The 115,343-nt window shown below is 39.4% G+C and carries 98 protein-coding genes (2 of these 98 running past the window's edge); 38 read left to right on the top strand and 60 right to left on the bottom strand.

What is annotated here, in order from left to right:
• The 17 genes from IEE83_RS02270 to IEE83_RS02190 all read right to left on the bottom strand — a co-directional run.
• Positions 1-981: the 5' portion of an MFS transporter gene (locus tag IEE83_RS02270; protein ID WP_194119008.1), read on the bottom strand. 261 nt of this gene lie to the left of the window's left edge; the window shows 981 of its 1,242 coding nt (coding positions 1-981); the start codon lies at positions 979-981; the stop codon falls past the left edge of the window.
• 131 nt (positions 982-1,112) lie between these two features.
• Positions 1,113-2,768 (bottom strand): FAD-dependent oxidoreductase, encoded by a 1,656-nt coding sequence (locus IEE83_RS02265; RefSeq protein WP_194119007.1) that lies wholly within the window; start codon positions 2,766-2,768, stop codon positions 1,113-1,115.
• Positions 2,769-2,791: 23 nt separating this feature from the next.
• On the bottom strand, positions 2,792-4,801 hold the full coding sequence (locus IEE83_RS02260) for an FAD-dependent oxidoreductase (RefSeq protein ID WP_194119006.1): 2,010 nt from the start codon (positions 4,799-4,801) through the stop codon (positions 2,792-2,794).
• A gap of 37 nt (positions 4,802-4,838) precedes the next feature.
• Positions 4,839-6,275, bottom strand: coding sequence for a RagB/SusD family nutrient uptake outer membrane protein (locus IEE83_RS02255; protein ID WP_194119005.1), 1,437 nt, complete (start codon positions 6,273-6,275; stop codon positions 4,839-4,841).
• A 24-nt stretch (positions 6,276-6,299) separates the two neighbouring features.
• Positions 6,300-9,626, bottom strand: a complete 3,327-nt coding sequence (locus IEE83_RS02250) for a TonB-dependent receptor (protein ID WP_228101643.1) — start codon at positions 9,624-9,626, stop codon at positions 6,300-6,302.
• A 222-nt stretch (positions 9,627-9,848) separates the two neighbouring features.
• Positions 9,849-10,973 carry a FecR family protein gene (locus IEE83_RS02245; protein WP_194119004.1) on the bottom strand — a complete coding sequence of 375 codons (1,125 nt, stop codon included), beginning with the start codon at positions 10,971-10,973 and terminating at the stop codon, positions 9,849-9,851.
• 117 nt (positions 10,974-11,090) lie between these two features.
• Complete coding sequence (locus IEE83_RS02240) at positions 11,091-11,690, bottom strand: RNA polymerase sigma factor (protein ID WP_194119003.1); 600 nt, start codon at positions 11,688-11,690, stop codon at positions 11,091-11,093.
• A gap of 88 nt (positions 11,691-11,778) precedes the next feature.
• Complete coding sequence (locus tag IEE83_RS02235) at positions 11,779-12,543, bottom strand: T9SS C-terminal target domain-containing protein (RefSeq protein WP_194119002.1); 765 nt, start codon at positions 12,541-12,543, stop codon at positions 11,779-11,781.
• Between the two features lie 140 nt (positions 12,544-12,683).
• Positions 12,684-13,784 (bottom strand): Ig-like domain-containing protein, encoded by a 1,101-nt coding sequence (locus IEE83_RS02230; RefSeq protein WP_194119001.1) that lies wholly within the window; start codon positions 13,782-13,784, stop codon positions 12,684-12,686.
• 67 nt (positions 13,785-13,851) lie between these two features.
• Positions 13,852-14,541, bottom strand: a complete 690-nt coding sequence (locus IEE83_RS02225) for a hypothetical protein (protein WP_194119000.1) — start codon at positions 14,539-14,541, stop codon at positions 13,852-13,854.
• Positions 14,542-15,341: 800 nt separating this feature from the next.
• On the bottom strand, positions 15,342-16,799 hold the full coding sequence (locus IEE83_RS02220) for a hypothetical protein (protein ID WP_194118999.1): 1,458 nt from the start codon (positions 16,797-16,799) through the stop codon (positions 15,342-15,344).
• Between the two features lie 264 nt (positions 16,800-17,063).
• Positions 17,064-17,789, bottom strand: a complete 726-nt coding sequence (locus tag IEE83_RS02215) for a LytR/AlgR family response regulator transcription factor (protein ID WP_194118998.1) — start codon at positions 17,787-17,789, stop codon at positions 17,064-17,066.
• Complete coding sequence (locus tag IEE83_RS02210) at positions 17,786-18,847, bottom strand: sensor histidine kinase (RefSeq protein ID WP_194118997.1); 1,062 nt, start codon at positions 18,845-18,847, stop codon at positions 17,786-17,788. Before IEE83_RS02210 ends, IEE83_RS02215 begins: the two co-directional genes overlap by 4 nt.
• A 123-nt stretch (positions 18,848-18,970) precedes the next feature.
• Positions 18,971-20,551, bottom strand: coding sequence for a sulfatase family protein (locus tag IEE83_RS02205; protein ID WP_194118996.1), 1,581 nt, complete (start codon positions 20,549-20,551; stop codon positions 18,971-18,973).
• A 128-nt stretch (positions 20,552-20,679) separates the two neighbouring features.
• Entirely contained in the window at positions 20,680-21,843 is a 1,164-nt protein-coding gene (locus IEE83_RS02200) for a cellulase family glycosylhydrolase (protein ID WP_194118995.1), read from the bottom strand.
• 148 nt (positions 21,844-21,991) lie between these two features.
• Positions 21,992-23,047, bottom strand: a complete 1,056-nt coding sequence (locus IEE83_RS02195) for a family 43 glycosylhydrolase (RefSeq protein WP_194118994.1) — start codon at positions 23,045-23,047, stop codon at positions 21,992-21,994.
• Positions 23,048-23,058: 11 nt separating this feature from the next.
• Complete coding sequence (locus tag IEE83_RS02190) at positions 23,059-25,134, bottom strand: CehA/McbA family metallohydrolase domain-containing protein (RefSeq protein WP_194118993.1); 2,076 nt, start codon at positions 25,132-25,134, stop codon at positions 23,059-23,061.
• A 538-nt stretch (positions 25,135-25,672) separates the two neighbouring features.
• Between IEE83_RS02190 and IEE83_RS02185 the strand changes: the two genes are divergently transcribed.
• Positions 25,673-25,897, top strand: coding sequence for a hypothetical protein (locus tag IEE83_RS02185; RefSeq protein WP_194118992.1), 225 nt, complete (start codon positions 25,673-25,675; stop codon positions 25,895-25,897).
• Positions 25,887-26,300: a putative toxin-antitoxin system toxin component, PIN family gene (locus tag IEE83_RS02180; protein WP_194118991.1), complete on the top strand. Its 414-nt coding sequence runs from the start codon at positions 25,887-25,889 to the stop codon at positions 26,298-26,300. Before IEE83_RS02185 ends, IEE83_RS02180 begins: the two co-directional genes overlap by 11 nt.
• A gap of 144 nt (positions 26,301-26,444) precedes the next feature.
• On the opposite strand, the gene IEE83_RS02175 is transcribed toward IEE83_RS02180, so the two are convergent.
• The 3 genes from IEE83_RS02175 to IEE83_RS02165 all read right to left on the bottom strand — a co-directional run bounded on the left by IEE83_RS02175 (position 26,445) and on the right by IEE83_RS02165 (position 30,849).
• Positions 26,445-27,518, bottom strand: coding sequence for an aminotransferase class V-fold PLP-dependent enzyme (locus IEE83_RS02175; RefSeq protein ID WP_194118990.1), 1,074 nt, complete (start codon positions 27,516-27,518; stop codon positions 26,445-26,447).
• A gap of 159 nt (positions 27,519-27,677) precedes the next feature.
• Positions 27,678-29,582, bottom strand: a complete 1,905-nt coding sequence (serA, locus tag IEE83_RS02170) for a phosphoglycerate dehydrogenase (protein WP_194118989.1) — start codon at positions 29,580-29,582, stop codon at positions 27,678-27,680.
• Between the two features lie 271 nt (positions 29,583-29,853).
• A complete protein-coding gene (locus tag IEE83_RS02165; RefSeq protein ID WP_194118988.1) occupies positions 29,854-30,849 on the bottom strand; it encodes a YheT family hydrolase in 996 nt (331 codons plus the stop codon).
• 245 nt (positions 30,850-31,094) lie between these two features.
• On the opposite strand from IEE83_RS02165, the gene IEE83_RS02160 reads away from it, so the two are divergent.
• Complete coding sequence (locus IEE83_RS02160; protein ID WP_090339609.1) at positions 31,095-31,286, top strand: cold-shock protein; 192 nt, start codon at positions 31,095-31,097, stop codon at positions 31,284-31,286.
• A 60-nt stretch (positions 31,287-31,346) separates the two neighbouring features.
• Here the strand turns inward: IEE83_RS02160 and IEE83_RS02155 are convergent, their stop codons facing one another.
• The 14 genes from IEE83_RS02155 to IEE83_RS02090 all read right to left on the bottom strand — a co-directional run bounded on the left by IEE83_RS02155 (position 31,347) and on the right by IEE83_RS02090 (position 47,016).
• A complete protein-coding gene (locus IEE83_RS02155) occupies positions 31,347-32,276 on the bottom strand; it encodes a polysaccharide deacetylase family protein (RefSeq protein WP_194118987.1) in 930 nt (309 codons plus the stop codon).
• Between the two features lie 128 nt (positions 32,277-32,404).
• Positions 32,405-33,826: a DUF4153 domain-containing protein gene (locus IEE83_RS02150; RefSeq protein ID WP_194118986.1), complete on the bottom strand. Its 1,422-nt coding sequence runs from the start codon at positions 33,824-33,826 to the stop codon at positions 32,405-32,407.
• Positions 33,827-33,971: 145 nt separating this feature from the next.
• A complete protein-coding gene (locus IEE83_RS02145; RefSeq protein WP_194118985.1) occupies positions 33,972-35,294 on the bottom strand; it encodes a DEAD/DEAH box helicase in 1,323 nt (440 codons plus the stop codon).
• 45 nt (positions 35,295-35,339) lie between these two features.
• Positions 35,340-35,813, bottom strand: a complete 474-nt coding sequence (locus tag IEE83_RS02140) for a hypothetical protein (RefSeq protein WP_194118984.1) — start codon at positions 35,811-35,813, stop codon at positions 35,340-35,342.
• A gap of 75 nt (positions 35,814-35,888) precedes the next feature.
• Complete coding sequence (locus IEE83_RS02135; protein WP_194118983.1) at positions 35,889-36,911, bottom strand: aldo/keto reductase; 1,023 nt, start codon at positions 36,909-36,911, stop codon at positions 35,889-35,891.
• Between the two features lie 304 nt (positions 36,912-37,215).
• Positions 37,216-37,596 carry a co-chaperone GroES gene (locus IEE83_RS02130; RefSeq protein WP_194118982.1) on the bottom strand — a complete coding sequence of 127 codons (381 nt, stop codon included), beginning with the start codon at positions 37,594-37,596 and terminating at the stop codon, positions 37,216-37,218.
• Between the two features lie 167 nt (positions 37,597-37,763).
• Positions 37,764-39,224, bottom strand: coding sequence for an MBOAT family O-acyltransferase (locus IEE83_RS02125; protein ID WP_194118981.1), 1,461 nt, complete (start codon positions 39,222-39,224; stop codon positions 37,764-37,766).
• Positions 39,225-39,227: 3 nt separating this feature from the next.
• The gene (locus tag IEE83_RS02120; RefSeq protein ID WP_194118980.1) at positions 39,228-40,172 is read right to left on the bottom strand and encodes a glycosyltransferase family 2 protein; all 945 of its coding nucleotides are present in this window, start codon (positions 40,170-40,172) and stop codon (positions 39,228-39,230) included.
• A 74-nt stretch (positions 40,173-40,246) separates the two neighbouring features.
• Positions 40,247-41,947, bottom strand: coding sequence for a hypothetical protein (locus tag IEE83_RS02115; protein WP_310588462.1), 1,701 nt, complete (start codon positions 41,945-41,947; stop codon positions 40,247-40,249).
• Positions 41,944-43,308, bottom strand: a complete 1,365-nt coding sequence (locus IEE83_RS02110) for a DUF6056 family protein (protein WP_228101642.1) — start codon at positions 43,306-43,308, stop codon at positions 41,944-41,946. The genes IEE83_RS02115 and IEE83_RS02110 overlap by 4 nt, the downstream gene beginning before the upstream one ends.
• A 40-nt stretch (positions 43,309-43,348) precedes the next feature.
• Positions 43,349-44,299 carry a glycosyltransferase family 2 protein gene (locus tag IEE83_RS02105; protein ID WP_194118978.1) on the bottom strand — a complete coding sequence of 317 codons (951 nt, stop codon included), beginning with the start codon at positions 44,297-44,299 and terminating at the stop codon, positions 43,349-43,351.
• A 45-nt stretch (positions 44,300-44,344) separates the two neighbouring features.
• On the bottom strand, positions 44,345-45,253 hold the full coding sequence (locus IEE83_RS02100; RefSeq protein ID WP_194118977.1) for a DMT family transporter: 909 nt from the start codon (positions 45,251-45,253) through the stop codon (positions 44,345-44,347).
• 4 nt (positions 45,254-45,257) lie between these two features.
• Positions 45,258-46,334 (bottom strand): LptF/LptG family permease, encoded by a 1,077-nt coding sequence (locus IEE83_RS02095; RefSeq protein WP_194123261.1) that lies wholly within the window; start codon positions 46,332-46,334, stop codon positions 45,258-45,260.
• Positions 46,335-46,353: 19 nt separating this feature from the next.
• Positions 46,354-47,016 (bottom strand): metal-dependent transcriptional regulator, encoded by a 663-nt coding sequence (locus tag IEE83_RS02090; RefSeq protein WP_194118976.1) that lies wholly within the window; start codon positions 47,014-47,016, stop codon positions 46,354-46,356.
• Positions 47,017-47,165: 149 nt separating this feature from the next.
• On the opposite strand from IEE83_RS02090, the gene IEE83_RS02085 reads away from it, so the two are divergent.
• The 3 genes from IEE83_RS02085 to IEE83_RS02075 all read left to right on the top strand — a co-directional run bounded on the left by IEE83_RS02085 (position 47,166) and on the right by IEE83_RS02075 (position 52,857).
• The gene (locus IEE83_RS02085) at positions 47,166-48,515 is read left to right on the top strand and encodes an Nramp family divalent metal transporter (protein WP_194118975.1); all 1,350 of its coding nucleotides are present in this window, start codon (positions 47,166-47,168) and stop codon (positions 48,513-48,515) included.
• Positions 48,516-48,608: 93 nt separating this feature from the next.
• Positions 48,609-50,552 carry a KUP/HAK/KT family potassium transporter gene (locus IEE83_RS02080; RefSeq protein ID WP_194118974.1) on the top strand — a complete coding sequence of 648 codons (1,944 nt, stop codon included), beginning with the start codon at positions 48,609-48,611 and terminating at the stop codon, positions 50,550-50,552.
• Positions 50,553-50,655: 103 nt separating this feature from the next.
• On the top strand, positions 50,656-52,857 hold the full coding sequence (locus tag IEE83_RS02075; RefSeq protein ID WP_310588461.1) for an alpha-galactosidase: 2,202 nt from the start codon (positions 50,656-50,658) through the stop codon (positions 52,855-52,857).
• 126 nt (positions 52,858-52,983) lie between these two features.
• Here IEE83_RS02075 and IEE83_RS02070 read toward each other — a convergent pair whose 3' ends face one another.
• From IEE83_RS02070 to IEE83_RS02055, 4 genes are all read right to left on the bottom strand, one after another.
• Positions 52,984-53,310 carry a type II toxin-antitoxin system RelE/ParE family toxin gene (locus IEE83_RS02070; protein WP_194118973.1) on the bottom strand — a complete coding sequence of 109 codons (327 nt, stop codon included), beginning with the start codon at positions 53,308-53,310 and terminating at the stop codon, positions 52,984-52,986.
• Entirely contained in the window at positions 53,300-53,533 is a 234-nt protein-coding gene (locus IEE83_RS02065; protein WP_194118972.1) for a hypothetical protein, read from the bottom strand. Before IEE83_RS02065 ends, IEE83_RS02070 begins: the two co-directional genes overlap by 11 nt.
• 72 nt (positions 53,534-53,605) lie before the next feature.
• The gene (locus IEE83_RS02060) at positions 53,606-54,127 is read right to left on the bottom strand and encodes a phosphoribosyltransferase family protein (protein ID WP_194118971.1); all 522 of its coding nucleotides are present in this window, start codon (positions 54,125-54,127) and stop codon (positions 53,606-53,608) included.
• 108 nt (positions 54,128-54,235) lie between these two features.
• Positions 54,236-54,952 carry a glutamine amidotransferase-related protein gene (locus tag IEE83_RS02055; protein WP_194118970.1) on the bottom strand — a complete coding sequence of 239 codons (717 nt, stop codon included), beginning with the start codon at positions 54,950-54,952 and terminating at the stop codon, positions 54,236-54,238.
• Between the two features lie 246 nt (positions 54,953-55,198).
• On the opposite strand from IEE83_RS02055, the gene clpB reads away from it, so the two are divergent.
• The 10 genes from clpB to IEE83_RS02005 all read left to right on the top strand — a co-directional run bounded on the left by clpB (position 55,199) and on the right by IEE83_RS02005 (position 62,959).
• Positions 55,199-57,805: an ATP-dependent chaperone ClpB gene (gene clpB, locus IEE83_RS02050; RefSeq protein ID WP_194118969.1), complete on the top strand. Its 2,607-nt coding sequence runs from the start codon at positions 55,199-55,201 to the stop codon at positions 57,803-57,805.
• Positions 57,806-58,035: 230 nt separating this feature from the next.
• A complete protein-coding gene (locus IEE83_RS02045; protein ID WP_194118968.1) occupies positions 58,036-58,587 on the top strand; it encodes a type 1 glutamine amidotransferase domain-containing protein in 552 nt (183 codons plus the stop codon).
• A 183-nt stretch (positions 58,588-58,770) separates the two neighbouring features.
• A complete protein-coding gene (locus IEE83_RS02040) occupies positions 58,771-60,273 on the top strand; it encodes an ATP-binding cassette domain-containing protein (protein ID WP_194118967.1) in 1,503 nt (500 codons plus the stop codon).
• Between the two features lie 72 nt (positions 60,274-60,345).
• Positions 60,346-60,648, top strand: a complete 303-nt coding sequence (locus IEE83_RS02035; protein ID WP_194118966.1) for a nucleotidyltransferase family protein — start codon at positions 60,346-60,348, stop codon at positions 60,646-60,648.
• 146 nt (positions 60,649-60,794) lie between these two features.
• Complete coding sequence (locus tag IEE83_RS32800) at positions 60,795-60,971, top strand: HepT-like ribonuclease domain-containing protein (RefSeq protein ID WP_228101641.1); 177 nt, start codon at positions 60,795-60,797, stop codon at positions 60,969-60,971.
• A 236-nt stretch (positions 60,972-61,207) separates the two neighbouring features.
• On the top strand, positions 61,208-61,636 hold the full coding sequence (locus tag IEE83_RS02025; protein WP_194118965.1) for a DUF3276 family protein: 429 nt from the start codon (positions 61,208-61,210) through the stop codon (positions 61,634-61,636).
• Between the two features lie 45 nt (positions 61,637-61,681).
• Positions 61,682-61,885, top strand: coding sequence for a hypothetical protein (locus tag IEE83_RS02020; protein ID WP_194118964.1), 204 nt, complete (start codon positions 61,682-61,684; stop codon positions 61,883-61,885).
• Positions 61,882-62,025, top strand: a complete 144-nt coding sequence (locus tag IEE83_RS33510) for a PIN domain-containing protein (protein ID WP_194118963.1) — start codon at positions 61,882-61,884, stop codon at positions 62,023-62,025. Before IEE83_RS02020 ends, IEE83_RS33510 begins: the two co-directional genes overlap by 4 nt.
• Before the next feature lie 107 nt (positions 62,026-62,132).
• The gene (locus IEE83_RS33505) at positions 62,133-62,330 is read left to right on the top strand and encodes a PIN domain-containing protein (RefSeq protein ID WP_194118962.1); all 198 of its coding nucleotides are present in this window, start codon (positions 62,133-62,135) and stop codon (positions 62,328-62,330) included.
• A gap of 8 nt (positions 62,331-62,338) precedes the next feature.
• Positions 62,339-62,959: a HEAT repeat domain-containing protein gene (locus IEE83_RS02005; protein WP_228101640.1), complete on the top strand. Its 621-nt coding sequence runs from the start codon at positions 62,339-62,341 to the stop codon at positions 62,957-62,959.
• Here the strand turns inward: IEE83_RS02005 and porQ are convergent, their stop codons facing one another.
• The gene (porQ, locus tag IEE83_RS02000; protein WP_228101639.1) at positions 62,960-64,003 is read right to left on the bottom strand and encodes a type IX secretion system protein PorQ; all 1,044 of its coding nucleotides are present in this window, start codon (positions 64,001-64,003) and stop codon (positions 62,960-62,962) included.
• Positions 64,004-64,092: 89 nt separating this feature from the next.
• Between porQ and IEE83_RS01995 the strand changes: the two genes are divergently transcribed.
• The 3 genes from IEE83_RS01995 to IEE83_RS01985 all read left to right on the top strand — a co-directional run bounded on the left by IEE83_RS01995 (position 64,093) and on the right by IEE83_RS01985 (position 67,890).
• A complete protein-coding gene (locus tag IEE83_RS01995; protein ID WP_194118961.1) occupies positions 64,093-65,652 on the top strand; it encodes an acyl-CoA carboxylase subunit beta in 1,560 nt (519 codons plus the stop codon).
• 281 nt (positions 65,653-65,933) lie between these two features.
• The gene (locus IEE83_RS01990) at positions 65,934-66,806 is read left to right on the top strand and encodes a cytochrome c (protein ID WP_194118960.1); all 873 of its coding nucleotides are present in this window, start codon (positions 65,934-65,936) and stop codon (positions 66,804-66,806) included.
• A 76-nt stretch (positions 66,807-66,882) separates the two neighbouring features.
• On the top strand, positions 66,883-67,890 hold the full coding sequence (locus tag IEE83_RS01985) for a ScyD/ScyE family protein (RefSeq protein ID WP_194118959.1): 1,008 nt from the start codon (positions 66,883-66,885) through the stop codon (positions 67,888-67,890).
• Between the two features lie 10 nt (positions 67,891-67,900).
• Here the strand turns inward: IEE83_RS01985 and IEE83_RS01980 are convergent, their stop codons facing one another.
• Positions 67,901-69,721 carry an alpha-amylase family glycosyl hydrolase gene (locus IEE83_RS01980; protein ID WP_194118958.1) on the bottom strand — a complete coding sequence of 607 codons (1,821 nt, stop codon included), beginning with the start codon at positions 69,719-69,721 and terminating at the stop codon, positions 67,901-67,903.
• A 168-nt stretch (positions 69,722-69,889) separates the two neighbouring features.
• Between IEE83_RS01980 and IEE83_RS01975 the strand changes: the two genes are divergently transcribed.
• The 5 genes from IEE83_RS01975 to rbp all read left to right on the top strand — a co-directional run bounded on the left by IEE83_RS01975 (position 69,890) and on the right by rbp (position 78,210).
• On the top strand, positions 69,890-71,530 hold the full coding sequence (locus tag IEE83_RS01975; protein WP_228101638.1) for an aminopeptidase P family protein: 1,641 nt from the start codon (positions 69,890-69,892) through the stop codon (positions 71,528-71,530).
• Positions 71,531-71,803: 273 nt separating this feature from the next.
• Positions 71,804-73,078, top strand: a complete 1,275-nt coding sequence (locus tag IEE83_RS01970) for a Gfo/Idh/MocA family oxidoreductase (protein WP_194118957.1) — start codon at positions 71,804-71,806, stop codon at positions 73,076-73,078.
• 123 nt (positions 73,079-73,201) lie between these two features.
• On the top strand, positions 73,202-76,651 hold the full coding sequence (locus IEE83_RS01965; RefSeq protein ID WP_194118956.1) for a DUF1080 domain-containing protein: 3,450 nt from the start codon (positions 73,202-73,204) through the stop codon (positions 76,649-76,651).
• Positions 76,652-76,797: 146 nt separating this feature from the next.
• Entirely contained in the window at positions 76,798-77,628 is an 831-nt protein-coding gene (locus IEE83_RS01960) for an SMP-30/gluconolactonase/LRE family protein (RefSeq protein ID WP_194118955.1), read from the top strand.
• Positions 77,629-77,673: 45 nt separating this feature from the next.
• On the top strand, positions 77,674-78,210 hold the full coding sequence (rbp, locus tag IEE83_RS01955) for an RNA-binding regulator (RefSeq protein ID WP_194118954.1): 537 nt from the start codon (positions 77,674-77,676) through the stop codon (positions 78,208-78,210).
• 462 nt (positions 78,211-78,672) lie between these two features.
• Here the strand turns inward: rbp and IEE83_RS01950 are convergent, their stop codons facing one another.
• The 7 genes from IEE83_RS01950 to IEE83_RS01920 all read right to left on the bottom strand — a co-directional run bounded on the left by IEE83_RS01950 (position 78,673) and on the right by IEE83_RS01920 (position 87,249).
• Complete coding sequence (locus tag IEE83_RS01950) at positions 78,673-79,863, bottom strand: nucleoside permease (RefSeq protein ID WP_194118953.1); 1,191 nt, start codon at positions 79,861-79,863, stop codon at positions 78,673-78,675.
• 51 nt (positions 79,864-79,914) lie between these two features.
• The gene (mutS, locus tag IEE83_RS01945; protein ID WP_194118952.1) at positions 79,915-82,536 is read right to left on the bottom strand and encodes a DNA mismatch repair protein MutS; all 2,622 of its coding nucleotides are present in this window, start codon (positions 82,534-82,536) and stop codon (positions 79,915-79,917) included.
• A gap of 95 nt (positions 82,537-82,631) precedes the next feature.
• Positions 82,632-83,228, bottom strand: coding sequence for a pseudouridine synthase (locus tag IEE83_RS01940; RefSeq protein WP_194118951.1), 597 nt, complete (start codon positions 83,226-83,228; stop codon positions 82,632-82,634).
• Between the two features lie 23 nt (positions 83,229-83,251).
• Positions 83,252-83,848, bottom strand: coding sequence for a Uma2 family endonuclease (locus IEE83_RS01935; protein WP_228101637.1), 597 nt, complete (start codon positions 83,846-83,848; stop codon positions 83,252-83,254).
• An 8-nt stretch (positions 83,849-83,856) separates the two neighbouring features.
• On the bottom strand, positions 83,857-84,621 hold the full coding sequence (locus IEE83_RS01930; protein ID WP_194118950.1) for an exodeoxyribonuclease III: 765 nt from the start codon (positions 84,619-84,621) through the stop codon (positions 83,857-83,859).
• Positions 84,622-84,673: 52 nt separating this feature from the next.
• The gene (locus tag IEE83_RS01925; protein ID WP_194118949.1) at positions 84,674-86,503 is read right to left on the bottom strand and encodes a hypothetical protein; all 1,830 of its coding nucleotides are present in this window, start codon (positions 86,501-86,503) and stop codon (positions 84,674-84,676) included.
• A 110-nt stretch (positions 86,504-86,613) separates the two neighbouring features.
• Positions 86,614-87,249, bottom strand: a complete 636-nt coding sequence (locus IEE83_RS01920; RefSeq protein WP_194118948.1) for a hypothetical protein — start codon at positions 87,247-87,249, stop codon at positions 86,614-86,616.
• Between the two features lie 200 nt (positions 87,250-87,449).
• Between IEE83_RS01920 and IEE83_RS01915 the strand changes: the two genes are divergently transcribed.
• Complete coding sequence (locus tag IEE83_RS01915) at positions 87,450-87,950, top strand: DUF4494 domain-containing protein (RefSeq protein ID WP_137340237.1); 501 nt, start codon at positions 87,450-87,452, stop codon at positions 87,948-87,950.
• Between the two features lie 13 nt (positions 87,951-87,963).
• Here IEE83_RS01915 and IEE83_RS01910 read toward each other — a convergent pair whose 3' ends face one another.
• Positions 87,964-88,698 carry a hypothetical protein gene (locus IEE83_RS01910; RefSeq protein ID WP_194118947.1) on the bottom strand — a complete coding sequence of 245 codons (735 nt, stop codon included), beginning with the start codon at positions 88,696-88,698 and terminating at the stop codon, positions 87,964-87,966.
• Between the two features lie 172 nt (positions 88,699-88,870).
• Here IEE83_RS01910 and IEE83_RS01905 point away from each other — a divergent pair, with 172 nt between their 5' ends.
• Positions 88,871-89,680 carry a UDP-2,3-diacylglucosamine diphosphatase gene (locus IEE83_RS01905; RefSeq protein WP_194118946.1) on the top strand — a complete coding sequence of 270 codons (810 nt, stop codon included), beginning with the start codon at positions 88,871-88,873 and terminating at the stop codon, positions 89,678-89,680.
• A gap of 21 nt (positions 89,681-89,701) precedes the next feature.
• Here the strand turns inward: IEE83_RS01905 and IEE83_RS01900 are convergent, their stop codons facing one another.
• From IEE83_RS01900 to IEE83_RS01880, 5 genes are all read right to left on the bottom strand, one after another.
• Positions 89,702-90,454, bottom strand: a complete 753-nt coding sequence (locus IEE83_RS01900) for a carboxypeptidase-like regulatory domain-containing protein (RefSeq protein ID WP_194118945.1) — start codon at positions 90,452-90,454, stop codon at positions 89,702-89,704.
• Between the two features lie 144 nt (positions 90,455-90,598).
• The gene (locus tag IEE83_RS01895) at positions 90,599-91,351 is read right to left on the bottom strand and encodes a carboxypeptidase-like regulatory domain-containing protein (protein ID WP_194118944.1); all 753 of its coding nucleotides are present in this window, start codon (positions 91,349-91,351) and stop codon (positions 90,599-90,601) included.
• 193 nt (positions 91,352-91,544) lie between these two features.
• Entirely contained in the window at positions 91,545-92,378 is an 834-nt protein-coding gene (locus IEE83_RS01890) for a phosphatidate cytidylyltransferase (protein ID WP_194118943.1), read from the bottom strand.
• Complete coding sequence (locus IEE83_RS01885) at positions 92,353-92,571, bottom strand: putative signal transducing protein (protein WP_194118942.1); 219 nt, start codon at positions 92,569-92,571, stop codon at positions 92,353-92,355. The genes IEE83_RS01890 and IEE83_RS01885 overlap by 26 nt, the downstream gene beginning before the upstream one ends.
• A 44-nt stretch (positions 92,572-92,615) precedes the next feature.
• Positions 92,616-93,578, bottom strand: a complete 963-nt coding sequence (locus tag IEE83_RS01880; RefSeq protein WP_194118941.1) for a CPBP family intramembrane glutamic endopeptidase — start codon at positions 93,576-93,578, stop codon at positions 92,616-92,618.
• 121 nt (positions 93,579-93,699) lie between these two features.
• On the opposite strand from IEE83_RS01880, the gene dusB reads away from it, so the two are divergent.
• The 4 genes from dusB (at position 93,700) to frr (ending at position 96,583) form a co-directional block, all read left to right on the top strand.
• Complete coding sequence (dusB, locus tag IEE83_RS01875) at positions 93,700-94,689, top strand: tRNA dihydrouridine synthase DusB (RefSeq protein WP_194118940.1); 990 nt, start codon at positions 93,700-93,702, stop codon at positions 94,687-94,689.
• Positions 94,683-95,213 carry an acyl-CoA carboxylase biotin carboxyl carrier protein subunit gene (locus IEE83_RS01870; RefSeq protein ID WP_194118939.1) on the top strand — a complete coding sequence of 177 codons (531 nt, stop codon included), beginning with the start codon at positions 94,683-94,685 and terminating at the stop codon, positions 95,211-95,213. The genes dusB and IEE83_RS01870 overlap by 7 nt, the downstream gene beginning before the upstream one ends.
• Before the next feature lie 62 nt (positions 95,214-95,275).
• On the top strand, positions 95,276-95,995 hold the full coding sequence (pyrH, locus tag IEE83_RS01865; RefSeq protein ID WP_194118938.1) for a UMP kinase: 720 nt from the start codon (positions 95,276-95,278) through the stop codon (positions 95,993-95,995).
• A 27-nt stretch (positions 95,996-96,022) separates the two neighbouring features.
• Entirely contained in the window at positions 96,023-96,583 is a 561-nt protein-coding gene (frr, locus tag IEE83_RS01860) for a ribosome recycling factor (protein WP_194118937.1), read from the top strand.
• 154 nt (positions 96,584-96,737) lie between these two features.
• On the opposite strand, the gene IEE83_RS01855 is transcribed toward frr, so the two are convergent.
• Together IEE83_RS01855 and IEE83_RS01850 are read right to left on the bottom strand one after the other, a co-directional pair.
• Entirely contained in the window at positions 96,738-97,730 is a 993-nt protein-coding gene (locus tag IEE83_RS01855; RefSeq protein WP_194118936.1) for a UDP-glucuronic acid decarboxylase family protein, read from the bottom strand.
• 32 nt (positions 97,731-97,762) lie between these two features.
• Entirely contained in the window at positions 97,763-99,073 is a 1,311-nt protein-coding gene (locus IEE83_RS01850; protein ID WP_194118935.1) for a UDP-glucose dehydrogenase family protein, read from the bottom strand.
• 261 nt (positions 99,074-99,334) lie between these two features.
• Here IEE83_RS01850 and IEE83_RS01845 point away from each other — a divergent pair, with 261 nt between their 5' ends.
• The 3 genes from IEE83_RS01845 to IEE83_RS01835 all read left to right on the top strand — a co-directional run bounded on the left by IEE83_RS01845 (position 99,335) and on the right by IEE83_RS01835 (position 101,932).
• Positions 99,335-100,447: an acyl-CoA dehydrogenase family protein gene (locus IEE83_RS01845; protein WP_379992918.1), complete on the top strand. Its 1,113-nt coding sequence runs from the start codon at positions 99,335-99,337 to the stop codon at positions 100,445-100,447.
• Positions 100,448-100,571: 124 nt separating this feature from the next.
• Positions 100,572-101,489, top strand: coding sequence for an SPFH domain-containing protein (locus tag IEE83_RS01840; RefSeq protein ID WP_228101636.1), 918 nt, complete (start codon positions 100,572-100,574; stop codon positions 101,487-101,489).
• A 2-nt stretch (positions 101,490-101,491) separates the two neighbouring features.
• Positions 101,492-101,932, top strand: a complete 441-nt coding sequence (locus IEE83_RS01835; protein ID WP_194118933.1) for an NfeD family protein — start codon at positions 101,492-101,494, stop codon at positions 101,930-101,932.
• Positions 101,933-102,209: 277 nt separating this feature from the next.
• On the opposite strand, the gene pafA (IEE83_RS01830) is transcribed toward IEE83_RS01835, so the two are convergent.
• Both pafA (IEE83_RS01830) and pafA (IEE83_RS01825) read right to left on the bottom strand, forming a co-directional pair.
• Entirely contained in the window at positions 102,210-103,844 is a 1,635-nt protein-coding gene (gene pafA, locus IEE83_RS01830; protein WP_194123254.1) for an alkaline phosphatase PafA, read from the bottom strand.
• A gap of 142 nt (positions 103,845-103,986) precedes the next feature.
• Positions 103,987-105,660, bottom strand: a complete 1,674-nt coding sequence (gene pafA / locus IEE83_RS01825; RefSeq protein ID WP_228101635.1) for an alkaline phosphatase PafA — start codon at positions 105,658-105,660, stop codon at positions 103,987-103,989.
• A gap of 364 nt (positions 105,661-106,024) precedes the next feature.
• On the opposite strand from pafA (IEE83_RS01825), the gene IEE83_RS01820 reads away from it, so the two are divergent.
• The gene (locus IEE83_RS01820) at positions 106,025-106,417 is read left to right on the top strand and encodes a hypothetical protein (RefSeq protein ID WP_194118932.1); all 393 of its coding nucleotides are present in this window, start codon (positions 106,025-106,027) and stop codon (positions 106,415-106,417) included.
• A gap of 21 nt (positions 106,418-106,438) precedes the next feature.
• Positions 106,439-106,966 (top strand): acyl-CoA thioesterase, encoded by a 528-nt coding sequence (locus tag IEE83_RS01815; protein WP_194118931.1) that lies wholly within the window; start codon positions 106,439-106,441, stop codon positions 106,964-106,966.
• On the opposite strand, the gene IEE83_RS01810 is transcribed toward IEE83_RS01815, so the two are convergent.
• The gene (locus tag IEE83_RS01810) at positions 106,956-111,560 is read right to left on the bottom strand and encodes a translocation/assembly module TamB domain-containing protein (protein ID WP_194118930.1); all 4,605 of its coding nucleotides are present in this window, start codon (positions 111,558-111,560) and stop codon (positions 106,956-106,958) included. The genes IEE83_RS01815 and IEE83_RS01810 overlap by 11 nt on opposite strands.
• 72 nt (positions 111,561-111,632) lie before the next feature.
• Between IEE83_RS01810 and tsaD the strand changes: the two genes are divergently transcribed.
• The 3 genes from tsaD to IEE83_RS01795 are packed head-to-tail and all read left to right on the top strand — an operon-like array spanning position 111,633 to position 114,324.
• Positions 111,633-112,631 (top strand): tRNA (adenosine(37)-N6)-threonylcarbamoyltransferase complex transferase subunit TsaD, encoded by a 999-nt coding sequence (gene tsaD / locus IEE83_RS01805; RefSeq protein ID WP_194118929.1) that lies wholly within the window; start codon positions 111,633-111,635, stop codon positions 112,629-112,631.
• Positions 112,632-112,652: 21 nt separating this feature from the next.
• The gene (locus tag IEE83_RS01800; protein ID WP_194118928.1) at positions 112,653-113,450 is read left to right on the top strand and encodes an MOSC domain-containing protein; all 798 of its coding nucleotides are present in this window, start codon (positions 112,653-112,655) and stop codon (positions 113,448-113,450) included.
• A gap of 10 nt (positions 113,451-113,460) precedes the next feature.
• On the top strand, positions 113,461-114,324 hold the full coding sequence (locus IEE83_RS01795; RefSeq protein WP_194118927.1) for a hypothetical protein: 864 nt from the start codon (positions 113,461-113,463) through the stop codon (positions 114,322-114,324).
• 64 nt (positions 114,325-114,388) lie between these two features.
• On the opposite strand, the gene lpxA is transcribed toward IEE83_RS01795, so the two are convergent.
• Positions 114,389-115,201 carry an acyl-ACP--UDP-N-acetylglucosamine O-acyltransferase gene (gene lpxA / locus IEE83_RS01790; protein ID WP_194118926.1) on the bottom strand — a complete coding sequence of 271 codons (813 nt, stop codon included), beginning with the start codon at positions 115,199-115,201 and terminating at the stop codon, positions 114,389-114,391.
• Positions 115,198-115,343: the 3' end of a bifunctional UDP-3-O-[3-hydroxymyristoyl] N-acetylglucosamine deacetylase/3-hydroxyacyl-ACP dehydratase gene (locus tag IEE83_RS01785; RefSeq protein ID WP_194118925.1), read on the bottom strand. Its footprint extends 1,246 nt past the window's final position; only the last 146 of its 1,392 coding nucleotides appear in the window; the start codon falls outside the window, past its right edge; its stop codon occupies positions 115,198-115,200. Before IEE83_RS01785 ends, lpxA begins: the two co-directional genes overlap by 4 nt.

The raw sequence follows: 115,343 nt of genomic DNA, 5'->3' as shown, positions 1-115,343 counted from the left end.
TCCGAAACCCAGTAAAGTTGCAACGGTATATAAAGTTGAAGCATTTTTTATTCCTGTATATAAAAAAATTCCGCTGCATAATAACGTAAAAGACATCATAAAAAATACAGCCTTCTTCCGGGATTCCAGCCAGTGGCTTAAAAAACCACTTAAAAAATCGCCAACCGAAAGTCCAACGTAACACCACATGATCGAAAGTCCTGGTTTTATTGGTTCAGTAATGCCCAGCGCTTTTCCGAATTCATTGCTGAACGTGGCCAGAATTCCAATGACAAACCATGTTGGGAGTCCGATTCCGATACATTTCAGATATCTGAAAAATCTGTCTTTATTAGTAAACAAAGCGAAAAAATTACCTTTTGCAATATGCTTCTGACTTTTCACACCTTCAAAAATTCCAGATTCAAAAACACCGATCCGAAGTAAAAGCAAGGAAATTCCTAATCCTCCGCCGATGAAATAGGCATTTCTCCATGCAAAAAACTCAACCGTAAAATATCCCACAATTGCTCCCAATAAACCAATTCCGGCCACCAGCGAAGTACCAATGGCACGTAAATGTTTTGGCAAAATTTCTGAAACCAGTGTAATTCCTGCACCAAGCTCACCAGCCAGACCAACGCCTGCGACAAATCGAAGTAATTTATAAGTGGTTGGATCCTGCACAAATCCACAGGCAATATTGGCAAGAGAATAGGTAATGATTGAGCCAAAAAGTACAGATAACCTACCCTTTTTATCTCCTAAAATCCCCCAAAGAATACCGCCGATTAACAAACCTGTCATCTGCCAGTTCAAAATACTTGCTCCGGTCAATGAAATTTCGGCTTCTGAAAGCCCTAATGATGCCAGACTCGGCAGACGAACAATCCCAAAAAGAAGTAAATCGTAGATATCAACAAAGTAACCAAGTGCCGCAACAATAACCGGCGCACTGAAAAGATGTGAGAGGTTTGAACGAGGTGTTACCAGAGTATTCATTCTGTTAGTAAAAATTTTTCAGGATTTTATGCAATATTATATAAAATAGCCGGACTATTATCCGGCTATATGGACTATAATTGATACAAAGTTAACTTAGAATCAGATTCTGATAAATAAGCACTATAAGCTTATAATTCCAGACGCTGTTTATCTTTCAATAGCTGTTCTTTCAATTTGGCATAATCAACTTCCTGAACGGAAACATTTCTGTCTATCGCCTGAATTGCGGCACTTGCTGCGCTTTGTCCGAGAATCATAAAAACAGGTTCCATACGAATTGAGCCATAGGCGATATGCGAACTTGACAAACAAACCGGAACCAGCAGATTCAGACAATCTTCTTTTTTCGGGATAATGGAAGCGTAGGAAATACTGTAAGGATTTTTGGGATGAACGCCAATATCACCTTCATTTTGGACAAAACCATCCGCTTTTACATACCGCTGTGCGTTGTGAGCGTCCAGTGAATACGATCCCATACCTACGGATCCGGAAACCGCTTTTTTGCCCAGTGTTTCATTTTCCGTCATCACTTCCTGGCCAATCATACGGCGCGCTTCACGCACATAAATCTGGTGAGGCCAGCCGCCGTTATCCTTAAATTCATCTTTTGGCAAACCCCAATTGCTCATTTCCTTACGCACATCCGCCGGAACTTTCGGATCGTTGGAAAGATAATACATCAGTCCTTTTTGGTAAAGCTCGTGCTCCTTGATGATCTCTTTTCTTCTTTCATACGTCGCATCAGGATAGTCATAATTCATCCCAATAAAATCAGTACTGAAAGGTCCGTGATTGTTGGTATCCGTTTTTTTGTTTGGAATCGGATCGTATTTGTTGAAAGTTTCGGTCCAGCCTGCTTTGTAAACTCTTGCAAGCAACTCATATTTTGAAGCATCATATCCGGCTGGTTTTGCAAAAGGAATACGGTTATCTGGATTTCCAGACAAACACATGCGGAAACAATACGCCTGGATTTTGTTATCGCCTGCTCCTTTTTCACCAATTTTTTCAGCAGAAACATAAGGCAACAATCCACTTTTCGGATCGCCTTCAACTTTATATGGACTTACATTCTTTTGAAAATAATGACCATGCTGAAAAACTTCCGGCTGGATGCCGTCCCATTCTTCATTGTAAACACTATTTGCTTCACGTCCTACGTGATATTTCACACCGGCAGCAGCCATAAGATCACCTTCATACGTGGCATCAATAAACATTTTACCAGTAAAAGTTTTTCCTGAAAGCGTTTTAATCGAAATGATTTTACCATCTTTTTTGGTCAAACCTTTCGCTCTGTCAAGCCATTCGTCTCTGTAAATTTTGATATTGTTTTCTCTTACAAAATCCTCAAAAACCTTTTCAGCAACATGCGGTTCGAAGATCCACATCGTCCTGTCAACTCCGTCCATGGCTGGCGTCCCCTGGCCTTTGTTGCCATAATCTTCTTTTTTCTGCCATTTCCAGCCTTCCGGTTTGTCGTATTCCAAAAAAACACGGTGATAAAATTCTCTTGACAAACCACCAATCACAGATTTATTTCCGGTATCAGTAAAACCCAGTCCGCCGGAAGAAAGCCCGCCTAAATGTTTGTCGGGCGAAACCACAATGACTGTTTTTCCTTGTTTTACTACCTGAACTGCGGCCGTTATTGCTCCGGAAGTTCCACCGTAGACGATCACGTCTGCGTTGTAGGAATCCTTCGTTTTCGGGTCCGCAGAATATGATGAAAAAGAAAATACGAATAGGGCCAGTATTGTCAGCCTCAAAATTTGTCTCATTACTTAATCGGGTTAGGTTTTAATTATTTAAAATTGGGAACGAACAAAACGGCATCAGCAACCAAAGCACCATCGGCGCCTTTTGCAGCTATTTTAACATTTGCAGCATTCCCTTTTGGAAGATTGAATTTGCCTACATGAAACCATTCTCCGGAAGTCTGACCTTCCACGATGATATCAGATTCTTTGACGATAATTTCTTTGTTTGTCTTACCATCTGAAACTGTCAAAGCCATTTCAGGAGCCAGTTTGGGTATTTTGGGGAAATAGGCGTAAATGTTATATTCTCCGTTTTTTGTGATCGCTGGTGTGAAAGTTACCGAACGTGCAGATTTGCCATTGTCGTCGGCCTGTATAAACGATGGACCATAACCACCTTTTTTCTGAACTGTCCAGTCACCTTCCATTTTTACATGACTGGCATCTTCATTGTCTACTAATATTTCAGAAGCTGCATTATTAGCCAGCGGATTGCTTTTCAATTGCTGCTGCAACTTTGTAATATCAATTTTCTGAACAGACGTTTTTCCATCAATGGCCATCACAGCAGCTGCGGCCGAAGACTGGGCGAGTACCATAAAAACTGGCTCCATCCGAATTGATCCATAAGCAATGTGCGTCGCAGAAAGACAGACCGGAACCAGCAAATTGCTGCATTCAGATTCTTTTGGAACCAGACAATTGTAAGAAATCGGATACGGACCAAAACCGCCTTGTTCCACATTTCCTTCATTCTTGACCATGCCGTTAACAACAATCCGCTGGCAATTATGCGAATCCATGGTATAAGCCGCCATTCCTACACCATCTTTTACAACTTCTTTTCCTTCACAATTTGCCTGGGTCATGACATAATTTCCAATCATGCGGCGTGCTTCACGGATGTACAACTGCGGCGACCAGTTTCCCGAATCTGTATATTCATCTTTGGGATAGCCCCACTTTAACATTTCTTCACGAATTGCTGGTGAAACTCTTTCATCATGACCGAAAAAATAGAGCAGGCTTTTTGTGTAAGCTTCGTGACTGTCGATTATCTTTTTTCTGGTTTTATAATCTGCATCCGGATACTCATAATCCATACCAATCATATCGGTTGAAAAACCGCCTCGGTTATTAATATCCGTTTTATTATTCGGCATTTTACTCCAGATAAAGTAATCACCCAGTTTCGTTTTTCCCGGTTGTTTTTGCATCAATCTTACCAATAGATCAAACTGAGAAGGATCATAATTTTCCGGTTTTGAGATTGGAATACTATTTTTCGGATCAGAAGAAAGACAGATACGGTAATTGTAAGCCTGGACTTTTTTATCCCCGGTACCATTAGGTTCAAGATTACCAGGAGAAATTCCCCAAAGTAATCCACTTTCAGGTTTACCAGGAATTTTATAAGGATCTACACCATCCGGCAACTGATGTCCATCTTGTAACTGGACTCCATTAATAGTTTCTTTAAAATCAGCATTTGCTTCTCTGCCAACTTTGTAAGAAACGCCAGCTTTTGCCATCATATCACCTTCATAACTGCAATCAATAAACATTTTAGCAGCAATAACCTGATTTGTTTTAGTATCTGGATTATCACTTTTTTCCAAAATTATAGATTGAATCGCTTTTCCGGATTTGTTGACTTTGGTAATTCTATGCTGATATACGACCTTAATTCCGGCTTCATCCAGATATTGTTGAAGGTACTTTTTGGCAACATGCGGCTCAAAAATCCATTGTTCAAATTTCCCGTAATGCGCTCCTATCCGGCGGTAGAAATCTCTGGATAAACCCGTAATGGCGTATTTATTTCCTATATCCGTATAACCCAGCCCTCCGGAAGTCATTCCACCCAAATGGCTCCCAGGTTCAATCAGAATTACAGATTTACCCAGTTTCCTGGCTGTATAAGCCGCAATTACCCCAGCCGAAGTTGCTCCGTAAATACAAATATCCGTTTGTTCCGGGGCCTCAGTCCTAAACTGAAACCCCGATAAAACAAAAGCTATGAAACACGCAATATGCGTCAGTTTTATCTTCATATTTTGATCGATAATGATAATAAAATAGCATTACAACTTAATATCCCGGATTTTGATCGGCCGCTGTTAGGGCTTTATTATACAAAAGTTCAGAATTAGGAATTGGCCATAACATATGTTTTTCAGCCACAACAATGTTCTTAACTTCCAGTATCCGCTGTTTTGCAATGCCCAGTCTTTTCAGATCCAGCCAGCGCTTGCCTTCATACATTGTTTCATAACCACGCTCCTGGACAACTTTATCAATAAAGGTTGTCAGCGTAAAATCCGCAAGTTTAAAATCTACCGGCGAGGCTGTTTCTGCCGGATATCCGTATGCCCTGCGATGTACTTTGTTCAAACTTTCTATTGCGGCAGCTGTCGGGGCTGCATTGGCACGGGCATCATTTTCAGCATGAAATAATAACAGATCTGCGTAGCGATACCAGGGATAATCATTACCGCCACCACCAGTCGCGCTTGGATCACGGAATTTTCTGTAAAGACAGGAATTTGGTCCCAAACCAATATCTACATTATAAAGAATATGCGTTTTTCTCAAATCCTTGATATCCCATTTTTTTATAACCGAATTTGAAACCGAATCTGTGTATTGCGCATACACGCCGCCCGGACCATAATAATTATACACGCTGGTTTTTCTGTGTGCATAACTTACCAAACCAAATCCCTGCTGACGATTGTATTTGAAATAAAATATTTCTTCCGGCGTATTCACAACCTCAGGTCCATAAATCTTCTGAAAATCCTCTGGCTGACTTACTGGCACTAATGAAAATTTACCTGAATCAATAACCTCTTTCGCTTTCGCGGCTGACGATTTCCAATCCTCTTTGTACATATAAATTTCAGAAAGCAAAGTTTTCGCAGCCCATTTCGAAGGTCTTCCAATAGCGGCTGGAACATCAGGCAGCCCTTTTTCAGCTTCCAATGCATCACTCAAAATCAAATCATAAACCTCAGCGACACTTGATCTTTTCAAATCAGCAACGGTCATATTCGCTTCTGTTCTGATCGGTACACCAGACCAGTTTCGTACCAGCGCGAAGTAAATCAGCGCACGTAAATATTTGGCTTCCGCAATGTATTTTGTTTTATCGGCGTCCGAAATACTGGTGCCCTTTGGCGTATTTGCGATAACAAGATTGGCGTTACGGATCGATTGATAAAAGTTATCCCAGATCACACCTACCCGGTTTATGTTGGTATTATCCAATCCCTGGTATAGACTTACCGGGGTCTGACTTCCGCGAGAATTTCCATAGTCGGGCAAGCCCTCCAGCTGAGCCGGATAATTGATCGACAAACCGTTGTCCGACCGCATCGGGCCGTAAATTGCGTTTACCGCCGCTTCTACTTCCGCAGCAGTATTGTAGAAATTCTCAGACGCCAGCGACTTCGGTTTTTCAACCAGCGAATCTGTGCAGGAGGCCAGAAGAAAAATAGAAAATGTATAAATCAATAGCTTATTCATATCAATATTTTTTGCTTGTAAAAATTAAAATCCAACTCTGATCCCTACGGTTGTTGTTTTTGCCACGGGATAAACATAATGATCGATACCCTGCAAAATAGAGTTTGAACCACCATAGGAATTAATTTCCGGATCATACCAGGAATATTTGGTGATCGTAAAAAGATTCTGAGCACTTACATAGATCTGGGCATGTGTCATCCATTTAATGTTGAGTTTGGAAACCGGCACATTATAGCTCAGCTGAATATTTTTGAATCTCAAAAAAGATCCATTTTCTATAAACCGATCAGAAACCTGTGGCTGGGAAGAGGTTTTGATGACAGGATATTTTGCATTGGTGTTGGTTGGCGTCCAGTGATCTTCAAAAACATCTTTTGGCATATTCAATGCTTGTCCATAATCATTGGTCTGGTTCACTGCACTCAGATTGAAAATATCATTTCCCTGGCTGCCCTGAACAAAAATGGATAAGTCGAAATTCTTGTAGCTCATATTTGAACTCAAACCATAGGTAAATTTAGGATTCGGATTTCCTATGATTTTTTTATCCCCAGCATCACGAACGCCATTGTTATTAAAATCTTCATAAACAACCATCCCCTTTTCATCATATCCTTTGGAAACATAGCCGTAAAAAGAGCCCAGAGATTCTCCTTCACGCAGGATATTGATGTTATCATTTACAACTGAAATATTGATCGCATCACCAAGGATATCGTTTCCACCATAAAGTTTGACAACTTTGTTTTTATTGAAGGAAATATTCCCCGACAAGTCCCATTTAAAATCTCCCTGCAAAACCTTTGCATTGGCAGAAAATTCAAAACCTTTGTTTTGTATTTTACCAATATTCTGAATTGTGTAAGTATAGCCAAGTGAAGATGGCAATTGTACGTTATTCAATAGGTCTCTGGTATTTTTGATGTAATAATCGGCAGTAAAACTGAAACGGTTATTCAAAATACTGAAATCAATTCCTGCATCTGTTTGTGCTGTTGTTTCCCATTTTAGAGGCCCAGCCAACCTCGAAGATGGTGAATAGGCAGTGGTTAAAGCATCACCAAAAACTACCAGGCTTGAAGATAGCTGGTTTAGCGTCTGATAAGGATTGATGGCTGTATTTCCAGTTTGACCATAACCTGCACGTATTTTCAGATCAGATATAAAAGGTATTTTTTTAATAAAATCCTCTTCCGCCAATCGCCATGCCAGTGCTGCCGAAGGAAAGTATCCCCATTTCTGGCCTTCACTATAACGCGAAGAACCGTCTGCACGGAAACTTACCGTTGCAAGAACTTTATTATTGAAAGTATAATTTACCCTTCCCAGATAAGACATCAAACTCCATTTTGAATAATTTGAAACCGGAATGCCCTGAGTAGCAGCTGCACCTATATCGTAACTTTCCTGCGTATTACTGATAAAACCGCTTCCCGAGGCATTTAATGCGGTAGAAGTATAGTCCTGGTATGTAAATCCGGCAACGGCAGAAATACTGTGCTTCCCAAATTCTTTGCGATAGCTGGCTGTATTTTCACTTAAAAGACTGCTGACGCGCTGTGTATTGATAAAAGCACTTCCTTTTGAATTTACAAATCTGTTGGTCGTATAACCATTGGTGCGGTCATCTGTACTTTCTATTCCTCCCAAAGTTTTGAGAATCAAACCGGGAATTGGTTCAAAAGTTACAGCTGCATTGGCTAAAACTTTATTAGATTGAATGTGCTCAGTTTGCTCATTAATAAAGTTCAACGGATTAACAATAGCGTTGGATCCCCATGAATACGTCTCTCCAAGATTTGACAAAGTTCCATCGGTTTTGTATGGCGCGACGGTTGGGTAACCGGATAACGCCGCAGAAAACAAAGATCCTCCACGGTTACCTTTTTCTGAATTCTTCCGATCTGAATCAATCCGGCTTAATACGGAATTAACATCCAGTTTAAATTTTTTCCCAAGGTCAGAGTTGATATTAAACCGAAGCGAATTTCGCTTGTAATTACTTCCAATGACAATTCCGTCCTGATTGAAATTGCTTCCTGAAACAGAAAATCTTGTTTTTTCACTACCACCGTTCACTGATATCGAATGATTTTGAACCGGTGCTGATTGAAAAACCTGATCCTGCCAATCAGTTCCTTTTCCAAAACCTGCAATTTGGTCCTGTGTAAAATGTGGGGCCAAACCGTCGTTCGCTGCTTGTTCGTTATAAAACTGAGCGTATTGCGTAGCATCCATCAAATCCAGTTTTTTTCTGATTTTCTGAACACCATAGTAGCCGTCATATTCAACATTGATACGGCCTGTTTTTCCCCTTTTTGTTGTAATCAAAACAACGCCATTGGCACCTCTCGAACCGTAAATAGCCGTTGCCGAAGCATCTTTCAAAACTTCAATGGATTCAATATCAGCATTATTAAGTAACGTTGGGTTTCCCGAATATGGAAATCCGTCAACTACATAAAGCGGCTCATTACTTCCCTGGATTGAGTTAGTGCCACGCACGCGAACACTGATGGAACTTCCCGGTGCACCTGTATTTTGTGATACATAAACTCCAGCCGCCCTTCCTGCCAAAGACTGCACCATGGTAGTGGCCGGATAAGCATTAATTTCCCCGGATTTAATCGATGCAACTGAACCAGTCAAATCACTTTTCTTTACCTGGCCGTACCCTATCACGACAATTTCCTGTAAAGATTTATCTTCCAAAGCCATATTTACCGTCAAAGCGGACTGGCTTCCCAACACGATTTCCTGTGTTTTGAACCCAACAAAACTAAAAACCAGAACGGCCTTTGAAGCGATATCATCTCCAACTTCCAGTTGAAATTTTCCATCCACGTCGGTTGTAGATCCTGCCTGTGTTCCTTTCAAAACAACACTTACACCCGGCAAACCCAAACCTGCTTCATCCAGCACCTTTCCTGTAACAATCTTTTTAGGCGCGTTACTTTTGACAGGCAGCTGCGGTTCGGGCAAATTATCCATCCTTTTCAGAATTATAATTTTCCCTGACAATTCATATTGCAGACCAAGTGGTGTTAAAATATTATCAAGTACTTCATATAAAGGCTTGTTCTGCGCCGTGACATTCACTTTCCTACCCGACTGTATCAGCTTTGAGCTAAAAACAAACCGGACATCCACCTGCTTCTCAACCTGATTGAGTACTTTTTTTACTTCACTTCCATTAGCATTAATGGAAATTTTCTGGCTTAACAGCGTTTGGCCATAGCTTTCGTGCGCATAGCCCGAGCTGAAAAATAGTAATGCCAGGATAAATTGTGTAGCCGTTATTCGCATAGTCCAAAGTAATACCTGATGGTATTGTACTGGTTTTTTCATAGATTTGATTGTTTTGTTAAGCTTGAAAATTTGGCAAAATGATCCCCGCCTCCTTTCCGGAGGTACGATGGTGCCTAACCTGGGGGATTTGATTCTGAGCCGGTAATGCGGGAACATTACCGGCTCTCTTTTGTTTAAAACAGTTATGTTATAATCTCAAATAATTTAAGTTTAGTGTTAGTAAATATTATTAACTAGTTTATTTTCAAATAATTAAAAAATTCAATTCTTACACCCTCCTCCATGAATTACAATTTGCCCATCCAGGATTTCGTAGTTTGCCTCAATAGCTTTGCATATAATGGTTAACTTTTCATGAAGTGTCTGGTTGTCGAGAATGGCAGTTAACGGACATCCTTTTAACATTTCTTCATCGTAAAGAATATCAATCCCATACGTTTTTGCGATAGAATCAAAAACCTGGGTAACCGGTGCATCCTCAAAAATAAATTGTGGTATTTGTGCTTTGGGGATGATAATTTCCGGCTTCTCAACCAGGGTTTTTACCATTCTAACCTGATCACGTGCGTAGATTATCTTTTGGTTAGGAGATAAAACAACTCCTTCCAGTTCATGATTGGTAATTTTCTCCTTTATATTCGGATCCGATTGCGCAAAAACAGATACTCTTCCCGTTTTCACTTCAACAGTAATTTCCCGGGACGTTTTGTATGCTTTAATTCTAAAACTTGTACCTAAAACTTTGGTAACCAACTCGTTGGAATAGACAAAAAACGGGCGGTGCGGATCCTTGGAAATATCAAAAAAAGCTTCCCCGTTTAAGTAAACCTCTCTTTTCTCATTTGCAAAATTTTCGGGATATCTGATAATGCTGGAAGGCGCCAGCGTAATTTTACTGCCGTCTTCCAACGCAACCAATATAGGAGATGAGGTTGCATTTATTTTTTCAGTATATCTAACAATATCCTCTGTTACAATTTCTTTCGGGGTAAGAGCTATTTGATTTTTAAGGCCAAGACTTGATTTTGCAAGCCAGCCAAAAAGAATAAACAGTGTAAGAGATGCTGCAATTTTGAACCAGAATCTTTTATAAAAAGGAATAATTTCAAACTCCGCATTTCGCTCCGTATCCCAAAGCGTCGGCTTAGCCCTGGCAATCGTTTCTTTAACAATTTCGGCAATTTCCAGATTTGATATTTCCGGCTCTTTTACGTTTAAGGACAGAACAGCCTGTCTTGCCTGACTAATTTTATCAGACATTTCCGGATTTTCAGACAACCATTCCTTCCATTTATTATCGGTCTCACGCGTGGGCACAAGCACCCATTGGCGAAAGAATGTATCCCAAACAAAATCTTCTGTTCCGTAATTTTTATAATGATTCATATCCTTTATGTACATCTATCATACGATAGACAAAAACATTCCGGGCATACCATTAAATTTTAAAGTATTTCTAAAAAAATTGATAAAAATATTTTTAGAAGTTTTTATAATCTCAATTTATATAAGGAAGTGAATAAAAATCAGAATTAAAAGCTCTGATTTCCAGTGCCTTTTCAACTGTTTTATTGCAATTTGGAGAAGATTGGAAACGGTCTGCGGAGAAATATTCATTACCTCGGAAATTTGGCTTCTGTCCATTTCCTGGAAAAATTTCAAATACACCACTTCCTTTTGCCTCAATGGAAGTTCATCGAGCAGCTTTTTTAGTTTTTGTGTTACAACAAGGCTGGATTCATTTTCAATATATTCTTCTTCTACTGAAAATTCTATGTCAAAATTACCATTGGTATTTTCAACAGAAGTATCTGCCAAAATCGGTTTTGATAAGGCACTTCTGTGCATAAGACGGCGAAGCGAGGCCATCATATACGGTTTAACGGCGATGTCACTGCTAAGATTCTGCCGCCGCTCCCACAACACAAGGAACAAATCCTGAATATTATCCTTCACAAATTCCTTATCCCTGGAAAACTTGCTTCCATAATGAAATAAGGTACGGAAATGAAGTTTCATCAGGTGATCAAATGCTTCTACTTCCCCGGCAAGAAACCGCTGCCAGATGATTTTATCATCCGGAACATCTTTCAAGTGAGTCATAGAATGCATAGGTTTTTTAGAGTTATACTTCAAAATAACACAAGCAGACTACAAATCGCAATAGATTTTATATAATTATTTCAACTACTCAGTTATCATTCCGTAAAAGCAAGATATTGGTAATATCTCTGATCCGTAAATTTGCAAAACGGATTCTCCCTACTCCGGTCCAAAAACGGATTTCAAAATTTGAGAGTTTTGTTGTGGTATAAGCTCCTGCCCCTGGATAAGCACTGGCTTCGTATGCAACCAATTCGTCATTTATCCAAAGATCATATTTTCCAGGCATCACTTTATATTGAGGATTGGCCGCAGTTTCGGGTTTCCTGTAAATCTGTCCGTCAGCAGAATTATTGAGCAGCCAGGTAACTGTTACCGGTGTGTGGAGTGGTAAGGGATTGCTTTTTTTATTCGTCTGAATGTCGTGTATTACGAATGAAGACGCTAGAAAATCAACAGAGAACCTGCTGAATAAAGTACTGTTGGCAGGAAATGTGCTATTGGTCGGTGAAAAATTTTCACCAGAATAAAAATAAAGCGCGTTCACATCTGCCACGCTGATTTCCTCTACGCTAAATGTTATCTGAATATACAATGTCTCCGGATTTGGAGAGAAAGGTGTGGCACGGAGTGCTCTCAGCAAACCGCCATTTGTAGCTTGTGTCCTGACCATATCCATATAACCAGGAGGACCATATTCAAATTTTGAAAGTGTCGCATTTGTTGTAATCAGGTTGGTAAACTGGCTCACATCTGGAAAATCAACCTGCATGTAATTTGTCTGGGCAAAAGAGTAACTGGCAACAAATGAGAGAATCAATATTTTCAAAGATATCTGGCAATATTTAATCATAATCAGCAAGTTATAATGAAAGTAAGTGCTGAAAATTAGACGCCTGTATAGTTATTCGTCACTTGTATATTTGGTAAAAAACAAAACTCCCTTTCTGAGACAAGCCCAAAAAAGGAGTTTAAAACTATTCCTAACCTTTTTTAATTTAGATGAACAATTTTAAAAACGCGCACCATGCCATCTTCCTGTTCCAGGTGAATAAGATAAGTTCCGGGAACATAAGATTTCATGTCAACTCTCATCGATGCAGAAGAAACCTGTCCGTCAAACATAACACGGCCGTAGGAATCAATCAAACGAATCTTTCGGACTTTTCTATTGCTAATGACGACTTGCAGGACATCGTTGACAGGATTAGGATACAGTTTTGCCCAGGAAAATTCGGGGAAATTCACCGATTTTATTCGACTGTAAGCAAAAGTACCATCCAGATCGACCATCTTTAAACGATAATAATTCAATCCTGATTCGGGTATGCTGTCCACAAAATTGTAATTGCTGTTTGCATTGCTATTACCCACCGCACGGACAACACCCAAATTGATCCAGTTCTTCGCATCTGTACTCCGTTCAATTTCAAAATAGTCGCTGTTCAGTTCTGTTGAGGTAATCCAGGTAAGCAACGAGGTTAAGCCTTCTCTAACCACATCAAATCCTATCAACGTAACAGGCAAAGGAACCGAGCGAACATCTACCGTTACAGTTGCGACGTTCGCAGATTGACCACTTTGGTCCTTAACGGTGTAAGTAAACTTATCCTCTCCCTCATAGTCCTTATCAGACCTGTACAAAAATCTGCCCTTACTTTTGTAAACCCGCCCATGCGCTGGTAAAGCTTTCACTACCATAGTAGTAGTGTCTAAAGCTGCGCAAAGTGACTGATCGTTTTGTAAGACATCAAGGATAATAACCTCGGTGTTTTTGCCAGACATTCTGTCGTCTACGGCAGATGGCACATTGTATGAAAGTGTGATAGCAATTGAAATATCAGAGGTGCAACCCTCGGCGTTCAAAGCCAAAACAGTATAACTTGCTTCATCCGAAACGACAAGTTCCTTACCAGTCTGCCCGGAAACAATTACTCCGTTTTTATGCCATTCATAACTGCTGGCATTAGATGACTCCGCTTTTAACTTCAACGTTGTTCCCTTACATATAGAAACCGGTTTTGCACCGCTCTGCGCAAAGGCAAGAGCGGGCAAAATCAGCAGAACCATTATAGTAAAGGTTACGATTCTCATGGATTGTTTTAAGAAATATTCTAATTGAATTTTCAATGCAGAATAAGTGAGTAAGAATAGTAGATTCTTAATTAAATGTAAGATCTGGTGTGATTGGCTTAGCAACAGTTTTGATAACTTTCGTTGCACTTGCCACTGCACCCGCACCAATTATCTTTGTTGCTGTTGGAATTAAAGCACCAGCAATTTGACTACCGGAAGGAAGTACGAAATAATCAGCACCAACTGTGTAAGTACCTGCCTGAGTAATAGCAAGAGTGTTTCCAGTAGAACCACCAGTCCATCCAAATGGTGTCAATGTAACATTGTATTTCGTTTTAAGCAGATTAAGATCTACATCTGCGCTTACCGTTAGAGTACCTGTTACCAAACCTTCGCAAAATGTTTCTGCCGGTGTAGAAATACTCAATGTAACTTTGGGAAGAACAACAACGGTATGTGTTAATACATCAGAAACGCAACCAAGTGCATCAGATAAAACGCCAAGTTTGATAATGTGCTCAACAGGTAAAAGTTTTTCCGCAGCTCCGGTTCCTAAATGGAATGTTTGAGTAAACTTACCAATGTTATCTGTAATTGGTGCTAAGGCAACCCCGTCAACGGTCCATAAAATTTGTGTAAAAACAGACGTTCCTATCTGTGGCAAAAGATTAAACTCCTGTCCATCCAAAACATAATAAGTGTTGGCTTTTGACTCAGAGAAAGCGGCAAAGATGAACATAAAGCTCAGGCAAAGAGAAGTAATGATCTTTTTCATAACATTAATTTAAATAGGGAAGATTTACGTAATTATTTTTGATGGATTCTTTGGACGTCTGTCATTTAACTACATCCTTTTTAACTTTTTAGTAGCATTCCTTTTTTCTCATAGAATAAAGGAGTTGTCAAACACATTTCTTAAAAGTTTTGACATAGAGGAGTCAGCATCTTTTCAATAAAGATTCATAGGTTGAGTGAGAAATATTACCAGTTTATTTCACCAAATCGGTTCGGTACAGTGGTGTGTTGTAGTAGGTTTTCACAAATGCCTTTGTCGCTGATACAGTAAATGACTTCGCGTCAGTTTTTGACTGAAACCAATTGGCATGCCGGAAAGAGGCTGTCCCCGCGGAGAGGGCATCTTTTTCATAAGTTTTAACATTTAACTGAGTAGGGAAAATTTACGTGTTTATACTTTTTAATAACGTTGCGTAAAAATTATTATATCGTAATTGATAATCACAAAAGATTATTACAAACTCAACGATTTAACGGTATTATGTATACGCATATGAAATTTGGGCATAAAATATCATCTCACTTTTCACTGTGTGAAAAATTTGCAAGATTATTTTAATCAATACCGGATCAGACAAGGCATAATTTGCCCATTAATGATTTAATAAATCAATTATAATCCGACTTGACTTAATAAAATTTTTGAGAATTATTTCGCTCCGACGAAAAACGAACCTTGAAGGTGGGAGCCTTAATGTTGAAGAGTAATTGTCTTTTCATAACGAGTAATAAATTAAAAGTGAGAAATATTTAGCTTAATATTTTAATAAATTGTTCATTCTAAGGCACTAGCGCCACTGGCGGCGTTACCGGCGGGTTGACTGTATTAACCGTCACCTTTGTTCTTCCCGATGGAACAGTGCAGCCGGATTTTGTGATATCCACGTAATAATCTTTTTTACCGACCGTCGTAAGCCCCGTAACTACGTAAGGAAGCTGACCAACCAATGTGCTCAAAAGAGTTCCCTGGCGAACAGCATTGTACCAGGTATATGTAAAGTTTCCAATGCCTGTTATTGTTGTTTGAGCAGTTGTTGCAGCTAAATTAATCGTACCGACGTTCGTACAAGCAGTGACATCAGAGGCGCTAGGTACGTCGGGAACACGGCGTACATCAAATACATTTAAACCATTACCATTCAAAGATATACCCAAAAGCCCCAGATCAAAATCTAATGTTACCCGGTCAAATATTACAGGTGCATTGTTGTCGTCCTTTGGTGCAAAATAGGAAGTAACTGCTGTACTGCTGGATGTCAAAAGCCCTAAAAGATCAACGTCAAGTAATGAATTTAATAGTTTGGATTTACCAACAGCAGTACCACCATTATATCCTTGAATGGTTACAGCCTTCCCAACATCAACATTGACTAAATTAGAACCTTTTGAAAAAATAACTCTGACAGCATCCCCTGAATTAGAATTTCCATTAAAATGAAATGTTTGAATGATATGTCCGGCAACGCTTGCTCCGGCAGTATTATAAGCAGATGCCGTGTTAACGTCTGTATCTATTGAATTCCCAGGATTAGCGATTGACACAGAGCCAATTGTAATTCCTGAAAAAGCTGTTGATGTCACGTTTGGTAATCCACAATCTGCTATATTAGATGGAAATGGATTGGAATCATTAGCTTGATTTGGTCCATAAAATGCATAAAAAATGTCAACTGATCCATCACCCAGAACAGCTCCAGCTGTTAAAGTAATTCTAATGGATTTAAAGTTTGCCGTTGGTTTAACAGCGAAATAAATATTCCCGTCAGCGGTATAATATACTTTGGGAGTAGCGGCAAGTGTAACAGGATTATTATTTCCAGTATTGGAAGAATAGGCGGTAAAAGTTAACCCGCCCCCCCCTACCAGGCCCAATAGTCCTGCGGCAGCCGTTGTTGCTTTAATATAAACCGTTGTGTTAGCTGGAACTGCTACGTCAGTCGGCGTCGATACAAAAGCTAACTGTATCCAGGCAGCTGCGTTACCCGTAGCAATGCTTGATGCAGTCGCTTTTAGCGTTGTAAATTTTGTGTTAGGTTTTTTAAAACTCGCATCGGATGTATTCGATATTGTATTCGTAATTGCGTTTTGAGGATTATCTACATTGGCACTTGATATCCCACCGTGTGGATTATCATTTGTTTGCGAACTTGCATACACAGCGTCACTTGGCTGGCAATAACCAACTCCACTTAGCAAGCATAGAAAAATAAAAATTAGTGGGTAAAACAATCTTTCCATAGGCGTGTAAAAGACCAAATATTTTGTAGAACTATTTCTAGTTCACTGCAATAATATAGAATCTTTACTACATTGCAAATTATTTTTCAAAAAAATAAAAAATAATTTTTTTAACGGTCCGTTTGCCCATTTTTTACCAATATTAAAAAAAGTTATTAAACATTACTGGGCTTATCTTGCTATCTATCAGTGGTTAAAATAATATCAGAAAAGATAAAATATTACTACTGCGCATCAAATGCAACTCCTGCTAAAATTAAATAGTCAACCCCAACGCAGTAATAATTCCTTAAAAGCATCCTTGTACTGATCCCCTACCGAAATATTTGTAGAACCCAACTGGACAGTACTTTTCGTAATTGAATCAACCTTATCAATTGCTACTACAAATGACCGGTGAATTCTCATAAATCTGGAAGCCGGAAGTTTTTCTTCGATAGCTTTCAAACTACTTAATGAAACGACCGGATGGGTTGAATTAACTAAATGGATTTTGATATAATCTTTCAGCGATTCAATATACAAAATATTGTCAAAATCTATCCTGACTAATTTATAATCTGCTTTAACAAATAAATATTTATCATCCTGACTTTCCGGCAGTGCCTGATTTTGCACCAATCCTTCAAAATGATTCTTTGCTTTATTGGCAGCGCGCAAAAATTCCTCGTAGCCGAATGGTTTCAGCAGGTAATCCAGTGCGTCTACTTTATACCCTTCAATAGCAAATTGATTGTATGCGGTAGTGAAGATGACTTTCGGCGCAGAAATCGTCTGACTTAATACTCTGGCCAGTTCCATGCCATTTAATTCCGGCATTTGAATATCCAGAAACACAAGCTGAATGTCTTCTGAGTGAATGGCATTAAGTGCCTGAACAGCATTTGAGTATTGTCCCTTTAAATCCAGAAACGCTGTTTGCTTAATAAAAGCGCTGATCAGGCCAAGTGCCAACGGCTCATCATCGACGGCTATACAATTTATTTTCATGACATATCAATTTGCAACTCGATAAAGAAATTATTTTCGGCCTTGTTATCCTCAATGGTAAGCTTATGCTTCCCTGAATATAGCAAATCCAGTCTTCTTTTTGTATTAGTCAGACCAATTCCACCACTATCCATAGCCAATGCATTCTTTTCGTGAAAGACGTTATTTTGAACCCGAAGTTGTAATATATCATTTTCCACTTCAATTTCTATTAAAATAGAAGTTTGCTGAAATGCGCTGATTCCATGTTTGAATGCGTTTTCGATAAAAGGCAACAGCATCATGGGTGCAATCGAATAATCTTTCAGCAGCTTGGGTTCATGAAAAATCACTTCCGTACTTCCATGCAGCCTCAGTTTCATCAGCTCGATATAATCTTTCAAAAATGAAATCTCATTATTTAAAACCGCTTTGTCGCTCTGTGTTTCATACAACAGATAACGCATCATTCTCGACAATTTTAGCAAAGCATCACGGGACATGGTAACGTCGGTAAATGACAATGCATAAATATTATTCAGGGTATTAAAGAAAAAATGCGGATTTATCTGTGCTTTCAGAAATGAAAGCTCCGAGCGTATTTGCTGTTTTTCCAGATCTTCCCGAAGCAGTGCATCACGCTGCCAGCGTTGAATTACGGCCAGACTGGTACTGATTCCCAATACCAAAAGTACGGTCATGAGTGCAAAACCATCCAAAATTCCTCTTCTGCCAGGTGGGCCGGGTCGTCTCATGACATGACTCATGGCCTCAGAAACATGAAGCCAGTTTTCAATATTGTAGAGCAGATAAAGTGCTACTGGCGTGGCAATTATAATCCAGAAAGTATAGGGAGCCGGATTATTTTTAAGCAAATATTTAGGTACGAAATAATATGAATTGACATAAAATAAAATCACCAGAATACACAAATGAGCCGTTTGTTTGGCCCAAAAAACACCTGGCAACTTTACGTTCCATGTCAATGGATGATAAAATATCAAAGTAAAACCAAACAACGCCCAGGCAAGTACGTGGACGAAAATCGTTACTACTTTTTTTGATTTTCCTGTTATCATTTTTGTCAGTTTAAACAGCAAGATTAACAGGAATCAAAACAGAATCAAACTCTACACGATACATGGATTATTTTTCATGACAGACAGGTTATTAAAATGGAAGAACCAGTTTTTAAAATATGTTCAACGACTACCTCCGGCTTCTTTGATCTTTGCAAGTTCCTCGGCCATCAGTTTAACCTTATTCGGATATTGACCTGCCAGATTGGTTTTCTCGCCAAGATCTTTACTCAAATCATACAACTGTGGTTTGGAGTCATTTCCCAGCTCAGTACCGGTAAGTTTATTAAACGGTTCATTATTATTTGGTTCAATATATTTCCAATTTCCTTTTGTAAATGAAAGTGCGCCACCTTGCTTCACAATACTTTCCCGCCCTATTTTATCTTTTCCAATTAGCGCATCCATTACCACAAAACTGTCGGTCGCATCGGTGTCTTCAATTTTTTGCTGAAAAAATTTGGCGAACGATGATAACAGATCAATCTGGCAAATTAATGCATTTGAAACCGTTCCAGGTTTGATCACTTCCGGCCAGCGTGCCAGCCAGGGCACACGGCTTCCACCCTCGAAAGCGCTGTATTTACCGCCACGCAAAACGCCGGCAGGTTTGTGTCCGGCTGCCAATTCTACCGCTTTATCGGCATAACCATCATCCAGTACCGGACCGTTATCACTCGAAAAAATAACCAATGTATTTTCTTCCAGGTCAAGTGCTTTAAGTTTTTTCAGGATTTCGCCAACCGTCCAATCCATTTGTAAGATCACATCACCACGCAATCCCATTTTACTTTTTCCCTTGAATTCCGTACTTGGCATTCGTGGAACGTGAATATCATTTAGTGAAAAATACAGGAAAAAAGGATTTTTCTGATTCTCCTCGATAAACTGTTCTGCTTTACTTAAAAAAACATGGGCAATTTCTTCATCTGCCCAACGCGCCTGTTTCCCTCCACTCATAAAACCAATCCGGCCAATACCATTCACAATCGTATTATTATGCCCGTGATCCGGGGAAGATTGTAATTTCAATAATTCAGGATTCTCTTTCCCCGTAGGCTCTTTCCCAACTTTTTCTTTATAATTAACCTCGATGGGGTCTTCTTTGTCGTAGCCAACAATGTTATGATTTTCAATAAAAACAGTTGGAACTCTATCAGACGTCGCCGGAAAAAAATAGGCATAATCAAAGCCAACCTCATTCGGGCCAACTTGAAGCGATTTGTTCCAGTTGATATCTTTACCGGGTGATCCTAATCCCAAATGCCATTTCCCAACAGCTCCGGTTTTATAACCTGCATTTTGAAAAACCTGCGGCAATGTAATTTTGTCAATGGGAATTATCAGCGAAGCATTTCCAGGCAAAACACCGGTTCCTTTTTTTCGCCATGGGTAATTCCCTGTCATTAATGCATAACGTGAAGGTGTACAAGTTCCAGAAGTGGTATGTGCATTTGTAAATTTCAACCCTTCTTTGGCAAGCCGGTCAATATTAGGTGTACTGATTTTGGTAGCTCCATATGAACTCAAATCTCCATAACCCAGGTCGTCAGCATAAATAAATATGACATTGGGTTTTTGCTTTTTTTGTGCAAAAATAGTTGACGAAAACAGCGTGGAAATAATTATGAAAAAAGTAAAAACTTTAACCGAATGATTCTTAAATCGAATTGTAGGTATAACTGGTTGAGTAATTAACTTCATAAAAATGCGGCTTAATTAACTAATTGACAGGGTTCAGATTTATTTCAAACTTAATGTCAAATATAAACTTAAAAAATAAATCCCGTGACAGGTTTTAGCCGTCACGGGATCTCAATATTCAGGAAAACTTACTTACGTGCTGTAAGTTGTTTTATCAGGTCGACTTCTGCTTTTTTATATGGCGTTCCATCTTTTCTGAAAATATCGTGAAACCAAAGTGGTGGTTCACTGGTATACGTTTTTTTCCAGCTTTCCCATGGATAAATGGTTTGTGATTTACCATCAACCAATCCCCAGTTGATCGCACCCACATTATATTTCTTGGCAATTGGTAAAGAAGTTTCGAAGAAACTGCCATTCCCGCGCGACATATATTCAGTACAAATTATTGGACGATCATATTGCTGCAATTGTTTGATTCGCTTTTCAAAATCCTTCGCGTCTTCATAGTTATGGAAAGTAACCACATCCGATTCATCGATGCTTGCCTTTTCGATTGGTTTCAAAGTTTCGTGTGAAGTCCAGTCGCCTGCCCAAACGCCAGCAGTTAATGGTTGTTCAGGATTTACAGATCTTGCCCAGCCAAAAGCTTTTTTCATAAGTGGCAATACGTAATCCACTTTATTAGGAAGTTCAATTTTTCCATACGAACTGTTATTTGTATTATCCGGCTCATTCCAGATATCCCATGCCAAAACGCGATCGTCGTCAGCAAATTTTTTCACAACACCTTTTACATATCGTTCCAGGCGAGGATATTGCGTACTGTCTTTCAAAGCGTCATAACCCGGACTTTGTACCCATCCTGAATTATGAACGCCCGGCTTTGGCGCGCGTTGTGTTCCTAATTTTGGAAAAGGATCCCAGCAGGAATCGAAGATCACGAAAACTGGTTTGATTTTATGTTTATCTGCAATGGTAAGGAAAGTATCCAGTCTTTTCAAAAATCCGGTAGAATCCTGCTGCCATAAAAGATCGTGAAGATAAACCCGCATCGTATTCATGCCAATTCCTTCTGCCCAGCCCAATTCTTTATTAATTGTTGCAGTATCAAAAGAAGCTTCCTGAAACATTTCAAGCTGATTGATGGCTGTGCTTGGTAAAAAGTCGGCACCAACAATCCAGTCTTTTTTGCCATACCATTCTTTGGCCTGCTCTTTTGTCCAGATTTCTCTGGATTCTGATTTTTGTTCTGTTGAGGTTTCTTCCTTTTTTTCCTCCGCTTTCTTCGCGCAGCTTTGGAAGGAAAGGCCAATAAGTAATGCCCAGACTGTCGTTTTTAATAATTTCATTTATAAAGATTTAGAGTTGAAATTTAAGTTTTAAAAAGGGGGTTCACGCAAAGCAGGAAAGAAAAAACGCTAAGATCGCCAAGTTTAATCTTTGCGTACTTTGTGTTTAAACCCCGGCGTCCGCTTTTTTTGCTTTGTGTGAAATTCCTTACAATTTGAAAAAAGGCCCTTCATGCTCTTCCATACTTGGTTCTGCGTTTAAAATTTCCGGCCAACCATCTTTCCAGGTTACTTTATCAAGCATTAAAAACCTGCGATTAGCTCCGCTTGATACCGTTGGATTTTTCACATCGATTGCATGATACAACATCCAATCAACTCCGTTGGAATCTGTTATCAACCGGGAGTTATGTCCGGGGCCTGCGATATTTTCGGTTCTGTGTACCAACACCGTCCCTGAACCTCGTTCCCGCAAATCTTTTCCTTCTTTATCCAGATAAGGACCAAAAAGATTTTTCGATCTGCCAACGCGTACATTGTATCTGCTTTTGGCACCGTCACAGCAATTTTCTCTTGATCCAAAAAAGTAATAGTATTCACCACGTTTATGAATCATAACCGCTTCAAAATCTCCGGCCGCTACTTTAATTTTCTTGTTTAGATCAGGAATTGATTTTCCGTCATCAGACATTTTGACGCCATAAGTTCCTTGTGTCGGCGCGTCACTGTAACTTCCCCAAAACAGATACTTGCTGCCATTATCTTCGATAAAAAACGGGTCGATTGAATTTGGAACATTAACCTCGGAGCTTAAAAGTAATTTTCCATGATCCTGAAAGGGACCGGCAGGCGAATCTGCAATGGCCAAACCAATTCCCGGATTTGGATCTCCCCAGGTTGAATAGGCATAATACAAATGATACTTACCATTTACTTTCACTACTTCCGGAGCCCAGATTCCTCCTTTTTCTTTCCAATCAGGTTTTGTCAAAAAGGCATCTTTTAGAAAAGTCCAGTTAGTCAGATTTTTCGAACGAACTACTGCGACCAGGTGTCCCGGATTTCCATCACCCCAATTATCCTGCGTTCCGTAAGCATAAAACCAGCCATCATCTGCTTTGATTACCGACGGATCTGCAAGAATCGGTTCGAAAACAGGATTGTGATATCTGTTAGAACTTTCCTTTTTAACATCAACCGTTTGGCAGAAAACATTTGCCGAAAAAACGGTTAAGACAATAATGAACGCCAATCGTAATTTCATATTATTAATTTTTATTCAAGCCAAACAGTTTGTGTAAAAGCTCCGTTTGCGGCTACGTCCCAAATTTCCAGTCTCACCCATTTTCTGTTTTTAAGAATGGGAGAAAAATGAAAAGTCTTTTGTCCGAATGCCTCTGTATCATTTAAATTAACAACCTCACGAAAAACTTCTTTTCCGTCTCCTGAAATTATATCAGCTTTATTTAAAGGGAAAGTCCAGCTGGTTTCGAGAACAATATCCGCAGTTCCTTTCGCATCCAGTTTTACACTTTCACCCGATTTTTTGTTATTAATCTTAAAAACAGGCAACAAAATCTCTCCTGTTGTAGAAAAAAACTTCCCTGTTTCCATTGCCGTTAAAACGGGCTGCCAGCCTTTTTTATATTCCGGCATTTCGTCGAGTTGCAAATAATTGATATTCATATGGCCATAAAGTTCATACTCAGGCTCGATCCGGAAAAGATCTGCTTCAGCGATTACATATTTTTTTTGTCCCCAATTGGCCATATCATCCATTAAATCAAATGCTCGTTTTCCTAATTTATCCTGTGATAAATCGGCCGGCAGTGCTTTCCATGCGGAACCTAAAAACCGGTCCGATTTAAAAAATGCTTCATCCTTATATTGATCAGGAAAACCGGTTGACCCTTTTGTCCTTGCATGCGCCGTCCAGGCCAGTCCTTTTTCAATTTCCAGCAATTTCAGCATATCTTCCTTATTACCTATCCTGTACAATCTGCCAAATTCTGGATGGTCCTCTACAAAGGGATCATCCTTACCTCTTGCCATAACCCAGTAAACAGGTTTTGGAAAAATATTCATCCAGTGTCCACCGAAAAAATTGTTTGGTTCTTCACCAGGTAAAAGGAGAAAATTACCACCAGACAATCTGGCGCATTCTTCAAAAAGCGTTTTTTGTTCCAGCCATCTTTTCACCTCCGGCCCTTTCGGACTTCCCGGTCCGTGGAATTCTCCCAAATGAACAATGTTGACACCGGTATTTCTAAACGCTTTTACAAAACCCGGCATTTCAGGCATTGGCTTGTGCGTCAAAACATCGTCGACATGTTCCTGATGGAAATGGCTTGCCATGGTATAATACCCTTCCAACGGTTTGTAAGTATCCTGATGCGTAAAAGCTTTTACTTTTTCCAAAACTTTTCCATCCTTTTCAGCACTGATCAGACAGAAAAAATTTAGCTTTTGCTCTGTTCCCGGAGGCGCGTTGAACCAGGGAACCCAACGCCTGTCGCCCAGCATATCGTTCCTTATCCCGATTCCGTAACCTGGAACTAGCGTTCTGTAATTATTTCCAAACCAGGTAAAATTCAGATTATAACAGTTGTCGAGCGGATAAAAATATTGATGCGGCGCAGGAAAAACAGCCAGACTCCCTTCTTTACTCTGGCCAATAATTGTCCGGTATTTCACTTCAAGCTCTTGTCCTTCTTCTTTTCCATCCAGTTTTTTATCCTGAATATATTGCTGCGTATCCGACCAGAATATTTTCTCCCAGGGCGATTGTTTGCTTACCAATCCGGCATCATAAATGATAGCAACAGAATCACGTTTTGTGATTAAAGCAGCTGCGATATTCAGCAGCGGACTTCCGTTATATAAAGTGATATCAACTGATCCGGAAAATGGGCCGGCAGTAGCACCATCCACTTTTATCTGTGTACGCGAGCCTGATGAAATTACTTTCACGCCACTTTTTAAAAGTTTTACAGTATAGGTCTCATACGGCAAATAAGCAGTTTTATCGAAAAAGATATTCCAGCCATTTTGCGATATCAAATCTCTTTTTCCAACATTGATGATAAAGGCCGGATCAAGATCTTTGGAAACAATATGAGGAATGTTGTTTTCAATAACCTGGATTGTGCTTAAAAGTGGTTTTTCCGTTCTTAAATCAAAAGCGATTTTACCACTTTCCAAAGTTCCGGTTGGCCAACTAATGGTTAGTATATTGTCTTTGACTTCAATCTGTGCCTTACCTTTTTTATCAAAACTTTTTAAATCAACTGGTACTTGCGCAAACGATGACATACAGCTTATTAGCAATAGAAACAAAAAAAGGTTTTTCATGAGGAAATGTTGTTAGGAATCGTCTTGATTGAGTAGTATTCGATTTACAAATTACGAATAGGCAATTGATGAAATATGGATAAAATACCATAATCCCCATGGGTGATGCCAATAAATAAAAACACCAATTCCCATGGTTGATAACAATGAACAAACACCCCATTCCCAAGGGCGATGCCCACGGCTAAGATATTTGAGTCCGTTGGACTCGTTGCATGAGCTAAAATCCCGGAGATTTGGGAAGATTAAAAATGATTTTACAGGTTGATGCATTTAGATTACGAATGCAGTTTCAAAGTTTTCCGTCCGCAGGATTTAAAATGAAAATTTAAGAAATATTAATCCTGATTCGTTTTTTAAGAAAGTATAAAGCTAATTATATATTCCTATAATGATATTTTTAAATAAATTTAATTATATTCTCATGTGAAGAAACAATTATACATGGAGTATTTGACAGACATTTCAAATTGACAGCTAAGACATTACAGAAGACTATTTTGTATATTTGTTTAAGTAACTAATAATTCAAATTATTATGGATAGAATTATTTTAGAGGTCGACGACAGTTCCGCAAAAAAATGGATGTACGCTTCACAGGACAAAAAAGAGCATCTCTCAAAAAGCATCGGGCAATTAATTGACAAAAGTTTGTCGGCAAGCGACGACGACTTTTGGGAATTTGTAAATAAAATAAGTGAAGAAGCAAAATCTAATGGTTTAACCGAAGAGAAACTTCATCAGCTATTGAATGAGGAATAAACCACGTTTTGTTTTTGATACTAATGCACTTATTAGTGTTGCACTTTTACCAAAAAACGTCAATAAATTAGCGTTAAAAAAAGCTGAGGTAATTGGAGATATTGTCTTTTCAAACGAAACGCTTTCAGAATTAAAATCTGTACTAATAAGAACCAAGTTTGACCGATATGTAACATTAATTGAACGCCTGGAATTTTTAGATCGCCTTGAAGCCCGGTATCAAAAAATAAATGTGACGAGTAATTTTATGGATTGCAGGGATAGTAAGGATAACAAATTTTTGAATCTTGCATTTGATTCGGAAGCTGCGGCTATAATAAGCGGTGATAAAGATTTGTTAGTACTGGATCCTTATAAAAATATACGAATTTTGAATGCCACAGACTTCTTAAATCTGTTTTAAATCAAATTGGTTTTTTGTATTTGGAACCAACAGCTTTGTTATTACAAAGGATAGAAAAATTACTATTTCCGTCTCGAAGGCTATAAAACAAAAAAGCGCAAAACCGGAAATCGGCTTTGCGCTTTTTAACTTAAAATATTGTGATTATAAAGCTTTCAACTCCTGGATTAACGACTGGACTTGTTCCAAAGATGTGGCCGGGAAATTAGCAATCCGTAATTGAGACGATTTAAACTGGCCATAACCGCTTCCAATAACCATTCCTTTTGCTTTGATTGCTTTAATAATATCAGCCGATGGCTGTTCTGTATTGGTTACAATAACCGTTTGAGATCTGTATTTTTTATCTTTTACAAAAGATGTAAAACCGTTCGTACTTTCAATAAACTTGTAAAGAAGATCTGCCTTTTGTTCAGTTTCTTTACGGATATTTTTCACACCGATTTTGTTAAAATCCTCCGCTATTTTGCCCAACAAATAAATCCCCATTACGTTTGGCGTCGCAGGTGTTTCATTGTTTTGTGCATTTTTCCAAAGCGTTGGCAAATCATTGTGCGCACCGATTGAATATTGTTTCTTGATTTCTTCGGATTTCCTCAAACATTTTTCATTCACAATCCAAACACCCAGCCCTGCCGGTAAACCAAATGCTTTCTGAACTGAGAAAAACGCGGTGTCGATTAAATTAAAATCAAGATCCGGATAAGGTGCAGACGATACAATATCCACTGCGATAAGTTTATCAGGATATTTTTGTTTCAGTTTATGAATTTCTGAAACCGGCATTTGCACACCAGAACTTGTCTCATTATGCGTTGTACAGATCAATTCTGCGTATTCAGGAACTACGATTTCAGAAGCACTGAAACCTTCACCCATTGGCTTTTCCTGACTGTGCGCATATTTGCACAAGCCAACAGAGTAATCATAGAATTTTTTCGAGAAAGATCCATTCACCAAATGAAAACTTTCAAGCTCCACACAACTAAATAAAATACGTTCCCAGGCTTCTGACGCAGAACCAAGAAATAATATGGCATGGGAATCGGGAACATTCAAAAGCGTACGAACCTGATCAACCGTAAATTTATGAAGATCACGATACTGTTGGCTGCGGTGCGAAATTGAACCCAACTGCTCACTTACAAAAGTCTGTAAATGTTTTTCAAATGTCGGGTAAAGCTGCGCGGGACCTGGTGTGAAAAATGTTAGTGACATTTTATTATGGCTGGAAAGTGGGTATCATTTTGGTGATAGGGGATTGTCATTTGTTGTCAGGGATTGTCATTTATTGTCAAGTATTGCCAACCTATAATGACTAAACCTGACTATAAATGACCACCCCTGACAATAAGTACTATTTTCCCGACCTGGATATTAGTACAACATTCTAAAACGAATTGTACCTTCTACTTCTTTTACTTCCTGAATAAATTCCTCTGTATATCCCTTGGCAATATCTACGATTACGTAACCAATTTTCTCGTTCGTTTTTAGATACTGACCTGTGATATTAATATTATTTTTCGCGAAAATGTTATTCAGTTTTGCTAAAACACCCGGCACGTTGGCGTGAATGTGAAGCAAGCGGTGAGAATCTTTCAGTTTTGGCAATTGTACTTCCGGGAAATTTACACTTCCGTAAGAACTACCATTGTTCATGAATTCCAGTAATTTTGAAGGAACAAAATGGCCGATATTTTCCTGCGCTTCTTCCGTACTTCCACCGATATGCGGTGTCAGAATTACATTGGGCAGTCCGCGTAATGCGCTTTCGAAAGATTCATCATTTGTTTTTGGCTCTTTCGGAAAAACGTCAACGCTTGCTCCTGCTACCTTTCCGCTTTTTACAGCTTCTGCCAAAGCCTCAATATCGACTACATGTCCGCGTGAAAGATTCATGAAAATAACACCGTCCTTCATCAAACTGAATTCACGTTTGCCAATCAGGTTTGCATTTTCCTTACGGCCATCTACGTGCATACTGATCACATCCGCAACAGATAACAATTCTTCGAGAGAATTGACTTTACGGGCATTTCCAAGAGAAAGTTTTTCAACCTCATCATAAAAATACACCTCCATACCCAATGCCTCAGCCACAACTGAAAGCTGAGTTCCGATGCTTCCGTATCCAACCATTCCCAGTTTCTTTCCGCGTACTTCAAAACTTCCATTCGCCGATTTATCCCAGATTCCGGCATGCATTTGATTGCTTTTCGTAACAATATTACGGATCAGCACAATCATTTCTCCCACAGCAAGTTCCACGACAGAACGCGTGTTGCTATATGGTGCATTGAAAACGGCGATACCTTTTTCTGCTGCTGCTTCCAGATCAATCTGGTTTGTACCGATACAGAAAGCACCAATGGCCATCAAACGATTGGCATTTTCCAGAACACGTTTCGTAATATTCGTTTTTGAACGAATACCAATAATCGACACATCCTTGATACGCTCACAAAGTTCATCTTCATCAAGCGCACCTTTTACAAATTCAACATTGAAACCCTGCTCTTCAAAAGCACGTAAGGCAACCGGGTGAACATTTTCAAGCAAAAGAACCTTGATCCGGCTCTTCGGATAAGACTGGCTTCTGCTCAATTTATTATCATATAAAAAATCGTCAAAAGAAGTGGCAATATGGTCTGCAACGGCAACTACTTTCGGACGCTCAACATTTTCTGTGAAAGCATAGAAACGGTTTGCAAAACCTGCTTCTTTTATCTGGTAATCGGTATAACCGTCACCAATGGCATAAACTTCGCCTACCAGTTTCAAAGAAGAAAGTAATTTTATTTTCCCTCCGTCCGTCGACAAAACATTTTCTTCGTCAATTCCAATGATATTTCCTTCTTCATCAAAACGGAATTCGTTGGCATATACATGATCCGCGCGCAGGCCAAGTTCTGTAACAACCGGGATAATAAATTCTTTAAATCCGCTTGAAACGATAAAAATATGGTCTGCATTTTCAGTCAAAAACTGTTTGTTGCGTTGAAAAGAATCAGAAACTTTGGTTTTCAAAAAAGAAACCAATTCCTCAATATTAGCACGGGTAGCCTTCAAAAGATCAATGCGCTTATGAAGTCCTTCCGAAAAAGACATTTCCCCGTTCATACCCATATTCGTCAGGTCAGCAATTTCCTGAACAATTTTTTCACGTTGCGGATGCCCTGTCAAAGCAATGGCAGCAAGTTCGTCCAGTCCTTCTACTTTCGTAAAAGTGCTGTCAAAATCGATAATGATATGCGGGGGATTAAGTGTTAATGTCGGCATGAAGCGGGAGATAACTGAATAAGTATCAAATTAAAATGTGAACGTTTCAAACGGTGAAATTTGGTTGAATTCCCAATTTTGTCACAAAATTACGAATCTGTTTTCTATGACCCTAAAAAAATGTTAATCTGACGCTTTTTATTATTGTTATTAGCGTTTTAAACAAATCATAAAAACGAGAATAATTCAACTCTAATAATTGTAAATCAATTCGTTATATTTTATTTTCTGATGTTTTGTCGATAATAATTATCGGGCATCGTACATATTCTTATAACAACATTTGGCTTCCAAGAAATTCCAATGCACGCAATTCTGACCAGTAATTGGTTTGGAATAAACCCGAAGGACGAAATCCGCAATGTCCTCCAAAAGCAGAGATTTCAAGTAAAACATTGGGAAATGTGTCAATCAGTTCCACCGGAAGGCTGTTTTCCGGAACGATAGGATCATTCGCAGCATTGACGATTAAGGTAGGAATGGTTATGTTTTTGACAAAAAACTTAGCGCTGCACATCTCATAATAATGATCAGCATTCTGAAATCCGTGAAGTGGTGCCGTGAAAATATCGTCGAAGTCGTACAACGTGTTTACAAATTTGAAATCAGATGAGTTAATATCACCTGGGAAATAAACGGCTTTTTGGTCAACCTTTGGTTTTAATGTGTTTAAAAATCTTGACTGGTAAATTCTGTTTTGAGGTTTTACTATTTCCAGACTGCATGCCTTCAAATCCATAGGCACGCTAAAAACAACCGCTTTTTTTATTCGTGGATCTATCTTAATATTTTCCTCTCCCAAATATTTCAGCGTCAGATTTCCTCCCAGACTAAAACCCACTAAATCAATATTGGAATAGCCTTTTTCTAAAGCATAACGAATAACAAGGTCCAGATCCTCTGTTGCGCCGCTGTGATAAAAACGCGAAGTTTTATTCATTTCACCGCTGCAACTGCGAAAATTCCAGGCAAGACAATCATAACCTTCCGCATTCAGAAACCGCACCATACCTAAAATATATTGTCGGGTACTATTTCCTTCCAATCCGTGTGAAAGAATTACTAAATTATTTTTTCCTTCAAAATCTTGTTTGTTCACCGCCAGCGACCAATCCAGATCCAGAAAATCATGATCGGGTGTAACAATGCGTTCCCGTTGATAATCAACGGAATTTATAGTTCGGAAAAGTGCCGGGTAAATGGTTTGCAGATGGCCATTGGGAAGCCAAAAAGGAGGATTATGGTTAGAACTTCTGACAACGGGCATGCTTACTCACGGATGACTTAATAAGGAAACAAAGAAACCGGATAAATGTTTTCAGAAGCTAAAAATTTAGAAAATATTTAAAATCTACGACCGTTTTTGAAGAATTTTCAATGCCAATTAAATAGTCTACCAACCCTATCGGAAATAATTAATTTTTACTTTTTCTAAATTAAAAAAACTTTTTCTCTTGCATATCCAAAACACGTTCGTATATTTGGTCTTCAAAATATATAAGAACAATACTAATGGCAGAAGGTACAGTAAAATTTTTCAATGATTCCAAAGGATTTGGTTTCATTTCTCCATCTAATGGAGACCAAGACATTTTCGTTCACGTTTCAGGTCTTCAAGACGATATCCGTGAAAATGACAAAGTGTCTTACGAAGTAGAAAATGGCAAAAAAGGTCTAAACGCAGTTAACGTTAAAGTTATCTAAGTTTAATCATAATATCATTTGGAAAGCCTGATATCGCGATATCAGGCTTTTTTTGTGTGTTTATCTTTTCTTGTCTATTTCTTCAAATGCCTTTTGAATTTCCGGATTTGATGGTTCTCCCCGCATTAGTTTTTTGCGTATTTCCCCATCAGGTATCCACCTGTAAATCCAGGAAAAGCCGTTTTTCCCATAATAATATAATGGTGATTTGTAAACCGGATCATTCATTGCCTCATCCAGACTTACAAATTTATATCTCCTCTTTTTCAATTCATTAACAATCACAGGAAGATAATCTGCATTCAGTTTGTTATCATGACAAAGGTAAATCTGGGCAATAGGCCGATCATAAGTTTTTATGGACAGACTGTCAAAGTATGAGAAAAGTCTTAAAGTAAAATCGACGTATTGCGCTCCTACCCACGATGCTTTTTTCTTATTTCCCTCCGCCAACGCTTTATCATACAAAATAGCGTGCAGCCAATCTTCACTCTCAACAGTATATGGAGTGGATATATATTTTTTTTCTTTCAAAAATTCAAGTGCTTTCGTTTGTTCCAGACTATCATTTCCTGCTCCGTTAAATGGAAATCTGAAATATCTTAATTCCTTGTGCTGCTGTTTTAGCAGTTCTTTGGTTACCACTTCACCTTTAAGAACATCATCTTTAAAAGCTTCAAATCCTGTATCAACATAATTTTTATGTGCAAATCCGTGATTTCCCGCTGTGATATAATCTTTAACCAACCAGCTTTTTAACAAATTTTTATTTCTTTCCAACACTTCGGGCTGACCAAGATTTACCTCATTGATGAAAATCGCAATCGGAATATGAAGTGAATCAAGCTTTTTTTGAAGTAAAGATGAAAAATGATCTGCCTCAAACAAGGCGGTATTTGGTACATCATCTATTGTGATCGCAACAGAGCGTTGCGCCATGGATACGTCTGTGGCGATACAAAAGATGAAAATGAGAAGTTTTCTTTTCATGAAAGTGGTTGATAAGGAATTACGAACTTACCAATTTCGTTACAGATCAACGTGAAATTTTGTAAAAGCAGAAGAAACCGGGTGAATTATTTCCATGGCTAATAGATTAATCCACCCTGATCTTCTGATTATCTTTTATATTTTCTCAACCACATTGCATCAGCCGTTTCAGCCTGCCAGGAAGTCGGCGTGCGCAGATTTATTATTTTATTTTCAACATCAGCCTTGTAAGGAATAATTCTTGGATCATTGGCTTCCAACAATTCACTCAAATAAGGAATCTGCGTATCACCAAGACCCAAAATATATCGTACATCCAGATACTGGGCATAATTTGGATTGTACCAGGTAATCAAACGATCCCAATCCACCAGTCCGAACGAGGTTATAACAAAATAGATAACCCAGGTATTCTGACGCAGCAAATACCAGTTTGTTTTCACTTTATAGATTTTAATAATTGTCAGATACAGACCTATACCGCTTAACAGCATTCCGATAAAAACGAAGATCCGTTTGTACGTCAGCCCAAAAGCATCAACGTAAAGTATGTTTTTGTAACAAGTGAAAAGAATTAGCAAACCATTTAAAATAATCCAGATTGTAGCCAGTTTCACCAGCTTATCTTTCTTTTCATAAAAATTCTGATTTTCCCGGAAATAATACATAATGAGTACGATGGCCGCAGCAATACTCAAAATAAGCACTTCGAATCCCTGATGAACCTGATCTGAATGCCCTATGGGATGATGATTCAGGGAAGGGAAAAATATTTGTAAAATATTAAAACCAAGAAAAACAGCTATCAACGTATTGAGCATAATAAACATAATAACGCCTTGCTTGTTTTCATAAAACAAACCCATGATTGTAAACTTTTTCCCTTGCAATTTGCCTTGATGCCTTTCCAGCAAGTTTGGTTTTGATGAGTCCCAGGCCACAAGCGGACCTGGTTTTCCAGGAAAAAATAAAGGACAGATGATAATACAACCAAATAAAGTATACGCTATCCAGCCTCCGTCAAACTCCCATTCAGGAAAGTTTATTGACAGAAAAAAATCAGGATTTACAGCGCCATATAGTAGGTAGAAAATAGCTGTAACCGAGATTGGCGCGATGTACAGAGTGGTTTTTCTGAAAGCCAAATGCGACTTGTTTGACGTAAAAATGGCATTCACTAAATCTACAAAACCTCCGTAAACTGTTATAATAAAGCTGTAAAAAAAGCTACGATACAGACTGTTGATAAAGGCTATCGGCAAACTGCTTTTGGATGACACAACGTACCCGGCAAGCACATAAAATGACAAGTGATATACGGCGGTACTAAAAGGATAACTGTGCAGAGAAACAGCCAGGGCTGCAATAAGATGACCACAAGCCGCCATCCACCATAATTTTTCATTTGCCAGTCGGTGATAAATTGTTACAATCCCGACTGTCACGGCAGAAAACAAAAGTGCATTGACACCGGTGCCATAATCAAAAAACAAATAAGTATGCAGCACGGCGAGTGCAATCCAAAGCAGATAAGTACGAATTTTTGACATGAGAAGTAAGTTTTAAAAGTACTTTGTATTGCAAAGTAAATGCATTTAAAATTATAAATACAACTCAGCGCAAATATTTATTTATAAAAAAAGGACACGATCATTTTTTGACCGTGTCCTTCAGCGTAATATTTTGTTCCGAATTTTATCTCGCAACTTCAATTTTAAACTTCTTCCCTTTCATTTTTTCCTCCGAAATCAGGCTCAGCATGGATTTAACCTGACTTTTCCTGACAGCTGCAAAGGAGATATTATCTTTCACTTCAATCAATCCAAGATCCTGTTTTTCCAGTTTTCCCTTTTGAATTAAGAACCCAACAATATCCATTTTATTCAATTTGTTTTTCTTACCTCCACTGATATAAATCGTCGTCCATTCGGATGGCGCTGGTAAGGTAAATTTTGCCGGTAAATCAAGAACTTGTGGTTTTCTGACAATATATTCTGGTAAAACTTCGTCAGAATTCAATAAAATATATGCAGTTCCTTCCGTCAGCATACGGGCTGTACGACCGTTTCGATGTCTGAATTCATCTGCTTTTAATGGAAGTTCAAAATGTATAACGTGCTTCATATCAGGAATATCCAAACCACGAGCAGCTAAATCCGTGGCAGCCAGATATAACACCGACCCGTTCCGAAAACGGATTAAAGTCCGCTCTCTTTCTTCCTGTTCAAGTTTTCCATGGAAATAAGCACAGTCAATTCCCTCTTCTTTTAAAATGGTACTAAGCCGCTCGACAGACTCCCGAAGGTTACAGAAAATAAGCGTTGATTCCGATCCAAGAAAACTCAAAAGCTGAACCAGTTTTTCTGTTTTATCTTTTTTGTCGGACAAAACAAGTTTTACTGTCAGACCGCTTTCCTGATTTTTATTAGCGATAAAATCGAGTAAAACAGGATTTTTTACACCAGTAAATGAAGGTACTTTCGAACCTTCCGTTGCTGAAACCAAAATTTTCTTTTTCAGTCCGCGAAGATTGCCCATAATCTCCGCCATTTCATCCTGAAAACCGAGTTCAAGCGATTTATCAAACTCATCCAGAATCAGCGTAGTGATTTTTCTGGTTGTAAAAGTTTTGCGAAAAATATGATCCATTAATCTACCTGGCGTTCCTATCAAAAGTGCAGGAGCTTCACTTAAACTTCTGATTTCGGTCTGCATATCATGACCTCCATAACAACAGGTCACTTTAAAACCGGTTGACATTTTTCGCCAAACGGATTCGATTTGTAATGCTAACTCTCTGGTTGGCACAATGATAATACATTGCACATCTGTTATATCTTTTTGCAGAACCGACATGAGGGGAAGTAAAAACGCAAGTGTTTTTCCTGAACCTGTCGGGGACAACAAAAGTATTTCTGAATTTTCTTGAATCGCAGTATTTGCTTCCTGCTGCATTTCATTTAACGCAGCGATTCCCAGCCCTGATAGCGTGGTTTCTAAATTTTCCTGATTTGACATAACACAAAGGTACTTTCTTCTGTTGCCAAATCCGTATAGTTATATTTATTTCAGTTTTATTGTGCCTTTAAATTCCTGTTTCTGGTTGTATAATACCAGCCCCAGCAGCTTCCACTGATGTTCTCCCGTCACATTGTAGTTGATAATACCATTTTTTATTTCAGTATAAGTCAATTCAGGATTCCATCCATGTCCTGATATCAGTCCGGTTACCAGGATCTTAGAAGACAATTGTCCGGTGTAAGTAGTGTCTTTTTTGTAAACGTAGCTGAGGTCCAAATGAAAGGAAATTGCATTTTCCAGATTATGTTTTTCAACCACTTCATTTTTTTGTAATTGATATCCGCTATTCTGATCATTAACAACCGAACCCTTAATAAAAGAAAAAATCCCTATGACAAAAATGATGGTAGAGACCATTCCCATTTCTTTCAAAAACAATTTTAAAGCACCGAATGCAATCAAAAGAAACCAGACAAGCATTCCAATATTAAACAGAGACCATAAAAGGTAAATCATTAATAAACTGATTAGAGAGGTTGGAAAAAGTAAAGCAGCCGTATTTTCGGCTGCTTTACTTTTATATTGAAAAAATTATTGCGGAAGTCTATCCCTTCCCTGACGCTCAAACATCCACTGCGGATATTCTGTGTTCAGCATACTAATATCATACAATTGCGCCAGATCAGATTGAGACAAAGAAACAGTTGTTGCCGCTATATTATCTTTTAATTGTTCAGGTTTTTTGGCTCCGATAATTACACTGGTAACGCTTTTTTGATTTAATAACCAGGCCAAGGCTATTTGTGCAACCGACACGCCATGTGACTCTGCAATTGGCTGAATTACCTCAATTATATCGTATGCTTTTTCCTTATCAATTGGTGGAAAATCAAAATTGTCACGGCGATTATCTCCCGAAGTTTCATTATTTCTTGTATATTTTCCAGAAAGAAAACCACCTGCAAGCGGACTCCAAGGCATTAATGCAAGATTTTGATCTTCCATCATTGGAATTAATTCACGCTCCAGATCACGACCGGCAATGGTATAATAATGCTGACAGGCCACAAATTTTGTCCAGCCATTTTTCTCAGCAATTCCATTCGCCTTCATAATTTGCCAGGCCGCGTGATTACTGACACCCAGATAACGCACTTTTCCGGAACGGACAATATCTTCCAATCCGCGCATTGTTTCTTCCAAAGAGGTATAAGCATCCACACCATGAACGTAAAAAAGATCAATATGATCCATATCAAGACGGCGCAAACTGTCATTTACGGAATCCATAATATGCAATCTTGACAAGCCGATCTGGTTGGCACCTGGCGCCATTCTTCCTCTGGCTTTCGTGGCCACTACCACTTCACTCCTGCTGATTCCCAGATCCCTGAATGATTTTCCAAGTATTTCTTCGGATTTACCATAAGAATAAACGTTGGCTGTATCAAAGAAATTAATTCCGCTATCGAAGGCTGTTTTAACTAATGCATTTCCTTCCTCCTGTTGAAGCTTACCAATGGCTTCCCAATATCCATCACCACCGAAAGTCATGGTACCGAAACATAACTCAGAAACCAGGACACCAGTATTTCCTAAAAACTTATATTTCATGATAGTCTGTTTTTGAATGAATACGATTACTGGCCTTAAAATTAAGGTTTATTTCAGGAGAGCAATATTATTGTTTGAACAAATCTTAGGAGCGAGAGTGACGACGACGTCATCATTTATTATGTAACAAGACAAAGTATAACAGAAACAGCTATCAGCGATGATCTTTTTTATTAGTATGGAATACGATATAACTTCAACTAAAACAGAAATCTCTCCCTTCAAAAAAATTAAGGGAGAGATTCAAATAAAGGTAAATTAATTCTTTGCTTGAAATAATAGTCTTTGTGATACAGATATATTATCATTCAAACAAATCCTCAGACCGATCCAGCATCAAAATAGACCCTTGCGGTACGATCACATATTTCTCGCCATCATATTCCAGATCGATCGCATTTCTTTGCAGATAAATAGCAATATCTCCTTCCTTGGCCTGTAAAGGCATATATTTTAGTTTTTCTTCTGATTCTTTCCATGGCTCATCTTCGGATGGCGTAGGAATTGGATAACCCGGACCCACTTTGATTACATAACCGCTTTGAACCTGCTCCCTTTCGGTAACTGTTGGCGGCAGATACAAACCGCTGTTGGTGCGGTCGGTAGGACTTTTGGGTTTTATCAAAACGCGATCTCCTACGATGATCAATCTTCTTAACCGGTTGTCTGCTGTAACTTCGTACATATCTATAAATCTGTCGCAAGGCGACGTTAGTTTCTAATTCAGTTAAAATGCAATGTAAAAAATAATACTAGTCCATTTTTCTGTCAGCTTGGCAGAAATTAAAGACGCGATTCGTCAAACTTTTCAAAATCCTCTTTGAAAATCTGACACTAAAACTTATCAGTAAATCAAAACTGGAAGTAAATAAACTGGTTTGTTGTAACAACACCCAGGAAATAAGTGAGGAATGAAAGTGTGATAAAAAGGACGAAAAATCCGGTCGTATTTTTTGTAGGGATGTTTTGATAATAGTGTTCTTTAAGCAAAAGAAATAACATCAAAAACACACAGAACCACATTTCAACCTGATTGAAGGGTGTTTGTATTTTATCAGCAAAGGATAATGTTGGGATTTTTTTCAGAATTACGAATGAATTTCGGAGGTTATTTCGGAAAAATATCCAGGCTATTGTTACCAGAATAAATGTGGTTAAAACACCAAGCAATCTTGAAACTGCATTATCAGGAAATGAAATTCCTGCTTTTTTCATCCATTTATCCCGTAATGCGGCTGTAACCTGATACGTACCGTGCAGACCGCCCCAGATTACAAATTGCCAGCTTGCGCCGTGCCATAACCCGCTGACCAGAAATACGATAAACTGGTTACGATATTTATTAAATTCTCCTTTTCTGTTTCCTCCCAAAGGAATATACAAATAATCACGGAACCAGGTTGACAAGGAAATATGCCATCTTCCCCAGAATTCGGCTACCGATCTGGCTTCATATGGAGAGCGAAAATTGTCCATCAATGTAAAACCCATAACCCGGGCTGCGCCGATAGCGATATCCGAATAACCTGAAAAATCGCAGTAGATCTGGAAAGAATAAAAGACCATCGCAGTCACAATGGTCAATCCGTTTTGCTCTGCCGGATTTAGATATGCGAAATCTACAACTTGTGAAAGCCGGTCAGCGATTACGATTTTTTTGAAAAAACCGAATGCCATTTGTACCAACCCTGACTTTACCTGTTCAAAATCATACTTGAAATAAGAATGAAACTGATACAGCATATTCTGTGGGCGCTCAATCGGGCCGGCCACAAGCTGCGGGTAAAACATGACATACAAAGCGTAAATACCAAAATGTTTCTCAGGTTCCTGATTTCCACGATACACTTCAATGGTATAACTCATCGCCTGGAAAGTATGAAAGGATAAACCGATGGGTAGAAGAACATGACCCACATTATTAACCATCCAACTTAAAATCGGCTGTGGAATTACTCTTTCCAGATGCGGAATTACCGGCCGGAAACCAATTAATTGCAACGCGTGATTTACAGAATTTTCCAGAAAATCGTAGTATTTAAAAAAACAGAGAATTCCGATATTCGATATTAAACTGATAATCAGCAGTAATTTCTTCTGTTTCTGATCCTGGGTTTTTGCGATCCAGATTCCTGCATAATAATCAATAACAATGGTACCAAACAGGATCAGAATAAAAACCGGTTTGAAAACCATATAAAAATAACAACTCGCTGCCAGCAGAAGAATCCATCGTCCGCGCCACGACAGACTGAAATAAGCCAGCGTGACAACAATGAAAAAAACCAGAAACTGTATGGAATTGAAAAGCATTCGTTAAATATACTCGCGGTTAATAATCTCTTCTTTAACGATATACAAAGGACGATTTTTTGATTGAAAAAAGATCCTGAGCACATATTCCCCAATAATACCTAGCGCCAGAAGCTGCACGCCGCTGAACAGAATGATCACAAAAAGCAATGCTGTGAAACCTTCAATTACCTGGACAAAGAAAAGTTTTTTGATTACAACAATGATAAAATAAACCAGCGAAATCAGAATGGCCAAAACGCCCATTCTGCTCATAAACTTTATTGGAAATTCACTGAAATTAAATATTCCGTTGTATGCCAGTCCAAATAATTGCTTGAAGGAATATTTTGATTCGCCTGCTACACGCGCGTCACGTTCATATTCAAAACCCGTTTGATTAAATCCTATCCACGAACGCATACCACGCAAATACCGGCTTTCTTCCGGCATTTTATTCATCACATCCACAACACGGCGGCTGATTAATGCAAAATCTCCCGAATCAAGCGGAATTTCAACATAAGAAATCGAACGCAGCAAGCGGTAAAACAAATGATATCCGGTTTTTTTGATAAAACTCTCTTTTCGTTTTTTCCGGACTGCATAAACCACATCATTGCCTTCCTGCATTAATTTGTAAAAATCAGGAAGAAGTTCTGGCGGATCCTGTAAATCGCCGTCAATCACAAATACAGCCTCACTGCCGCGTGCCGATGCAATACCAGCTGTTAACGCAAGCTGATGACCATGATTTCTTGACAAAAATACACCATGATAACGCTCGTCCGTCAAGGCCAGCTGACGAATACGCAAAGCTGTGTCGTCCCTGCTTCCGTCATCAATCAGCACCACTTCAATCGTCAGCGGACTGGAATCCATTAATGCGCTGAGACGCTGAATCAGTTGAGGAAAAGACTCTGACTCATTGTACAACGGGGCAACAATAGATATTTGCGGGGTTTTCAATATGCTTTTTTTAAACGATTAGACAACGGTCGCAAAAATACGCCTTTAAACGAAATTTGGAATCATTGATTTATTTAAGGTATTGTAATAGTTCTCAAAATACCACCGGTAACTCCACCTTCACTTACTTTTACAACACCCAAATCGTAAGATCCGGGAAGTAGTGAAGTCAAAGGAACCTCGACATTCGAACCATTAAAATATTGTCTGAATATATTTTTTCCGGCATATTTGTTCGGTTCCAGTTTAAATAAATACAGTTGATCTTTATTTTTCACAAAGGCATACTGACCTGTATTCGAACTTAATTTGGCAGTAGAATCCTGAATCAGAATTTTTCCATCCAGCATTTTAGCCGAAATATCAAAATTTGCCGGAACAGGTGTTTGCAACTTTTTTATCTCTGTTACCAAATGATCTGTTTCAACAGGAAACTTATAAATATTCATTGATACCATTTCTTTCATCAGGATATCAACATATTTAGCAGCTGCTGAAAATGGTACATGACCAAGTCCATAGCCATTAAATTCCTGGTTGTATCCATTTATTGATAGATATTTCTTCCGTTCCTGAATAACCGGCAAATAACTGTAAATAGAAAAACACCAAATCAAAAGACTTAAAGCAATAGCAAGCTGAAATCCTCTTTGCTGCAAATTGATTTTGACTGTTGACGAAATAAAAGACAGATAAGCGATGATCAGGAACAAGGCCGGGTACATTTTGTAATTACTTACGATCATGACAAAAAAGCCAAATCTCGGTCTTAATAATCCGATAACCAGCGCATTCATCAACAAAAAGACCAGTATGCCTAAAAGAAATTCCTGAAAAGACTTCCGTCCTTTTTCAACGACAGAAAATGCATCAACAAAATCCGGTAATTTCTGAGCAGTGTTAAAAGTCTTTTTAAACCATGATAAAACAAGAGTCAAGAGCCAGGTGCCAACCCAGACCATCACAGCCAGCCCCATAATGACGGGAAGAACTGATCTGGTCACAATTGTTTTTTCAGGAAAAAAGTCGAACAAGCCTCCCAGAAAGGCAAAGAAACCCAGAAAAGAGAGATGTGGATATTGTTTGAAATAGGCAATACTGGATTCGTTGCCCTGAGTTGTTAAACCAAAGAAATAAAATCCAATAGCAGCAGCGCCAGTTATACACCAAATTCCAAGCCATTTATAATTCGATCTTAAAATCAGGATAACTGCGCCTGAAACCCAGACAAAAATACCATTACTCATGGAATAGGTCGCGCAAACTGCGGCCAAAAGTGCCCAGCCAAAACGATTTCTGGCCAGCAATAACATCGAAAGACTTACAAAAAAGATAACCGGCTGATGCTGAAGGCTGCAAATTGCCCAAAGAAAAACTAGATGATATTGCAGTTGAAACAACAGGAAAGGCACTGGCAAAAAATACCACCACTTTAAGTTACTATCCTTAAATGAAGTCCAGAAAAGCCACAAAGTACCGAGGGTAAAACAAGCTCCCGCGATGTGAAGAAACGTAAAATTAAGCTGCCCGGTGATGCCATAATAAAATAGGGTAACAAGCTTACCGATCACCATCCGGTGTTCGTTATTTGGCTGAAAAAGTAATCGCAAATGATCAGCAAAAGATGCGCTGTTGATCCACTGACGAAGAAAATCCGGAAAAGGATCAAAATCGTCGTACCAAGGCACATTTACGGAATTATTCAGGATGACAAATACCCAGAAAACAATGGGTATGGCCATTAAACCACCAAGCATTAATTTATTTTTATTCACTTTGTTTCTTTCATAATGATAGCCTCTTTTCCAAAATAGCCCGCCATACATTTATTCCACCAGTGTCCGCGGTTGGTGGTAATATCATCATAATAAAGTGATATCGGTCGGGTTTTTATTGGAGGCAAATAGACAATTGCATCTTTTGAATTTTGAATCAAGGCGTAACGCTCATTCGTCTCCCTGCTAAATGCGGCCGCTTTCCCTCTCAACAAATCGGAATAAATCATCTTAACATTTGCACTTCGAAAAAACGAAAACGCGATTGAGAGCACTAAAAGAGAATATAAAACTCCGTATCTGAGAAAGGATAAGCGAAACTCTCCCGTGTAACGTTGATGAAAATAATGAAAGACAACGCCGATCACATAAAACCAGCCGATCAGGAAAAATAAATAGACACAGTTGATTACACGCGGTGTCGGATCAATACCAACGCCAAAATAAGAAGGAACAATTTGCGCGGCCAGAATGCCAATATACAATGCAACTGCAAACCAAACGGGCATCGAGAAATAATTTCTTGCACCTACGGAAATCTTGGAAAGCACAATGAGCCAGGCCAGAGAGAAGATAAGCAATGGCGTCTTTGTAATCCAGCCAATACTCAATTCTGCCAGTTTTTTGAAAGACGACACAACTGAAAATACCACGTTGCCACCCATCGGATTTCCGCCCATACGTGCGGCATTACCAGGAGAACTAAACAAGAAATAGCCGGATAAAATGGTGACAATCAATAGACTGATCATCAATCCATCAATTTTACGATGGAAAATAATTCGGTAAAACCATAAGGCGGCTACCAACAAAAAGATGATTAACAAGTTGGTTTCACTGCTCCCAATGATGGCAAAAACAAAAAAGTTAGCCAGCGTTGCCAGCAGCATTTTTTTAGTATCCTGCCGATACCAGTCCAGAACGACGCAAACCCAAAATAACGTAAGAATATTAGGGACGGTGTAGGTTACGAAAGCGGCCATCCAGTAAAATCCTTCAACAATACTTGGCATTTTTAGTATGTAAAGGAAAAATACAACACCGGCAAAACCAAGGTGCGCAGCCCGGGACAATGTAGGCGTCAAATGCCTGAACAAGCTGTAAAATGCAAAGATAAATCCTGATAAAAGGACAACTGGCCAAATTTTGAAACCAATAATGGAATGAACAATTAAAGGATTTGAGTGATTGAGAAAAATACCGAAATACCGTCCCGTCCAGCCCGAATAATAAAAATTCATCGCTTCGAGCCAGCTGTATTTAAAAACCGTATCGATGTAGCAATAATCGTCGGCAGGAGATGGATGATTAAAATACGATAGTGCCAGCAAAGGTATAAGCACGCTTAATAATAAAAGCATGTTTATCGAATTGCCAACTGTGCGGTATTTTTTATAAAATCTATTCATTAACTGTTTTTTCAATGATGTAGCGTGGACGACCTTTTACTTCTTCATAAATTTTCCCGATGTACTCGCCGATTAATCCCAGTGCCATCATATTGGAGCCACTGAAAAAAGTAAGTGGTAACATGGTTGAAGTCCATCCCGGAACTGTGTGTCCGATGATGTAGGAAAAGAAAATATAGGCGACAATAACCATGGCGACCATAAAATTAAATACGCCAAAATAAAGTACAAGCCGCATCGGAAAGGTAGAAAAGGAAGTGATCCCGTTCCAGGCGAAAAGCAACATTTTACTTAACGGATATTTCGTTTCCCCGGCGGTACGTTCCAGACGATTGTAAATTACCTTGTCGTTGCGAAAACCGACAAGCGGAACAATACCGCGAAGAAACATATTTATTTCCTTGAAGTTGCCAAGTTCCTGAAGTACCCGGCGATCCATTAAACGAAAATCTGCGTGGTTAAAAACCACTGGAACGCCCATTTTCTGCATGATCACATAAAAACTCTCTGCTGATACACGTTTGAACCACGTATCCGAACTTCTGTCGCCTCTTACACCGTAAACGACCATGGCACCTTCACGGTGTTTTTCAATCATGGAAGTAATGGCATTTATATCGTCCTGTAAATCGGCATCGATGGTGATAAAGCAATCAAAGTCATCAATATAATTTTCCAAACCCGCCATGATTGCGCTTTGATGACCGAAATTTCTGGAAAGTTTGACACCAATAATCGTGTCGTCTTTGCTGCAAAGTTCTTCAATGATATCCCAGGTTTTGTCCCGGCTGCCGTCATTAACAAAGCAGATTTTACTATCGGCCGCTATAAGTCCCCGCTCCTTGATACCAGCATAATAAGCTTTAAGCGTTGAATAGGTCAGATTCAAAATCGCTTCCTCATTGTAACATGGTACTACTAAAAGTAAACGGGATAAATTCATGTGTTCAAATTTGTTGATGCGACAAAAATAGTAGTAATATGTTAATTAAGTAGTTTTCGTTCGTTTTTGAAATGTTCTTCCATTCAGGATGGGGTACAAAAGTACTGCGAGCAGGATTAAAATTGTACCCAGATAAAAACCTTGTGTCATCCTCTCCTTTTCTCCAAAATAGAAAAAAGCCAGCGCGATTCCATAAACCGGTTCAAGGTTGATTGTCAGGTTAATAAGATAGGCTGAGAACTGTTTCATGAGCTGCGTAGCCATCGTACTTGCATACACGGTACAGATCCAGGCAAGAAATAAAATCCATATCCAGTCCTGCCCTTTTGGCCAAACCGGCATATTATTGGTCCATCCCCGGGATTCTGCAACAATCAGAAATAACAAAGAAAATAAACTTGCCCCGACCATTTCGTAAAATGTTATGGTAAAAGCATCAATTCGCTGTACGAATCTGCTGTTTGCCACGGTGAACATCGCAGCTAATAACGCTGATGCAAGAGCCAGGCCAAGTCCTAAGGCATGATCAAATTCAAATTTAAAAACGACATACAATCCGGCGAAGGCCAATATTCCCAAGCCAACTTCCAAAGGCTTTATCGGGCGACGGTTCACCAAAGGTTCAATCAAACTGGTCCAGAGGGATGTCGTAGCCATTCCGGCCAGACAAACCGATGCAGTCGAAACACGGGCAGCGGCAAAAAAAAGTATCCAGTGAGAAGATAAAATACATCCTACAAAAAACATCCGGCGAAGATCTGCGCCTGTTACATCAAATTTCTTTTTCTTAACCAACATCACAACAGCCAAGCCCAAACCTGCCAGAAATGTTCTGTAAAAAACAAGTGCAATCGGAGAAATCGAAACCATGAGGCCAACTATCGCTGTAAAACCCCAGATCAGCACTAAAAAATGCAGATGGAGATAAGATCTGAAAGTTGTTGTGGTGAACATAAAATTATCTTGGTAATGTTTTATACAACAACAATCCAATGAACGAAAACACAATATTTGGCAGCCATACCGCAAATAAAGTACTCACAGTTCCTGCTTCGGCCACTCCTTTTGACAACAGGAAAAACAGAATATAGATAAACGCCAGCATAAAACCGAGGGCAATTTGCCAACCCACTCCTCGCCTGCTTTTCCGCGCAGATACAATTACACCGATCGAAGTCAGGATTAAAATGGCAAAAGGCTGGGTAAAGCGCACATATTTTTCAATCAGGTAAACTTCCAGTCCATCAGCTCCCCGGCTTCGCAAAAGTGCAATGTAGGTATTGAGTTCAGGTAGGGTGAAAGTTTCGTAAAGGTTATAATTACTTTCAAAATCCTTGGGAAACAAATTGATCGTCGTATCCATATCTTTTGGATAAGTGAGCGTTTCTTTCAGGTTGTCAATCGTCCTGACCTGCACATTCTGAAGTGTCCATTTTTTCTTTTTATCCTGCCAAACGATTTTGTCGGCAGACAATTTTTGAAGAAGTTTATTTCCTTTGATTGTTTCCATTGTGAATTTATTCCCGGTCTTTGCAGCTGTATTGTAGCTTTCAAGATAGGCATAAACATCAGGAGCAATCGTTATATGCACATTACGTCCACTGAAAGTATATTCGTTTTTTACATAAGTTTTTTCAAAAGTATTGCGGATTTTATTTGCCTTTGGTAAAATCCACCCCACCTGAACAAATGTAACAGCCCCCAGTACCACAGCGCCAATCAGATAAGGAAATAAAATCCGGCCAAAACTTATTCCACTGCTAAGCATGGCCACAATTTCCGTCCGGGCTGCAATCCTGGATGTAAAAAAAACTGTTGCAATAAAAACCATCAGCGGACTGATGTAATTAATCCAGTAAGGAATCAGGTTGAGGTAATAATCAATCAGGATTTCATTAATAGGCGCTTTCTTTTCAAGAAAATCGTCCACCTTCTCTGTATAGTCGATCATACAAATGATCAGTACGATCACAAAGGCTACGAAAAAATAAGTAATCAGGAAATTCTTGATCAGATAACGATCTAATATTTTCAATCTCATGGCTGGGAAAGTCTCATCGGCGTTGTACTAGTAAATTTTTAGAAACCTCAAGACTTATAAATAACGTTTGTTTATCATCAATCTGTACAGAAGCAGATTTATCATATTCATTAATTTCTTTTATCTCCAAAATACATCCAAGCGTAATTCCCGCTCTGTCAAGATGCTGCAAAAACGAAGGTGCGTGATCCAAAACACCCATCATTCTTACTTTTTCACCCATTTCAACATCGGTTAGAATCAGGTAATCAGGTTCTGTAAGGTTACCTTTTGAGTCAGGAATCGGGTCGCCGTGCGGATCAAAACGGGGATGACCCAGAAATGCATCCAGACGCTCTACCAGATGATCTGACGGAATATGTTCAAGTTCTTCTGCAATATCATGCACCTCATCCCAGCCAAAACCAAGTTTTTCAACCAGAAACACTTCCCAAAGGCGATGTTTACGGATTACATTGATCGCAACTTTCTCTCCGGATTCCGTTAATCTCACGCCCTGATACTTTTTATAATGTATCAATCCCTTTTCCGCAAGCTTGCGCAGCATATCCGTCACGGATGCAGCACGCGTGGAAGTACTTTCTGCCAAAGCATTGGTACTTACTTCAAGCCCTTCACGCCCTGAAAGTGCGTGAATAATTTTTAAATAATTTTCTTCTGTGAAGGAGTTCTGCATCGTATGTTTATCCCAAAACCTCAATATGTCAGCAAAAGTACAATTTACTAATCGGATTTAAAAAAATTTAGATTAACCTAAAAATTGATTTAAGATTTCTCTATCTTTGTTTTCAATAAACCAAATTGTTTATTTTAGACATTCGAAAAATGTTTGACAATTTAACTACAAGGGATTCATTGCTTAGAAACATCACAGACGATACCAATAAACTTGCTTCGTTATCGGAAGTTCACGCTTCAATAAACATTCCAGAAGGCGCCGGCTTCTGGAAAAAACTTATGGCATTTACTGGTCCTGGTCTGATGGTGGCTGTCGGATATATCGATCCGGGCAACTGGGCGACGGATATTGAAGGCGGTTCCCGTTTTGGATATACTTTACTTACGGTTATTCTGGTCTCCAATTTATTTGCCATGCTTTTGCAGCATCTGGCTTTAAAACTGGGAATTGCATCAGGTCGTGATCTGGCTCAGGCTTGCCGGGATTATTATTCCAAACCAGTTTCTGTTGTATTATGGATATTATCTGAAATCGCCATTGCAGCAACAGATCTTGCCGAAGTGATCGGATCTGCAATCGCGCTAAATTTATTGTTTGGTCTGCCTTTAACGGTCGGGATTGTTTTCACATCGCTTGATGTGCTGCTTGTTTTATATTTCCAGCAAAAAGGATTCAGGATTATAGAAAGTATCGTCGGTGCTTTGATGGGGATTATTTTATTAAGCTTTATATACGAAATGATTGTTTCGGAGCCATCTCTTTCCGGTATCGCCGGTGGACTTTTGCCTAAACTAGAAATTGTCACAAACCCGGGAATGCTATATATCGCGATTGGAATTCTGGGCGCGACCGTGATGCCGCATAATTTATATCTGCATTCAAGCATTGTACAAACCAGGAATTTCAAAAGAGACGAAGAAGGGAAAAAGACGGCAATTAAATTTGCTACCATCGACTCAACCGTTTCGCTCGGACTTGCATTTTTTATTAATGCGTCAATTTTAATTCTTGCCGCCGCTGCATTTCATACAAATGGCCATCGGGAAGTTGCTGATATTACAGATGCTTATCATTTGCTTGATCCTGTGCTAGGTGTGAGTATGGCGGGAATTTTCTTTGCGTTGGCATTACTCGCATCCGGACAAAGTTCAACATTGACCGGCACATTGGCAGGCCAAATTGTGATGGAAGGTTTTTTGAATATTCGTCTAAAACCGTGGATACGCCGGCTGATTACAAGAGCCATTGCAATCATTCCTGCATTAATTGTTACCTCACTTTATGGTGAAAAAGGTATGGCAGAATTACTGGTTTTCAGCCAGGTTATATTGTCTCTTCAATTAAGTTTTGCTGTGGTACCTTTGGTACTTTTTACTTCAAATAAGAAGATTATGGGAAATTTTGCCAATTCAAGAAGTATGGCAATTCTCAGCTGGGTTATCACCTCAATTATCATTGTATTAAATGGTTATCTGCTATTCCGGACACTTTTTTAGCTACACGTAACCAGTAAAAAATTAAATTTCGGCCTACAAGTACCTTCTTTGCCTGCGGTTTCCTAACTTTCGCTGTTTTTAGAACAAAAATGAATGGAACCCAAACACAACTTTGATAAAATTTCTGCTGCCGGTATTCTTGTTGCATTCGGAATTATTTATGGAGACATAGGTACATCGCCGCTTTATGTAATGCAGGCCATTATTGGCAAAGAAGTTATCACAGACGAAATCATTTACGGTGCCCTCTCCTGCATCGTATGGACTTTGACTTTACAAACCACAGTAAAATACGTAATCCTGATACTTCGCGCAGATAACCGTGGTGAAGGCGGGATTTTTGCTTTGTATGCGCTGGTACGGAAACATGCACGCTGGCTGACAGTTCCGGCTGTTATTGGCGGCAGTACGCTTTTGGCTGATGGAATTATCACTCCGCCAATTTCTGTTTCTTCTGCCGTTGAAGGACTTCGGATTCTTTATCCAAATATTCAAACTATACCGATTGTTATCGCAATTCTTACAGGAATTTTCCTGATCCAGGCTTTCGGAACAAAAATCGTGGGACGCGCTTTTGGGCCAATTATGATCACCTGGTTTTCGATGCTTGGCGTATTGGGATTGTATCAGGTATTGGGTCATCCGGAAATATTCAAGGCATTAAATCCAATGTACGGATACAAATTGCTAACCCAACATCCGGGTGGATTCTGGATGTTGGGTGCCGTTTTTCTTTGTACAACGGGAGCCGAAGCCTTATATACTGACCTTGGACATTGCGGTCGTGCGAACATCCGCGTAAGCTGGGTGTTTGTAAAAATTTGTCTTGTACTTAATTATTTTGGTCAAGGTGCCTGGTTGCTTTCGGAAGTTGGAAATCTGCTTGCTGAACGTAAACCATTTTATGAAGTAATGCCGGATTGGTGGTTGCTCCCGGGAATTGTCATCGCTACTTCGGCTGCAATTATTGCCAGTCAGGCTTTAATTTCAGGTTCTTTTACATTGATTTCAGAAGCAATTCGTCTGAATTTCTGGCCAAAAGTTCGTCTGGTTTATCCAAGTGATCAAAAAGGACAATTATATGTTCCGAGTGTCAACTGGCTTTTGTGGCTGGGCTGTATGGTGGTGGTATTTTATTTCAAAGAATCTTCCAACATGGAAGCGGCTTATGGACTTGCAATTACTGCAACCATGATCATGACCACAATTCTTTTCTCTTATTATTTGTATTTGAAAAGGGTGAACTTGTGGATTGTGATTGTGTTTATGCTTCTTTATTTATCCATCGAAGGACTTTTCCTTGGCGCCAATTTATTGAAATTTACGCACGGCGGCTGGTTCACGATCATGGTTGGCGTAATGGTAGCGGGTTTGATGTCAGTCTGGCTTCGTGCTTTTTATATCAAATTACGTTTGACAGAATATACCAAACTTGAATCCTATTTGCCTGCATTGAAGGAATTGAGCCGTGATATCAGTATTCCAAAATATACCACGCATTTGGTTTTCATGACCAATGCTTCCCGTGTTTCAGAAATTGAGACAAAAGTGGTTTATTCTATTTTTCAAAAACGACCGAAACGTGCTGATATTTACTGGTTTATTCACGTTGACACCACCGATGATCCGTATACAATGGAATATAAGGTTAACACGATCGACGATGATGAAACGGTAATTAAAGTCAATTTCAAACTTGGATTCAGGGTTGAACAGCGCATTAACCTCTTTTTCAGAAAAGTTGTGGAAGATATGGTGATGAACAAAGAAGTGGATATTACCAGTCGGTATGAATCACTTAGTCGCCAGAATGTTACCGGGGATTTCCGTTTTGTAGTTTTGGAACGTTTCCTTTCTTTTGAAAATGACCTGCCGTTTATTGAGCAAATGGTTATGAAAACTTATTTCTTCGTCAAAGATTTCACAACACCGGAAGATAAATGGTTTGGTCTGGACAGCAGTTCTGTAAAAATTGAAAAAGTGCCACTTATTATCCGTCCGGTTGAAAATGTAAAATTGAGACGGGTTTACGTTTAGAAATTTGAATTATAAATAATATTAAAGGATCAATATTTCTCAGTATGATTGAGCGGTATTGATCCTTTTGCTATATCATCAATTAATTTTTAATCTTATCGTTGTGCATAAAAAAATTATCCACTCCCTCATTCTCATCGTTATGGGAACCGCTTCCTATGCCCAGAATCAACAAATCGTCATCCCGATAGAAACCAGACAAAACGCTTTGGTACTTCAAACAGATAAAGAAACCCATCTTGGGATTATCTATTTTGGAAAGAAATTAAGTCAATCAGCTGAATATAAATCCATCCCCTTACAAAGCCGACAGCATGACGGAAACGCCGGTATTTACAATTCCGCTTATACGCCGTCTGGCACCTGGAGTATTTCAGAACCTGCCCTTCAACTGACACACGGCGATGGCAATAAATCGCTGGATCTGGTTTATGTAAGCCATAAAACGACAAAAGAAAATGATAATGTAAGTATTACAAGTATTATTCTAAAAGATCCTGTTTACGCAGTAGAAGTGACGCTTTTTTATAAAACCTACTTTCAGGAAAATGTAGTGGAACAGTGGAGTTTAATTAAAAGTGAAGAAAAGAATCCGGTAACACTGCAAAAATATGCTTCTGCGAATCTTTATTTCATAGCAAAAGATTATTACCTGACACATTATAACGGAACATGGGCGAAGGAAATGAATCCGGAGGAAGAATTGTTGACAGCAGGAATTCGTGTTTTAGATTCAAAATTGGGAACACGTGCCAACCTTTTCCAGCCTCCAAGTTTTTCACTTTCTTTTGACAAGCCTGCGACAGAAACAGAAGGTAAAGTTTTACTGGGGACATTGGCCTGGTCAGGCAATTTCAAGATGGATTTTGAAGTTGATTCTTATCATAATTTAAGATTGATCGCCGGAATAAATCCATATGCTTCGGAATATCCGCTCGCTTCAAAACAAGAATTTAAAACTCCTTCTTTTATCTATACTTTCTCCGAAAATGGAAAAGGTGAAGCGAGTCGTAACCTGCATAACTGGGCCAGAAAATATAGAATTCTGGATGGTGAAGGAACCAGAATGACACTTTTGAACAACTGGGAGGCTACTTATTTTGACTTTAATGAAGATAAGCTTTCTGAACTTTTCAAAGATGGAAAGAAATTAGGCGTTGATTTATTTTTATTGGATGATGGCTGGTTTGCCAATAAATATCCAAGAAATAGCGATCAGGCTGGATTGGGCGATTGGCAGGAAAACGTTAAAAAATTGCCCCACGGAATTGGTTACCTAGTCAAAGAAGCACAAAAAACAGGAATAAAATTCGGGATTTGGGTAGAGCCGGAAATGGTTGATCCTAAAAGTGAATTATACGAAAAACATCCTGAATGGGTGGTCAAACAACCACAACGTCCGGAACATTACATGAGAAACCAGCTTCCTCTTGATTTGTCAAATCCGGAAGTTCAGAATTTTGTTTTTGGAATTTTGGATAAGCTGTTCACAGAAAATCCGGATATCGCTTATATCAAATGGGATTGTAATGCGATCACTTTCAACGCCTATTCCCCTTATCTTGAAAAAACGAAGCAAAAACAATCACAGTTTTATGTTGATTATGTAAAAGGATTGTATAAAGTTTTGGAAAAGCTGCGTGCGAAATATCCAAAAGTACCCATGATGCTTTGCTCAGGAGGAGGCGGTCGTGTAGATTATGAAGCACTTAAATATTTCACAGAATTCTGGCCAAGTGATAATACTGATCCGTTGGAAAGAATCTTTATGCAGTGGGAATATTCTTACTTTTTCCCGGCGATCGCACAAAGTGCTCACGTGACAGATTGGGGAAAACAACCTTTAAAATTCCGTACGGATGTGGCGATGATGGGCCGTTTGGGTTATGATATTGTAGTAAGCCATTTGAACGAAAAAGATTTAAAATTCAGTCAGCAGGCTGTTGCAAGCTACAATTCAGTGAAAGATGTAATTTTCCAGGGTGATCTTTTCCGGTTGGTTGATCCTACGAAAAACAGCTACGCTGCATTGATGTTTGCTGCAAAAAATAAATCCAAAGCGATTCTGTTTTCCTATTTAGTCGGCAACAGAAATGGTGACGGCTCAGATACGCCTTTCCGTCTTGAAGGTTTGGATGGTACTAAAAATTACAAGGTCAAAGAATTGAATTTATATCCTGAAACGAAATCTGCACTGAAAGAAGATCAAATTTATTCAGGGGAATATTTAATGACGGTTGGATTTAATCCGGTTGTGAATGCGAGGAGAACCAGTGTGGTTGTGGAGATTGAGGTGGTGCCGTAGGGGCGACCCTTGTGGTCGCCCGGAATAAATAACCATGTTGTTTTATTGAAATACAGATAAAATAACAACTTGATAAGTTCAGAATGAAATAAGTTTCCGATTCTAAATCAATCGGAAACTTATTTTTCATTCAATTGACTTAAATATTTCCTCCAACTCTTTATTTGTGATATTGCTCTTTTCCGACTTATCATAAATTGAAGTTAAATACACTTCCGAATCAATTATCCTGACATAGGTAATTATCCTTGCTCCTCCGGATTTACCTTTTCCTTTTGAATGAATCGCTAACCGGATTTTGTAAAAATTATTTCCAAGAGCTTTTCCTTGATCAGGATAACTAGCCAGATTTTCAAATAATTCTGCTAACTCTTTTTTTAGCGAAGGATATTTTTTGGCAAGTCTTTTTGCCTGTTTTTCAAAAAGTGGTATTACTAGTACATTATAGCTCATCTAGAAGGGATTGTGCCGGACGAGCTTTTAGTTTTCTCTCTTCAACCAATTTTAATTCAAGAAGTGCTTCTTTGATTTCTCCTAATAATTGTTTTTTTGAAGGCTCGTCGTCTTCAAGATCAGCAAGATCCTTATATTGCTTTTTTAGTTTATCCCATTCTCCAATTGGAATAAAAACTCCCGTGGCTTTACCGTTGCTATCTTGAATTACTTGTAATCCCATCTTTTTCTGAAATTTGGTTAGCCTTAATGAATTTGGATAATACTTAGAACTGGGCGACCACAAGGGTCGCCCCTACCTGAGATAAACCCCTTCTTCGGATGGACGGCTCAGGATTACTTCTACCCTTTCGCTGATCGTCGTGCTTAATGAATAGCCTACATAATTGGCAGATACAGGGAATAAATGATGTTCACGATCCACAATCACGGCAACCTGCAATTTTTTCATGCGCACTTTCAAAAACGGTTCAAGTGCAAAAGCCAATGTCCGACCGGTATTTAAAACATCATCCACAACCACGGCAACCTGATTTTCTAATTGCACAGAGTCGTCGTCAAAATGGATTTCACTTTGCCAGTGAATTGTTTTGTCAAAACGAAGCTCAACCAGTTTCACGTCCAAGGGTGAAATCGATCTTAACTCGTCTGTCAGGATTTTGGCAAATTGATATCCTTCTCCTACGATCCCCGCAATGATAATGCTGCTTTCTTCAAAATTCTGCTCATATATTTCAAAAGCAATCCGACGGACTTTCTGACGGGTTTGCAGTGAAGTTAATATTTGTCGGTGTGTATCTATATTCGTAATTTCCATAAGCATGTCTTTCAAAATATTCGGGGTTCCCGTCTTTTATACTTCTTGTCTATTTTCTTGTAAAAATCTTATAATCTTCTGACAAGAAAAAATTATAACAAATAATAGCTATTTCTTAATCTTACTTGCCTCCGCAAAATTGACAATCCATTGAGCAAACAATTTTTCAGAAGTTGGCAATTCCAGACTCATGATACCCATTTCAACTTTTCGTTCACCGATTCTTTCAACTCTCAATTCCATTAACGCTTTGTCATACAGCTTTGGAAATTCCGGGTGCGCTTGTATTCCCAGCATTGTTTCTCCAACCTGAAACATGGCGTTTGGACAATCAGGAGTTTGTGCCAATAAAATAGCTTCCGAAGGTAATTTCAAAACCTGATCCTGACACATCATTAAAAGATTGAAAAATGACGACGGCGGCCGCATCCAATTTTGAGATTTTAGTGTTTCAAAAGTATGCACACCCACACACCAGCCAACATCCGATTTTCTCACTTCACCACCTAGTGCCTCACCAAGAATCTGATGCCCAAAACAAACACCAATGTATGTTTTTCCTGCCTGATGAATTTCCCTCACAAATTCTTTCAAATTCTCAATCCATTTATCTCCGTCATACACAGAAGATTTTGAACCAGTACAAATGTAAACGTCACAATCATCAACCGAAGAAGGGAAATATCCGTTACAAACATTAAAAAAATCAAACTGCCATTCAGGCGCAATCGGTGTGAACAATGCAGGAAACATTTGTCGGTAATCACCGGCTATCGGTAAAAGCTCTTCCCGAACATGATCACACTCTAAAAGACCAATTTTCATTGAAAATAAATGATTAATTTATCACCGAAATTTCGGCTTTAAAATTCCGTTAAAATTAAGCATATAAAAAAAGATTTGAAATGAAATCTAAACAATTACCACCAATGCCGAAAAAGTACCTATATATGACTTTTTGACGTATATTCTCAATAAAAATTGTAAAATGCGACATTATTTCCGATTTCAAAGTCAGGCACACTGTTTGACGAAATAGTATTGTTATTAATTTATCAACTAAACACCGCCATGAACTTTAACCAATATACAATCAAGGCGCAGGAAATAATACAGCACGCAGCACAAATGGCTCAGGGCAACCAACAGCAAGCCATTGAAACGGGTCATGTTGTTAAATCCATTTTGGAGGAAGATCCAAATACGTCTCAGTTTATTCTTAACCATTTAAATATTAGTGCAGATGTTTTAAACAGCCGTCTGCAAAAAATACTTGACAGTTATCCTCGTGTTAGTGGAACGAACCAGGCTTTTTTAGGCAATGATCTGACAGCTGCTACCTCGAAAGCACAAAATTATCTGAAAGAATTTGGTGACGAATTCATTAGCATTGAGCTTCTTTTATTGGGAATTCTTAGTGGAAAAGATTCCACAGCTACCATGATGAAGGAAGTTGGATTTAAGGAGAAAGAACTCATAAATGCCATTAAAGAACTTAGAGGTAAAAATAATCCCGTGAAAGATCAAAACGCAGAAGCTAAATACCGTTCGCTGGAACGATACAGTAAAAACCTCAATGAGCTTGCCAAAGCAGGTAAAATTGATCCGGTGATTGGCCGGGACGAAGAAATCAGGCGGGTTTTGCAAATATTGAGTCGCCGTACAAAAAACAATCCGATCCTGCTTGGAGAACCTGGGGTTGGGAAAACTGCGATTGTAGAAGGACTTGCCCAAAGGATCGTTCAGGGTGATGTTCCTGAAAATTTGAAATCAAAAATAATTGCCTCTCTTGATATGGGCTTGCTGATCGCGGGTGCCAAATATAAAGGAGAATTTGAAGAACGTCTGAAAGCGGTTATCAAAGAAGTGACCGATTCGGAAGGCGAAATCGTATTGTTCATTGACGAGATTCATACATTAATCGGTGCAGGTGGCGGCGGAGAAGGTGCTATGGACGCAGCAAATTTGTTGAAACCAGCTTTGGCCCGTGGTGAATTGCATGCAATCGGTGCGACAACACTGAAAGAATATCAAAAATACATGGAGAAGGATAAAGCTCTGGAACGTCGTTTCCAGGCTGTGATGGTAGATGAGCCAAATATTCCTGACGCCATCAGCATTCTTCGTGGTATTAAAGAAAAATATGAATTGCATCATGGTGTAAGAATTCAGGATGATGCGGTGATTGCGGCAGTTGAACTTTCAACCCGTTATATCAGCGACCGTTTTTTACCTGATAAGGCGATTGACTTAATGGATGAAGCCGCTTCAAAATTGCGTCTGGAAATGGATAGCGTTCCGGAAGAATTGGATGAGCTGAACCGTAAAGTGATGCAGCTTGAAATTGAGCGTGAAGCCATTCGTCGTGAAAATAATAAGGAAAAAGAAACAATTTTAAATAAAGAAATCGCTGACCTTAGTGAAAGACGGAATAGCCTGAAAGCACTTTGGGAAAATGAAAAAGGCAAGGTCAACGAAGTTCGTACTTTAAAAGAACAACTTGAACAATTACGTCTGGAAGCTGAACAAGCAGAAAGGAGCGGTGATTTTGGTAAAGTTGCTGAAATAAGATACGGCCGTATTCCTGAAACTAACAAACGTCTTGAAGAATTGCAGGCTTCGGAAAATGCGGAAAGCCTGATGCAGGAAGAAGTTACGCCGGAAGAAATTGCAGAAGTTGTAGCAAAATGGACAGGAATTCCTGTCAGCAAAATGCTGCAAAGTGACAGAGAAAAACTCTTGCATCTGGAAGATCATTTGCATCAACGTGTAGCGGGACAAGAGGAAGCGATTACTTTGGTATCTGATGCTGTTCGCCGTAGCCGTGCCGGTTTGCAGGATTCAAAACGTCCTTTGGGAAGTTTCCTTTTCCTTGGACCAACCGGTGTAGGTAAAACCGAATTGGCAAAAACACTCGCTGAATATTTGTTCAATGACGAAAATGCGATGGTTCGTATCGACATGAGCGAGTACCAGGAACGTCATGCAGTAAGCCGTCTGGTTGGAGCGCCTCCGGGTTATGTGGGTTATGATGAAGGCGGACAATTAACCGAAGCCGTTCGCCGGAAACCTTACAGCGTCATTCTTTTGGATGAGATTGAAAAAGCGCATCCCGACGTCTGGAATATTCTTTTGCAGGTTTTGGATGAAGGTCGTTTGACTGATAATAAAGGCCGCGTAGCAAATTTCAAAAACACGATCATCATTATGACTTCAAATATCGGAAGCCATATTATCCAGGAAAAATTTGCAGAAGACGAAGGCTGGAACCATGCATTGATTGTTGAAGAAGCTAAACAAGGCGTTCTTGATTTGTTGAAAGCTTCGGTTCGTCCAGAGTTTTTAAACCGGATTGATGAGATCGTTCTATTTGAACCATTATCAATGAAAAATATTCGGAAAATTGTTGATATCCAGTTCAAAGGAATTCAGAAAATGTTGCTTGAACAAGGCATCACATTAGATTCCAGCGAAGAAGCACTTACCAAATTGGGAGAAGAAGGTTTTGATCCTGCTTTTGGTGCCCGTCCTTTGAAAAGAGTATTGCAACGTAAAATTTTAAACGAACTTTCAAAAGGAATTTTGAGCGGTCAGGTTGCAAAAGATTCAGTGATCATGATGGAGCTTAACTCCGACGGCGATCTGATTTTTGAAAACGTCGGTAGTGTAGAAATATAATTTTAGTCAAATTCAGATTATTTAAGAGCGCAGCAAATTTTGTTGCGCTCTTTCTTTTACTTATCTGTGATTTTTTGTAACTTAACAATCAATCAGTTAGTCTCCTATGTGAAAGACCTTTCAGGTCTTGAAATAAAAAATCTTCACTTATTTCAATTTTCTCTTGGCATATTATTTGTGATCATTAATTTATTAAAAATTTTCATGCAATAATTCAAATTAATATAATCATGGACTCGACATCAAATGTAATCAAGGTTGCCATTTTGGTAGCCGACGGATTTGAACAGGTGGAAATGACATGTCCGAGGGAGGCTCTGGACAAAAATGGTGCGACGACCCATATTATATCACCTAATAAGGATTCAGTAAAAGGTTGGAACCATGTAGATTGGGGTGGAACGCATAAAGTAGATGTACCGCTAGATAATGCAAGAGCAGATTATTATGACGCTTTGGTTATCCCGGGCGGTGTGATGGGTGTGGATGCCTTACGAACTAATACAAAAGCAATTGAATTTGTTCGTTCATTTTTCATGAATCATAAGCCGGTGGCAGCTATATGTCACGGTCCGCAGATTTTGATTGACGCAGATGTAGTTTTGGGTAGAACCTTGACTTCCAATGCTGCGATTAAAAATGATCTGGAAAATGCCGGAGCAATCTGGACCGACAATAATGTAACAACTGACAACAGTTTGGTAACCAGCAGAAAAACGGATGACTTACCCGCTTTTATCAATCAAATGATGAAAGAGTTTAATATGGAATTGCACCAGTGACATCGTAATTTCAAAATAAATTATCTGGTCAAGCACCTGATTCCGCGAAAAGTTGAGTCGGGTGTTTTCTTTTATAGGCCACTTCTCCTTTTGATTCTTATCAAACTTCACAATCTTTGTTCCCAAAATGTAACCGGCCGAATATAGCCGTCGCGGAAGATTAATTTGATTTGAGTATTCCTTATGAGCCAGCTGTCATTAGAAAATATTTTTGTAAAAAAGTACGATACCACAGTATTAACAAATCTGAACTGGAAAATAAAATCCGGACAACACTGGGCTATAATCGGACCGAATGGATCAGGAAAAACTACGTTACTCGATATTATCGCCGGAAAATGGCCGGTGGCCAAAGGCAAATTAAGTTACGGATTCGATCAGCCGGTTCGTGAGATTATTGAATTTGTACCCAATGACTATTCCTTCAATCGAATCGTAAGTGCAGGAGCAGAATATTATCAGCAGCGTTTTCATGCTTATGAAGCGGAAAGAGCGCCATCTGTAAGAGCAATTTTGACAGATCAATTGAAACCTGTCGGAACTGTAAATGACAATTCGGTTCAGCTTGCACCATCAAAAGTAAATGAAGAGCAATTAAAAAAAGTGAGTGAATTGTTATCCATTTCCCATTTGCTAGACCACCCTTTTGTCACATTATCCAATGGAGAAACCCGACGGATGTTATTAGCAAAATCGCTGTTAAAACATCCTAAAATATTACTTCTGGATCATCCGTTCAGCGGACTTGATGTTCATTCGCGTGAAGTTTTGAGAAATGCTTTGAGTGAACTGGCTCAATCCGGTGTCACAATAATCATTGCAACTTCGGCAACAGAAATTCCGCCTTGTGTTACCAATATCCTTGAAATGAATCACGGAAGTATTGAAAAATTGATTTCTGTCGGTGAATATCAGATCACAAACCATAATGTTGAAGCTTTTCCAAAACCGGACCCACAAAAACTGGCAAACTTTGGAGAACCCAATTTTAAGGATTTTGAAGTAGCCATTGACCTAAGAAATATCCGGGTTAAGTATGGCGAAGATCAAATTTTAAAAGGTATCAACTGGAAAATTAATAAAGGAGAAAAGTGGGCTTTATCCGGTGCTAACGGATCCGGAAAATCAACTTTGCTTAGCATTATCACAGCAGATAATCCACAACGTTTTGCAAATGATTTTGATTTATTTGATAAAAAACGCGGCGGGATCGGTGCTTCCATTTGGGATATCAAACAGAAAATCGGTCACGTTTCGCCTGAGCTTCATCTTTATTTTCCAAAAAATACAACTGTTTTCAAAACCATCGCATCCGGCTTTTTCGACGCGACGGGTATCTTTTTCAAAAAACTGACTGAGATCCAGATTGAACGTGTACATGAAGTTGCTGAACTTCTTCACGTACATGCGTTGATTGAAAAAGATTTCTCTCAACTATCAAAAGGCGAGCAGCGCTTGGTTTTATTGGCAAGAGCTTTGGTGAAAAATCCACCATTATTAATTCTGGATGAACCGTGTCAGGGATTGGACACCATTTCGATTGAATATTTCAAATCCGTGGTAGACGCAATTTGCGATACACCTGAACGAACGCTAATTTATGTTTCACATTACCTGAATGAAATTCCTTCCTGTGTGACGAAGTTTTTGAAATTGGAGAAGGGGGAGGTTATTGAGAATATCTAATACAATTTGTTGCCTATTAAAGAAGAAACAAATATGTATTTTTGTAATACTTTCAATATCAATTTAGAATAGATGAAAAGGCTAGAATTATACACTTCGGAGATCATTCAACTTTGTGAAACCCACAAAGTGAAAAGCTTGTATGCTTTTGGTTCAGTTCTGACTGAAAAGTTTAATAATGATAGCGATATAGATCTAATCGTTGATTTTGAAACAATTGAAATTGAAGAATATGCTGATAATTATTTCGATCTCAAATTTTCTCTTCAAGATATTCTAAAAAGACCAATCGATTTACTTGAAGAACAAGCTATCAAAAATCCATATTTCAGAAAATCCATTAACCTGCAAAGGAAACTTGTTTATGGACGATGAAATAAAAGTTTGGCTCTACGATATCTTAAATGCCGTCTCCGAGATTGAGATTTTTTTAACGATGGTCCAAAAGAATTCTTGAAATACAAGGCTGATTTAAAAACAAAAAGAGCCGTCGAACGAAACATTGAAATTATTGCGAAGCCATGAGTCGGATTCTTAAAAGAGATAAATCTATTGTGATTACCAATTCCAGAAAACTTGTTGATACAAGAAATAGAATTATTCATGCCTGTGATGCTGTTTCCGATGATATCATATGGGGAATTGTTATAAGACATCTACCAATTTTAAAACAGGAAGTTGAAAATTTGTTAAATTAAGTTGCCTGACTTCCTTTGTCTTCGGAATATCTACTTATCCTGATCAAAATACCCCTCCTATAATTACACTTATTCATACCAAAAACCAACACCAAATCCGCGCAAAAATTAGTCAACAAAGACTGATTAACAAATCTTTATGCAAAGATTGCATAAAGACTTTCCCCGACTAAAAATCTCGTTTCCACAATTTATTTTTGGGTTACATCAACAAACAAACCTTAAAATAATTTGACATGGCGGATTACAACACTATTGAAAGTTTAAAAGTTGATGCTGGAAAACGCACCTACTTTCTTGACGTTAAACAAACACGGGAACGGTTAAAATATGTAAAGATTACTGAAAGCAAACGACTCCAAGACGGTGAATTCGAAAGACATCAAATACTGATTTTTGAGGAAGATATCCACAAAATAATGGACGCATTTCAAAGTGCCCTCAAACATTTTCCTTCTTCGGAAAAAGCCATTACTAAAAGTGTAATGCAAAATTCCAAAGAACGCCATCTAAATGCTTACATGCCATGGAGCCAGGATGACGATCTTTTACTCTCAAAACTTTATCTGGAAGGAAACAGTATTAAGCAATTAATGGAAATTTTTGGTAGAAACGTCGGGTCTATAAATTCCAGATTGTCCAAACTTGGTTTCAAAGAAGGATAATCCGGACAACTTAAATTTGTTTTTTGTATATTTAAATAAAAAACCATGATCATAGAAAGAACAAAAAATGAGGTAATTTTCCGTTTACCAGTGACTGTTAATTTAGATGACTTACAGGATATGGCGGATTTGTTTGAATTTAAAGAACTCTCCAAAAACGCAACAGTTTCCCAGCAAGGAGTTGATGATTTAGTAAAAAAAATAAAAAAAGGAAGATGGACTGAAACCAAGTCTAAACTTGGCTTATGAGAATTGTAGTAGACACGAATATTGCTTTTAGCGCAATCCTTAACACTAACAGTCGAATCGCTCAAATTTTACTTTTACCTAAATCCAGATTAAACTTTTATTCAACTGAGCAATTACTAACCGAAATTAGTGAACACTGAGATAAAATCAGGAAAATTTCAGGGTATTCAGAAGAAGAATTGAACAGAATTATTCAATTAATTACAGGAAGAATCAGATTTATTAATATCAGGCTCATTCCAAGGAGGTGTACCAAAAATCTGAGAAACTGACACATGACATTGATATAGATGATACTGAATTCATAGTATTAACAGAACATGCCAAGGCAAAATTATGGAGTGGTGATAAAGAATTGTTAACAGGATTACAAAAGAAAAAATGGAATAAGTTTGTAACAACAGAAGAATTATACAAACTTATAATAAGGACAAGTAAATTTTAATGGTGTTTATGATGACGCTGGATACCAATCTCACCACACTCCTCTCCCACCTCACCAAAACCGAACACGGCTTCAAACATATCATATCCGCAGGTGATGATTTAATAAAAGACGAAAATCTTAATCACTTTGAAATTGCCCAGGAACTTATTAAACATGAAAGTTACCAGGGCAGAATGCTAGGAACGTATTTATTTGGAGCTCTTTGTGCTGAAAATATTTCTGCTTTAAAAATTCTAAAAACACAGGTTTCAAAGGATGAAAACTGGCGGGTGCAGGAAATGCTTGCCAAAGCTTTTGATTACTACGCAAAACAAATTGGTTACAAATCTGCTCTTCCTGAAATTGAAAATTGGCTTTCAGATGAAAATCCTAATGTCGTTCGGGCTGTAATTGAAGGATTGAGAATATGGACTTCCAGACCTTGTTTCAAAGAAAATCCGGAGATCGCAATCCAGTTGATAAGTCAGCATAATCAGAATGAAAGTGAATATGTACGAAAATCGGTTGGGAATGCACTGAGAGATATCAGTCGTAAATTCCCTGACCTGGTTAAGCGGAAAACAGCTGAATGGAATCTGGAAGATAAACGTATAGCTTTTACTAGTAAATTGATTTTGAAGAAATAGTTATTGCTTCTTCAAATTCATCAAAATCGACAAAGAGCTGCTTCCAAACCCAGGCGTATATTGCGCTCTTCCGTAACTGATTTCAAATCTTTTAACACGAAGCCAGGCTCCGAATGAAAATCCGGCCAATCCTCCTGCATTATATAATTTCAATTCCTGTCTTTTTAAATGATCGTAACCCAGAAGGATTTTGAAGTTTTTATCCAGCAATAATTCTGCTCCTATTGATAAATGTCGGGCCAGTTTCTCTGTCACTCCTACTTTTCTTGGAATTCTGACCCCATTGATATCATAAGTAAAAAACAAATTCGGATCGTTGTAAACCATGTCAAAACTATTCAGGTGATGAATTGTCGCCGAAAACCGTATTGGCATATATTTCGGTTTGAAAGTTATCCCGGTTCTCAGATCCAAGGGTAAAACCGGCGTATTTGCTCCTGTGAAATTTTGCTTCAAAAATCCCAGGTTTTTTACTACAAAACCTATCGTGAAATCCTGGTTAGGATGTTTGAAAACGCCACCCCAGTCAAAAGCCATTCCATAAACATGATAGGATTCTATGGATGAACCGACAAATTTGACAGAACCGCCCAGCGTAAAAGCACCAACGGTTTGTCCATATCCGGCAGATAATCCATAATCAGCAGCCCGAAATTCCCCAACAACATTACCGGAAGCATCCGTCTCAGTAATAGTACCATAATTCAGATACTGTAAACCAACAGCCCAGGTTCCGGAAGTGCGTTTTACTTCATGACCATAAGCCAGATTTAAAAACCTGGTATCAGCAAGGTATGGCATTATATTAACTGAAACCTGATCTTGTTTTGACGAGTCAAGCAGTGCCGGATTCTGCAAAAAAAGTGCCGGATCATTTCCTGAAATAGTCATATGATTCGAGCCTAGCGCGGTACTTTTTGCCTGCGAGGGAAGTTGCAGAAAATTAAGTCCGCTTTTTCCTCCGGTCGTTTGCGCATTACTGTTTCCCAAAACCAGGAAAAGAAAAACCGTCAAAAAAGATAAGCCCGTACCAATTTGCCTCATAGAAATGCAAAAATTTCCCGATTCCGTTAAAATGACATTATATTTATGAATCTGTTCAAAAACAAATGTAACCATATCGTCTGTATTACATGGAATTAACGTCTGCCGCAATTTCGAAAAAGGATCAATTAGATAAAAAAAACGCAGAAGCTGACCTTGGAGGCGGCGAACACCGGATTAAAACCCAACATGCAAAAGGAAAATTAACCGCTCGTGAAAGGGTTTCTATTCTTATTGACGAAGGTACTTTTGAAGAAATCGGCAAATTTGTAATGCACAGAAGCAGAGATTTTGGACTGGACAAAGAGCATTATCTTGGCGACGGCGTTATAACAGGTTATGGCAAAATCAATGGAAGATTAGTTTACGTTTTTGCCCAGGATTTTACAGTTTTCGGTGGGTCCCTATCGGAAACACATGCGGAGAAAATTTGTAAAATCATGGATCTTGCCATGAAAAACGGCGCTCCCGTTATTGGTTTAAATGATTCTGGCGGAGCACGGATTCAGGAAGGCGTACTTTCTCTGGCAGGATATGCCGATATTTTTTACAAAAACACTCTGGCATCCGGCGTTATTCCACAAATTTCGGCCATCATGGGTCCATGCGCTGGTGGTGCTGTTTACTCGCCTGCGATTACGGATTTTATCATGATGGTGGAAAACAGCAGTTATATGTTTGTGACCGGACCAAATGTTGTTAAAACCGTTACCCATGAAGATGTTACTTCTGAGGAATTGGGTGGTGCCATGACCCATGCGACAAAATCCGGCGTTACACATTTCGTCACGCCAAACGAAGTAGAATGTCTGCTGAATATTAAAAAACTTCTGAGTTATCTTCCCCAAAACTGCGAGGATGATGCGCCGAGATTAGTCTATGAACCAGGCAGTGAAACGCGGCCAGCATTAAATGATATCATACCCGAAAATCCAAATCAACCCTACGATATCCGCGAAGTAATCGAGGAACTAACGGACACTGAAACATTTTTTGAAGTCCACAAAAACTTTGCAGAAAATATCGTTGTCGGATTTGCAAGAATTGCAGGAAGAAGTATAGGAATTGTAGCGAATCAGCCAGCTGTTTTGGCCGGTGTCCTTGATATAAACGCAAGTCAGAAAGCAGCGCGTTTTGTACGTTTTTGTGATTGTTTTAATATCCCGTTACTTGTATTGGAAGATGTTCCCGGATTTTTGCCTGGTACTGATCAGGAATGGAACGGAATAATCACAAATGGTGCAAAACTGTTATTTGCATTTTGCGAAGCTACGGTTCCGCGTATCACAGTGATCACCCGCAAAGCATATGGTGGTGCCTATGATGTTATGAATTCAAAACACATTGGAGCCGATATGAATTATGCCTGGCCGACCGCGGAAATCGCCGTGATGGGCGCAAGCGGTGCTGCTGAAATTATTTTCAAAAGGGAAATTGCAGAATCTGAAAATCCGGCTCAAAAATTGCATGAGAAAATCGATACCTATACTAAAAAGTTTGCAAACCCTTACCGCGCAGCGCACCGCGGTTATATCGACGAGGTAATTTACCCGGAACAAACCAGAGAAAAACTCATCCGTGCTTTTAGTATGCTGGAAAATAAAGTTGCCACACTGCCAAGAAAAAAACACGGAAATATCCCTTTGTAGAAGCATAACATTAAAAAGTTTTTTTCAGAAACCCGGTTACATCTCTTTGTTGAGAATGACCGGGTTTCTTCGTTGGCGCCCAATAGTTCAATTTTTGGTCAAACAATTTGTTACCGTTAACTCATAAAACAAACCGCTAAATAATATTTACTTGACTGATTATCAATCGGATTTTTATATTTCGACAATGTAAAAATCTGTTAGAAAATTACATCTGATCTCTTCCTGCGAAAAATTGACTGGAAGTTTCAGATCTGTTAATTTGCATTTCTCCTTTTGTTATGATCACTAAAATTCTGAAACGGACTGGCATTATCATTGGCGGACTTCTTGTTTTTCTTCTGGTTTTTTACACCTATATCTACTTTAATGTGGAGTCGCGGGTGAATAAAGTTTATGAAGTAAAAGTGCAGAATTTGGCCATTCCTACGGACAGTATTTCTTTGGCAAAAGGCAAACATTTGGCTGAGATTCGGGCATGTACCGGTTGTCACGGAACAGATTTTTCCGGTGGAATTGCCTTCGCAGATGATACGTCTCCTGTTGGAATTTTATATAGCACCAACATTACAAGTGGAAAAGGAGGAATAAATTATAGTGATATGGATTGGATCAGGGCTTTGCGTCATGGACTTGGTAAAGATAACCGCGCACTTTGGTTTATGCCATCTCATGAAATATATGAGATTTCAAATCAGGATATGGCTTCATTGATAAGTTACGTCAAAACCCGTCCGCCAGTTGATAAAGAAAACAGGATCAAATCCTTAAAACCCCTCGGCAGAATTCTCACATTTTTTGATCAATTTCCACTTTTGCCAGCCGAAAAGATAGATCACAATGCCGTTCCTGTTGATGCTGTTGCGGTTTCCGTCACACCTGAATACGGAAAATATCTGGCCATTACCTGTACAGGTTGTCACGGAGAAAATTTCAAGGGAGGAGAAGCACACGGACCAAACGAACCACCTATTCCGGACATCAGCTCAACCGGAAATTTAGGAAAATGGACTTCCGAAGGTTTTGTGACAACACTTCAAACTGGCAAAAAACCTAATGGAAAGCAGTTAAATCCGGCAATGCCCTGGAAAGCTTTCAACTATACAAATGAAGAATTGAATGCAATTTATACCTATCTGCACGGTCTTCCGTAAATCACTTTTGTCAACCCCTCCTGATTATAAACTTAATTAACTGTTTTACAACAAATCACCTTTAAGTTGAAATCTTATGAAAACCTTACCATTTCTACGTAATTTATTTCTGTTGGCCTTCGTTGTCGCAAGCTGTACGGATCACGACTTTTTTCAGGAACCGACACAATTTAAATCCGATGAAGTTGCCGGCGGATTTGCCGCTCCACTTGGAATTACACATGATGCAAATAATAATTTGTGGATAACAGAGCAGGGAGACGGTTCGGGAAAAACCGGCAAAATTTCTGTGATTACGCCCGATGGAAAAGTTTACCCTGGCATTATTGGTTTTAATTCCGTTATCAGTCCTGAAAAAGCACCAAGCGGATTGACTCACTTAACATATAAAGACGGAAAGCTTTACATTTTACATGGGCCAGATGGGAAATTATTCATTGCTGATGTTTCCAAATTTAAACCCGGAACAGATCCTGCTATTGATGCCTCAACATTGATTTCTGAACCCATCGGTGCATTTGTTTTGGGTTCCAAATTTAAAATCCCTAAAAATGAATCTAATTTATTTAATATGACCTGGGGGCCGGAAGGCGATCTCTATATTACCGATGCAGCTGCTAATGCCATCGTTCATCGTGCTGCTGATAAGTCACTTAGCATTTTTGCTGAGTTTGATCCCTATTACACGCCAACTGACACCATCGATTTTGTACCAACCGGCATTGTTTATGATGGATCAAAATTCCTTGTTACTTCGCTTAGCGGGGGACCTTTTATTAAGGGATTGGCTACAATTAAAGAGGTTAGTACAGGCGGAGTTATAAAACCTTACGGAGAAAAATTTACGACTTTGGTCGACATTGTTCTTACACCCGGGAATAAACCACTTGTTGTCTCTTTCGCCGAATTTTCTTTGACAACAACACCTCCGAATTTTGTTCCTTTTACAGGACAAATTCAAAGTGGTGACGGAACTACGATCGCAGGTGGGTTAATGATGCCAACAGATTTGGAAAGAACCGGCGACAAAACTTACTATTATGTTTCCCTGGCACTGGCAAAAGTTTTCAAACTAACTTATTGAAAGACTTTGGTCAACCATAAATTACAAAACCGGCAGGAGGAATGGTGAGGCGAACAGCCTTGCCATTTCTTGTTTCAACATTAACCTGGGCCGGACTCGGGGCGGAAGCGTATAAACATTTCAGATTAGAATCGATTTCATGCAAACTTTCGTCAATTGTGACGTAAGCGATGGTTTCATTTTCCTGATCGGTATTAAATGCGCACAAAATCTCTTCCTCATCACAAATTCTTGACCATGCCACAATGGTCGTCATCCGGTCGCCCATTAAAACAGGATATCCAAATTCTGTTCCGTTCCCAGAAATCTGTCTTAAATATTGACGGCCTCTTCTCAGTGCAAAATGTTCTTTTCTTATCGCTGCAATCTTAGCAATTTCAGGAAACCTGGGATTTTCTTCATCGAAAAAATGTGCATGCTTACTCCGGAAAGCGCCAAAATCTCCACCAAACATGGATTCCCTGATGTAACGATCATTTCCACCTTTTCCGTCAAAACCTTGTTCCGTGCCATAATAAATGCAGGGAATACCAAGTGAAGTAAGATTTAAACCAACAACGGCGATAAGCGATAAAGCACCGGAATCATTTGCACAGAAACGTGCCTTATTATCACCTTTCCTCACCTGATCATGATCATCAAAAAGTGTCACAACTTTATTCCGGAACCAGATATGTGATTCTTTATGAACAAGTTCCGAGTTTCTGAAAAGATTAAAATAATCAGCAGGATTCCGGTAACCTTTTACCAGGTATTCCATTTTATCGGGAATATCATCAATACCGAGCGCAGCATTTAAACCGGTAATTTCCAAAGTATCAAAAGCTCTCTGGCGCCCACCGGTTATTTCTCCGATCAGGTAAAAATTTTCCTTCCCAATCGTCATTGTAAATTCTTTGATCACAGATGCAAAATATCTCGTCGCACCGGGATCCATATGTTTTACGGTATCAATCCGGAAACCATCAATATCGGTTAGCGCGATCCAGTATTTATATGCTTTGGTTAAAGCAATCAGCGTATCGGATGGACTATAATTATCAACAGTACCAGAGCCGTGGTGCAAATCTTTCAGTACTTCAAAATCACCTTCCAGAAATTCCGGACTATCATCCCAATGAATTATTTTTCCTTTTTGCGTAAATGCGTCAGCGGTTTGCAGTTCTTTTGGCCAAATCGCGGCATCCGGATATTTGTCATCACCAACTAAACCAAGCGGTAAATCAGGAGTTCCGGCAGCATTTCTAAATCCTTCTACCGGGAAAGTTTTACCATTTTGATAATCCGGCTGACCGTTTATATAACCAAAAACATCACCGCTGTGATTTAAAATAATATCAAGGATTACATAAATTCCATGTTCATGCGCTGTTTTTACCACATCAATAAGGTCCTGCGTTGTGCCAAATCTTGGTTCAATATCCAGAAAATCCTGAATGCCATAACCGTGATAAGTTTCCTGCGATGCCACTTGTTTAAAGACCGGACTGATCCAGATCGCAGAAATTCCGAGCCGTTTCAGATAACCGATTTTACTTTTCAAACCAACAAGATTTCCTCCGACAAACTTTTGTCCGGCTTCTCTCCATGTTGCCGCTTCCGGATCTGTTTGAATTGCATTTTCAAAATCCACAGGCAAATATTTTGCAGTATTTCCGGTGCCTATGATGTTTCCCTCATTATCAAGAAAACCTTTTTCTTTATTATCCGAAAAGCGATCGAGCAGTAAAAAATATAAAACCTGATCTTCCCAGGCATCCGGAGACGGGAAATATTCAGGTTTGATCAAATTGTGAAAGTCTATATCCGAGATTGATTTCAAATTTCCCATAATGAATAAAGTTGCTGGTGATCAACCCGATAGTCGATAAAAAATGAAAAAAGAAAACAATTATGTACTTTCGATTCTGTCAAATATCGGATTAATATAACATTGTGAGTGAAAAGTTTGATATAATAATTTGGCAATCAATTCATTAAATATAAATATACCCGAAAATTGAAAGATATCTCAACAAAAAATATTCTGATTAAAGCGAAACTGGCCACTTTGCTCTTATCCTTTTGGGCCACAATCGGCTTCGCACAAATTCCTGTGCCCACGGATTATCTTACAAAGGATTTCCACAAAGGAAGACGTGAAGCACTCCGACAATTGCTTCCTCCCAATTCAGTAATGGCGATTTTCGCCTATCCGGTCAGGAATTTTTCCAATGATGTAGATTATAAATATCACCCAAATCCTGATCTGTATTATTTCAGCGGATACAACGAGCCGAATGCTGTATTGCTGATTTTTAAAGACAACCAGAAAGATTCCGCCAATAGGTCTTACAACGAATTGTTTTTTGTTCAGAAAAAAGATGCGCAGAGAGAGCAATGGACTGGAAAACGTCTTGGTATTGAAGGTGTGAAAGCCGCAGGTTTTTCCCATGTTTATAATGCCGAAGACTTCGGGCGTTATGCACCTGATCTTTCAAAATTTGATAAAATCATTTTTGAATTCCCACAGGATATTGCTGATAAACTTAACCAGTCGGATGACATTTACGATTTGGTAAAAACATTCAAAAAGAAAACGGCAATGCCGGAAGATTTTGACGATGAAGTACTTGGCGATTTAATGTCGCTTAGACAATATCCTAAATTACTAGCTTCTGTCCCAAGACTTACTTCTTATTACCAGGCGTTGGCTGACAAAAACGAACGGTACAAAAATAATTCGCTTGTTACCAAAATCATACAGGTAAAAGATTCAACAGAAGTGACGAAGCTGTTGGCAGAAATGGATGCAATGAAATATAATCCTGCGCTTTACAGTCTTTACACCAAACAATTAAGACAAATTAAAACTGCCGAAGAACTGGTTTTGATGAGAAAAACAGTAGAAATATCTGCTCTGGCGCATCGGGAAGCTATGAAAGCGATTAAGCCTGATATGTCGGAACTTGAATTGCAGGGAGTTCAGGAATTTATTCATAAAAAACTGGGTGCTGAATATGTCGGATACCCGTCTATCGCCGGAGCCGGTGCCAATGGCTGTGTGCTGCATTATATTGAAAACAATGCAACCAGTGTTGGGAATAACAAAATGATACTGATGGATATTGGCGCGGAATACCACGGCTATTCTGCTGATATCACCAGAACTTTTCCTTCAAACGGCAAATTCACTCCGGAACAAAAACAGATTTATGATATCGTTATTGACGCACAGGAGGCGGTTTTTAAAATTTGCAAAGAGGGAACATCTTTTCAGGAAATTGAAAAAACAGCCCGTGATGTGGTAGCAAAAGGATTGGTAAAACTGGGTATTTTGAAAGATGAATCGGAAAGCCGGACCTACTTCCCGCATGGTTGTTCACATTTCCTTGGATTGGATGTACATGACAAAGGCATTTATGACAAGCTGCTTGAAAATATGATCATTACCGTAGAGCCTGGAATTTATATTCCGGAGGGCAGCAATTGTGATAAAAAATGGTGGGGAATAGCGGTAAGAATTGAAGATGATGTTTTGATCAAAAAAGATAAATATGAAATCTTGTCCTCCGCTGCACCAAGAAAAACAGAAGATGTTGAAAAAGTGGCGGCACAAAAAAGTTTTGTGGATAATCTGTCTGAGGAATTGAAAAAATAGGTTGGATCTTTTTGCAAATTCATTTTATATAGCTGCAATTCATATCCGGATTGCAGCTTTTATATTATTCCGTACTATAAACTTTCAACAGTTTGAAAAATTGCCGTTAATTAATTTTACCAAATTATTGTGGCATAAGAAGTTAAACTGAAATAAAACTTAGAATAAGTCATCTCCTTTTGTTCCATTATAAATAATGTCATAATTTCACACGTATTTAATAATATTATTTACGATCCTAAACTTTTCAATTCCTAAATTATCCCTTAACTAATGAAAGAAAAGAAAGGCACTTCTTCGTCCAGGCGTAACTTTATCAAAGGTTCGCTGGCGACGCTCGCCACATTTTCAATTGTGCCCCGTCACGTACTGGGTAAAGGTTTTATTGCACCAAGCGACCAGCTTACAAAAGCAATTGTGGGCGTCGGTTCCATGGGCCGCGGCCATATTCCGTATGCCGGAACCAAGGTTGTTGCCCTATGTGATGTTGATAAAACCCATCTTCAAAAAGCGGTAGATCTTGTGGATAAAGGCGTTAAGACTTTTTCCGACTATCGTGAATTAATTCAATTACCGGAAGTCGATATTGTGCACGTGGCAACGCCTCCACACTGGCATGGAATCATTGCCGCTGATGCAGCCCGCGCCGGAAAAGATGTCTGGTGTGAAAAACCGATGACAAGAACGATCGGTGAAGGAAAACGTTTGGTGGAAGCAGTTCAGCAGCACGGAAGAATTTTCCGTCTGAATACCTGGTTCCGTTTTGAGGATAATTTCTATGGCATGAAAACGACCGTAAAGCCAATTAAAAAATTGGTTCAGAGCGGGTTGCTTGGATGGCCTTTGAAAGTTACCGTGAGCAAACATACGGGCTTTGACTGGAAATTTTACTGGGTGGGAAAAACAGATAATCAGCCCATGCCGGTACCGGCGGAACTGGATTATGACATGTGGCTCGGCCCTGCTCCCTACAAACCATATAGCGAACACCGTGTGCATCAGACATTCCGTGGATACTGGGATTATGATGGCGGCGGATTGGGGGATATGGGCCAGCATTATATTGACCCAATTCAATATTTCCTTGGAAAAGATGATACCAGTCCGGTAAGCGTGGAAGTGGATGCTCCGCAGCAGCATACCGAAGCAGTTGGTACCTGGAGACGCATTACATACACGTATGCGGATGGATGCCAGATTATCCTGGATGGTGAAGGCAAAGATGAAAATGTGGCTTACATCGAAGGACCAAAAGGAAAACTTTATCCAAATTTTAAATCCGATATTCAGGATCTTGAAAAGAAACTGGCTGCTTTCCCGGATCCGGAACCACAGGTTACCAATTTCGTTGATGCCGTTAAAAGTCGTCAGAAATTTGCTTTGAATGAAGAAAACGGACACCGTTCCTGTACCATAGTTAACATGGGACTGATCGCTTTGCGCTTGGGTCGCTCACTGAAATTTGATCCTATAAAACAGGAATTTATTGACGATGAAGGTGCGAATCGCCTCATTGACCAACCCATGCGCGGTCCATGGACTATGTAAACTTTTAGCCGCGGCGCCGGAAGTAGTTTAAAGCCGTACTAACACAGTAATTTCTGTATTGATCTTTATTCATATTTTGGGAAAGAGCGATACAAAAACCGTTTCATTCATTTAAAACAGATCATGAAAAAAATTATATATGCGCTGCTTGCCTGTTGTATGCTTCATACGGGTGCAATGGCTCAATTGGATAAAAACAGAACTTTATCGACCCGAATCGCCGATTTACTAGCGCAGCTTCCGGCTGATAATGCAACTCAATTAAAGAAAAGCATGGACGAACTGGCCGATCTTGGAAAACCGGGATTGGTTCAAATCGCATCGATGCTGGTTGCACCAGGCAAAGGAAATGATGCCAAGGCGCAGTATGCGCTTGGAGGTTTTACTTATTACTCATCTCAGGCCGGAAAAGAATCATGGCGTAAAAATGCGGCCGAAGCTTATGTGGAAGCTTTATCAAAAGTGCAGTCGCCGGAAAGCAAGCAATTTTTGATTTATCAGTTACAAACCATTGGTAAAGACGAAGCCGTTCCGGTTGTGGCAACTTACCTTTCTGACGAATATTTGTCAGGACCTGCTGCAAGAACATTGGCAAGAATTGGTACTGAAAGTACTGGGAAAGCACTTTTACAAGCTTTGACAACTGCAAAAGGCAAAGCTCAGATTTCTATTACAGAAGCACTTGGTATGAGCCGCGTAAAAGAAGCAGCTGGTGCTATTGAAAAAACGGCGACAAGTGAGGAATTGAATTTACGTAAAGTAAGCCTGTTCGCTTTATCTGAAATCGCTTCCCCGTCTTCGGAATCCATCCTGGCTGCGGCGGCTGTGAAAGCAAATTATCTTTATGATGAAGCCAATTCAACTGCTTCTTATTTGAACTATTTGTCGCGCTTATCTCTTACCGGAAACGCTCCGATTGCAGAAAAAGCAGCTTTGGTGCTTACTAATTCTTTGGTTGATGCAAAACAAACGGACGCACGGTCTTCTGCTTTGAAAATATATGCGGACAGCAAAAAACGCGAAAGTGTTCCTGTTTTGGTAAAAGCCTTGGATAGTTCAGATCTTGAATACCGTGCTGCGGCTTTGAAACTGGGACAAAAATATACAATGGCAGATGGAACAACTCCCTGGTTAAATGCTTTAAAAAAGACAAAGCCGGAAGTTCAGGCTGAAATTATTTATATGCTGGGTCGCGCTGAATCAAAAGATGCATTGCCAATCATTACGAAATCTCTTGCTTCAAAAGATGCTAAAGTTAAAACGGCGGCTATTTGGGCAACTGGAAAAATCGGTGGCGAGAGCAGCCTTCCTGCTTTACTTCCAATTCTGAAGAAAGGTAATGCAGACGAAATCAAAGCGGTTAAAAACACACTTTTGACGTTGAAAGGAAATTCAGTTGTGGATCAGCTTGCAACGGCTTTACCAACTTTACCAGCAACGGCGCAACCGGCGGTCATTGATGTTTTGGCTGCAAGAGCTGCCAGTTCTAAAATGGGTGTGGTTTCAGCACAACTTACAAGTACTAATCCGGAAGTTAAAACAGCTGCATTTAACGCGCTGAAATCACTGGCAACTTCAAATGATCTGCCTCAGTTATTTACACTTTTGAATTCCGTAACTAATGCTGATGAAGTCACCGCTGTTCAAAATGCGATTATTACCGGTGTAAAAGGATCAGGAAATGCTTCGGCGCAGAGTGATTTTATTTTGAAACAAATCACTGCTTCCCCGGCGGATAAACAATCTCGTTACCTGGCAGTTTTGGCCAGTATCGGTGGAAATAAAGCTTTGACTTCGGTTGTTTCATCTTATAATGTAGGTGATGCAGTTTCTAAAAAGGCGGCTATTTCTGCACTTTCCAACTGGTCAGATGCAAGTGCTGCGAACGAGCTTTTGGCTATTGCAAAAAAATCAACGGATGCAGAAGATTTCAATCTTGCTTTGACCGGTTATGTTTCAGGAATTACAAAATCTCCAAAAACGCCGGTTAACAAAGTTTTGATGCTTCACAATGCGCTTGACATTGCAAAAACGGATGCGCAGAAAGAATTGATCTTGAAGGAATTACCAAGATATAAAACGTTCAACGCTTTGCTTTTGGCTGGAAAGTATCTTGACAATTCCGGCGCTGTTCAGCAAGCTGCTGCTCAGGCGGTGATGAATATCGGATTGGCAAACAAAAATTTCAGCGGTGCAGAAGTTCGGGAACTGATGACAAAAACATCTTCGGTTTTGAAAGGCCAGGATAGCGAATATCAAAAAGAATCTATCCGCAAATATCTGGCAGAAATGCCGGCTGGCGACGGTTTTGTTTCTTTATTCAACGGAAAAGATCTTACAGGCTGGAAAGGTCTGGTTGAAAACCCGATTGCCCGTGCCAAAATGAGTGCTGATACTTTGGCTTTGAAACAGAAAAAAGCAGATGAGATTATGAAATCAGGCTGGTCTGCGAAAGACGGTGATTTAGTTTTCTCTGGTCATGGCGATAATCTGTGTACGGTTAAACAATATGGAGATTTTGAAATGTATATTGACTGGAAAATTGAATCAAAAGGTGATGCAGGAATTTATCTTCGCGGTACGCCTCAGGTTCAGATCTGGGATACCTCCCGTGTTGATGTTGGCGCTCAGGTTGGTTCTGGCGGATTGTATAACAATGACAAAAATCCTAAAAATCCGACAAAACTTGCGGACAACGCCATCGGCGACTGGAATAATTTCCACATTACCATGATCGGCGACCGTGTTACGGTTGAATTGAATGGTGAAAAAGTAGTTGATAATGTGATTCTTGAAAATTACTGGGATCGTAAATTGCCAATTTTTGTAAAAGAGCAACTGGAATTGCAGGCGCATGGAAACGTAGTTTACTACCGTGATATTTATGTTCGTGAAATCCCTCGTCCGGAACCTTTCATGCTTTCTGACGAAGAGAAAAAAGAAGGTTATAAAATCCTTTTTGACGGAACGAATATGCATGAATGGGTTGGAAATACAATTGACTACACCAGCCAGAATGGTGAAATGGTTTGTAATCCAAATGGTGGCGGAAAAGGAAATCTTTATTCAAAAGACGAATACAGCGACTTTATTTTCCGTTTCGAATTTCAGCTTACACCTGGCGCAAATAACGGTCTGGGCGTTCGTACGCCTATGGAAGGTGATGCTGCTTATGTTGGAACAGAAATCCAGATTCTTGATAATGATGCAGACATTTATAAAGATTTGAAAGAATATCAATACCACGGTTCTGCGTATGGTATTATCCCTGCAAAACGTGGATATCTGAAACCGCTTGGCGAATGGAACTATGAAGAAGTTTATTTAAAAGGATCAAAAATCAAGGTTACTTTGAATGGTACCGTGATCACAGAAGGAGATCTTGCCGAAGCCAGTAAAAATGGCACAGCGGATCACAGAGATCACCCCGGGTTGAAAAACACAATGGGACATCTTGGATTCCTTGGACATGGAGCTCCGCTCAAATTTAGAAATATCCGTATTAAAGATTTATCGAAGGTAACGGAAGAGCCTGTTGCAGCAGGAAAGAAAAAAGCTAAGAAAAAGAAATAGCGATATTTCTGCAAAAAATTTAAAAAGTCTGGCCGCTTGCGACCAGACTTTTTTTGTATTTTTTTATTTAGCTTTGGTATAATAATGCTTTTAAAACTGAATAATCAAACCACTTCAATCTTAAATCTCCAACAAAACTTAGCCAGATGAAAATCAAAAATCTACTTTTTACCGCCTTGTTTACAGCTTCTTTTTTATCAGTTCAGGCACAAAATACCTTAACTGAAATCTGGGCAACGGAAGGCACAATTCCGGTTCCTGAATCTGTGTTTTACAGTGAAGGAGATAAAATTTTATATGTAGCACAAATTGACGGAAAGTCGGGCGAAAAAGATGGAAAAGGTGCGATTGGAAAAGTTGGACTTGATGGTAAAGTAATTGATCTGAACTGGGTATCTGGCTTGAATGCGCCAAAAGGAATGGGGAAACTCGGTTCTAAATTCTACGTAGCCGATGTTACAGACATTGTTGAAATTGATTTCAAATCAGGCAAGATTTTACAAAAATATCCTGTTGAAGGTTCGAAATTTCTGAATGATCTGACAACAGACTCAAAAGGAAATATCTACGTTTCTGATTCTGATACCCACAAAGTGCATCTTCTGAAAGACGGAAAAGTTTCAACCTATTATGAAACCTTGACACGTCCAAACGGATTGTTATCAATAGGTACCGATTTGCTGATCCTGGACAGCGGTTCACTTATAAAACTGGATGCAAACAAGAAACCCACGACCCTTGCAGAAGGCCTGGATAAAAGTACGGATGGAATTATGGAAGTGAAACCAGGCGAGTATATCGTGTCCTGCTGGGCGGGAGCTATCTATTACGTAAAGTCTGACGGATCGAAAGAATTGATGCTGGATACCAAGGCCGCGGGCAGCAATACAGCCGATATTGGGTATGACGCCAAGAAAAAGATTGTATATGTACCAACATTTTTGAAAAATAGTGTAGTAGCTTATCAGTTAAAATAATATATTTATCATAACAAAACAGAATTTTAAAAAACAGGCATTTCTATGGACATTTTTGTTGGGAGTCTTTCTTTTAAGTTAAAAGAAAGCGAGTTGCGTGAAGCTTTTGAAAAATTTGGTGAAGTAAGCTCCGCAAAAATTATTATTGACAAAATTACACGTCAAAGCAAGGGGTTTGGGTTTGTAGAAATGCCTGATGAAGAGCAGGCTAAACTAGCCATAAGTGAGTTGAACGGAGTCGAAATGTACGGCAGACCGTTAGTTGTAAACGAATCGCAGAAAAAAGAAAGAACACCGGGAGACCAGCCAAGAACAGGCAGCAGCGATAGTCGCAGCAGCAGTACAGGAACAAGCGACAGAAGTTCTAACTTCGGAAGAAACAAACCAGCCGGTGGCGGTGGAGGTTATAGCGGAGGCGGAAACAGCGGCGGAGGTTATGGTGGAGGAAGTGGCGGCTACGGCGGCGGAAGCGGGTATGGTGGAAAACCTAAATCTGATTACGGACGCGGAGGAAGAGACGGAGATTATAAAAAAGGCGGCGGATCAAGAAGAGGTGATTCAAGAGACAGAGATGATTGGTGAGAAATTGTTGAGCTAACCGTTCAATAATTGAATTATAATATAAACTAGAAAAGGTCATCAGGTTTTCGAACTTGATGACCTTTTTCGTTCACAAAACCTTGAAACAAATTCGAGCAAATCAATTTGGAAATCACAAAAATTTACGGCTCCATCAGAGCCTCCTTTTTATAGAAATTTGAGATAGTTAACATTTCCCGGCTCCTTGGGAGCCTCCTGGCATTTCGATCAAATATCAAATCAGGCAAAAAACAGGAGGCTCCGAAAGAGTCATGAAAATTGGTATCAGGACGTTTTTCTATAAACAGGCGATGGCTATACAATGTGATATTGCTAACTCTTCGTTCTCCAATCAGTCAAAAAAATTACTAATCCATTTGAAACAAAAAGGCCGCAAACATAACTTTGCGACCTTCCCCTTTTAAACTTTTCTGCTTTGCGTGAAAAACACTGAAACCTGAAATCTTAACTCTCAGCCTTCACCTTATTGTCCTTAAAGAACAAAACAAACAGAACAAGCACCAAAGCAGCAATTCCAGCCGGAACCATCCAGATACTAGTCCAATCTTTAACGCCATTCACAGTATATTGATCAGCCACAATACCGGCAATCCAGGAACCAATTCCCATTCCAATACCGTATGTAGCGATTGTAATCAATCCCTGTGCAGAAGATCTGTATTTCTCACCTGCTTTGCTATCCGTATAAATCTGACCCGTAACAAAGAAGAAATCATAACAAACACCATGAAGAACGATTGCCATATATAGTAACCATTCGCTGCTCGCATCACCATAACCAAAACCGATAAACCGAACAATCCAGGCGATCAAACCAACGATCAAAATCCATTTTACACCGAATTTGCGGAAGGCAAAAGGAATTAAAAGCATAAAAACAACTTCTGAGGCTTGTCCAAGCGACATCTTATTTTCAACATTTGTCATCCCAGAATCCGTAAGAGACGGATTCGCCATAGCATAGTAAAATGACAAAGGAATACAGATCAGCAAAGACGAAATAAAGAAAATTGCGAACGAGCGGTCTTTAAAAAGCTTGAACGCATCCAAACCCAAAATATCAGAAAAAGTAGTGCTGGTATTTGGCTTCGGTGGTGTATTTGGAAGAAAGAACGAATAAACACCTAAAATAGCAGCAGCGATCATCGAAATTTTGAAAATCATTACGCTGTCACCAAAACCATAGTAACCGATAATATTCGAAACCACGATCCAGGCCACAGTGCCCATTACACGGATAGTTGGGAAATCTTTTTCTGTATCCTTCACATGCTGCATAGCGATGGAAGTTGTCAATGCCATGGTTGGTGCAAAAGTTATACAGTAAGCCAAAATCACCCAGAAAAATGTATCAGCATCGGTAATTCCTGTGATCAAATACAACAAAGCCGCGCCCGCCAAACTCAACACACCAAGTACTTTCTGGGCAGCAAAATATCTATCAGCAATCATACCCACAAAAAAGGGCGCTATAATCATCGCAATGGAAAAAGCCGCATAAGCACCTCCCACCTGGACTCCGGTCGCGTGCAGGGAATTAAACATGTATTTACTCATCTGGCCGTACCATGATCCCCAAATAAAATAAAGGAGAAACATCATGGCCATTAACTGATAACGGGTCAAATTTTTCATAAAAAAGATTAGGAGTTATTAAATTATAATGCAGCTTTCGCTATGGTTAGATTATTTTTTCTGCAACATTTTCTGAAATTCATTCAATTTTAAAAGTGCCTCAATCGGTGATAATGTGTTTACATCAATCAACGCCAGGTCTTCTTTCAGTTTTTCAAGTCTCGGATCAGTAGGTTCAAAAATGCTCAGCTGAAAATTATTTTTCGGCATCTCCTTGATCTTTTTCTGATGTTTGTCCGCAACGTGATCTTTTTCAAGGTGATGCATAATTTCACTGGCCCGTAATACAATCGGCTGAGGCATACCTGCGATCTGCGCCACGTGAATACCGAAACTGTGTGCACTTCCACCTGGTTTCAGCTTTCTTAAAAAGATTACTTTATTGTCAACTTCCTTTACGGCAACATTGAAGTTTTTGATGCGCGGAAAATCATCAGAAAGCTGGTTTAATTCATGATAGTGCGTTGCAAACAATGTTTTTGGTTTAACCAAAGGCTGGTTGTGCAAATATTCAGCAATAGCCCAGGCAATGGAAACACCATCATACGTACTCGTGCCACGGCCGATTTCATCCATCAAAACCAGACTGCGGTCACTAAGATTATTAAGGATACTGGCCGTTTCCGTCATTTCGACCATGAACGTACTTTCTCCTCTGCTCAAATTGTCGCTCGCTCCTACCCTGGTAAATATTTTATCAACAATACCAATCGTAGCCGCTTTTGCCGGAACATAACTTCCCATCTGCGCCATCAGAACAATCAGTGCGGTTTGTCTCAGCAAAGCAGATTTACCCGCCATGTTTGGACCGGTAATTATGATAATCTGCTGTGTTTCATTATCGAGATAAAGATCATTCGGAACGTAACTTTCACCCAATGGTAATTGCTGCTCAATTACAGCATGGCGACCATCCTTTATATCCAGAACTCTGTCTTCATTAATTACAGGCTTGACGTAATTATTTTTTTTGGCCGTCGTCGCAAAGGAACCCAGCGCATCCAGCGTAGAAATAATAATTGCATTTTGCTGAATGGTACCAACATATTCAGCAGCGGTCAATATCAAAGCAGAAAAAATACGGAATTCAATAGCCGAAATCTTGTCCTCGGCATTCAGTATTTTTTCTTCGTATTCTTTAAGTTCTGGCGTAATGTACCGCTCGCAGTTAACAAGCGTTTGTTTGCGAATCCATTCTTCCGGGACTTTATTTTTATGAGAATTGGTAACTTCAAGATAATAGCCGAAAACCCGGTTATAAGCAATTTTCAATGACGGAATCCCGGTCCGCTCCATTTCTTCATTTTGAAGCTTTAAGAGAAATCCTTTTCCTTCACGGGAAATCGCATGCAGTTCGTCCAGTTCTGCATCAATTCCATCTTTGATCATCCCCCCCTGATTAATCAGCAGCGGCGCATCTTCTCTTAATTCTGTTTCAATTTTATCAATCAGAAAAGTACAAAGATTCAGCTGATCCGCATATTTGTTTAAAACCGCATAACTGGTATGCGTTGAAGCTATTTTGCCAAGAATTTCCTTGATTGGGCCGATTTGTTTCAGTGATTTTTTCAACTGAACCATTTCCCGCGGACTAATCCGGCGAACGGCTACTTTTGAAATCAACCGTTCAAGATCACCAATCTGTTTTAAATATTGGGTAATGGATTCATGCAATTCATCATTGGCAAGAAAAAACTCAACGGTATTCAGACGCTCTTCAATCGGTAATTTTTCTTTCAAAGGTAAAACAACCCATCTTCTTAGCAACCTAGCACCCATTGGCGTCACCGTCTGATCCAGAATCTGAATCAAAGGAACACCGCCTTCCTGCTGAGGAAAAACGAGTTCAAGATTTCTTACCGTAAACCGGTCAAGCCAAACATATTTCTCCTCTTCCAGCCTCGTCACGCGACTGATATGGCTTACTTCTCTATGCTCAGTTTCCCGCAAATAATGCAGAATTACACCGGCAGCAATAATCCCCATCGGCAGACTTTCAATACCAAAACCTTTCAGCGTTGTGGTACTAAAATGCGTGGTAAGCTGCTCGTAACCATAATCATATCCGAAACACCAGTCTTCCAGTTGGAAAGTGTGAAACTTGCCGCCAAAAAGCTGGTTGAATTCCTGTTTGTGTTTTTTGCAAAAAAGGACCTCAGAAGGAGTAAACCCTTGAAGCATTTTATCAACGTAGGCAGCATTGCCTTGTGACGTCAAAAATTCACCCGTAGAAATATCCAGAAAGGAAATTCCATAAAGATCTTCACCGCCAACATGCACAGCGGCCAGGTAATTATTTCTGCGTGTATCCAGTACATTATCGTTCATGGAAACGCCAGGCGTAACCAATTCGGTAACGCCGCGTTTTACAATTCCTTTTGCTGTTGACGGATCTTCAAGCTGATCACAAATGGCAACGCGCTCACCGGCACGAACCAGTTTTGGAAGGTAATTATCCAGGGAATGGTGAGGAAATCCTGCAAGTTCTTCATGCGACCCGCCATTATTACGGCGTGTCAGTACGATCCCAAGTATCTTGGAAGCACGTATCGCATCTTCTCCGAAAGTTTCGTAAAAATCGCCAACCCGGAAAAGAAGCAATGCACCAGGGTACTTGGCCTTAATCTGATTATACTGTTTATTAAGCGGAGTTTCTTTTTGTTCCTTTGCCAACTAATATCAATTTTGAAAACAGGATAACTACAAAATTAACCCTTCTATCCGGTTTGACAAGTTCATATAGTTGTTTTATCAAGTAAGTTTCAGGCTCAAAGCAAGAGCTTGCGGACTTCCTGATCTGTAACTTCCCATACGTCCCCCGGTTTAGCTCCGTCCGCACCAAAATCAGCAAGATTAATTTTTCCAATCGCCCAGCGTACCAGGCGTAAGGTTGGAAAACCAACAGCGGCCGTCATACGGCGAACCTGACGATTTTTACCTTCATGAAGTGTTATGGAAACCCAGGAAGTTGGAATATTTTTCCGGAAACGGATGGGAGGATTCCTTTCCGGAAGCGAAGGTACTTCCAATTGGGAAGCAGACGCTGGCAAAGTAAGATACGTTTTTCCGTTGATCGAAATCTTGACACCACTTTCCAATTCCACACAAGCCTCTTTGGTCATTTCTCCTTCAACCTGAACATAATAAGTTCTTCTATGCCGGTTTCTTGGTTCCAGTAGTTTTGTTTTGAGGTAATTGTCGTTGGTAAGTAAAAGCAGTCCTTCACTATCGGCATCCAGTCGGCCAACCGGATAAATATCTTTTTCAAAAGTAAATTCAAGATCAGCCAATGTAGCATGGTCGCCCTCACGGGTAAATTGCGAAAGCATTCCGAAAGGTTTGTAAATGAGGAAGTAGCTGAACAAGGTTTTATTGATTTTTGATAGTACTAAATTCTGATTTTATTAATGACAGCACCCAGATCCAGCGAAAATCCTGGCAATATAGATTCTCCTGAAAGGATTACATTCAATGAATTTTTGATCGTTATTTCATTTGCTGCATTGAAAATATACACCTTATCATGCAGATAATCAATTAGCCAGGCCAACTGTGTTCCGTTATTGATATATTCTCTCATTTTATCAAGGAGGTATTGTTTTTCTTCCGGAACAGAATGTATTTCGATTATAAAATCAGGACAAATTGGAGCAAAAAACTGCTGTTGTTCTTCGGAAAGTGAATTCCATTTTTCTTTCCTAACCCATGAAACGTCAGGCGAACGGACGGCTCCATTGGGTAATGTAAAACCCGTTGAAGAACTAAAAATCAAACCAGTTTGGTTTTTCTTATTCCAATTCCAAAGCTGACCGGAAAGATTAACATTCAATAAGCTAAACAAAGCACCTCGTAATGGCAGAATAATCATATTGCCCGAAGAATCTCTCTCAAATTCTACACCTTCGTTAAGTTGACAAAATTGAAAAAACTGACTTTCGTTCATCAGATTTCCCATTTTTAAAGTTAAAGGTGTCGAAATTTCCATAAGTCAATTTATTCAATTTCCAGCCAAACGGGACAATGATCCGAATGCACAGCGTCATTATATTGCCTACTTCCTACAATTCTGTCTTTAATCGTATCGGCAACGGAAATGTAATCGATCCGCCAGCCTTTGTTACTTGCTCTTGCACCGGAGCGGTAAGTCCACCAGGAATATTCCTGCAAATCCGGATTCATGTGCCGGAAAGCATCCGTATAGCCGCTTCCAAACCATTTTGTCATCCAGTCCCTTTCTTCGGGCAAAAACCCGGATGACTTTTTATTTCCTTTTGGATTGTGGATATCCATTTCTGTATGTGCAATATTATAATCTCCGCAGATAATTAAATTGGGCCGTGCGATTCGCAGCATATCAACCCAATTATTAAAATCTTCAAGGAAATTCATTTTAACACTTTGCCGGATTTCTCCGCTTGTTCCAGACGGAAAATAACAATTTAACAAAGTGATATCTCCAAAATCTGCACGTAAAAGTCTTCCTTCACTATCGTAAACAGGCAAATTAAATCCCAGAGAAACAAAATCAGGCTTGATTTTAGAAAATATCGCTACACCGCTATATCCCTTTTTTTCAGCTGCATGCCAACCTATCAGCTCATAACCCAATGCGGCAAATCCTGATAAATCAACCACATCAGGTGTCGCTTTCACCTCCTGAAAACAAAGAATATCAAAAGGTTTGTCCTTTAACCATTCCAGCAAGCCATTCTTCAAAGCTGCACGGATTCCGTTGAGGTTGTAAGTAAGAATTTGCATAACGAAGGTTGTTGTAGATATTTTAAAAAATCAGCCGAGAGACTACAATCAGCTAAAATATAAATATTTTCTCTCTTGTATAACGGGATTCCCATTTACCAGAATCCCTATCTCCACCTGATAATATCCAGATATCGAATTTGCCTTTTGGTACTTTTCTCTTATAAAACGAATAGGAATATTTATCGTCATAATAAGTTCGTTTCCTCAGAAATTCTGAAAGTGAGTTTGGGACGGGAATAGCTGGAAGGAGATTTGTAAATTGATCAGAAACCAAAACAAAATATTCAGGTTTTGGATGCAATCCTTTTTTTGTTTCAAATGTGATATACCTGATTGGAACGTTATCATCATTATTCCTCAAACCAAGCTGAATATCCGGCTTTGGTGCATATTCTCCCGCAATTTCAGTTTCAGGAATGAGACGCTTTGCCGGCAATAACTTGTCACTTTCGTAAAGACGAAGTAAGCCCTCCTTTTCAAGATTTTTTATAAGATTATTCATTTTGGTCGGATGATTCCAAAATGGTTTATCACCATAATTAAATCCAACCGACAACAGCGTATTATAATTTTTCCAATAATATCCGTCAAGGGATAATTTTTCGTGCTGTTCTCTTACACTTCTGATGGAATAAAAATAACTTATAAAATTCAACGCCAGACAACCGATTAAGCTCAAACCAAATACCGATAAACTAATATTTTTATAGTTTTTGACAAGCAATATCAAACCAACGTAAGCGATCGCCAGAAGCACAACGCCGAAAATCATGTAACGTCTGGAAAAAATATTACCACCATACATCAAAAAATTAGCCGCCGGCCTGCTCACGATAAACATGGCTCCCGTACCCATAAGGAACATAAATGCGCCCAGCAAAAACCAGTTGGTCCATGGCATATCTTTGCTTAGGAACATCCGGGTGATCCATGCCAGAAAAACCGCAAAAATACCAATTCCCAAAAACACACATAATATCATATCCTTGTAAAACACCGGCGTAAGCGGATGCGGTATGTCCAGATATAAGGCATTTCCTAAAAATCCGAATATGAAAATCAGATTGAAAACGGGATGCTCCCAGACCTTTCCCTGCCCGGTTGATATAAACTGGTAATCAAAAAGGAAGTAGAATAAAATTAACGCAATGGCAATACCCATCCATTGGGCAAGCAGCTTATATCTTTTTTGAAAAAGAAGAATGACACCACCAATGATCCACGTAAGCATACCACTTCCGCTGATAAACATGGTGACAATGGCCGTTAGTACTGCAAAAATCCAGCTCCTTTTATCCGGTTTACCAATAAAATAAACGGTTAGCATGGCAAAAAACAGCAAAGGAGTATTCTGTATCGCTGCTATTCCCCAGATCGCATTTTCGAAATAAACCAGATTGAAAAGGATGTAAGGAACCGGAATAAAGTAATGCCAGGAAACTTTCTCTTTTTTAAATGCCAGAAAGAATAGATAAAGGATACCAAGCATAAATAGATTGCCCAGCATCACCTGCAATTTTATGTCAACCGTTCCCGTAAAAAACACCATGATGAGCATAACAATCCGCTCAAAAGCAAACCTGTGCTGATTTACCTGTTCAAAAAGTACTTTTGCCGTATTGATAAAACCCGAACCGTTTTTTAGTTTATAAATCGTTTCCAGAAGATTGTAGTCATCTTCATAAGGCACGTTGATAACGTGGGCATTGAGGATAATATAGAAATAACCTACCGGAACAATTATCAACCCCAATCCCAGAACATTTCTGAATTTTTGAAGACTTTTAGAAAAAAATGTAAGTCCAAAAAGAAGGGCTAATAAAAGTACAAGTGTAAAATATTCAAATAACCGGGGATTTTGTAGAAAAGAATTATCCAATTTTTGTTCGTTTTAAATTTACGTTTCAATGGCTGGTGGAATGACAATCAATCATTCCACCAGCCATTGTTTGTGTGTTGTATCAAAAGTATGCCTCTATATTGATATCATTACTTTGTTTTTAGGATCATGTCACTTGTAATCTCCTGTTCAAAAGTAAGATAACCGGGATAATTGATCGATTTGCCACCCAAATCAAGCGTAGGTTTTACCTTCACTGTAAATTTTGCAGGTTTTGAATCTGATTTTCCCGTTAGAGTCATCACCATATTAATAAAATCATCTCTTGTCTGGTCATTCATCAGCAGACTATACACATTTGCGCTTAACTTAATCGGAACTCTCGTACTTCCGCTTCCCGGATAAACCTCAATTTTCTGATTCAAAAACCCATTAAAAATTTCAGTATTGGTCAGCAAAACTTTGTATTCCAACTGATTAACCGCCGCTTTTTTACGTGTGGGATTTTTTATATCCAGATTGACACGTAAATCCAAAGGCACGTCTTTGCGCAAGAATGCCAATCCCAGTTTTGGAAATCTGGCAAGATTCAGATCACTCATGCTTTTGATATTTCTGAATTCATTGATATCAATTCCCGCCAGATAAATACTATCCGCAGACGCAATTTTATATTTACAATCGCCAAACGCTTTCGCTTCCGAAACCTGACGGCTCACGCCGCAGCCAGCGATATATAATCCAACAGCAGCCAAAACCGCAATAAACCAAATTTGTTTTTTCATTGTGTGTTTAAAAATTTTTCCGCAAGATAAACAGTTAGCTACTACAACGCGCATACCTCGAAAGGATTATTCTTTTGATATTACTTTTTTGATTAAAATTTGATTTGCCGGTTTCATCATTACAAATCAAGTTGCAAGCCTTATTCGCAAACCATACCTTTGCAAACTTTTATATCCACTTTAATCAAATACAGACTACAATGGCAAGCTGGTATTTAGGAAAAATACGTTACCAAAAAGAAGACGAGGCAGGAAGTCTTAAAACAATTAATGAAGTATACCTTGTTGATGCCGTTTCTTATACGGAATCGGAAGCTAGACTTTACCAACAAATCGTAACGGGTGCGAGTGATTTCAGCGTTACCAGCATTACGCGTATGCGCCTGGCCGATCTTTTTTCCTATGAAGACGGAGAAAAATGGTTCAAGGCAAAAGTTATCTACTTTTCTGTGGATGAAAAAAGTGGAAAAGAGAAAAAAGTGGTGAATTATATGCTTGTAAACGCTGATGGCATTGATCAGGCTTTGCAGCGGATTACCGAAAGTCTGCGCACGATGTTGATTCCATACGAAACTACGGACATGAATCTTACGCCAATTCTGGATGTTTTCCCTTATACAGCAGAAGAAGAAGTTGAAGAAATACCAGCAAATATGCGCCCTCTTTCCGAAGTAATGGCGGAAAGAGAAGCGGCACAATAAATAAGAAATGGGCCTAATTCTCGGCTTTTGTTTCCGTGTAGCCACGGGTAATCGCTAAAAAAGGATTAGGCTCATAACTTTTCAATTTTAGTATCAACCCTTTGGAATTCAATTCCGTCAGGAGCTGCTTGTTGTTGAAAATATGAGTATAATCAAACGATACCGGCAAACTTGCTACGCCATCGATCAGATCAAATCCGTACAAAGGATTAATTCCAAAAGGTGTTTTAGTCAGCCACAATTTATCTTTTGAATCAGAAGTTGGATAGGAAAGTTCGTATTCCAGACTTTCCATACCAAAATCTTTACGGGTATTTCCGGTTGGAATGCAATAGGTAGTGAAATCTTCTTTTTGCTGCGCAATTGTTTCAGCATCCGGTTTCAATTCTTCTACTTTTTCCGTCATTTTGAATTTCTTTCCGGATTCGTCGGCGCCGTAATACATATATTTTCCATCCTGAAAAGCAAGTATAAAATCGAAGGCTTTTCCTGTATCTCCAAAACTGTTTTCACGTTTAAAACACATCGTTCCGGTCACGGGATCAACATATATCACAATTTCACCTTTCGTTTTCTTTTCTTTATTTTCAAAGGAATAAGTCAAAGCGTGACTGAAATAATATTGTCCTTTTTCAGGTTTCCATTGCGTTGCTCTTTGGGAAGTCGTTTTGGAAATCTGTGCCTGCACTTTTCTATTTGTACAAGTTAGGATCACCAGTAAAAGGCCGCTTAATAAATACTTGTTCATTTTTTTAATGTTATGTCGGGAGCATCCCCGGTTTCTTTTAATGCAAAGTTAATTTTTAAGAAATTCTTTGTAACAGCTTTTTCAGAATTCTGTTGCTAATTTCTTCCCCGCAGTTGTAAAAATCAGTTTTTAAAAAGAAGATCGTAAATTGCGGCGCATTAGTTTAAATCGCATGATTTTCAATTTCGAAACCAGATCCATCGCATTACAGCAAGGCCGTAAAATTTATTTTTCTTCCGATTTCCATCTCGGTGTACCCACTGCTGAAAAAAGCCGGGATCGGGAAAGAACAATTGTCAAGTGGCTGGAATCCATTGGAGATGATGCTCAAACAATCGTTCTTGTAGGAGATATTTTCGACTTCTGGTTTGAATACGGGCATGTCGTTCCCAAAGGTTTCGTCCGCGTCTTAGGCAAACTTGCCGAACTTGCTGACCGCGGTATCGAGCTTGTTCTTTTTACAGGAAATCATGATATGTGGATGTTTGGTTACCTGAAAGAAGAAATCGGAGCGACCATTTACCGAAATCCTGTAAATTTCGAAATCATAAATTCAGCAGGTTTAAAAAAATCTATTTTAGTTGGACATGGTGACGGACTTGGTCCCGGAGACAAGGTCTATAAAATTCTGAAACGGATTTTTGAAAATTCTTTTTTCCAATGGGTTTTCAGGATTGTTCATCCGGATATTGGTATGTGGATCGCTTCACAATGGTCTAAAAGAAGCCGGATTGCCAATATAAAAAAAGGAGAAGAAGTATTTGTCAGTGATGATAATGAATGGTTGCTGCACTATTGTAAGGAAGTTGAAAAAGAACAGCACCACGATTATTACATTTTCGGGCACCGTCATTTAGTACTTGACCTTGCAGTAAGTTCGAACAGCCGCTACATCAATCTTGGAGAATGGGTTACCAAACAGACAAAACAGGCCTTCGCTGTTTATAACGGAGAAAAAATTGAATTGAGAGAATTCATTTAATTCATTGCCTGCTCTAAAAAATCAGTTTTGCACCTGTTTTTTAAGTTTGTCAAACTGGCCCTTATCGTTAAGAACATCATATTTATTAATACTTTCGGGCGGTGTATCGTTCAGCACTTTCCGCCATTCCTGCTGTTTCAAATCTCCGTTTTTTACTGATTTGATAAACTTGGCTATGCGAAACGGATCCAGAAATGGAAACGTTGTAGCAAAACCTTTTCCAGCCGCAGATTCACGGCCAAACATCAGCTGATCCATTGAATACCGGTAATTGGTTTGAGCATTGTTAGCGACTTGTTCCGATAATCTCCTGATATATTGCGGATCAGAACTTTTCGCCAACGCATCACGATCAGCCTGATCAGGCAATTTCAAAGCCAAAAATGCCTTTTTGAATTCTTCTTCGCTACTGTAAGGATAAATCTTGACTTCCGACAACATCATCACATCTTCCTGCAAGGAAACGATGGCGGAGTAAGTATCAGCATTATAATTTCTGGGAATGACGTGATATTGTTTTTTATAACCTACATAACTATAAACGATGCTATCACCCGGAAAAACGGGAATGGTAAATGAACCATCACGAAGCGAAAGAGTACCTGTTCCTGCTTTGGGAATATAGATGTAAGCACCCGGTAAAAGTTCAGTAGATTTGCCTCCAACTACAATACCACTAAATATAATGGCTCTTTGTCCGCCCTGGGCAAAAAGGTTTTGCGTATAAAAAAGCCCTGCGCAGCAAACCAAGAATAGCAAAACCTTATTTCTCATCTGTTATCCGTATTTATTTCATCGCTGGAAAAAATAACCAGACAAGTCTGACAAACTTACAAATTCTGGTAAAAAGTAACGACAGGGTACAAAAAAATTCAGCCTTTCGGGCTGAATTTTAAGATATTTTAACATTTGGAATTACTAGTTATTATTATCCTTTTTAGGATTTTCAAACTCTTCATTCTGTTTGATAATGTCTTGCTTGGTGATACTTTCACGAGGCGCATTATTAAGATCTTTTCTCCATTCCTTTTGTTTCAAATCTCCTCGTTTAACCGATTTGATAAAGTTGGCCCAGGCAAACGGATTCAGGAAAGGGAATGTTGTTGCAAAACCTTTTCCAGCCGCAGATTCCCGACCAAACAATTGCTGATCCATGGTGTATCGATAGTTGGTCTGCGCGTTGTTAGGAACCTGCGCCGCCATCCGGTTGATATAATCGGGATCCGTACTGCGTGCTAAAGCGTCACGATCTGCCTGATCTGGTAATTTCAAAGCAAGAAATGCCTTTTTGAAATCTTCTTCCGTTGCATAAGGATAAATTTTAACCTCGGAAAGCATGGTCACATCTTCCTGCATCGCTACAATCGCAGAATAGGTATCCGCATTGTAATTTCTTGGAATGACATGATATTGCTTTTTGTAACCTACGTAGCTATAAATGATACTGTCGCCAGGAAAAACAGGAATCGTAAAATTACCTCTGTTATCCGCCAGTGTACCTTTTCCTGCTTTTGGAATAAAAATGTAAGCCCCAGGCAAACGGTCTGTACTTTTCCCTCCAACCACTACCCCGGTAAAAATAATGGCCTTTTGCTCACCCTGTGCAAAAATTTCCTGCCCACACAACACGCTCGCAAGTATTACAAAATATATTAAAAATCGTTTTTTCATTCTTAAAAGATCGTTTTCCGGTGCCGGAACATTTTCTCCAGCGCCATTAAGGGTTATAGGTTGATTAAATGACTTTAATATATTATAAAATTACTTCAATATAATCTTTCTGTATTTCTAAAAGAATTGTTCCTCTACTTTAAAAACGCCTGATACTTCTGTGCATTGCCTGCCACAGAGATTAATTGGACTCTCAGGAAAACAATTTCAGAAATGTTACTATAAAAGGCGCTGAAAGCAACAATCCGTCAAAACGATCCAAAAATCCGCCATGACCAGGAATACTGTTCCCCGAATCTTTAATTGCTATACTACGCTTAAATAACGACTCGACCAAATCTCCATACGTACCAACCACCACAATAATCCCGCCGATACAATACCATTTCCACGGTTCGAAGGTACGGAAATAATGTCCGAGGACAAAGGCAATTAACGCCGCAAAAGCTGCACTTCCCATGGCGCCTTCCCAGGATTTTTTAGGAGAAATACGTTCAAAAAGTTTTCGTTTCCCAAAGTTTGTCCCGGCAAAATATCCTCCGATATCCGAAGCCCAAAGCAAAAGCAGACTTCCTAAAACAATTTCGTAGTTGTAAGTTCCTCCGCGCATTGCCATTACAATGATTAATGAAAAAGGCAGTGCAACGTAAATTATCCCCAAAAAAGTAAAGCCAATATTTGTAAATGGTTTTAAATCATTCTTTTTATAAAGTTTGATAAAAAATATCATTGACAGCAATGGACTTATCAGAAAGTAATTTTCAAAAGAAACCAGGTCCTGTTCTATGAGGTACGCCAATAACATCATAACTGTGCCACAAAAGGTACCATAATATGTTAATGGCTGGTTTCCGTCAAGGCCCAGCAGCTTGTAAAATTCGAGTTGTGTCAGCGAGCTGATCGTGCAAAAAAGCAGTAAAAAACTCCATTCACTATAAAGAATACAGGCAAGGATTATTGCAAATCCTATCAGACCTGTAATGGTGCGCTGCTGTAAATTACTAAGATTCTGTAAGGGAGTCTTCATTGGATAGGATGGTTTGCGCCCGAACAAATTCAGTCATAGGAACATGTACTTCAAACTGCCCCAAAATAGGATAAACGCTATCCTGCTTGTTGACAATCACAGCTGCTATCTCATTTTGTTCCAATATTTCCCTGGCAATTTCCGCCCTTATCATTTGTTTGGTATCGTATACCTTACCCCAATTGTCGTCCATAAAAATTCTTCCTGCAAGTACTGGTTAAACTATCTAATCCTTAATTAATTATTCGTTGTTATTACCGGCTGTTTATTTCCGGTTTTTCTTATTTCATATAAAATACCGATCGTAAGCACAGCCGAAGCTATAATCGCTGTAACCGGCATCACTTCTTTTTCTTCAATATTGATATCCAGCACTTTGATGTTGCGAAGAAACATCATAACCAGAATAAATCCATTATTTATAAAATGTGCCAATATCGCCACTGAAAGTCTTCCCGACCAGAAATAAAGATATCCGAACAATGCCCCGAGTATCATACGCGGCAAAAATCCGAAAAACTGGAAGTGGATTGCACTAAAAATTGCAGCTGAAACCCAGATCGCCACGTGCACATTCGCCCAATGTTGTGCAAGTTTACGTTGTATAATCCCTCGAAACAAGACTTCCTCACCAACAGCCGGTAGAAGTACCACCACAACAAGCGCGATAATAAGCTGACCAACCTGCGTGTAGCTGGTCATAAATTTGGTAAGCATTTCATTTTGATCCTCCTTGTCGCGCATCCAGTTTTCAATTCCGGATAGTGCGTTCGGAAAACTCATTTTGGAATTCAAGTCTATAAAAAGACTGTTGACAGGAATAAAAACAAGAACCAAAATGCAGGCAAGAAACCAGATTGATACAGCAGGTCTGTCTTTGAAATTAAAATCACCAAAATCTTTACGCTCCATGTAAAACCAGTACAAAAGCGAAGGAAGAAGGTAAGAGAAAAAATGTACTGTCCCTTGTAAAATCATCATCAAAAGCCACCCATTGGGCACTTTTTCAGGTTCTGCAAATAAAGTAGTTAATAATCCGGTAATACTGTTTGCATCCGAAGAAGTAAGCAAAGTGAGGATTACAATTGCCAGGATATTACCAACAGCCATTCCAATAAGCACGAAACCAACCAAGACCAACAAACCTCCCAACGTACCGGGCACTCGTGTATGTACCAAATTTGAATAACTTTTTTGCATAATTGGTGTAAATTTACAGCTAATTATGAATTTAAAAATAAAGAGTGACTGTTGCGTTATAAGATTAAGTGAATAAAAGACTTATAAAATCTGTTCCCATCAGAATACAGAAAAGATATAAATGGTAAAAATAGGTAAAATTGAGCTGGGGGATTTCCCGTTGCTGCTTGCACCGATGGAAGATGTGAGCGACCCGCCTTTTCGTGCGGTGTGCAAGGAAAATGGTGCGGATTTGATGTATACCGAGTTTGTTTCATCCGAAGGTTTAATTCGTGATGCGGCAAAGAGTGTGCAGAAACTGGATATTTTTGAATATGAAAGACCGGTAGGCATTCAACTTTTTGGAAGCGATGTGGAAACGATGGGCGCTTGTGCAGAAATCGCATCCCGTGTTCATCCCGATCTGATCGATATTAATTATGGTTGTCCGGTAAAACAGGTTGCCTGCCGCGGTGCAGGTGCTGCGCTGTTGCAGGATATTCCCAAAATGGTACGCATGACGGATGCGGTAGTTAAATCTACAAATTTGCCTGTGACTGTTAAAACCCGTCTGGGCTGGGATGAAAGCACTAAAAATGTTCAGGAAGTGGCAGAAAGATTGCAGGATATCGGAATACAGGCACTTTCTGTACATGGAAGAACCCGCGTGCAAATGTACAAAGGTGAAGCCGACTGGACTCTGATTGCTAAAATAAAAGACAATCCGCGCATTACAATTCCTATATTCGGGAATGGTGATGTGGATACGCCGGAAAAAGCGCTGGAATATAAAAATCGCTTTGGCGTGGACGGAATCATGATTGGCCGGGCGACAATTGGAAATCCGTGGATTTTTAATGAAATAAAACATTTTGTTAAAACCGGTCAAAAACTGGCATCTCCTACCCTTGCGGAACGTGTGGCAGTTTGCCGTCGCCATCTTGAATTTTCGATTCGTTGGAAAGGCCCGATAGCTGGTGTTTTTGAAATGCGCCGTCACTATACCAATTATTTCAAAGGACTGGAAAATTTCAAACCTTTCAGAATGCGCCTTGTTGAAGGTATGTCTTTTGAAGAGCTGGATCAGATACTTAATGAAGTTGTACAGGAATTCAGCGAAGTTTTATGCTAAAAGTAAATGTTGGCGGCAAAACCTTAGATGGCGTTTCATCGGGAGAGATTTCAACTTTTGAAATAAACCAGGAAAAAGATCAATGGCTGATCGGAGAAAGTATTTTCAATGGAGATATTGTCCGTTTAAGTCAGAATCAATACCATATTTTGTGGAAAAACAGATCCTACAATGTTGAAGTTCTGGAAACGGGAACTGCCGATAAAACTTTTAAGCTTTTAATAAACGGACAACTTCTTGAAACATCCGTAAAAGATCAATTTGAACTGCTGCTCGAAGGCTTGGGTATGCAGGCAAGTGCGAGCACAAAAATAAACAATCTTAAAGCACCAATGCCCGGACTTATTCAGTCCGTTGCTATAGAAGCGGGTCAGGAAGTTCGCAAAGGAGAAACTTTACTGGTGCTGGTGGCTATGAAAATGGAGAATATTATTAAATCTCCCGGTACCGGAATTGTAAAAACTTTGAAAATTGTACCGGGTCAAATTGTAGAAAAAAACCAGGTATTGGTAGAGTTTCAATAAAATCCTTGGTAATCTGAGCTGCCTACACTTATTTTTACAGAAAAAACGCCAACAAACAAATCATGCCCGAACCTAAATACAAACGTATCCTTCTCAAACTTAGCGGAGAAGCACTCAACGGTGGAGATAAAACACAAGTAATCGATTTCAACATTTTGGAAAGTTATTCGCGTGAAATCAAACGCATTGCGGAAGTAGGTGTACAAATTGCTATCGTGATTGGCGGAGGAAATATTTTCCGTGGAGCCTCGGTAGAAAAATCGGGAATTGACCGGGTACAGGGCGACCATATGGGCATGCTGGCCACTGTAATCAACGGTATGGCAATTCAAAGTTCTCTTGAAAAGCACGGGATGCGGACACGCCTGATGTCTGCTATCAAGATGGAACAGGTTTGCGAGCCTTTAATACGCCGCCGGGCTGTGCGTCACCTTGAAAAAGGGCGTATCGTAATTTTTGGTGCAGGAACCGGTAATCCATATTTCACAACCGATACCACAGCAGGTTTACGTGCCATTGAATCAGAATCGGAAGTGGTTTTGAAAGGAACCCGTGTTGACGGTGTTTACACAGCTGATCCGGAAAAAGATCCAACTGCAACAAAATACACATCGCTTAGTTTTGATGAAGCTCTGTCAAAGAACCTGAAAATTATGGATTTGACTGCATTCACGCTTTGCAAAGAAAACAATGTACCGATCATCGTTTTTGATATGAACAAACCCGGCAATCTTTTTGACCTGGTGATGGGTGAAGAAGTTGGGACTTTGATATCGAATTAATAAGAAAAATAATACCACAAAGCAACAATGGAAGAAATAGAATTATATCTGGACGACGCCAAAGATACCATGGAAGGTGCGGTTAAGCACTTGATTATTGAATTGGGCAAGATACGCGCCGGAAAAGCATCTCCTCAAATGCTGGATGGCCTTCAGATTGAATATTACGGCTCCATGACACCATTGTCAAATGTCGCGACGATCAACACGCCGGATGCAAGGACAATCGCGATCAGACCGTTTGAGAAAAAAACAATTAATGATATTGAAAAAGCGATCCGTAACGGAAACCTTGGCTTTGCTCCTTCCAATGATGGGGAAATGATCCGTATTTCTGTTCCGCCGCTTAATGAAGAACGTCGTCGTGAACTTGCAAAACGTGCGAAAAACGAGGTTGAGACGGCTAAAATTAATATCCGTAACATTCGCCAGGATGCTAACAATGCACTCCGCAAATTGACGAAAGAAGGCGTTGCTGAGGATTTGGTAAAAATCAGCGAAGACCGCGTTCAGCAACTTACTAACAGCTTTGTTTCGAAAGTAGAACAAATTTATTCTGCGAAGGAAAAGGAGATCATGGAGGTATAATTTTGGCTATCGGCTTTCGGCGCAATCGGCTGTCAGTTTTTCGCATAATAACAACAAAAAATGCCGTAGAGACTCTACGGCATTTTTTGTTGTTATTTAAAACTTTTTTGCTACGTTTAGCCAGCAGCCGAATCGCCGAAAGCCGATAGCCAGTTTAATCCTCTTTTTTGAAAGTTTCGAAACCTCTGTGGTTTGATTCTTCGTACAACCTTTCTTTCGGAAGGCTGCGGAAATAATCGTAAGTGATTTTCAAACCTTCCTCACGTGAAACCTTAGGTTCCCAGCCAAGAATTTCTTTTGCTTTTGTGATATCGGGCTGACGTTGTTTCGGATCATCCTGTGGAAGATCTTTGTAAACAACTTTCTGATCAGTTCCAGTCAAAGCGATGATTTCCTCTGCAAATTCTTTAATCGTGATTTCAGAAGGATTGCCAATATTTACCGGCAATTCATAATCACTTAAAAGCAGACGATAAATTCCTTCAACAAGGTCATCCACATAACAGAAAGCGCGTGTCTGAGATCCGTCTCCGAAAATCGTGATATCTTCTCCACGTAATGCCTGTCCGATAAATGCAGGCAATACACGTCCGTCATTCAGTCGCATTCTTGGTCCGTAAGTGTTGAAAATACGAACGATACGCGTTTCAACAGCATGATAGCGGTGATATGCCATTGTGATTGCTTCCTGGTAACGTTTTGCTTCATCATAACAGCCTCTTGGACCGATCGGATTCACATGACCCCAATATTCTTCCGTCTGAGGATGAACCAACGGATCTCCGTAAACTTCCGAAGTAGAAGCAATAATAAAACGTGCTTTTTTGGCAAGAGCAAGTCCCAATAAATTATGAGTTCCCATGGCACCAACTTTCAAAGTCTGGATAGGGATTTTCAAATAATCGATCGGGCTGGCCGGTGATGCAAAGTGCATGATATAATCCAGTTCACCCGGAATATGCACATATTTGGTAACATCGTGATGATTAAATTCAAAATTTGGGTTAGGCATCAAATGTTCGATGTTACGCAAATCACCTGTGATCAGGTTATCCATTGCGATCACATACATACCTTCTTTCAAAAATCGCTCACAAAGATGCGACCCTAAAAAACCTGCCGCTCCGGTTATTAATACACGCTTCATGAATTATATAATTAATTGATATTGAGACAAATTTATGATACTTTTTCCCGGCCTATGCTAAAATAAGTATAACCCATTTCACGCATTGTGCTTAATTCGTAAAGGTTACGTCCGTCAAAAATTACTTTATTTTTAAGCAATTTACCCATTTTCTCAAATTCAGGTGTACGGAATTGCGGCCATTCGGTAAAGATCATCAACGCATCTGCATCATCCAAAGCCGCATAAGGCGTGTGGCAGAAAGTTACTTTATCTCCAAGAATCGCTTTTACATTATCCATTGCTTCCGGATCGTAAACGGTAATATTAGCTCCTGCTTCAAGCAAAGCTTCAATATTTTCCAAAGCCGGTGCTTCACGGATATCATCAGTATAAGGTTTGAAAGCCAGTCCCCAGACTGCAATTGTTTTTCCTTTAAGATCGTCATTGAAGAAATTATGTACCATCGGCAAAAGTTTTTTCTTCTGATCGTAGTTAACTTCCATTACCGATTTCAAAATTCTAAAATCATAATCGAAATCCGCTGACGTTTTAGCCAAAGCCTGAACATCTTTTGGGAAACAGCTTCCGCCATAACCGATACCGGCAAAAAGGAAACGTTTTCCGATACGGCTGTCTGTTCCGATACCGCGACGGATATCATCCACGTTTGCTCCTACTTTTTCGCAAAGGTTTGCGATCTCGTTCATGAAAGTAATTTTCATGGCAAGAAAAGAATTCGCAGCATATTTTGTCATTTCCGCAGAACGTTCGTCCATGAAAATAACAGGATTGCCCTGACGTACCAATGGCGCGTAAAGTTTTTCCATTACCTTCTTAGCTTTCTCAGATGTTGTTCCTACCACAACGCGGTCTGGCTTCATGAAATCTTCAACGGCAACACCTTCACGTAAAAATTCCGGGTTAGAAACTACGTCAAATTCTACTTTTGCATTTTTTGCAATTGTGGCACGTACTTTTTCCGCAGTTCCAACCGGAACTGTGCTTTTATCAATAACCACGGCATATTTATCCAAAATATATCCAAGATCATCTGCTACTTTAAGAATGTATTTCAAGTCCGCAGAACCATCTTCACCGGGAGGTGTAGGAAGTGCTAAAAAGATTACCTCTGCATCTTTAATTCCTTCTGCAAGACTGGTTGTGAATTTCAGACGGCCTTCTTCCACGTTACGGTGAAAGAGAACATCCAGTCCCGGTTCGTAAATGGGAATTTCCCCATTTAACATGCGGTCAATTTTCTTAACATCAATGTCTACACAAATGACCTGATTTCCTGTTTCAGCGAAACAAGTTCCTGTTACCAGCCCAACATAGCCGGTTCCTACTACTGCTATTTTCATAAAATCCTATAATAATATAGCTGCGATGAATTAGATTTGATTAACCAGTTAATTGTATTTTATAAAGCTCTCAAAACGTCATTGGAAGCAAAAGTAATTTTTTTATACGAATCATACTTCTTCTCATCCGCATTTGTTTTTAATAGGCAATTAAATATGTCCTTTTCTTGTTATTATTGAACTAAACATATCTACTCATCAACAAAAACGACTATGCACACCTCAAATATAACCGAAGACCAACAAGCCGAAATCCGGTCGATGATTGAAAAAACCGTTCGTGATTTTGCAGCAAAAGAAATTAAACCGAAGATCAGTCAATGGGACGAAGATCAATTTTTCCCAAAACCCATATTTCACCAGCTCGGAGAACTGGGATTGATGGGCATGCTCGTACCCGAAATTTACGGAGGCGCAGGTTTTGGATATGCTGAATATGTAACGGCGATTATTGAACTTTCAAAAGTCGATCCTTCCATCGGCCTCTCTATGGCCGCTCACAATTCGCTTTGTACAAATCATATTTTGATGTTTGGAAGTGAAGCGCAAAAAAGCAGCTATCTTCCAAAATTAGCATCCGGAGAATGGCTTGGAGCCTGGGGACTGACCGAGCCAAATACAGGTTCAGATGCCGGGAATATGCAAACCGTAGCCATAAGAAAAGATGACGGATGGATAATAAACGGATCCAAAAATTTTATCACAAATGGTAAAAGTGGAGACGTAACCGTTTTAATTGCCAGAACCGGCGAACCTGGTGATAAACATGGCGCTACTGCTTTTATCATTGAACAGGGAACTACCGGATTTACAGCAGGCCGAAAAGAAAACAAGCTTGGTATGCGCGCCTCAGAAACGGTGGAGCTCATTTTTCAGGATTGTTTTATTTCTGATGAACAGAGAATCGGTGACGTTGGAGATGGATTTATCCAGTCTTTAAAAGTATTGGATGGCGGAAGAATTTCGATTGCCGCTTTGGGTGTGGGAACAGCCCTTGGTGCATATGAAGCTGCGTTAAGTTATTCAAAAGAAAGAAAACAATTTGGCAAATCGATTTCGAATTTTCAAGCCATCGCTTTTAAACTGGCTGATATGTATACTGATATTCAGGCTTCTTCCCTGTTAACTTATCATGCAGCGGCGTTAAAAGACAAGGGCCAGACGGTAACTTTACCAAGCTCTGTTGCAAAGTATCATTCCTCAGAAACGGCAGTTCGTGTTGCTAATGAGGCTGTTCAGATCTTTGGCGGATATGGTTTTACAAAGGATTATCCGGTAGAAAAATTTTACCGTGACAGCAAACTTTGTACGATCGGAGAAGGCACCAGCGAGATTCAAAAAGTGGTTATTTCAAAAGAAATCTTGAAAGATTAACATAATCCACAACGCCATCCATCACTTGGAATAACCGGCAAGCGCGTTTCTGGCTCGTTGGTAATACATTTCTAGGAAAATGATCATTACAAAGTTATTTTCGTTGTAAACCATAAAACAGATAATGATGACTCCGCTATTGGTACTTCTGGTTCTTGTTGTACTTACTATCTTAATGACGGTAAAAGTAATTCCGCAGCAGTCTGCTTATATCATGGAAAGGCTCGGAAAATTTTATGCCGTTTTGCAACCCGGAATTAATTTTATCATTCCATTTTTTGACCGGATTGCTTACAAGTACACATTAAAAGAAACAGCTGTTGATATTCCGGAACAAATCTGTATTACCCGCGACAACGTGCAGGTACGTATGGACGGCGTTATTTTCATCCAGGTAATAGATCCCAAAAAAGCCGCTTATGGTATCGCTGATTATACTTTTGCCGTAATACAACTTGCCCAAACAACGATGCGGAGTGAAATCGGGAAACTCGATCTTGATAAAACTTTTGAAGAAAGAATGACCATCAACCGTGCCGTTGTGCAGTCTATTGATGATGCGGCCATCGGTTGGGGAGTAAAAGTTTTGCGTTATGAAATAAAAAACATTACGCCTCCGCAAAGTGTATTGATTGCGATGGAAAAACAAATGCAGGCAGAACGGGAACGCCGGGCTGTTATCCTGCAATCGGATGGTGAAAAACAGGCTGCGATTAATGTCGCAGAAGGACAAAAGCAAAAAGCGGTGTTGGAATCGGAAGGTTTGCGTCTGCGACAAATTAATGAAGCGGAAGGTGAAGCTGCCGCATTAAAATCCGTTGCAGAAGCTACTGCTGAAAGTATTAAAATGGTTGCAGCAGCCATTCAGACCGAGGGAGGAATGGAGGCTGTTCAGCTTAAAGTAGCAGATAATTACGTTGAACAATTCGGGAAACTGGCGAAAGCAGGCAATACCATGATACTTCCGGCTAATTTTGCCGATATGGGTGCGATGATTGCCGCTGCCATGAGTATTGTAAAATCTTCCGAACAAAAGAAATAGCTATGGATTTGTCGCTGCCCCAAATATGGATGATTATCGGACTGCTCATGCTGGTGGCAGAGTTGATAAGCGCTGCCCTGGTGTTTGTATTTTTTGCTGTCGGCGGATTGATAACAGCCTTATTAGCAGCGATTGGTTTGCTCCCAAGTCTTGAATACCAGATTATTGCTTTCTCTGTAATCTCAATTTTAACATTGATTGTATTCAGAAGAAACGCAAAAAAAATCATGGAGGCAAGGCACGAAAAACATCAGGAATACAAGGAATTTGTTGGGGAAACGGCAATGGTCATCAGAGATATTCCTGCAAGCGGAGCAGGAAAAATATATTATCGCGGAGCCGAATGGAGTGCCATTTCCGAAAACCACGCTGCAATTGAAGCTGGAAGTAAAGTAATCATTCAGCGCACGGAAGGGATTACTTTGGTGGTGGAGGAATCTTAAAGGATATCATTCCAGATATTTTTGACATCTTTAATAACAGTTATTCTTCCTGCCTGTATATCCTCAATTCCTTATTTAATTGAATTAAGCACATCTGTATCTGAGAAGTAGATCTGTTTCGATTCTTTTTCTTTTAATTGACTTTCTTGCCCTTGTAGCTTTCATGAGATTGATACATAAAAAACAATAATTAGCAACTTGCTCTCATCAATTTTATAAAAAAAGGCCTTAAAGGAAACCAAATCCCTTCAAGGCCCTTTCAATTTTTAATCAACTATTATTTCTTTAAAGCCTCTTCAACCGGATTTCCAATATTTCCGCTTGGAGGTAAAATGTGCAGCAAAGAAGAAATCGTAGATGCTATATCAGAAACAGAAGTACGTCTCAGCGTTTCGCCTTTGTTAATTCCCCAGCCAAATAATACGAATGGAACCTGCGTATCATAATTATATGGCGTGCCATGTGAAGTTCCTGTTGAAGTACCATAAAACCAGCCTGGCTGCGTTACAATCTGGATATCACCGCTTCTTTTTGCGTTGACATTATTTTTGTAAAGTTCAAGCTGATAAGTATTTAACGGAGCTCTTCCCATATCACTCAGATTAATCACATCAGCAATACCATCCACCGGAAGTAATGCTTCACGTACTACTTCATAAACATTGGCGATACTGATTTTTTTCTGTTTCAATAAAGCATGATCCAGATACAACTGATTGTTTTCGTTGCCTTTGATAAAGTCACCTTTACCAAAATTTTCTTCCAGAGTTTTCTTAACAATATCTCCCAAAACTGTTCTGTTTGCAAGTCCGGCCGGAAGTTTGTGTTCCCTGGCAAATCCCGGAACGTCCACTACGCCATGATCCGCTGTCAGGAAAACGGTGTAATTTCCTTTTCCCGTCCATCTGTCCAAAAATGAAAATAGCTCTGCAAATTCACGGTCCAGTTTCAGGTAATCATCTTCCTGTTCAACCGAGTTTGGTCCCGCCATATGCCCGATTTTATCAGGAGACGAAAAACTGATTACCAGGAAATCGGTATCAGTACCTTTTCCCAGTTTTTCTCCTTTGATCGCTTCAATCGCCATTTCTTTCGTAATCGTATTTCCCCAAGGCGTGCTTGTAACTGTACCAAAAACGTCACCGGCAAAACCCGCCAGTTCAAAAGGGAAAACAGGTTTTTTAGCTCCTGGTAGTTTTCCTTCCCAGGTAACATCATCTGGCGTACTTTGTGTATATTGCTCAATCGGATTTAAAAGCTGCCAGCCTTTTTTCAAATATTCGGAAGGCATTTTTTTAGCGTTATAATCCTTTGCCCACTGCGGAAGATCATTCATGTAAAAAGTACTCGTAACCCAGTTTCCAGTGTTTGAATCAAACCAATATGAAGCATTTGCAGTATGCCCGGCTGGTAAAATAGAACCACGATCTTTAATAGCAACACCAATTGTTTTTGAACGGAAATTAGTAGCAATTCTTAACTGATCAGTAACTGTACTTGTCAATAAATTCTTTGGAGACATTTTCCCAACACTGACATTAGTGCTTCCAATCGTTTTTACTGTGCTGTCTTCCACACAATAAACACCTTTACCTGAATTCTGGTCGTACCATTCATTACCGATAATTCCATTTATTGCCGGAACAGAACCCGTGTAAATGGATGCATGACCGGCTGCTGTTACAGTCAAAGCATAGCTGTAATGATTGTTCCGGCAATTGAAACCTTCGTTCATAAAACGTTTCAAACCACCTTCAACATATTTGTCATAATAGCGGTACAGATAATCATAACGCATTTGGTCAACCACAATACCGACAACTATTTTTGGCCGCGCAATTGTTTTTGAAGTTGGTACTGTTGTTTTTTTAGGCGTTTGGGCAGCAACAGAAAAAGTCGCTAACATCCCCATCACCCAGAAAGATAATTTTCTCACGATTCAGGATATAATTTATTGGTGTCAATAATCATTACACAATAGACAAAGGTCAAAATCAAAACTGGAAATAATCTGGAATTTTCGCCAAATTAAAATGATATTTCAACGACTATTGTCAGTTTTTCTTCAATGCCTCTTCAACCGGATTTCCGACATTTCCGCTTGGCGGCAAAATATGAAGCAACGCAGAAATTGTAGGTGCTATATCCGCAATTGTTGTCCGGCGTAAAGTCTCGCCTTTATTCACACCCCAGCCATAAAGCAGAAAAGGGACGTGCGTATCATAGTTGTAAGGAGTTCCATGATCCGTTCCCGTTGCGCCGCCTGCAAACCAGCCCGGCTGAACGATAATCTGAAGGTCGCCGCTTCTTTTCGCATTGACATTATTTTTAAACAATTCCAGCTGATAAGTATTCAGTGGCGCTTTGTTCATATCATGGAGATTCAGCACGTCAGCAATTCCTTCGACTGGCAACAAAGCAGTTCTGACTACTTCATAAGCTTCGGCAATTGAAATTTTCTTTTCTTTTAAAAGTTTATGATCCAGGTACCATTGGTAATTTTCACTTGCCAATACAAAATCACCTTTGCCAAAAGCATCCGACAAAGATTTTTTGACCGTTTCATCCACTTTTACCGCATCAAGCAAACCGGCTGGTAATTTATGTTCTTTCCAAAATGCAGGAACATCAGCTCCTCCGTGATCTGCGGTCAAAAAAACCGTGTAATTTCCTTTACCAACCCAGCCGTCCAGAAAATTAAACATGTCTGCAAATTCCAGATCCAGTTTCAGATAATCATCTTCCTGCTCAATCGATGTCGGGCCAAAAGCGTGACCGATTCTGTCCGGTGAAGAAAAACTTACAGCCAGGAAATCAGTATCTTTTCCTTTTCCAAGATTTTCTCCTTTGATAGCTGCAATGGCCATATCCTTTGTCATACTATTTCCCCAAGGCGTTGTTGTAACCACACCAAATGCATCACCGGCCAATCCGGCCAGTTCATACGGAAAAACAGGTTTGGCTACACCTGGCAATTTCCCTTCCCAAGGTTCATCATCAGGCGTACTTTCGGTATATTGTTCAACAGGTAAAAGTAATTTCCAGCCTCTTTTCAAATATTCCGAAGGCATTTTTTTATCATTATATTCCTGAACCCATTTTGGAAGTTCATTCATATAATAGGTACTCGTTACAAAATTTCCGGTTTTTGAATCAAACCAGTAAGCACCATTTGCAGCATGTCCCGCAGGAAGAATTGACGCTCTGTCTTTTATGGCAACGCCAATGGATTTCGACCGAAAATTTGTGGCAATCCGTAATTGATCCGTCACCGTACTGGTCAGAAGATTTTTTGGCGACATTTTGCCAACCGTTACATTATTACTTCCAACCGTGGCAACGTCTCGATCATCGGTACAATATACTTTTTGACCTGTTTTAGTATCAAACCAATCATTACCAACAATTCCGTTTATTGCCGGTAAAGAGCCGGAATAAACCGCAGAATGACCAGCAGCTGTAACGGTTAAGGCATAATGATAATGATTGTTCCGACAATTGAAACCATCGTTAATTAATCTTTTAAGACCGCCTTCTGAATATTTATTGTAAAAACGGTACAAATAATCATAACGCATCTGATCCACCACAATACCGACTACCAGTTTTGGCCTTGCAAGTGTTGTTGATTTAGATATGTTTTTGGAAGGATTTTGTGCATAAACCAAAGAACTTAGCATGCAACACATTACCAAAGCATGCAGAAATAACTTGGGTATACGTTTCATAGGAACTAATTGAATAAATTATTTAATAAGACAGAAAAGGAAATTTGAAATCCTGATTCAAACAGGAATTTGTAAGTCTGCATCAAATATATACTACTTAAATATTTGTTCAGGCCAATTTTAGTTTAACAAATAATTACTTCCTTGACAAAAGCCGGATTGTTTATTCTACACCTTTATCAGTAGGACAAAAATAGCATTAATAACCCTATCCAGCTTTAAATTCTGACAGCAATGCAACAATCCCTAGGGTGACTGGTGTATATCTTAAAGAAAAGCGTCGTACCCTACTATATTTTTACCAAATCTGTGGGAATTCAGCAATAAGATTCTCAGTTTTGTTACCATAATCCTAATTAATCGAATGTCAGGTAAAATTAAAATCAGCCACATTTTATTGGCTCTAACTATAATCGTTTTGGCTGGCTGCGCCTCAGGAGTTCCTATCTCGACCAGCAAAAAATATCCGATTGAAGTGCTATATGATAATCAGTCGCTGGATCGTCCCTATTCAGAAATTGGATGGGTGGAAATCAGCAGTGAAGATTCTCTGACTGCGAGACAAACCAAAGACCGCAAAATGATGTATCGCGGAAATGATGCTGAGACAAAAGAATTGCTGGCGGCAAGACTTGTTATGAAAGCACAAAAAATCGGGGCAAGCGCGCTTATCAATGTGCAATACAAATATTACACTTCGGTAAAAAAAGAAGGGTATATAATGAAAGGTCTGGCGGTAAGATACCGGGGCGAATAATAAAAGGCTTAATCAAAAAAGATGCTTTTCACAGGAGATTTATCCAAAATGCCCGTTGAGGCAGAATCAAGAGTCATTGTTCGTTTTCAGGATTGCGATCCGCTTATGCACTTGAACAATTCAAAATATTTTGAATATTTTTTCAATGCGCGTGAAGATCAGGTTTCCAAACTTTACGGATTCAGTTTTGAGGCGATGTTTCGTGAATTGAAAACCAGCTGGGTCGTTTATCAGCATCAGATCGCATATGTTCGTCCGGCACTTATCAGTGAATGGACGCGCATTACTTCCCGCGTTATTCATTACAACGAGGATACGATGGTAACTGAATACTTCATGACCAACGACCAGCGTACGGAATTGAAAACGATGTTATGGACAACGTCAAAACATATCAGTATTCTGACAGGAAAAAGAGTGCCGCATAATGATGAAGTAATGGCATACCTGGCTGCAACCTGTGTTCCAAATATTGATTTCCCAAATCTGCAATTCAACGAACGGATTCATGAAATTAAATATGCATTGTCACAAGGAACTAACGCATAAGTAGTTCCTTTCTGGAAATGAATTTATTAGTACTTGTATCCTTGTCAGCAGAATCTGCCGGAATTGGAATGGGCAATACATAAGGAACCTGCAAAGTTGGTTTTGGCAAGGCTTTGAAACGGTTAAAGCTATGCGTAAACTGCATACTAACACCACCTGTTGTCAGCGTATTATTCAAATATAAAGCGTTCTGAATGTTTCGGTTATAGGCTTTTGCGCGGATCGAACCATTTGGCGTTAACCAATATTCAAGCGTCCACTCACCTAGAATACTGGTCGCATCATATTGTCCGGCTCCGGTAACGCCGGAACTGATCCTTCCGTCACGTGTGATACGGAAACGGTCGTTTAAGAAACGGTAAGAAAACCGCAGCTGGAGATTATTCAGCGCATTTTGATCAAGAGAAAGTCCGCTTACCCCAACTTCCAGTTTTTCATTCAACGTAGATGCCCAGCGACTGATCTGATTTGAAACAAGTTCGCTTATACTATTTCCAACAAAATTCTGGCTGTTTGCAGCATTCACTTCCGGCAACAGCTGATTTACCACCAACAAACTACTAACCTGCCGGCTAAGCTCCTGCTCATCCGATTTCAATTTAGTTTGAAAAGCTTCCAGTTGTCCACGCAACACACTTAAAGATGGATTGTCGGGGATTTGCAGATCATATTTTATTACCGGTGACATCAATCTGTCGGATAATGAAATAGAAACTTCTACCGGATATCTTCGTGATAATGCTGTCGCTATGGCTTCGTTTCCTGATACGTTGCTTGATGAAGTATTTGGCAAAACACCGGCCAGCGAAACCAGCTGCGTATAACCTGCTTTCACATCCAGCTGCGCGCCATAAGGATCTCCAGACCAAACGATACGGCTTCCTTTTTTTATTGTAAACTTCTTATTGATAACATTTTGTAATGTGAAATTATAATCTCCCTTATCAATTTCATAAGTTCCGACCATTGTAAAATCACCCTTCGTATCAATATTTAAATTAAGACGACCGTTTCCATTTGCCCGGATAATATCACCGGTTTGTCTGTCAAATATAATTTCGCAGGTCGCGTCAGGCGTAAGATTGAAATTAAAATTCATCTTGATTCCCCCTGCAACTTTACTTGGCTGATTGTCTTTATCAAGCGTCGTACTATCAACTTTCGATATTTGACTGACAAACTGAATGTAGTCCTGCGTAGCTACTTCCGTGGCGCCATCCAGTGGAATATGAATTCGCGTTCCTTTATTACTGGTTACGTTGGCTTCAATATTCATATTATCAATCGGACCGAAAATGTTTACCGGGCCGGTAACATAAGCAGTACCGTAGAACATTTCATTATCCTTTACACCAGTATTCAGGATTTTAAAATTGTGCAGGTCGGCATTAAAACCTAAACTGAAATATTTAAATCCATCATGAAAAACCCCGCCGCGCAAGGAAGCCGTATTTCCATCCGGATCCGTTAGTGTGATGTTATTAACAGTAATTTCGCTTTCGGTAAAATTGATTTTATCGCTAAAAGTAAATATAGATTGCAGGTAATCAAACTTCATCCGACCCTTTTCAACCATGATCGATCCGTCCAAAACCGGCGCATTCAAAGTTCCTTTAATCAATACAGTTCCATGCGCCTTACCGCTAACATCCGAGACCAGTTCCTCAGCAAATGGCTCCAAAGCTTTAAAATCCATATCATTAAAAATGGCTTTCAGATTTAAGGTATTCGCATTTAATTTCGGGCGATAAGAACCAACAACACTGAATATTCTCTGGGCATCTTTGGTCAGTTCTGCATCGATCTGCAACTGATTATCAAACTGGTCCCATTCTCCGGTTCCGGCAAAATTGCCAAATTCATAATTGGCATACCCAAGACTTTCCACATTAAAACTGGCATCAAGGACAACGCTGTTGTAAGCATCGCGCATCTTAGCCGAACCGTCCATAATACCAGCAAGCTGCGTATTCAAAACGGGATTCAATGTTCCCAGTTTAAAGTTTTTTATGTCAAAAAGCAGCGTCCGATCGGGGTCAGCAGATACTGTTCCATTGACTGCCAGCCTCTGTTTTCCATTGATCAATCCAAGATTACTAAAAGTTATATCCCGGCCAACAATCGAAATCAGGCTATTCGTTGGCATATTCCACTCTTCATCAAGCAAATTAAGTCGGGAATTCTTGAAACTGATATCAAGACCAGCCGGCAAAAATCTAATTTCTCCCGCCAGATTTGCCAGATTTGTACTTTTCACTTGCCGGATTCCACCATCAAAATCAATATGATCCACATCCCAGGTTCCTTCCAGTTCCAGTTTTTCCGTTGGTACCAAAACACTGATCTGCTGTTTTGTAGAAGTGACAAGCACAGAAGCCAAAACTTCGGCACTGTTCACAAATTTGGAAGTAGTAACATCAACTTCCGATTTTATAAATTCATTTTTTCCATAACGCGCCGTGTCCGCTGTCGCATTAAAAGATAAAAAGGCCGTATTATCCATCTTGAATTTACCTTCCGCTTTTGAACCATGCGAAACGTAGACGTCAGGACTAACAAAGGCCAGAAACTGCGCTATGTTTTTTGTTTCTACTTCATAATCAATCTCATACTGTTGCTGGATAATTTTCTTCTCCTTTTTTGCATAGTATGCATTCCGGTCCGATTCATTATCCAAAAAATACAGCTGATATTCTTCCAAAACCTGACTTACATCCTTCCAGGCACGTGTCGGCACAAAATCGCCCTCCACCTTGGCCGTTAAAAATTCACTTTCAAGATTGAGAATTCGTTTGTCAAGTCTTTGTCTTGAAGAAAATAATAAAGTATCAATTACCAGATTTCTTTCTTTTTTTGGCGTGATTAAAAAGGTATTCAGCAGCTTGGCATCGCCTACCAATTCATCCACAGTATTTCCTGCAACTTTAACATCCAGTTGTGTTTGCAGCGTAATAGCATCTTTGGTAAAACCCAGTTGTTTAAGATTGGCTTTCTCTATAACTCCTTGCAGATCAAAAGAATTTTTAGGTTTGGAGAGGTCAAATTCCCCTTCCAGATTTACAACCAGATTGGAATCTTTGGTACTTACCAGACCATTGAAATACTGATTTTGAAGATTTCCTTTTAAGCCAATATTTCTGTAATCATAATTTTTGAAACCAACTCTGGTAACCACAGCATCCATATTGGTGGAGGCATTCGCCAGATCAAGTCCTTTGCCATGAATGGTTCCGGAAAAATCAAGACGCTGCCATGTTTCCGGCTCATCAATAAGTTTTCCAATTTCGAAATCGGATGTTGTAACTTCTCCTGAATAGGTAGTCGTTTTTTTATCTGTTATATGAAAAACAAGATCTCCCGAGGCTTTTCCGAGCTCTGAAGAAATCGAAGCGTTCACATCAAAATCCTGAATTGTGCCCTTAAATTTTCCTTCCAGAAGTGTCACACCAAATTTTTGCAGCGTTGGATGTTCATCCCATTCCGGATAGTACTGGACCAGATCAACAGGTAAAATCTTCGAAAGAGAAAGTTGAAGATTCATATCCGGACCATTATCCGGTAAACCTTTAAATCCCAAATCTCCCAATAAACAGCTTCCCTGGCCAAAATGAATATCCGCATGAGATAATTCGAAATCATCAACGCGTCCATCAAAATCTCCCGAAACACGCCAGGTTTCCCTTAATCCATCAACATAAGTTGAGAACAAACCAAGATCGGCTGAGCTGATTTTACTGTCAACAAAATGCGCCCTTAAAAAAACTTTATGATTGAAATCGCCAAGATCACCAGAGCGATTGTAATGAAAAGTGATGTCATTCCCTATATAAGAATTTCCGATATGAGCGTTCAATTCTTTCAGCTCCATTTTTTTCTGACAAAACAAAAACCGGGTATCCAGATCGTGCATTGTCATTCCGGTCTGCTTATCAACCGTTTTCATATTGTTTGCCAAAAACGAAATTGTATCGCCCTGAGCAAGAAAATCTTTCAGATCAGCATTGAGTTTGTTCAGTTCAAAATGTGAATAATCAAAAGTCCGGGCGCCTTTATCACGTGGTTGTCTTGGGTCATCGTAGCGAAAAGTACCGTCGACAATTCTGGATTTTCCAATCGTAAAAGGCGTATTATTTTCCGGTGCATTGGCCGGTCTTGGCGTATTGGAAGAAGTTAATTCAACAATGCGGTTAATGAATCCGTCAATATTTAAATCGCCGGATTTTGGAACGACGATCAGATGGACATTGGGTTGATACAAAGTCACTTCGTCCAGATGCACTTCATTGGCCGAATTCTGGATAATGTTCTGCATGTTTAAATTAACATCAATCCGCCCGACATCAATCATCTGTTTCTGGCTGGTATCTTTGACTGAAACGCCTTCCAGAGAAACTACATCAAACCATTTGATATTAACACGTGTTATCTCAATAGGATAACCCATTTTTTCTGAAATCCTGGCAGTAGCGGTTTGCACCAGAAATGTTTGAACCGAAGGAAACTGTACGGCAATTGTAACGATCCCAAGCGCTAAAAGCGCGAAGATCATGAGCACAACCAGTACGTTGGTGACCGCCTTCAGGGTTTTTAACATATATAGCTTCGCAGCATATTCCTGCGTATCTTATCGTTAATTGCTTATTTTTGCGAATATTATTCAAATTTCATGAACATCCTCGCTATTGAGTCGTCTTGTGACGAGACTTCGGCTTCTGTTTTATCTAACGGCAAAATTTGCTCCAATGTTGTTGCTACGCAACTCATTCATACACAATATGGCGGCGTGGTTCCGGAATTGGCGTCACGCGCGCATCAGCAACACATTCTGCCAGTGGTAGATAAAGCCTTGACTGATGCAAAAGTAACAAAAAAAGACCTTGATGCCATCGCTTTTACGAAAGGACCGGGTTTATTAGGTGCATTACTGGTTGGAACTTCCTTCGCCAAATCCATGGCACTTGGCCTTGGCCTGCCGCTTATTGAAGTTAATCACATGCAGGCGCACGTTCTGGCTCACTTTATTCAGGATCCTAAACCGGAATTTCCGTTTTTGTGCCTGACCGTAAGTGGTGGCCATACCCAGATTGTGAAAATTACCAGTCCGCTGGAAATGGAAGTGATTGGACAAACCAGGGATGATGCTGTCGGAGAAGCTTTTGATAAAACTGCAAAACTGCTTGATTTACCATATCCAGGAGGTCCATTAATTGATAAATACGCAAAATTGGGAGATCCTGTGGCTTATACTTTCCCTTTGCCGGAAATGCCGGAGCTCGATTTTTCTTTTAGCGGGATTAAGACTTCTTTTATGTATTTCCTGCAAAAACAGGTTCGGGAAAATCCGAATTTCATTCAGGAAAACATAGCCGATATTTGCGCCAGCGTGCAGCATACGCTGGTTAATATTCTTTTGAAAAAATTAAAAAAAGCTGCCAAAGAAACCGGAATTAAGGAAATTGCCATTGCTGGTGGTGTATCCGCCAATTCGGGATTGAGAACATCACTTCTTGAACTTGGTCAGCAACTAAACTGGAAAGTATATATTCCTGATTTTGAATATTGTACGGATAATGCCGCAATGATTGCAATAGCGGCTCATTATAAATATTTAAATGATGATTTCTGCGACCAGACGGTGAGTCCGATGGCCAGAATGGAATTTTAAAATACTTCAAAAAACAAGATCATGATCCTTTCCGAAATCTGGATTTATCCTGTAAAATCACTGGCCGGAATACGTTTGACAGAAGCTCAGGTTGAAGAAAAAGGTCTTCAATATGATCGCAGATGGATGATCGTTGATAAAAACGGGCGTTTCCTTACCCAGCGGGAATTCTCAAAAATGGCTATGCTTGAAGTGACTGTTTTGGAAAATGGATTATCGATTTCAAGCCGGTTAGAACCTTTAAATTATATTATTGTCCCTTTTGAACCCGTTTCTGCCAATCCGGTTTCGGTAACAGTTTGGGACGATGAAGTGGAAGCGCTTACAGTGAGTGATGAAGTGGATAAATGGCTTTCTGAACAATTGGAGCTTGATGTGCAACTCGTCATCATGCCGGAATCAACAGAACGAAAAGCGGATCCACGTTATGCCAAAAACAATGAAAATGTAAGTTTTGCTGATGGATTCCCGTTTTTGCTCATTTCTCAGGCTTCTCTGGATCATTTGAATGAGCGTCTGGAATTACCCATCGTTATGCAGCGTTTTCGTCCGAATTTTGTGGTGACTGGAACAAATCCGCACGCAGAAGATGAATGGAAATCTATTCAAATAGGAGAATTATTTTTTGATATTGTAAAGCCATGTGCAAGATGCGTACTGACTACAATTGATCCGGAAACAGCCGAAAAAGGTAAAGAACCACTTAAAACCTTGGCGACTTACAGAAAAGTTGGTAACAAAATCCTCTTTGGCCAGAATGTTGTAACCAAACAAAACGGCCTGATAAAACAGGGCGATCCGATTTCATTATTAGAATAAAAAGTTTTTTGTGAAAATAGATTTACTCAGCGCCATCTTCGTTTTTATCCGCAAATTTCGTCCTATTCATTTACATTGGGCAAACATTGATCTGGCTGCCAGTGCTATGATTTGTCAGGTAGCTTTTAATCGTTTACCGACAGGAAAAACTTCACACAATCTGACTGTAAACATTGTTTTAGGACTGGCTGTTTTTGTAATTTCTTCCATGAACCGGCTTCTGGACAACAGAAAACCGGCTAAAACGGAAATGAAACGATTTTTACCAAATCAGAAAAACCGCATTACTTTTTTAGAAGTTGTTGCGGGAGGATTGGTGATTGGAATTTTTATGGCCTTTTATATGCCTGCCAGTATTTGGAAAATTGCAGCTGGTATGGTCATTTCCTCCGGAGTTTGTGTATGGTTAATTTCGTTATTGCCTGAAAGAAGTCCTCTGCATGCTCTGAGAGCACCGGTCTCTTCTGTCATTTTCACAACCGGGATTTTGGCTTTCACCATTTTTTCAAATCAGGAAATTGAGAAAGAAATTAAATATCTAGCCATTTTATTTTCTCTGACTGTATTTCAAAACTTTCTGCTTTCATCTTACTATCAATCTGTTGAATATCCAAATGTTTCAAATTTGTCAGGATTACTGAAAGCTACTTTATCAAAAAGGATTTTACATATTATCACCTTTTTGATAATCGCAGGAGGAATATTTATTTGTCTGCATACTGATTTTCGTTACACGCAGCGATTGACTGTTATTTTGACCTTGATGGGCGTTTTGCAGTCTTTTATGTTACAGAATACCGGTTTCATGCAAAAGAATAAATACAAAGGAATGCTTGTAACAATGGTTTTGCTGATTCCGCTTTTGATACTTTAATGAGAGAATGAGAAAGCCCGATTTTCGTATGAAAATCGGGCTTTCTGTTTATGAAAATTCAACCTTAGGATTGGGATTCTGATTCTCCGGCTCCGTAAGTCTGGAATGGGCTTTTCATGATACCTCTTTCTGAATTACGAACAAAATTTACTACTTCGTCGCGCTCGTTGGATGGAGGTAATTCAAGTTCTATTTTCTGTAAAGCCTCAGCATTGTTAAGGCCCCGCATATAAATGTATCGGTAAATATTCTGGATCTCGATGATTTTCTCATTGCTGAATCCTCTGCGACGTAAACCTACCGAGTTGATACCTGCATAAGAAATCGGCTCACGAGCTGCTTTTGTAAACGGCGGAACATCCTTACGAACAAGCGAAGCACCTGAAACAAACGAATGCGCACCGATTTTCACAAATTGATGTACGGCACTCATTGCACTCACAATCGCCCAGTCGTCCACATGAACGTGACCGGCCATTTGCACATTATTTCCAATGATACAATTGTTTCCAACACGGCAGTCATGCGCTACGTGTGCATAAGCCATGATTAAGCAGCCTGATCCCACCACTGTTTTCCAGTGCTCTTCGGTTCCGCGGCTTATGGTTGCATACTCACGTACAATTGTATTGTCACCAATAATTGTCAGTGTGTATTCATTGTTATATTTTAAATCCTGAGGTGTTGAAGAAATCACAGCTCCGGAAAATATACGGCAATTTTTCCCGATACGCGCACCAGCATTAATAACTGCGTGTGAGCCTATCCAGGTACCTTCTCCTATTTCTACATCTGCATGTATCATAGCGAACGGTTCAATTTCTACATTCGCAGCGATCTTCGCGTCTGAATGAATATATGCTAACTGTTGTGTCATTTTTTCTTTACTAGACTTGCGATCATATCTGCTTCACACACCAGCTGTCCGGACACATATCCCCGGCCGCTCATTTTTACAATTCCGCGTTTCATCGGCGAAGTAAAAACACACTTAAATATAACGGTATCGCCGGGAACTA

Origin of the sequence: Dyadobacter subterraneus, from assembly GCF_015221875.1 — a bacterium.
Lineage (GTDB): Bacteria > Bacteroidota > Bacteroidia > Cytophagales > Spirosomataceae > Dyadobacter > Dyadobacter subterraneus.
This window is presented reverse-complemented; position numbering and strand designations above follow the sequence as displayed.

What these genes read in the sequence shown, in the direction of transcription:
- IEE83_RS02265 (WP_194119007.1), bottom strand. Translation starts at nt 2,768, where the DNA reads ATGAGACAAATTTTGAGGCTGACAATACTGGCCCTATTCGTATTTTCT.
- IEE83_RS02260 (WP_194119006.1), bottom strand. Translation starts at nt 4,801, where the DNA reads ATGAAGATAAAACTGACGCATATTGCGTGTTTCATAGCTTTTGTTTTA.
- IEE83_RS02255 (WP_194119005.1), bottom strand. Translation starts at nt 6,275, where the DNA reads ATGAATAAGCTATTGATTTATACATTTTCTATTTTTCTTCTGGCCTCC.
- IEE83_RS02250 (WP_228101643.1), bottom strand. Translation starts at nt 9,626, where the DNA reads ATGAAAAAACCAGTACAATACCATCAGGTATTACTTTGGACTATGCGA.
- IEE83_RS02245 (WP_194119004.1), bottom strand. Translation starts at nt 10,973, where the DNA reads ATGAATCATTATAAAAATTACGGAACAGAAGATTTTGTTTGGGATACA.
- IEE83_RS02240 (WP_194119003.1), bottom strand. Translation starts at nt 11,690, where the DNA reads ATGACTCACTTGAAAGATGTTCCGGATGATAAAATCATCTGGCAGCGG.
- IEE83_RS02235 (WP_194119002.1), bottom strand. Translation starts at nt 12,543, where the DNA reads ATGATTAAATATTGCCAGATATCTTTGAAAATATTGATTCTCTCATTT.
- IEE83_RS02230 (WP_194119001.1), bottom strand. Translation starts at nt 13,784, where the DNA reads ATGAGAATCGTAACCTTTACTATAATGGTTCTGCTGATTTTGCCCGCT.
- IEE83_RS02225 (WP_194119000.1), bottom strand. Translation starts at nt 14,541, where the DNA reads ATGAAAAAGATCATTACTTCTCTTTGCCTGAGCTTTATGTTCATCTTT.
- IEE83_RS02220 (WP_194118999.1), bottom strand. Translation starts at nt 16,799, where the DNA reads ATGGAAAGATTGTTTTACCCACTAATTTTTATTTTTCTATGCTTGCTA.
- IEE83_RS02215 (WP_194118998.1), bottom strand. Translation starts at nt 17,789, where the DNA reads ATGAAAATAAATTGTATAGCCGTCGATGATGAGCCGTTGGCACTTGGC.
- IEE83_RS02210 (WP_194118997.1), bottom strand. Translation starts at nt 18,847, where the DNA reads ATGATAACAGGAAAATCAAAAAAAGTAGTAACGATTTTCGTCCACGTA.
- IEE83_RS02205 (WP_194118996.1), bottom strand. Translation starts at nt 20,551, where the DNA reads ATGAAGTTAATTACTCAACCAGTTATACCTACAATTCGATTTAAGAAT.
- IEE83_RS02200 (WP_194118995.1), bottom strand. Translation starts at nt 21,843, where the DNA reads ATGAAATTATTAAAAACGACAGTCTGGGCATTACTTATTGGCCTTTCC.
- IEE83_RS02195 (WP_194118994.1), bottom strand. Translation starts at nt 23,047, where the DNA reads ATGAAATTACGATTGGCGTTCATTATTGTCTTAACCGTTTTTTCGGCA.
- IEE83_RS02190 (WP_194118993.1), bottom strand. Translation starts at nt 25,134, where the DNA reads ATGAAAAACCTTTTTTTGTTTCTATTGCTAATAAGCTGTATGTCATCG.
- IEE83_RS02185 (WP_194118992.1), top strand. Translation starts at nt 25,673, where the DNA reads ATGGATAGAATTATTTTAGAGGTCGACGACAGTTCCGCAAAAAAATGG.
- IEE83_RS02180 (WP_194118991.1), top strand. Translation starts at nt 25,887, where the DNA reads ATGAGGAATAAACCACGTTTTGTTTTTGATACTAATGCACTTATTAGT.
- IEE83_RS02175 (WP_194118990.1), bottom strand. Translation starts at nt 27,518, where the DNA reads ATGTCACTAACATTTTTCACACCAGGTCCCGCGCAGCTTTACCCGACA.
- serA (WP_194118989.1), bottom strand. Translation starts at nt 29,582, where the DNA reads ATGCCGACATTAACACTTAATCCCCCGCATATCATTATCGATTTTGAC.
- IEE83_RS02165 (WP_194118988.1), bottom strand. Translation starts at nt 30,849, where the DNA reads ATGCCCGTTGTCAGAAGTTCTAACCATAATCCTCCTTTTTGGCTTCCC.
- IEE83_RS02160 (WP_090339609.1), top strand. Translation starts at nt 31,095, where the DNA reads ATGGCAGAAGGTACAGTAAAATTTTTCAATGATTCCAAAGGATTTGGT.
- IEE83_RS02155 (WP_194118987.1), bottom strand. Translation starts at nt 32,276, where the DNA reads ATGAAAAGAAAACTTCTCATTTTCATCTTTTGTATCGCCACAGACGTA.
- IEE83_RS02150 (WP_194118986.1), bottom strand. Translation starts at nt 33,826, where the DNA reads ATGTCAAAAATTCGTACTTATCTGCTTTGGATTGCACTCGCCGTGCTG.
- IEE83_RS02145 (WP_194118985.1), bottom strand. Translation starts at nt 35,294, where the DNA reads ATGTCAAATCAGGAAAATTTAGAAACCACGCTATCAGGGCTGGGAATC.
- IEE83_RS02140 (WP_194118984.1), bottom strand. Translation starts at nt 35,813, where the DNA reads ATGATTTACCTTTTATGGTCTCTGTTTAATATTGGAATGCTTGTCTGG.
- IEE83_RS02135 (WP_194118983.1), bottom strand. Translation starts at nt 36,911, where the DNA reads ATGAAATATAAGTTTTTAGGAAATACTGGTGTCCTGGTTTCTGAGTTA.
- IEE83_RS02130 (WP_194118982.1), bottom strand. Translation starts at nt 37,596, where the DNA reads ATGTACGAAGTTACAGCAGACAACCGGTTAAGAAGATTGATCATCGTA.
- IEE83_RS02125 (WP_194118981.1), bottom strand. Translation starts at nt 39,224, where the DNA reads ATGCTTTTCAATTCCATACAGTTTCTGGTTTTTTTCATTGTTGTCACG.
- IEE83_RS02110 (WP_228101642.1), bottom strand. Translation starts at nt 43,308, where the DNA reads ATGCTTTTATTATTAAGCGTGCTTATACCTTTGCTGGCACTATCGTAT.
- IEE83_RS02105 (WP_194118978.1), bottom strand. Translation starts at nt 44,299, where the DNA reads ATGAATTTATCCCGTTTACTTTTAGTAGTACCATGTTACAATGAGGAA.
- IEE83_RS02100 (WP_194118977.1), bottom strand. Translation starts at nt 45,253, where the DNA reads ATGTTCACCACAACAACTTTCAGATCTTATCTCCATCTGCATTTTTTA.
- IEE83_RS02090 (WP_194118976.1), bottom strand. Translation starts at nt 47,016, where the DNA reads ATGCAGAACTCCTTCACAGAAGAAAATTATTTAAAAATTATTCACGCA.
- IEE83_RS02085 (WP_194118975.1), top strand. Translation starts at nt 47,166, where the DNA reads ATGTTTGACAATTTAACTACAAGGGATTCATTGCTTAGAAACATCACA.
- IEE83_RS02080 (WP_194118974.1), top strand. Translation starts at nt 48,609, where the DNA reads ATGGAACCCAAACACAACTTTGATAAAATTTCTGCTGCCGGTATTCTT.
- IEE83_RS02070 (WP_194118973.1), bottom strand. Translation starts at nt 53,310, where the DNA reads ATGAGCTATAATGTACTAGTAATACCACTTTTTGAAAAACAGGCAAAA.
- IEE83_RS02065 (WP_194118972.1), bottom strand. Translation starts at nt 53,533, where the DNA reads ATGGGATTACAAGTAATTCAAGATAGCAACGGTAAAGCCACGGGAGTT.
- IEE83_RS02060 (WP_194118971.1), bottom strand. Translation starts at nt 54,127, where the DNA reads ATGGAAATTACGAATATAGATACACACCGACAAATATTAACTTCACTG.
- IEE83_RS02055 (WP_194118970.1), bottom strand. Translation starts at nt 54,952, where the DNA reads ATGAAAATTGGTCTTTTAGAGTGTGATCATGTTCGGGAAGAGCTTTTA.
- clpB (WP_194118969.1), top strand. Translation starts at nt 55,199, where the DNA reads ATGAACTTTAACCAATATACAATCAAGGCGCAGGAAATAATACAGCAC.
- IEE83_RS02045 (WP_194118968.1), top strand. Translation starts at nt 58,036, where the DNA reads ATGGACTCGACATCAAATGTAATCAAGGTTGCCATTTTGGTAGCCGAC.
- IEE83_RS02040 (WP_194118967.1), top strand. Translation starts at nt 58,771, where the DNA reads ATGAGCCAGCTGTCATTAGAAAATATTTTTGTAAAAAAGTACGATACC.
- IEE83_RS02035 (WP_194118966.1), top strand. Translation starts at nt 60,346, where the DNA reads ATGAAAAGGCTAGAATTATACACTTCGGAGATCATTCAACTTTGTGAA.
- IEE83_RS32800 (WP_228101641.1), top strand. Translation starts at nt 60,795, where the DNA reads ATGAGTCGGATTCTTAAAAGAGATAAATCTATTGTGATTACCAATTCC.
- IEE83_RS02025 (WP_194118965.1), top strand. Translation starts at nt 61,208, where the DNA reads ATGGCGGATTACAACACTATTGAAAGTTTAAAAGTTGATGCTGGAAAA.
- IEE83_RS02020 (WP_194118964.1), top strand. Translation starts at nt 61,682, where the DNA reads ATGATCATAGAAAGAACAAAAAATGAGGTAATTTTCCGTTTACCAGTG.
- IEE83_RS33510 (WP_194118963.1), top strand. Translation starts at nt 61,882, where the DNA reads ATGAGAATTGTAGTAGACACGAATATTGCTTTTAGCGCAATCCTTAAC.
- IEE83_RS02005 (WP_228101640.1), top strand. Translation starts at nt 62,339, where the DNA reads ATGATGACGCTGGATACCAATCTCACCACACTCCTCTCCCACCTCACC.
- porQ (WP_228101639.1), bottom strand. Translation starts at nt 64,003, where the DNA reads ATGAGGCAAATTGGTACGGGCTTATCTTTTTTGACGGTTTTTCTTTTC.
- IEE83_RS01995 (WP_194118961.1), top strand. Translation starts at nt 64,093, where the DNA reads ATGGAATTAACGTCTGCCGCAATTTCGAAAAAGGATCAATTAGATAAA.
- IEE83_RS01990 (WP_194118960.1), top strand. Translation starts at nt 65,934, where the DNA reads ATGATCACTAAAATTCTGAAACGGACTGGCATTATCATTGGCGGACTT.
- IEE83_RS01985 (WP_194118959.1), top strand. Translation starts at nt 66,883, where the DNA reads ATGAAAACCTTACCATTTCTACGTAATTTATTTCTGTTGGCCTTCGTT.
- IEE83_RS01980 (WP_194118958.1), bottom strand. Translation starts at nt 69,721, where the DNA reads ATGGGAAATTTGAAATCAATCTCGGATATAGACTTTCACAATTTGATC.
- IEE83_RS01970 (WP_194118957.1), top strand. Translation starts at nt 71,804, where the DNA reads ATGAAAGAAAAGAAAGGCACTTCTTCGTCCAGGCGTAACTTTATCAAA.
- IEE83_RS01965 (WP_194118956.1), top strand. Translation starts at nt 73,202, where the DNA reads ATGAAAAAAATTATATATGCGCTGCTTGCCTGTTGTATGCTTCATACG.
- IEE83_RS01960 (WP_194118955.1), top strand. Translation starts at nt 76,798, where the DNA reads ATGAAAATCAAAAATCTACTTTTTACCGCCTTGTTTACAGCTTCTTTT.
- rbp (WP_194118954.1), top strand. Translation starts at nt 77,674, where the DNA reads ATGGACATTTTTGTTGGGAGTCTTTCTTTTAAGTTAAAAGAAAGCGAG.
- IEE83_RS01950 (WP_194118953.1), bottom strand. Translation starts at nt 79,863, where the DNA reads ATGAAAAATTTGACCCGTTATCAGTTAATGGCCATGATGTTTCTCCTT.
- IEE83_RS01935 (WP_228101637.1), bottom strand. Translation starts at nt 83,848, where the DNA reads ATGGAAATTTCGACACCTTTAACTTTAAAAATGGGAAATCTGATGAAC.
- IEE83_RS01930 (WP_194118950.1), bottom strand. Translation starts at nt 84,621, where the DNA reads ATGCAAATTCTTACTTACAACCTCAACGGAATCCGTGCAGCTTTGAAG.
- IEE83_RS01920 (WP_194118948.1), bottom strand. Translation starts at nt 87,249, where the DNA reads ATGAAAAAACAAATTTGGTTTATTGCGGTTTTGGCTGCTGTTGGATTA.
- IEE83_RS01915 (WP_137340237.1), top strand. Translation starts at nt 87,450, where the DNA reads ATGGCAAGCTGGTATTTAGGAAAAATACGTTACCAAAAAGAAGACGAG.
- IEE83_RS01910 (WP_194118947.1), bottom strand. Translation starts at nt 88,698, where the DNA reads ATGAACAAGTATTTATTAAGCGGCCTTTTACTGGTGATCCTAACTTGT.
- IEE83_RS01905 (WP_194118946.1), top strand. Translation starts at nt 88,871, where the DNA reads ATGATTTTCAATTTCGAAACCAGATCCATCGCATTACAGCAAGGCCGT.
- IEE83_RS01900 (WP_194118945.1), bottom strand. Translation starts at nt 90,454, where the DNA reads ATGAGAAATAAGGTTTTGCTATTCTTGGTTTGCTGCGCAGGGCTTTTT.
- IEE83_RS01895 (WP_194118944.1), bottom strand. Translation starts at nt 91,351, where the DNA reads ATGAAAAAACGATTTTTAATATATTTTGTAATACTTGCGAGCGTGTTG.
- IEE83_RS01890 (WP_194118943.1), bottom strand. Translation starts at nt 92,378, where the DNA reads ATGAAGACTCCCTTACAGAATCTTAGTAATTTACAGCAGCGCACCATT.
- IEE83_RS01885 (WP_194118942.1), bottom strand. Translation starts at nt 92,571, where the DNA reads ATGGACGACAATTGGGGTAAGGTATACGATACCAAACAAATGATAAGG.
- IEE83_RS01880 (WP_194118941.1), bottom strand. Translation starts at nt 93,578, where the DNA reads ATGCAAAAAAGTTATTCAAATTTGGTACATACACGAGTGCCCGGTACG.
- dusB (WP_194118940.1), top strand. Translation starts at nt 93,700, where the DNA reads ATGGTAAAAATAGGTAAAATTGAGCTGGGGGATTTCCCGTTGCTGCTT.
- IEE83_RS01870 (WP_194118939.1), top strand. Translation starts at nt 94,683, where the DNA reads ATGCTAAAAGTAAATGTTGGCGGCAAAACCTTAGATGGCGTTTCATCG.
- pyrH (WP_194118938.1), top strand. Translation starts at nt 95,276, where the DNA reads ATGCCCGAACCTAAATACAAACGTATCCTTCTCAAACTTAGCGGAGAA.
- frr (WP_194118937.1), top strand. Translation starts at nt 96,023, where the DNA reads ATGGAAGAAATAGAATTATATCTGGACGACGCCAAAGATACCATGGAA.
- IEE83_RS01855 (WP_194118936.1), bottom strand. Translation starts at nt 97,730, where the DNA reads ATGAAGCGTGTATTAATAACCGGAGCGGCAGGTTTTTTAGGGTCGCAT.
- IEE83_RS01850 (WP_194118935.1), bottom strand. Translation starts at nt 99,073, where the DNA reads ATGAAAATAGCAGTAGTAGGAACCGGCTATGTTGGGCTGGTAACAGGA.
- IEE83_RS01845 (WP_379992918.1), top strand. Translation starts at nt 99,335, where the DNA reads ATGATTGAAAAAACCGTTCGTGATTTTGCAGCAAAAGAAATTAAACCG.
- IEE83_RS01840 (WP_228101636.1), top strand. Translation starts at nt 100,572, where the DNA reads ATGATGACTCCGCTATTGGTACTTCTGGTTCTTGTTGTACTTACTATC.
- IEE83_RS01835 (WP_194118933.1), top strand. Translation starts at nt 101,492, where the DNA reads ATGGATTTGTCGCTGCCCCAAATATGGATGATTATCGGACTGCTCATG.
- pafA (WP_194123254.1), bottom strand. Translation starts at nt 103,844, where the DNA reads ATGGGGATGTTAGCGACTTTTTCTGTTGCTGCCCAAACGCCTAAAAAA.
- pafA (WP_228101635.1), bottom strand. Translation starts at nt 105,660, where the DNA reads ATGAAACGTATACCCAAGTTATTTCTGCATGCTTTGGTAATGTGTTGC.
- IEE83_RS01820 (WP_194118932.1), top strand. Translation starts at nt 106,025, where the DNA reads ATGTCAGGTAAAATTAAAATCAGCCACATTTTATTGGCTCTAACTATA.
- IEE83_RS01815 (WP_194118931.1), top strand. Translation starts at nt 106,439, where the DNA reads ATGCTTTTCACAGGAGATTTATCCAAAATGCCCGTTGAGGCAGAATCA.
- IEE83_RS01810 (WP_194118930.1), bottom strand. Translation starts at nt 111,560, where the DNA reads ATGTTAAAAACCCTGAAGGCGGTCACCAACGTACTGGTTGTGCTCATG.
- tsaD (WP_194118929.1), top strand. Translation starts at nt 111,633, where the DNA reads ATGAACATCCTCGCTATTGAGTCGTCTTGTGACGAGACTTCGGCTTCT.
- IEE83_RS01800 (WP_194118928.1), top strand. Translation starts at nt 112,653, where the DNA reads ATGATCCTTTCCGAAATCTGGATTTATCCTGTAAAATCACTGGCCGGA.
- lpxA (WP_194118926.1), bottom strand. Translation starts at nt 115,201, where the DNA reads ATGACACAACAGTTAGCATATATTCATTCAGACGCGAAGATCGCTGCG.